This is a genomic window from Bacteroides sp. NSJ-39 (assembly GCF_014287315.1).
Taxonomy (GTDB): Bacteria; Bacteroidota; Bacteroidia; order Bacteroidales; family Bacteroidaceae; genus Bacteroides; species Bacteroides finegoldii.
On sequence record NZ_JACOOB010000005.1, the window covers coordinates 173,015 to 284,273 of the forward strand.

Consider the following 111,259-nt stretch of genomic DNA (forward strand, 5'->3'; position numbering starts at 1 on the left):
TCAGTGATACCAAAATGGGACGGGAGGGATTGAAGAGCTTTTACCAACAGTTATCCGGCAATTATTTCTGGGTTCATGGCGAACCCGGTCCTGTCAGGCAATACAACGTCAACTGCCTGTCCGACGATATCTGTCCTTTGGTGGATGCCTGCTACCGGAAGAATCCCCAAAGCGGAAAAGGGGAATATGATTTTGATAATGCTGTATTCTCAAAAGAGGCTTTCCGTGACAGGAAACAGTGGAAACTGGCGTTTGAAACGGACATGGAGCCGAGCGCTTCTGAATTTCTCCGCCTGAATGAATTTGCCGGATGTCCTGCGAGCCGTAACAATGCGGATATCAGCAAACTGTTGTATCTGATGGAGAACGGATTCAAGCGGGATATAATAAATGATCCCGATTTCGGATACCGGAATGTCTTTCAGGAGTATGTCACCCGGATAGACGACTGTATCAACGGACAGTCCTCGGGGCCAGATTTGTCAGATGTGCTGGATGACATGCGTTGGAAAGCGAAGAATATCCTTCTGACGGATTTCGATGTCCGTGGACACCGTACATTGGAAAGGACACTGAATGACAGGAGCGTCCCGTTTCTCATCAATGGAACCGATGCCGGCGAAGCCATGAGGCAAGCCTTGCTGGAAGGAAAGTGGATCTACTGTCCCCAAATATCCAAGTCAATGCCAGATTTACATTTCCTCCATGCCGAAAAGACATGCAACCGGGTAATGGCATATACCAAATCTCCCGTAAACAAGACCGTGTATCAGGAGAAAAACGGCAAAATCATTCCATATGTACCGGCTTTGAAAAAGGTATCGAAAACGAAAAGGAACAATTCCCTCAAAATGTAATGATATGAAGCAACCTGAACAATCCTATACAGCCATAGAGACAGCCCATGGCTTTGTGTTCTTTACTGATACGACGGAAGGACAGAAAAACAGGCAGGACTTTCTGCAATTTATGGCAGACCATTACTTCGATCCCCATTTCAATCTTGGTCCGGTAAATGTTTACCGGGCAGAAGGAGTCCTAAAGGATGGATCCTATGTCAATCCGGGTGAAGGCCTGTACCCGGAATATGCTTACCTGCAGATGGATAAGACACCGGAAATGGAGCTGGTCTACCGGAATGAGATGAAGCCGACCTGGGAGGATTTCGGTAGTTTCTGCCACAATATGCATTGTACCAGCAGCCATCGCAACCGTAATATCGCTGATATTTTGGAGGAAATAGAAAGCAAGGACCGTAAATTACTGGAGCTTTCCAAACAAGGTACAGCATCGGATATCCGGCAGCAGATAGAAGAAACCGGCCAGGATAAAGCCTTGCTGGACAAACTCCTCAAGCAGTATTACGATGTGCGTGGACACCGGACTGTTGGGAACATCCTCCGCGACCCGATGGAATGTGTCACCGTAGACGGTGTCCGGCTCTTTACCCCTCACCGGCAAGTATTGGCGGCAGGGCACGGACTCTTCCTGCCGGGAGAGGCAAAAAGCAACCCGTCCCATGCCTATGCATGGATAAACGGGGATTTCACCCGGATCGTATTTTCTAAGGATCCTCCTGCGAACAAACAGGTGTTCAAAGTGAAAACAGTCATCGAAAAGGCTTTGAATAAAAAGCAGGACGTGAAAAAGAAAAGAAATACCCACCCTAAATTGTAGAAATATGGACAAGAGAAACCAAATGGAAAATCCTTTTTTCGATCCCGACAAGCCGGGAAGTATTTTTGTCGGTATGGACCGTTACCATCAGTACTCTCCCCACCAGCCCCGAAATGCCCTCACATTCATTCAGAAAGGAGATGCGGACAGCCTGTTCCGCAAATTCCTGATTGACAATATCAAGGAAGCGGAGTGCTGCCCCTATATTCCGGATACGGAACTGCTCCGGTTTGACCTGGCGAACATGAGGCAGGTTCCACCGGTAGATACCCATACCCCTTTCGAGGAATATATCAGCAAGGAACTGCTGCCGTATTTTCAAGAACACTGCATTCCCCCTGCCAAACGCATTTCCCTGCGTGATGCGGTCTATACCTATAAATACAAGAATGAACCGGACGGCGGCATATTGAAGAAGTATCTCATGCAGGAACCCGCATACTTGGAGTTTCGATTACAGCAACAGGAAAAAAGGACATTGTACCGGTGCCAGCCGCGGTACACATTCCCCTTAAAAGTGGTGGAGAATGACTTCGGATACCTTATCTTTTCCGGTAACGAGATCGGCAGGAACGGATTCAGGGAGTGCATCCGGTACATCACGGACCATTACTTCGACCCGCACTACGATACCGGCCATCTGGCCGTCTACGACAGTACGTTCATGGACAAGAACCTGGTTCCTCTCATAGATGCCGCTTACAAGCCGTGCAAACCGATGGAACTGGATTATTCCTTCGATTTTTATCCGGCATCCTATATCGGTCTTGACGAACTGCCCAAAGAATTCATCGACAGTTTAAAACCGGTATGCTACCATTCGATGGAAGCGACAGCCGGGGATTTTATAAAATTCGCCACCGACTGGCATTTCAATAAGGATACGCAGGTTTCCATCAGCCGGGAGAACCATGACATTTACCGGCTGCTGACCGTCATGCGTAACGGTTATATGAATATTCATGAACAACCGTTTACCTATTTCAATGAACTGCTGCCGTATGCCAAGGAATTTGAAAAAGTCACGCAGGTTAAATCTGCCGGCGAATTCGATACGGGAAAGTTCAAGCGGTTGTCTACGGAAATCCGGAAGGCTGCCGATGGAATTTTGAAAAGGGATTTCGATGTGAGAGGGCACCGTTCCCTTGAGAATATGTTGAATGACTCCACCGTTACCTTCACCGTCGGAAGCCGAAAACTGAATGAAGTTCAAAAGACGGCACTGGCTTCGGGATACGCACTGTATCTCCCGGAAAACAACAAGGAGGCGACAAGGCATCTCCTTTTTTGCAAGGCCGACTTTGAGCAGGGCAGAATTGAGGGTTCCTCCAAGCCCTTCGGCGTCAGGACATACGTGATAAAGGACGGACTGCTCTGTCCGCTGCCGGAAGAGAAGAATACCGTTAAAAAGACTGAGAATAAGAACAGACATAACAATAACCGTTTAAAATAAAGCGATATGATACCTAAAAGTCAGATGTACCTCGGAGCGCGGATTGTAGAGAACGATCCGGAAGAGGAAACTCCCGTTGTTCCCTATAAAGGAACAGTAACAGCCATTGAAGAAACCGGAAAAGGGGAACTGGATTACTTTGTCTATATCCGGCTGGATGATGAGTCCATGAAACAAAAAAGAATCTCCCTTTGCTGCCCGGACAAGATCATGACCTGTTTTCCATGGACTATAGACCTGGAAGAAAAACAGAAAATGGAGCAGAAAATGAAGAATAAAAAAGTTCCCGACCCGTCGAAACGGCATAGACTATCTTAATCAACCATTCATCTAAACCATAAAATAATATGAGTACATACATTGGTTTCAATTTGAACAGCAACAGGCAGATTGAACATTTCCAGACCATAGAGAATCGTTATGGCATCAATTCAGATGGCGGCAAATTTCTTTTCGGGCAGGCAGAACTGGCCTTGAAAGGCTCCTACATTCCTAAGGAAGAAGTCTATTTAATACCATATCAGGGTGCTGTACAACCGGGGAACATTGAAAGGTTCATCAAGGACATGACCCATAACGGAGGACTGTCTTGTGCAACTCATTTCCCATTGCGGGATATCGCCTTCGTTTACGAGAATACATCTCCTTATGGCATCCATAATGTGGATAGCATCCAGAGAATGCTTCAAAAGGCCAAAGACAATCCCCTGCTGAAAAAACAACTGAACGCTTACCGCGCATTCCATCAAGAAAAGGAAAAAGATATCTACAACAGGGTGATTACTGCAATAAATACGAACCAGGGAGTCCTGATGTTCAATGATACCGGCAGGGGGATACAGTGTGCGCAGAAATACCTGCAGCATATTGGCGATAATTTCTTCTCGCCGGTTTACAGGGATGCGGATAAACTGCAAATATATTATTTCAGCACTTCCAATATCAATCTGATCAAAGAGGCGTCAAAGTGTTCGAACATGTTTGAACATGGCTTAAAAAAGATATACCTTCCCCAAAAGGCTCATTTCCTGGATTCAAATATGATAGCCAACTATACCCCGGCGGTAGAATGCAGCATGGCTCCCTCTTTGGAATGTTATAACCAACTGGCCGAAAAGTTGAATCTGGGCAAGAGCCAGAAGAATTATAACATAGGCGTACTCGACCGGATCTGCAAGACCGGGCAAATCGGGAATTTGGAAAAAGACAGCCGGTTCAACCATCAAAACAGCTTTGTCTCCCTGGATGAACGGATCAGGCTGTCTTATGTGGGGAAGCAGGATGGCACACTGCTGAAAAATGCACTTGAACGGACCATCAAGGATACGGCAAAGAGAATCCTACAGACGGACTATGCGGTACGGGGCTATGAACCGCCCAAACAGGAAAAGAAAAAGAGTAGAAGTATCACCATGTAACTATTTTAAATTTCAATCGTATGCAAAAGCAAGAGATTTCAAACATTATGATTTTCTTTGTTACCCAGGACTTGGAAGGGCAACCCCGACAACTGGAGATGCACCTGATGCCGGAGAAAGAAGTATCGATGATGAATCAACGATTCACCGAATACCTCCAGCGGCAAAGGGAAATGTACAAGCCGTCCCTTGTCCAAAGCCACTTGCCGGATCTTTATCTGTGCCGCTACCAGTTTCCGGCAGGAGTAAGCTACCCGGATATCCGGCTCTTTGACAAGGATAACAGCTTGGTACAAAAATTCATCACCCGGAACGGAGGAAGCATGCAGGGCAATGTCTCATTGCGCGGACTGGAATACCTGCATTCTCACGATGAAGAAAAAAGCCTGCCCATGCTGGTAGCCAGCGGACTTGCCGACCACCTGCTTGTACAGCCGGAAGCCAAACGGTTCGCGCTGGCACAGGATACTCTCCACGACGATCCGTCGGAAACCCTGACCGCCGTGGAAACCGCCAAAGGAGTGCTTCTGTTCGAATATTCCGGCTTTGGAAAGACATGCTGCCATGCCTATATGCAACATCTGGCCGACCGTTTCTTCATTACGGACGAAGAGAAACCGGAGTTTGTCAACCTGTACAAGCTGACCCGTCCGGACGCAGAAGTGGTAAAGGCATTCCAAGCATCTCCCAATGCCTTCTCCTTATATACAAACTCTTTTCTGCCGGAGAAAGCACAATATCTGGATGCGACTATCCTGCGGAATGCCCGGCTGGACAGGAGCCACCGCATAGAACCGACATTCGATGCCTATGACAAGTTTGCTTCCTCCTATAACGTGCTCCCCAGTATTGCCAATGCCCAGATACTCCGGTTACTATCCTTACAGGAAACCGCAGGAATCTATGGGATAGACTATACAACCAGAAGGATTCCGTTCATACACAAGAATTCTTTCAACTCCCAGTTCAATGCGCTGCAGAATATTCCGGCTGAAAATAAAGGCGGACAGGAGAAGGTCAAATCACAGATCCGGGATCAGGCGGCCTATATCCTGAAACGTGATTACGGGCTTATCCCGGACAGCCTGCAAAACAAAGAGATAGACCCCATCATTTCCCTCCAGACTCCCAAAGGAGCCGTCTACCTGCCCGCCACGGATGAAGGAGCCATCTATAAACAGTGTTACCTGCAATATCTGGCTGACCGTTTCTTCACTCCGGAAGTACAGGCTCTGGGACGAATCAGAGAATTCTATATTTCCTGCCCGAACCATAGCACGGAGCATTACATGCAGAAGCATCTGGACCTTTTCCGGTCCAATCCTTTCTACGGGCAGCTGGCGAAAATGCCATTGTATCCGATAGAGCAATCCGAGCTGTTGAAGAAAGGCGGCTATCCCATAGAGCCGACATACCATGCATTCAAACAGTTTACGGAAGATTACCGGCTTTCGGTAACGCCGGAGAATGCCGAGATATTCACCCTGCTCTTTATACGGGAATACGGATTACCGGCTGATTTCAATACTAATGAAAGCTATAAGGAGTTCACCCACAAAGGAAATTTTAAACCGCTGGATCAAGAAATGTCCGAACTGCAATCCAAAAAGGGATATAGTGAAAAGGCATTCTACAATATTCAAAACAGGCAGCAGCAACTCGCGGACAAGATACTTGGCCTGAGATACAGACTGACCTGTCCTCCGTTGCAACTGACCGGACCGGCGGCTTCGGAAAAGAGAAAGACGGCTTCCCGTCAGAACAAGTCACATAATCCCCGCATCTAAAACTGATTATCATGCCTGCATGGATGGAAAAAATAAAAGATACATTCACCGCTAAAGCGGATTTAAAGAGCCTGTTTATTGTGTTACAGCCGGATAATCAAGTCTCGACTGTCATGGTCGTGTCGTATGTTCCGACGGATAAGGACTCTTTTCAGGTATTTATGGATCTGACCGCCCGGATTGCTATGGATCAGAAAACCATACCGGATAACTTATTGCTGCATTTTGAGGGAATACCTGCTAAAGATATTCCTTTCACCAGCGAACTACCGGCGAAAGACAGTGAGAAAGCCCTCAGTTTCATCGCCTCTTACGGAGGCATCACTGAAAACAACTCCGTACCTTTACGGAAAGCGGCTTATTTGAGAGCATGCCAAAGGGAACTGACGGCAGAGAATATCCGGGATCTGGACTACTCACCAGCTTATAAGTGCTTTATTGCACACGAAGATGCGATGGAGAAGATTGCGGCAGGAAAGCAAGCCAAACAGTTCTACACCATAGCTGAAACGGAACAAGGTGTCCGCGTATTCAATGACGGACTTTCCGGGACTATAAAGTTTCGGGATTACCTGCAATCGACAGCGGACAATTTCTACTCAAGCTCTTTGCAGGATGTGGAGTCATTGAATATTTACCGGATAGAAACCGTCTCCCGCCGGATGCTGGAACTCTCCAACGGGAATCAGACCACCATGCCGCAGGCCGGGATGGAAATTCTGGCGAATTACAAGCCGTCCGTCACTTTCGACATGCATCCTACGGGAGAAAATCTCAACCGGTTTGTCACAGCCGGCGCATTGGAACTCTCTATCCGTAACCGGAACATTATGACACTTCAGGACATAGCAGCCAGAGGATACGCCCATTTACCGGCAGACGAATCGTTTGCCTATAAAAAGGATTTCTTGTTTGTGGAGAAAGGTATCCGTGAGATTACCCGGCAAAAGGAATTGTACCGGGATTATCCTTTCCGGCAGAAGATGGATGAATTACAAAATGCTGCCAGGTCATTGGCGCAAACACTGTTAAACAGGGATGGAGTCCGGAAGAACTATCATCGGGTAAGCCCGCCTGTTGTTGTTTCTAAGAAAGGAGAAGCTCAAACAGCCGAAAAACCGCAAGACAAGCCCGGACTGTCCTGTGGCAATGAAAAGAAAAAGGTCAAGACAAAAACCGCTTCCGTTAAAAAGCAGGCGAAGCCCAAATTATAATGCATATGGAACTGATAAATAATACATTCATTCCCGAAAAAGAGATACCACGTAGCCGCAGGGCTGCCGGAAGGAAAGCATTCCTGCAAACTTTCAGAAACCTGTTTACCAGCCGGAATCATTTCAGGAGATTCATGGATACTTACCGTTTCAACACGATCCGCTGGAGCGCGTCCAACCTCCACGAACCCTCATGGGGAAAACGGATCGGATTATTCTTTCGTACCAAAAATCCAATCGCTATCCTCCGGGATGATTACCGGAGCAATCGCAGTAATCTGTTGAATAAATGGGAAACGTCCAGCCTGAACCGTATCCAGATGGAACTGGTCCGAATGGGTAGTATGCCTATTCAGAATAAGGACAGACATACTTTCAAAGCTCTGAACAGCATTGAAAAGAAAATCAAACAACTGCAGGAATATGAAGGATGTCCCGATATGAGCCATGAAAAGCAGCTTCTGGCAACATACAAGTACATTCTTTCTTCTCCTTTTGACCGGAAGTTCGGAGGATTGCCACCCGATGAGATTTGTGGGATGCTTCAGCAGAACGGACTGTCTGAATCAAACCTTCCTTACCAAAATTACGAAGGAATCCTCCAGGGCCGTGAAACAGTCATGTACGAACTGGCAACCGGAAAGAACGGGGAGAAATACCTCCAACCGGCAGATCAGGTGAAACTGAATGCGGGAATGTCAGGAATCTCAATGGATTTAATCAGCCGTTTTCCGGCAAAGGAAATACCCCTGCCGAATCTGACGGAAAGCATACAAGTATCGGAAAAGAAAGAGAAGCTCTCCATTCCCAAAGAACCGAAGAAAAGGGTACGGAAAGAAAAATCAAAGGTCAAGAGTGTAAAAATTAAATAGTCATTCATATTAAAAAAGAAAGTAACATGAAAACAATTTGTATTTGTGAGAAGCCCTCGGTGGCACGCAGCATTGCCCGGGTCCTGGGCGTAACGGAGAAACAGGAAGGATACTTGAGTGGGAACGGATATGCCGTCACATGAACTTACGACCATCTGTTGGCATTGGCCCTGCCTCAAGACTACGGCATTGTCCATGTGGAAAAGGAGATGCTGCCTATTATTCCCGACCCGTTCAAACTGGTTGTCCGTCAGATTAAAACCGAAGATGGATACAAGGCTGATCCGACGGCTCTGAAACAATTGGAAGTAATCCGTAAACTGTTGGGTCAGGCTGATCAAGTGATATCCTGTACTGATGCAGGGCGGGAAGGAGAGTTAATTATGAGATATGTGCTTGAATATCTGGGATATCATAAGGAAACCAAACGCTTGTGGATATCTTCCATGACAGAAAAATCGATACGGGAAGGATTTGATAGCCTCAAATCAAGTAAGGAGTTTGACAACCTGTACCGTGCCGCTAAAGCCAGGAGAGAATCAGATTGGGTCGTCGGTATGAATGCCAGCCTGTCTTTGAGCATGGCTGCAGGCAAGAGTAACTATTCTCTGGGAAGAGTACAGACACCGGCACTTGGCATGATTTGCCGTCGATATCTGGACAACAGGGATTTTATAGCCAAACCCTATTATCTGCTACAGCTACGGACAACGAAAGCAGGGAAAGAACTCGTCTTAACCTGTACCGGGAAATATGATACACCGGAAAAACTCGATGTGGACCGTAAAAAAGTGTATGAAGAGACGACAGCCAAAGTGGTGCAAGTGGAGAAGAAAGAGGTTCCAGAAGAAGCTCCGCTACTTTATGACCTGACCGCCCTGCAACGAAGTGCCAATACCAAACTCGGACTGACCGCAGAACAGACGCTGAACATTGCTCAAAAATTATATGAAGGAGGCTACATTTCGTATCCCCGTACCGGATGTAGCTATATCACAGAAGACATCTTCGAACAAGTCCCTTCCCTCATCGGCCTGCTTAAGCAACATCCCCGTTTCACATGGCATGCGGAAAACCTCTGTAACCAGCCTTTAAACCGGCACTGTGTGGACGATAGCAAGATGACGGACCATCATGCGTTAATCATTACGGAGAACTATCCCCAGAGGCTTTCCCTTGACGAGCAGAATATCTATTCCATGATCGCGGGACGCATGTTGGAGGCTTTCTCCGGCAAATGCCTGAAAGAAACGGTATCCGTACAAGCGGACTGTAACGGCGTTCTTTTCGGGATAAAAGGAAGCCAAATCAAAGTTCCGGGGTGGAGAGGCATCTATAACGAACCCAGTGAGAAAGAAGAAGGAAGTCTTCTGCCCGAATTTCAGGAAGACGAAATATTGCCCGTGCTCGGTATTGATACATTGGTCAAGAAAACCAAACCGCAGCCCATATTCACTGAGGCAAGCCTGCTTGCTGCGATGGAAGGTTGTGGCAGAACATTGGACGATGAAAAGGAAAAAGAGGCAATGGAGGATTCCGGCTTGGGTACACCGGCTACACGTGCCGGAATCATCGAACTGCTCATTGCCAGACACTACGTGGAAAGAAACGGACGGTCACTGATTCCCACTCCCAAAGGACTGGAAGTATATGATATTGTAAAAGAGAAGATGATCGCCAACGTGAGCATGACCGGAGGGTGGGAATGCGCCTTGCATGAAATCGAAACCGGCAAAGTTTCCACGGAAACATTTACTCAGAGCATCAATTCCTATACCCAACAAATCACCTCGGAACTGCTTGCCCTGAAACTTAACCATCCGGACTTGCCACATTGTAACTGCCCCAAATGCGGAGCAGAAACGATTATCGTCTTTAACAAGGTCGCCAAATGCAGCGATCCCAATTGTGGGTTCCTGTTATTTAGAACGTTCAACGGCAGGGAACTGACGGATAATCAGATGCTCCTGCTGCTATCGGGGAAACGTACCGGATATCTGAAGTTTACCAGCAAGAAAGGAAAGAAGTATGAGGCATCACTCGAGCTGGATGACAATTACAGGATTGAGATGACTTTCAAGGATAATAAACCTAAAAAATAAAGAAGCGACTTATGAAAAAAGAAATGGAAGAGATACCGGATGAACTGAATCCGGACTTAATGCTGAATACGATTGCTTCCGAACTGCTGATCAAGATAGCCAAAGGGGAGATTGATATCCAGAAGCTGGTCAGGAAACAACTCTCGGACAGGGGAATCGATGACCAACGGAACTGGATAGGACCGGACAAGGCAAGAAAATATTGGGAGAAATATAAGATGCCTGTCTAAACCAAGTCAGTCAGGATAAGAAGATAATTGCAGGTTATTCAATCCGTTTGTAGGCCAGCCTGCAAATACCGGATCTGAAACATTTGTTCCCGGTCATTTCCCATGAGGAAGGACCGGGAATTTCTGTAAACAGACGTATGCCGTCCCCTTGGATATACGGTGCGACAAAAAGGATGATTTCATCCACCAACCAGTATCTGAACATGCTGCTTATAACGGAAATTGTATCCGGAGCCGCTTCTATGAAATAAATACCTTCATTTTTCTTTTTCCATTGTGTCAATGAGATGAAAGATACATCCGGCCCGAGAGTCTGTGTAGCACGTTCCCGTATTTTGGTGAGGCCATATTTGTTCGGATTATCCCACAAAGGGGAAGAAACAGTCCTGTCGAAGAGGTATCCGTCAAGAGTAGTGATTGCAAGTAATTGGAGTTTTGCCATAAGTATAATATTTAACCTATAAATATTATTCGGCAGAAGTATTTGAGAAAGCGTGGCCTTACCCAACTCCAAGACGGAGGTTCTGGTAAACCTATGAATAGTAGCTGTGTAAGCCACGCTATGACAAAGCATAGCATAAGCAATACACAAAAAGCCTCTATTCATTGAAATTTACCAGATTTCCGTCTTGAGACATTCTGCGAATGTTATGTCTATATCTAATTGGAAGGCTATTGCCTGCCATTTAAATCTATATTTCGTTCCAAAGATACTCATATTTCTGATTTCTCCGAAGAAATCCATATCATAAAGAAATGTGGCAGGGCAAAAAAGGAAAAAAGATGAAAGAGTTACCATTTGTATAAGGGATGTCGGATTTCACGACTCCCCCGTTAAATAAAAAGTATAAGAAAAGCTACGCTGACAAAAAATGACTATTAATGACTATTAACGACACTGGAAACTAAACGATTGATTTATAGTAATATTCCCTTTATCTTGCACCCAATTTCATTATTCACAATTTAATTTATAAATCATGGAACTGACAATTATCGAAACAAGTGCTTATCAGGACTTGAAGAAACAACTAAGTATGCTGTCCGTGCAAATGATGGACTTTCAAAAGAAAATAGCCCCCGTAACACCGGACAAGTGACTGGATGCGCAGGATGTGTGCCTGGCTCTCAATATTTCCAAAAGGGCACTGCAGACTTACCGGGATAACGGGCTGATTCCTTATTCTAATATCGGTGGAAAATTCTTTTATAAAGAAGTGGACATCCAGCAAATTCTGGAGGAAGGACTAATCAAAAAAAGAAAATAAAGAGTATGGCAGACATTATCACTAAAGATTCGGAAGAGTTCAAGGAACTTACCGGATGGATCAAACGGACAGGAAAAAATCTGGAGGCTGCTGCGGCACGGATACGTCCGACGATTGCAGACGAACATTATCTGAGTGGAGATGAGGTATGCCGGATGCTTCATGTTTCCAAGCGTACATTACAAACACTACGGGATGAAAAGGCAATACCTTATACCTCAATTACCTCTGTCGGGGGTAAACTGCTCTATCCGGAAAGCGGGCTATACGAGGTACTAAAAAAGAACTATAAAGATTTCAGGCGTTACTTGAAATAAGCAACCTGCCTGAATACGAAAAACACCCTTCAACATTTGCTGAAGGGTGTTTTTTCATACTTATTCTAATTGGCCAAGCGATACACGGAACCAATCTTGTCGCACATCCTATCCGTATCTTCCCCAACCTTCGGATTGATCAGTTCAGCATAGACTTGTGTGGAAAGAATCGATTTGTGTCCTAATACTTTTTGCAAAGTTTCTAACGGCATGCCTTTCAATATAGCCAAAACTGCAAAGGTATGTCTCCCGATATGAGGGGTGATATTTACATTACAATCACACTTTTTCCCTAAAACCTTAAAACTACTTTTCATGGTTTCATAATCACCGACGGGGAAAACGCAATCAGGAGAATCTTTCTTTTTGTTATCACCCTTATACTTTTCTACAAGTTCAATTGCTATAGGTAATAATTTCACGACGTATGCTACGCCTGTTTTTATACGGTTTCCCATGAGCCATGTGCCACCATCAGAATCTGTATGGATATTCTTATAAGTAATTGCTTTCAGATCTGCGAAGGCGAGGCCTGTGAAGCACATGAAAAGTAGCATGTCACGCATAGCCTGCTGACGTTTATACCTCAATTCTACATGTATAAGCCTCTGCAGTTCTTCTTCAGAGAGAAATGAACGTCTTTTATATCCCGGCTTACATCCAAAACCCGTGAAGGGATGAACTTTTATTAAACCTTTCTCTTGAGCGATATGCATTAGCCATTTCATGGTATTAACACGTCCGAATGCTGTAGAACTGGCCGAGCCGCATGTGCCCAACATCCAATTATAATAGTCTTCAATAAAATCTTTGTCAAGTTCATCAAGTGCAATGTCCTCAACATTCTTTTTGTCTTTCAAAAAAAGCAATGCGCTCTTATAATCGGCTACTAAACCAAGATAGGTGCTTTTTGCCTTTTCCTTGCCTACTTTCTCCTTGTATGACTCAAGCTGTTCCCTGAAAAGCTCCATAAGGGTGTGGGAATCTTCTTTAAAACCGACATAGCGGCTATAGACTTTCTTGGCTGTGACAAAACTGTCATGATCGCATATGTATTGGTAATGCTTGGCAATTTGGGCTTTGGCATTATCAAGTTCCTGGTTTAACATTCTAGCTTCTTCGGATTTCCCTTTAGCCCTATTAGCTTTGGCGTCCCATAAAGAAATAGACACCTCCTTCTTACAGCTAAAGCAAGCTGTGGTCTTGTTGATGGTAATACGTCCCATTACAGGTACTTTACCATTCTTAATCGATTGATTTTTAGTGTAAAACAACACTCTGAATGTACTTCTCATAACTCAACTTTTTTAGTTACAAATTTAATTACTGTTGAGGTATTTGAAGTTATGAAGAATAATGCAATATATTGAAAACTAATGCCTTATATCCGATTAGTAGGCAAATTGGAAGAGGTAACAGATAAGTAACATAACTCACTCCCAAATATGCTCTATTTAGCTTTATTCACCACATCCGATTAAAACATTAGTTTTATAACTATTTGAATTTTAATAGGTTTGCACTATATTTGCGCATCTTGAAAAAACACTTTGTTTCACACTGGGAAACGGGTGTTTCCTTTAAAAGGAAACACCCGTTTGACACCGAGAAACAATCTGTTTCTTTTAAAGGAACATTCCATTTCCTTAAAGCCGGATATTAAATTCTTTAATATGTGAATATTTTTTCTTATTGAAGCTTTTTAAGTTCTTCTTGTAAGATGACCGGTTCGTTAGTGGTGATGAAATCTACCTTTTGTTCGATCAGCGATTTCATGTCTTCTACTTCGTCTACTGTCCATACGTTGACTTTCAAGCCGAGGTCGTGAGCTTCTTTGATCCATTCGGGGTGTTTCTTAATTACTCCCATGTGATAGTCCAGACCGGCAGCACCCAGTTCTTTCAGCTCTTTGGGAGACAATTCTCCGTTAAGGTAATATACCGGAGTACCGGCAGGAGCCAGACGGATAAACTCTTTCATGGCATGTAGAGAGAACGTGATATATTCCATACGGTTTTCCAGTCCCATTTTCTTTACCATGGCAACAATTCCTTGTACCGCTTTAGTCTCGCGTTTCTTGTTGCTATGCGCTTTCAGTTCGAGAATCAATTGGGTTTTACAGTTTTTTCCGGTTTCCAGATACTGTTCCAGGCTGGGTAAGTTTTCTCCGTTGGATAATTTTAGTCCGGTCAGTGCATCACCTTTGGAATATTCCATCGGCCTCATCTTATATACAGGATCATGGTTAACCACTAACTTGTTATCCTTCGCGATCCATACGTCAAATTCTGAACCGTAACAACCGATGGAATCTGCTTTTAGAAGTGATGAAATACTGTTCTGCGATGATCCCGGAGTTTTCCAGAAACCGCGGTGAGCTATCACTTTTGTCTGTGCCTGCATACAACAAGCAGCCATTAGAAGGGCAGAAGCCATCATCATTTTTTTTAAATTCATTTGTTTGATCTTTTAAAAGTTTGATAGATTTAATTGGGTTTGGCCTCAAAATTATAAAAAAGATAACGCAAATCAGCCGATAATATGCTAATCTGCGTTAATCCTTGGGATTTTAGAATAGAAATGCTACAAAAGAGTGTCAAAAATAAAACTGTCTGTCATAAAAACATTCTCCGGACACGTCTGATAGTTTGCACAAAAGGAGTTTGTCACTCTTTTATTAATCAGGTATAGGCCTCTTCATGTATTCCTTTCACTGCACGTCCGCTAGGCTCATTCAGATTTCTGAAAGCAATATCCCAGGCTAGTGCTTCTGCTGTGGAGCAGGCTACACTTGGAACGCTGGGGACGGTGCGTGCTGCGCTTTCACTGGGGAAATGCTCTTCGAAAATGCTACGATAGTAGTACTCTTCTTTGTTTTGTGGCGTATTGATCGGGAAACGTTCGGCAGCATGTTCCATTTGCTCATCGCTCACGGCAGTTGCTGTGATCTCTCTCAATGTGTCAATCCATGAATATCCTACACCGTCACTGAACTGCTCTTTCTGTCTCCAAGCCACACTTTCCGGTAACATATCGGCAAAGGCTTCGCGAACAATTCGTTTCTCGATGTTTTTTCCGGGGCACATTTTAGCTTTCGGGTTCAGGTTCATTGCCACGTCGAGAAATTCTTTATCAAGGAAAGGGACGCGTCCTTCTACTCCCCATGCTGATAAACTTTTATTGGCACGGAGGCAATCGTACATGTGCAACTTTGAAAGTTTACGTACTGTTTCTTCGTGAAATGCCTGTGGAGTAGGGGCCTTGTGGAAATACAGATACCCCCCGAAAACTTCATCAGCACCTTCACCGCTCAACACCATTTTGATCCCCATTGATTTGATGACACGCGCCAATAAATACATGGGAGTGGAAGCGCGTACGGTAGTTACATCATACGTCTCGATGAAATAAATTACGTCGCGAACAGCATCCAGACCTTCCTGAACGGTGTAGTTGATCTCATGATGGACGGTACCGATATATTCGGCTACCTCACGCGCTTTAATCAAATCGGGGGCGTCCTTTAGACCGATGGCGAAAGAGTGGAGTTGAGGCCACCATGCATCGCTTGCACCGTCTGTTTCTATACGTTTTGCCGCATATTTTTTGGCAATGGCAGAGATAACAGAACTATCCAACCCGCCCGAAAGCAACACTCCATACGGTACGTCACTCATTAACTGGCGGTGCACAGCCTCTTCCAATGCCACTTTCACATCCTCGGTTTGTGCATCATTCTCTTTGACGGTTTCATATTCTGTCCAGTCGCGCGAATACCAACGTTTCATTTTTCCCTCTTTACTATAGAAATAATGTCCGGGAAGGAATACTTCATATTCGTCACAAAATCCTTCGAGAGCTTTCAACTCGCTGCCGAAGTAGATTTTTCCCTCTTTATCTTTTCCTATATATAAAGGAATAACCCCTATCGGATCGCGGGCAATCAAAAATTCATCCTTTTCCTCATCATAAAGCACGAAAGCGAAGATACCGCTGATATCTTCCAAAAAATGGATGCCTTTATCTTTGTAAAGGGCAAGAATTACCTCACAGTCACTTCCAGTCTGAAAGTTATATTTTCCCGCATATTTAGCGCGAATATCACGGTGATTGTAAATCTCACCGTTGACGGCGAGCACCTGTTTATGATCGGGAGAGTATAACGGTTGTCCGCCACTCTGCGGGTCGACAATAGAAAGACGTTCGTGTGCCAGGATGGCACTTCCGCCTACATAGATTCCGCTCCAGTCCGGTCCGCGATGACGGATCTTCTGGGCCATTTTCAGTGCTTTATCTCTTAGTTCTTTCGTTTGAACTTTGATGTTGAGTATACCTGCTATTCCACACATAACTTTAATTTTTAGAGGGGGTAATGTAATCTGTTGATTGTTTATTCGCTATTTCTAAGAAGCTGACTAGCTATTCTTAATTCGTTCCATAATTGTTATCGTTTAGTTCCACAACTGTTTTCCTTTAGTTCCATATCTGTTATCTTTTAGTTCCACAGATATGGAACGAACCGATAATAGTAATCGAGCTTCTTGTTGTACACTGTTGCAAAACTTATTGTATTAGATAAGCATCTATTTCCGCAGCAGCCTTTCGTCCTCCCGCCATGGCGCGTACCACCAGGCTGGCGCCAGTCTCGGCATCACCGGCTAGGAATACATTCTTTGCAAATTTCGGTTGCTCCGGTTTCAGGAATCCCATCGCCAATAATACCATATCAGCTTCGATGACTTCCTTCTTCCCTGTTGGTTTCATCGTGGGACGTCCGCCATCTGCTGCCGGAATCCATTCCACTTCTTCCACTTCTACACCTGTCACTTTTCCATTCTTTCCGAGGAACTGATTGGAAGCCAGGCACCAGCGGCGTGTACAACCTTCTTCATGGCTGGAAGTCGTTTTGAAGACTGCCGGCCATTGTGGCCAAGGAGTAGCCGGATTGTAGCCGACAGGAGGTTTCGGCATGATTTCGATTTGAGTGACACTGACGGATCCCTGTCTCACACTGGTTCCGATGCAGTCGGAACCGGTATCTCCGCCACCTATCACAAGTACTTTTTTGCCTTTGGCATTCACCAATTTATCTTTCGGGAAAGTCTGTCCTGCCAGAATCCTGTTCTGCTGTGCCAGCATTTCAAGTGCGAAATGGATGCCTTTCAGTTCACGTCCCGGAATACTCAAATCACGTGCAGTCGGCGTTCCGGTACAGATGCAGTAAGCGTCGAATCCTTCCGGCAAATGATTGATGTCTATTTCTACTCCCATTTCAAACTGTATTCCTTCTGCAGCCAATATCTTCATCCGTCGGTCAATTACATTCTTATCCAGTTTGAAATTAGGAATACCGAACCGTAATAACCCTCCGGGCGCTTCATCCTTATCGAATAAAGTAACGCTATATCCTTTTAAATTCAGCTGATTAGCCACCACCAATCCGGCAGGACCCGCACCAATCACCGCCACTTTCTTTCCGTTTCTTCTCGGCGTCTTTACCTGTATATATCCTTCACGAAAAGCCGCTTCCACGATAGCTGCTTCATTCTCGCGAATAGTCACCGGCTGATCGCAGGAAAGTTTCAACACACACGATTTCTCGCAAAGGGCAGGACAAATACGTCCCGTAAATTCCGGAAAATCGCAAGTAGACGACAATACTTCGTATGCCTCCTTCCATTTTCCCCTGTATAATGCATCCTGCCATTCCGGTTGTTTATTTCCTATCGGGCATGCCCAATGACAGAAAGGTACGCCGCAATCCATACAGCGTGACGCCTGCAATTTACGGCTGTTTGTATTCAAAGTCTGTTCTACCTGACTATAGTCAGCGATTCGCTCGTTTACAGGGCGGTATCCCGCCTCTTGTCGAGGTATATTTAGAAATGCTTTAGGATCTCCCATCTTGTTATTTACTATTTGACGATTTACTATTTACTATTTTTAGACTATCTTGTCATTTGCTATTTGACTATTTACAGACTATACATTCAAATAGTAAATTGTAAATAGTCAAATTGTAAGTCTAATAGTCTCTTTGCATGTCTGCAATTTTTTGTTGTAATTTTCTCATCTGTTCCTCCTGCAATACTTTTTTGTATTCGATGGGTACTACTTGGATGAACTGGTCTGCATAATGATTCCAGTTGTCAAGCATGGTACGGGCTAGTTTTGAGCCTGTGTACAGATAATGTTGGCGGATTAGTTCGTGTAGCTCCTTCCGGTAGCTGGCTTCTTCGATGAGTGACAGTTCCACCATTTCCATGTTGCAGAAATAATCGAAGTTACCATCCTTGTTCCATACGTAAGCCACACCGCCACTCATACCGGCTGCAAAGTTACGTCCGGTTTGTCCGAGGACTACCACACGACCTCCTGTCATGTATTCGCAACAATGGTCGCCCACACCTTCCACTACGGCAACTGCACCGGAGTTACGAACTGCGAAACGTTCTCCTACACGCCCGTTGATATATACTTCACCGCTTGTTGCTCCATAAAGCAAGGTATTACCGGCAATTGTATTCTTTTCGGCTTCGAAGTTGCTGCGGATAGGAGGCAATACGGAGATGCGTCCGCCGCTCAATCCTTTACCCAGATAATCGTTTGCTTCACCTTCCAGTTTAAAGTTAACTCCCGGTACGAGGAAAGCCCCGAAAGACTGACCTGCCGAGCCTTTGAACTTTACATTCAGCGTATGTTCCGGCAATCCTTTGGCACCGTATTTCTTGGCAATCACTCCGGAGAGCATCGCACCTATTGCACGGTCTGTATTGGCAATCGTATATTCTAAAGAAATCTCTTTCTCATGTTCAATAGCTTCCTGTGCTGCATCAATGAGGGTTACATCCTTTACAGTAGAAACACCGTGATCCTGATCGATGACATGGCGGATAGCCGCGTTGTTATCAATGCGTGCCAGCAATTTGGTGAAGTCGATTAACGCATGTTTCGGATTCGGGTCGTTGGCAACGGATTTGCGTTCGATCAAGTCTGTGCGCCCGATAATATCATCCATTCTGGTGAATCCCATTTCGGCCAAATGCTCGCGGACCTCCTGTGCCAGGAATGTGAAGAAATTTACCAAATATTCACTACGCCCATGAAAGCGTTTACGTAATTCCTCATTCTGTGTGGCAACTCCCACCGGACAAGTATTCTGATGGCATTTGCGCATCATTACACACCCTAATACAATCAATGCCGAGGTGGCGAAGCCATATTCTTCGGCACCCATTAGCGCCATTAAGATGATGTCACGTCCGGTTTTCAGTTGTCCGTCGGCTTGCAAAACTACTTGACCACGAAGTCCGTTCAAAACCAATGTTTGCTGTGTCTCGCTCAATCCCAATTCCGGTGAGATGCCCGCATAACGGATAGAAGAAGCCGGAGAAGCACCTGTTCCACCTTCAGCACCGGAGATGACAATCAGGTCCGCCTTTGCTTTTGCCACCCCGGCGGCAATTGTACCGACGCCGCTTTCTGCTACCAGTTTCACACTGATTTTGGCCTGTGGATTTACATTTTTCAGATCGAAGATTAATTGTGCCAAATCCTCAATCGAATAAATATCATGATGAGGTGGGGGAGAAATCAGTGAAATTCCCGGAATGGAATGGCGTGTTTTTGCAATCACATCATTCACTTTAAATCCCGGAAGTTGTCCGCCTTCACCCGGCTTTGCCCCCTGTGCTATCTTAATCTGAATCTCATCCGCATTAACCAGATATTCTGCCGTTACACCGAAACGTCCGGAAGCTACCTGCTTGATTGCACTTCGTAAGGAACTGCCATCGGGCAGTGGTTGGAAACGGGCAGCGTCCTCGCCACCTTCACCGGTATTACTGCGTCCGTGAATTTTATTCATGGCAATAGCCATTGCCTCATGAGCCTCTTTGCTGATAGAACCAAAAGACATGGCCCCCGTGACGAAACGATGCAGAATGTTTTCCACCGGTTCTACCTGATCGATCGAAATCGGGTTACGACGGAATCCCAGAAAGTCACGAAGGAAAATAGGCTTTTCTTTTTCGTCTACCAAATGAGTATATTCTTTAAATTTCTTATAACTCCCCATCCGTGTAGCCAATTGCAGCGTACTGATTGTTTCCGGATTCCATGCATGCTCTTCTCCGTCTTTACGGAAAGCATACAAACCGGTAAGAAGTTGAGAATGGAGAGTTGAGAGTTGAGAGTTGCCATGCGGAGCCTCACTCTCCACTCTCAACTCTCCACTCTCAACTTCTCCCACTCCTTCCTTGTGGAAAGCAATGGCATCTCTGGCTATTTCTTCCAAGCGAATACCTCCGATGGGCGAACCGAGTCCACCGAAATAAGCCTTACTCAATTCTTCGCTCAAACCGACAGCTTCGAAGATCTTTGCACCACGATAAGAGCGGATGGTAGAGATCCCCATTTTACTCATGATTTTAAACAAGCCTTTGCAGATGGATTTGATATAATTTTTTTCAGCAGTGGCATAATCCAACTGAATATCCCTGTCTTTAACCAAGCGGTCGAGAACAGCGAATGCCATGTAAGGATTCAGGGCACTTGCTCCGAAACCCAGTAATAACGCAGCGTGCATCACCTCACGTATTTCACCGCTTTCTACAATCAATGCTGTTTGTACACGTTTGCCAACTGAAATCAGGTGGTGATGAACGGCGCTTACCGCCAGCAATGAAGGAATAGCGGCATGGGTAATATCCACGTCACGGTCGGTCAGGACAATGTAGTTTACGCCTTCCGTCACAGATTCTTCCGCCATTTTACAGAGGCTGTTCAGTGCCTCCTGCAATCCGGCTTTCCCTTTCGCTGCTTCAAATAACATGGGCAGTTTGACTGTTTTGAAACCTTTATAGCGGATATTACAAAGAATATCCAGTTGTGTGTTGCTCAAAATCGGATGATTGAGGCGGACCATTTTGCAATGACTCTCACTGGGTGTCAGGATATTCATGCCGACTGCCCCGATGTATTCAGTTAATGACATTACCAGTTCTTCGCGGAGCGGGTCGATGGGAGGATTGGTCACTTGTGCAAATTGCTGCCGGAAATAGTTGTAAAGCAATTGCGGCTTATCCGAAAGTACAGCTAACGGAGTATCATTACCCATTGAATGGATCGGTTCTGCTCCGGTGCTTGCCATCGGCATAATCAGTTTTTCGATATCCTCTTTGGAGTAGCCGAAAGTGCGAAGCATACAGTCGTAGTTTTCGACATGATGAGGTACTTTGCGTCCGCTCTTCAGTTCATCCAGTTCGATTCGGTTCGTAGACAACCAGGTGCGGTAAGGTTTGGCTTCAGCCAACTGTTTTTTCAGTTCGCCATCATAATAAATTTCACCTTTTTCTGTATCTACCAGCAAAATCTTACCGGGCTGTAAGCGACCTTTTTCTTTGATGTCTCCCGGTTCGAAATCCATCACACCGACTTCCGAAGCCACTACCATCATATCGTTTTTAGTAATCAGATAACGGGCAGGGCGCAGACCGTTGCGGTCGAGCATACCTCCTGCAAATCGTCCGTCACTGAAGAGAAGTGCAGCCGGTCCGTCCCACGGTTCCAACAGGATAGAGTGGTATTCGTAGAATGATTTCAGATCTTCGCTGATGGGATTCTTTTCGTTGAAAGATTCCGGCACGAGCATAGCCATGGCGTGTGGCAGGCTCAATCCCGACATCACCAGGAACTCCAGTACATTGTCCAGGGAAGCACTGTCGCTCATGCCCGGTTGTATAATCGGGCGAAGTTCTTTTATGTCACCCAAGGTAGGAGTGGAGAGTACGCTTTCGCGGGCTTCCATCCATCCGCGGTTACCACGGATCGTGTTGATTTCACCGTTGTGTGCCAGAAGGCGGAATGGTTGTGCCAATCCCCATGTAGGGAATGTGTTGGTACTGAAACGGGAGTGCACCAGTGCCAGTCCGCTGGTAAAATAGCTATTCGTCAGGTCCGGATAGTAGTTGCGCAGTTGCAACGACGAAAGCATACCTTTATATATAATGTTTTTTGTAGAAAGCGAAACAACATAAAAATCGTCCTTTGTCGGAATGGATGACAATCTGACCTTATTCTCGATTCTTTTCCGGATCAGATATAACTTCCGGTCGGCCGTTTCCGTTTCTGTAAATCCGGTGATAAACACCTGTTTGATGTCAGGTTCGTTTGCCAAAGCAGATTCTCCTAGAATTTCAGGGCAGGTGGGTACATTGCGCAGATGCATCAATGTGAGTCCTTCTTTTTCAATTTCTTCAATAATGATACTTAAAATGGTTGCCTGGTCTTTCTCATTTTTCGGCAAAAATAACAATCCTGTGCCGTACCGTCCTTTTTCGGGTACAGGAATACCTTGCAATAAAATAAACTCATGCGGAATTTGCAGCATGATACCTGCACCGTCACCGGTTTTGTTATCCGCACCTTCAGCGCCACGGTGGCGCATGTTCTCTAATACCTTTAAAGCCGACTCAACAATGTCGTGTGACTTTTCTCCATGAATGTTTACCAGCATACCAACACCGCAGGCATCGTGTTCGTATGCCGCATTGTACAAGCCCATCTGTTTGGGCTGTCGTTGGTAAGGGGATCCTTCTGTTACGTTGTTAAAAAGTTCTTGTTTCTTCATTCTTACTAGCTTTATTGTATGATAATACCTAATTGAAGTGTCAATTTGTTTGGCAAAGTTAGTGGTTTAATTTCAAAATGATAGTAAAATATAAGTTTTCTGTAACGCGAAATTAAAAGGAGAGCCTGTCTTCTTCTAATTTGTAATTAAAAGAAGGAGGTTTACTTTTAATTTGTTAGCTCTTTTGGGTTAATGGTGACCTAATTGTAATTTGTTTCTTTTTGACCTAAAAATAATATATTATTTAACTTTTTGATGTGTTTACAACTTTTTTATGCGTTTCTGTCAAATAAATATGCTTTTTGTTGTCTTTATGTTATTTGTAATGTGTATATTTGCAGTCGAAATAAAAATATCATAATATGTGTGGAATAGTAGGCTATATTGGTAAACGAAAAGCCTACCCTATCCTTATAAAAGGGCTGAAGCGACTGGAGTATCGTGGATATGATAGCGCGGGGGTAGCAATCATCAGTGATGACCGACAGTTAAATGTGTATAAGACGAAAGGAAAAGTCTCCGATCTTGAAAATTTCGTCACACAAAAAGATATTTCCGGTACAATCGGAATTGCCCATACTCGTTGGGCTACTCACGGGGAACCTTGTTCCGCTAACGCCCACCCTCATTACTCTTCTTCCGAAAAGCTCGCTCTCATTCATAACGGTATTATTGAAAACTACGCCGTTCTCAAAGAAAAACTTCAAGCCAAAGGCTATATTTTTAAAAGTAGTACAGATACCGAAGTCCTTGTTCAATTAATAGAATACATGAAAGTCACTAATCAAGTCAGTTTGCTGACAGCCGTTCAATTGGCGTTGGGAGAAGTGATTGGTGCCTATGCGATTGCGATTCTTGATAAAGAGCATCCCGATGAGATTATTGCTGCCCGTAAGAGTAGCCCGCTGGTAGTGGGGATTGGAGCGGACGAGTTCTTCCTTGCTTCGGATGCCACTCCGATTGTAGAATATACAGATAAGGTGGTTTATCTGGAAGACGGAGAAATAGCTGTTCTCCATTTGGGAAAAGAATTGAAGGTGGTCAACTTGAGTAATGTTGAAATGACACCTGAAATTAAAAAGGTGGAGCTTAATCTCGGTCAGCTGGAAAAAGGGGGATATCCGCATTTTATGTTGAAAGAGATTTTCGAACAGCCCGATTGTATTCATGATTGTATGCGCGGACGTATTAATGTGGAAGCAGACAATGTGGTACTTTCCGCTGTGATCGATCATCGGGAAAAGCTACTGAATGCCAAGCGGTTTATTATCGTTGCCTGCGGAACTTCCTGGCATGCCGGACTGATTGGAAAGCATCTGATTGAAAGTTTCTGCCGCATACCGGTGGAAGTGGAGTATGCTTCTGAATTCCGTTACCGCGATCCGGTGATTGACGGACAGGATGTAGTGATAGCAATCTCCCAAAGCGGTGAGACTGCGGATACTTTGGCTGCTGTGGAATTGGCAAAAAGCCGCGGAGCATTTATATATGGTATTTGTAATGCTATCGGGGCTTCTATTCCCCGTGCCACTCACACCGGTTCGTATATCCACGTAGGTCCGGAAATCGGAGTCGCTTCCACCAAAGCGTTTACCGGACAGGTCACTGTGTTGGCAATGCTGGCATTGACGCTTGCCAAAGCGAAAGGAACAATTGACGAACGGCATTATCTTTCAATAGTACAGGAATTAAATCATATTCCGGAGAAGATGAAAGAAGTGCTGAAACTGAATGATACCCTGGCGGAGTTATCGAAAACGTTCACGTATGCGCATAACTTTATTTACCTGGGACGCGGATATAGTTATCCTGTTGCATTGGAAGGTGCATTGAAATTGAAAGAAATATCGTATATTCACGCCGAAGGTTATCCGGCTGCCGAGATGAAGCACGGACCGATTGCCTTGATTGACGCGGAAATGCCGGTAGTGGTGATTGCTACGCAGAATGGACTGTACGAAAAAGTGCTAAGTAATATTCAGGAGATCAAGGCAAGGAAGGGAAAAGTGATTGCGTTCGTTACGAAGGGAGATACGGTTATCAGCAAGATTGCCGATTGTAGTATCGAACTTCCTGAAACAATAGAGTGTCTCGATCCGTTAATTACTACGGTACCTCTCCAACTTCTTGCTTATCACATTGCGGTATGTAAGGGGATGGATGTAGACCAGCCGAGAAATCTGGCGAAGTCGGTAACGGTGGAGTAATGTGATTTACAATTAGACAATTTACTATTTACTATTTACGATTGAAGAATCAATGATAGATAGTAAGTTGTTTGATTGGCAGGTGGTAATTTAAATCGTAAATAGTAAATCGTCAAATCGTAAATAGTATAGATGGAACAATTGAAACATGAATGTGGCGTTGCCATGATACGCTTGCTTAAACCGTTGGAGTATTACGAGAAAAAGTACGGAACATGGATGTACGGTCTTAATAAGCTCTACCTGTTGATGGAGAAACAACATAACCGTGGACAGGAAGGTGCGGGACTCGCATGTGTGAAACTGGAAGCAAATCCGGGTGAAGAATATATGTTTCGTGAACGTGCTTTAGGCTCCGGAGCTATTACGGAGATTTTTGAAAATGTTCAAAACAATTTTAAGGAGCTCACTCCCGAACAGTTGCATGATGCTGCGTATGCCAAACGAGTCCTGCCTTTTGCCGGGGAAGTATATATGGGGCATCTTCGTTATTCCACTACGGGAAAATCCGGAATCTCATACGTGCATCCATTTTTAAGAAGAAATAACTGGCGTGCCAAGAATCTCGCTCTTTGCGGAAACTTCAATATGACGAATGTAGACGAAATATTTGCCCGTATCACTGCCATTGGTCAGCATCCGCGTAAATATGCCGATACATATATCATGTTGGAACAGGTGGGACACCGTCTTGACCGTGAAGTGGAGCGTGTATTCAATCTTGCCGAAGCCGAAGGGCTTACGGGCATGGGCATCACGCATTATATAGAAGAACATATTGATTTGGCAAACGTACTGCGTACTTCCAGTCGCGAATGGGATGGGGGGTATGTTATTTGCGGATTGACCGGAAGCGGTGAATCTTTCGCTATCCGTGACCCGTGGGGCATCCGGCCTGCATTTTGGTATCAGGATGACGAAATAGCTGTTCTTGCTTCCGAACGTCCGGTTATCCAGACAGCTTTGAATGTTCCGTTTGAGGAAATCAAGGAACTGCAACCGGGGCAGGCATTGCTGATTAGCAAAGAAGGTAAGATACGTACTTCGCAAATCAATAAGCCACGCGAAAATCAGGCTTGTTCTTTCGAACGTATCTATTTCTCCCGTGGCAGTGACGTCGATATTTATAAAGAAAGGAAACGGCTGGGCGAAAAGTTGGTTCCGAAAATACTGAAAGCTATCAATAATGATATCGATCATACGGTCTTCTCTTTTATTCCAAACACTGCGGAGGTTGCTTTCTACGGAATGTTGCAGGGACTGGATGATTACTTGAATGAGGAGAAAGTGCAGCAGATCGCTGCATTGGGGCATAACCCGAATATGGAGGAGTTAGAAGTTATTCTTTCCCGTCGTATTCGTAGCGAAAAGGTGGCAATCAAGGATATTAAGCTCCGTACGTTCATCGCCGAAGGAAACAGTCGTAATGATTTGGCTGCCCATGTGTATGATATTACATACGGAAGTCTTGTACCCGGTGTTGATAATCTGGTGATTATCGATGACAGCATTGTGCGTGGCACTACGCTGAAACAAAGTATTATCGGTATTCTCGACCGTCTCGGTCCGAAGAAGATTGTCATTGTATCTTCTTCTCCGCAGGTGCGTTATCCTGACTATTACGGTATTGATATGGCAAAGATGAGCGAGTTTATCGCCTTCAGGGCTGCTGTCGAACTTTTAAAGGAACGGGATATGAAAGATGTGATTGCGGCCGCCTACCGTAAATCGAAAGAGCAGGTAGGACTGCCGAAAGAGCAGATGGTAAACTATGTGAAAGACATTTATGCTCCGTTCACTGATGAGGAAATCTCTGCCAAAATGGTGGAACTGCTGACACCCAAGGGAACCAAGGCGAAAGTGGAAATCGTCTATCAACCGTTGGAGGGATTGCACGAGGCTTGTCCGCATCATAAAGGCGACTGGTATTTTAGCGGTAACTACCCTACACCGGGTGGTGTGAAAATGGTGAATCGGGCGTTCATCGACTATATAGAACAAATGTATCAATTCTAACAACCATACAACGATTCAATAATAAGAATGAGAAATGTGACATTAATCCTTGACGACGGGAGCCGGTTTTCCGGTAAGTCGTTTGGCTACGAGAAGCCGGTGGCGGGCGAAGTAGTGTTTAATACTGCCATGACCGGATACCCGGAGAGCCTCACTGACCCTTCATACGCCGGACAGTTGATGACGCTTACCTATCCTTTGGTAGGTAACTACGGTGTTCCTCCTTTTACTATCGAGCCGAATGGACTTGCCACTTTCATGGAAAGTGAGAAGATCCACGCGGAAGCGATTATCGTAAGTGACTATTCTTATGAATACAGCCATTGGAACGCTGTGGAAAGTCTTGGTGACTGGCTGAAACGGGAAAAAGTTCCTGGTATCACGGGCATTGATACACGCGAGCTGACTAAAGTGCTTCGTGAACATGGAGTAATGATGGGGAAAATAGTATTTGAAGAAGTTGAGAATGGAGAGTTGAGAGTTGAGAGTTATGAAGATATTAATTATGTGGACAGGGTAAGTTGTAAGGAAATAATTTCTTATCTTCCCGACGGAACCTCTCATTCTTTCCCATTAACGACTCCTATTGAGCAACTCAACTCTCAACTTTCAGGTTTTAACTCACAACTTAAAAAGGTCGTCCTGGTAGATTGCGGTGTGAAGACTAATATCATTCGTTGTCTGCTGAAACGTAATGTAGAGGTGATCCGTGTACCTTGGGATTATGATTATAACGGACTCGAATTTGACGGACTGTTTATTTCTAACGGACCGGGGGATCCGGATACCTGTGATGCTGCGGTGCAGAATATCCGCAAGGCGATGGCAAACGAGAAACTGCCTATTTTCGGAATCTGCATGGGTAACCAACTGCTTTCGAAAGCGGGAGGAGCCAAGATTTATAAATTGAAATACGGTCACCGTAGCCACAACCAACCGGTGCGTATGGTAGGTACGGAACGTTGCTTCATCACTTCGCAAAATCACGGTTATGCCGTAGACAATAATACGTTGAGTGCAGATTGGGAACCGTTATTTATTAATATGAATGATGGCTCTAACGAAGGAATCAAGCATAAAAGAAACCCTTGGTTTTCTGCACAATTCCATCCGGAAGCAGCGAGTGGACCTACGGATACGGAATTCCTGTTCGACGAATTTGTAAAACTATTATAACCCATATTCATCACGGATTATAAAAAATCAGTGTTTATCTGTGTAATCTGTGGTGAACCAGAAAGTAGAATCAATGAAAGAAAATATAAAGAAAGTATTGTTGTTGGGTTCCGGTGCCCTGAAGATCGGTGAGGCCGGTGAGTTTGACTATTCCGGTTCGCAGGCACTCAAAGCCTTGAAAGAAGAAGGCATTGAAACGATTCTTATCAATCCTAATATTGCTACGGTACAGACGTCCGAAGGAGTGGCGGATCAAATCTACTTCCTCCCGGTGACTCCGTATTTCGTAGAGAAAGTGATTCAGAAAGAAAAACCGGAAGGCATTATGCTGGCGTTCGGTGGTCAGACAGCCTTGAACTGTGGAGTGGCATTGTACAAAGAAGGTATTCTTGAAAAATATAATGTAAAAGTACTCGGTACTCCGGTACAAGCCATTATGGATACCGAGGATCGTGAACTTTTCGTTCAGAAATTGAATGAAATCAATGTAAAGACCATTAAGAGTGAAGCCGTAGAAAATGTGGAAGATGCTCGTCGCGCAGCAAAAGAACTGGGGTATCCCGTAATTGTTCGTGCTGCGTATGCATTGGGTGGCTTGGGCTCCGGTTTCTGTGATAACGAAGAGCAACTGGATATTCTTGTAGAAAAAGCGTTCTCTTTCTCTCCGCAGGTATTGGTGGAAAAATCACTTCGTGGTTGGAAAGAAGTGGAATATGAAGTGGTACGTGACCGTTTTGACAACTGTATCACCGTTTGTAATATGGAAAACTTCGACCCGCTGGGTATTCATACCGGTGAATCTATCGTTATTGCTCCGTCACAAACGCTTACTAACAAAGAATATCATAAACTCCGGGAACTGGCAATACGTATCATCCGCCACATCGGTATTGTGGGCGAATGTAATGTGCAATATGCTTTCGACCCCGAATCCGAAGATTATCGGGTGATTGAAGTAAATGCCCGTCTTTCCCGTTCATCGGCTTTGGCATCTAAGGCAACGGGTTATCCGCTGGCTTTCGTTGCGGCCAAATTGGGACTGGGTTACGGACTCTTCGACCTGAAGAATTCTGTAACAAAGACTACTTCTGCTTTCTTCGAACCGGCACTGGATTATGTTGTATGTAAGATTCCACGTTGGGATTTGGGTAAATTCCACGGTGTAGATAAAGAATTGGGATCTTCTATGAAATCTGTCGGTGAGGTGATGGCTATCGGTCGTACTTTTGAAGAAGCTATCCAGAAAGGGCTCCGCATGATCGGACAGGGAATGCACGGATTTGTAGAAAATAAGGAGCTAGTTATTTCCGACATCGACAAGGCTTTGCGCGAACCGACTGATAAACGTATTTTTGTTATCTCGAAGGCTTTTCGTGCCGGCTACACCATCGATCAGGTACACGAACTGACTAAGATTGATAAATGGTTCCTTCAGAAATTGATGAATATCATGCAGACTTCCGAAGAACTGCATAGCTGGGGAAATAATCACAAACAGATTGCTGATCTGCCAAACGAACTGCTTCGTAAAGCCAAGGTTCAAGGTTTCTCTGATTTCCAGGTTGCACGTGCCATCGGCTACGAAGGTGATATGGAGGATGGTATTCTTTATGTCCGCAAACATCGTAAAGAGGCGGGTATTCTTCCGGTAGTGAAGCAGATCGATACTTTGGCAGCCGAATATCCGGCACAAACCAATTATCTGTATCTTACTTATAGCGGTGTGGCAAATGATGTTCATTACTTGGGCGACCATAAATCCATTGTCGTATTAGGGTCTGGTGCTTATCGTATCGGTTCTTCCGTAGAATTTGACTGGTGCGGTGTGCAGGCTTTAAATACTATTCGTAAAGAAGGATGGCGCAGCGTGATGATTAACTATAATCCTGAAACCGTATCTACGGACTACGATATGTGCGATCGCTTGTACTTCGACGAATTGACTTTCGAACGTGTCATGGATATTCTGGAGCTTGAGAATCCGCATGGTGTAATTGTATCTACCGGTGGTCAGATTCCGAATAACTTGGCTTTGCGTTTGGATGCACAGCATATCAATATCCTTGGCACAAGTGCCAAGAGCATTGACAACGCTGAAGATCGTGAGAAATTCTCTGCCATGCTCGACCGTATCGGTGTGGATCAGCCCCGTTGGCGTGAATTAACATCTATGGATGACATTCAGGAGTTTGTTGAAGAAGTAGGTTTTCCTGTGCTTGTCCGTCCGTCATACGTGCTTTCGGGAGCTGCAATGAATGTTTGTTCCAATCAGGAAGAACTGGAACGTTTCCTGAAACTGGCAGCCAATGTCTCGAAAAAACATCCGGTAGTAGTAAGTCAGTTTATTGAACATGCCAAGGAAGTAGAAATGGATGCCGTGGCGCAGAATGGCGAAATTGTGGCATACGCTATTAGTGAGCATATCGAATTTGCAGGAGTACACTCCGGTGACGCGACTATTCAGTTCCCGCCACAGAAGCTATATGTAGAAACTGTTCGTCGTATTAAGCGTATCAGCCGTGAGATTGCCAAGGCTTTGAATATCTCCGGTCCGTTTAATATTCAGTATTTGGCAAAAGACAATGATATCAAGGTGATCGAATGTAACTTGCGTGCTAGTCGTTCTTTCCCATTTGTCAGCAAGGTACTGAAGATCAACTTTATTGAACTGGCAACCAAAGTTATGCTTGGCCTGCCTGTCGAAAAACCGGAAAAGAATCTTTTCGAACTGGACTATGTGGGAATCAAAGCTTCACAGTTCTCTTTCAACCGTTTGCAGAAAGCCGACCCGGTGTTGGGAGTAGATATGGCTTCCACCGGTGAAGTAGGTTGTATTGGTATGGATACTTCTTGTGCTGTATTGAAAGCAATGCTTTCTGTAGGCTATCGTATTCCGAAGAAGAATATCTTGCTTTCCACAGGTACCATGAAGCAAAAAGCGGATATGATGGATGCAGCCCGTATGTTGGTGAATAAGGGATATAAACTCTTTGCGACGGGCGGTACGCATAAAGCGCTTGCCGAGAGCGGTATTGAGAGTACTCATGTTTATTGGCCGAGTGAAGAGGGACATCCGCAGGCGTTGGAGATGCTTCATAGTAAGGAAATAGATATGGTAGTTAATATACCGAAGAACTTGACAGCCGGAGAATTAAGTAATGGGTATAAAATCCGTCGTGCTGCCATTGATTTAAATATTCCGTTGATTACGAACGCTCGTCTGGCTAGTGCGTTTATCAATGCCTTCTGTACGATGAGTGTGGATGATATAGCTATCAAGAGCTGGGCAGAATATAAATAAGATGATTATATTCTATTGAAATGAAAAGACAAAGGTCGTTCTTATTATTCGAGAGCGGCCTTTGTCTATTATTGTAGAAATACAATTATTCGATTATTCAGTTGGAAAATTAAATACTCTTGGTCTTTATTTGCTGTTTTGGACATTTTAATGTAACTTGCGCGCTTATTTAAATAATATTTTTTTTTACAGGAGGATGATAGGTATGGATAATCATGTTGTAATAATGGCTGGTGGCATAGGGAGCCGTTTCTGGCCGATGAGCACTCCGGAATGTCCTAAACAATTTATTGATGTAATGGGATGTGGCCGGTCACTGATTCAATTGACGGCAGACCGGTTTGATGGTGTTTGCCCCAGAGAAAATATGTGGGTGGTAACTTCTGAAAAATACATTGATATTGTTCGGGAGCAGTTGCCGGAAATTCCGGAAAGTAATATTTTAGCGGAACCTTGTGCACGAAATACTGCACCTTGTATCGCATTTGCTTGCTGGAAAATCAAAAAGAAGCATCCCCGTGCTAACATTGTAGTAACTCCTTCGGATGCATTAGTCATCAATACGAGTGAGTTCCGTAGAGTGATGGAGAAAGCACTTCGTTTTACGGATGATAGCAGTGCTATTGTCACAATAGGTATTCGGCCGACTCGTCCGGAGACAGGCTACGGATATATTGCTGCTGCCAACCAGCTTCAAACAGATAAAGAAATTTATACAGTAGACGCATTCAAGGAAAAACCCGATAAAGAGACAGCTGAAAAGTATTTGGCGGAAGGTAATTACTTCTGGAATGCGGGAATCTTTGTGTGGAACGTGCGTACTATCACTTCCGTGATGCGTGTATATGCTCCGGGTATCGCACAGATTTTTGACCGTATTTTCCCGGATTTCTATACGGAAAAAGAAAATGAAACAATCAAAAAGTTATTCCCGACTTGCGAAAGTATTTCTATCGACTATGCGGTGATGGAAAAAGCGGAGGCAATTTACGTGTTACCGGCTTCTTTCGGCTGGTCGGATTTAGGCACATGGGGAGCACTTCGCGGTCTTTTACCACAGGATAAATCGGGAAATGCTACGGTAGGAACCGATATACGTTTGTATGACAGTAAGAACTGTATTGTGCATGCCAGCGAAGAAAAACGAGTTGTTGTTCAAGGACTGGATGGATATATCATCGCAGAGAAAGATAATACATTACTGATTTGTAAACTGGAAGAGGAACAACGGATTAAAGAGTTCTCGAAATAAAGATTATTTCGTTTGTTGATATTCGTGTGGTGTCATTCCTGTCATTCAGCTGATATTCAATTGAAAGCCGGAGTTAAGCACTCCGGCATTATTTTTATAATTGCACTTCGATATTTAATTTTCCACCAAGTCCACGTTCTACAATATCAAATAATGTTTTGAGAGTAATATTTTCTCCATCGTTTTCAACTTTTGATATGAATGTACGTTTCTTGTCAATGCGACTTGCAAGCTCTGCTTGTGTCATATCTAATTTTTCTCTGGCACTTCGTATCTTAAAGCCAATGCGCAAAGCCTCAAGTTCTCGCTCAAGCCTGTCTCGTTCTGGTGCTCCAACTTCACCGTAATACTCATTTTTGATTTGGTCTAATGTCTTTGTATTCATTCTAAAATCTCCTTTTCTTTTTCTTTATAATAGTCGGTCATAAGCCGTTCTGCTCTTTTTATTTCTTCTGGTGGTGTTTTTTGTGTCTTTTTCTGAAAGCCACTTAACAAAACAACCAATTTATTACCGTCAAAGAAACAAAAAATGCGGAAGATATTATTGCCTAGTTGCACGCGAACCTCAAATAGTCCATTAGTACCTTCTATGTATTTTAGATATGTCGTTGGGATTCGGTCTATCTGCTCGATAATATCTAGCACTTTGATGATTTTATCGCGAACCTTCTGTGGTTGTTTCTTGAAAAAATCATCAAAATATTCTTTATATGTTATGACTTCTCTTACTTTCACTTTACAAAGGTAACTTATAAATTACATAAAAGCAATTTTAGGCTACTTTTTTCTTTAATTTTTCTCATCATTTTATCCATTATCTCTTCAGAACATTTTGCCAACTCATAGAAAGTGACTGACTGTATTCAGAGTTCTCGAAATAAAGATTATTTCGTTTGCTGATATTCGTGTGGTGTCATTCCTGTCATTCGTTTAAAGAATTTCGAGAAAAAAGAAGGATTAGGGAAATTTAATTCATCAGAAACTTGATAAACGAGCAGATTGCTATGTTTTAGCAATACTTTTGCTTCTAGTATAATGGACTGGTTTATCCAGTCCATTACTGTTTGTTGACTGGCCTGCCGGATAACTGTATTCAGATAACGCGGAGTGAGACATAGCTTATCCGCATAGAAGTTCACGTTACGCTCTTTCTTGCTGTGTGTGTTGACAAGAGAGATGAAGCGTTGGAAAATCTCTTCCTGTCTTGTCAACTGGGTTGGATTCAGTTCAATGCTGTTTTGAGCGATATATCTTAAATAATAGATGAGACTGGCCAAAAGATGTTGTATAGCTTCCTTATGAAATATCGGTTCCTGCAATACTCCCCAGATAAAAGTGAAATAGTTTTTCACTTGTTGCTGTTCTCGTGGAAGTAGTGGCAATAAAATGTTTTTCTGATGATGGAGAAGGTAAGAGAAGAAATCGTCTTTTCCGGATATGGGGAGGAAATCATGATTGGTTGCTATCATTTGCATATCAAGATCAGGAGATACTTCTATGATTTGGATGATGGAATTGGGGGTGATTACTGCGATGTGTCCCGGTTGGAGGGTATGTCCGATCAGATTAATGAGAATTCGGGCAGAACCTTGTTTGACGAATGCAACACGTCCTTCTTTAATACGATACGGTTGATCGAGTGAGAAAGGCGTTGTTTCCATTCCCGTAAAGCTGTTGACGAATGCGAAATCAGAAGATATATAATGATATTCGTTATGACGTGCAATGCTAAAATTGTCTAATGATTTGAGTGCGAATTCTATCGGTTCTTTTTTCTCCATATCTCTTCTTTTCCGGCAAAGGTAATAAAATACAGCATATTCAGTTGCTTTTTTCTGTTTTATCGGACTAATGGGACATATTTGCCAACTCTTGGAAATGACCAGTGTCTTTGAAATCCCTATCTTTGTCTTTCGAAGAAACCAAAGAAATAATGGATATGAAAAGAATGATTTTCAGTTTCTCCTTTTTACTGTATGTAGCAGGAGCGTATGCGCAGATTACATTGGAAGAATGTCAGCGGAAGACGCAGGACAATTATCCGTTGGTACATCAGTATGGCTTAGTGGAGAAGACAAAGGAATATAATCTGGAAAATGCAGCCAAGGGATATTTGCCTCAATTTGCTCTTTCGGCAAAGGCCTCTTATCAGAGTGATGTGACAGAAATTCCGGTAAAACTTCCCGGAGTAGATTTAAAAGGATTGTCTAAAGACCAATATCAGGTCATGTTGGAATTGCAACAGAAGATATGGGACGGGGGAGGAATCCGTATGCAGAAGAAGCAGACGATTGCAGAGGCTGAAGTGGAAAAAGAAAAACTGAATGTAGATATGTATGCGCTGAATGACCGCGTGAATGATCTTTATTTTGGAATTCTCCTGCTGGACGAGCAAATCAAACAGAATACATTGTTACAAGATGAGCTGGAGAGAAATTATCGTCAGATTACTGCTTATGTGGAAAATGGAATAGCCAATCAAGCTGATTTGGATGCAGTGAAAGTGGAGCAGCTGAATACAAAACAGAAAAGAATTGATTTAGTATCATCACGGGCAGCTTATTTGAAAATGCTTTCGCTGTTGGTAGGAGAAGCACTATCTCCGGAGACGGTGCTGGAGAAGCCTGTACCTCAAAGTATGGTTTCAGCTGTCAGTGAGATTCGTCGGCCGGAGTTGGCTTTGTTTGATGCACAGGGAGCCGGACTGCAAGTGCAGGAGAAGGCTTTGAATGTGCGTCATCTTCCGCAGTTCGGACTGTTTGTGCAGGGGGCATACGGAAATCCTGGATTGGATATGCTGAAGAATGAATTCTCTCCTTATTATATGGCAGGTGTCCGGCTTTCATGGAATTTCGGTAGTTTGTATACTTTGAAAAATGACCGTCGGGTGATCGAGAAGAAAAGGCAGCAACTGGATAATAACCGGGATGTATTCCTTTTCAATACAAGACTGGAAATGACGCAGCAGGATCAGGCTATCCATTCTTTGGAGAAGCAAATGCGGGATGATGATGAAATTATCCGGTTGCGTACGAATATCCGTAAAGCTGCCGAAGCAAAGGTGGCAAATGGAACATTGACTGTGACTGAAATGTTACGTGAACTGACCAATGAGAGCTTGGCGCGTCAGTCGAAAGCCATGCATGAGATTCAACGGTTGATGGGAATTTATCAATTGAAATATACAACGAATTATTAATATAACTTCTCCGGATATGAAAAGAATAACAAAAATAGGAATGTGGGGGATAACGCTGATGATGTTATCTGCCTGCGGAAATGGAACACCTGATTATGACGCAACCGGTACATTTGAAGCTACGGAAGTAATAGTGTCCGCCGAGGCTGCCGGAAAATTGCTACGACTGGAAGTAGAAGAGGGAACAAAGCTGGAAGCGGGTGAGGAGATCGGGTTGGTAGATACGGTACAATTGTATTTAAAGAAACTGCAATTGGAAGCCAGTATGAAATCGGTAGAAAACCAGCGTCCTGATCTTGCCAAACAGATTGCCGCTACCAAACAGCAAATTGTCACGGCAGAGCGTGAGAGGAAACGGGTGGAAAACTTGCTTGCTGCAGGTGCGGCCAATCAAAAACAACTGGATGATTGGGACGCGCAAGTCAAATTACTCGAACGACAGCTCGTTGCACAGGAATCATCGTTGCGTAATAGTACGAATAGCCTTACAGAACAAGGCAATTCGGTTGCTATACAGGTAGCGCAAGTGGAGGATCAGTTAGTTAAATGTCATGTTCAGTCACCTATCGCAGGTACAGTATTGGCTAAATATGCGGAAGCCGGTGAATTGGCGGCGATAGGCAAGCCTTTATTTAAGGTGGGCGAAGTGGATCGTATGTATTTGAGGGCTTACATAACTTCCGAACAGTTGTCAAAAGTGAAACTGGGAGATCAAGTGACTGTGTATGCTGACTATGGCAACTCGGAGCAGAAAGCTTATCCGGGGGAAGTGACCTGGATTTCCGATCGTTCGGAATTCACTCCAAAAACAATTTTGACGAAGAATGAACGTGCTAATCTGGTATATGCAGTGAAGATTGCGGTGAAGAATGACGGAGCGTTGAAGATTGGTATGTATGGCGGAGTAAAATTAAAGAATGAAGATTAAAAATTAAAGTCAGGGAGATGGAGAAGGATGTACCCATAGTGGTTGTGAAAGAAGTCGGCAAGAGCTATGGAACGGTGGAAGCGCTGAAAGAGGTTTCTTTTGTGGTAGAACGGGGAGAGATCTTTGGGCTGATAGGTCCTGACGGTGCCGGTAAGAGTACCTTATTCCGTATTCTGACTACTTTGCTGCTGGCAGATAAGGGAACGGCCACGATCGGCGGACTGGATGTGGCAACAGAATATAAACAGATTCGTACAAAGGTGGGATATATGCCCGGCCGTTTTTCACTTTACCAGGATCTTTCAGTAGAGGAGAATCTGGAGTTTTTCGCTACCGTATTCCATACGACTGTTCAGGAGAACTATGATTTAATTAAAGATATCTATCAGCAGATAGAACCGTTCAGGAAAAGAAGGGCAGGAGCTTTGTCGGGTGGAATGAAGCAGAAACTGGCATTGAGTTGCGCTTTGATCCATAAGCCTGATATTTTATTTCTGGATGAACCCACTACCGGAGTGGATCCTGTGTCGCGCAAGGAATTTTGGCAAATGCTTCGTAACTTGCGGGAACAGGGTATTACCATTGTTGTTTCTACTCCCATCATGGATGAAGCTCGGCAATGTGACCGGATTGCTTTTATCAATCATGGAAAGATTCATGGCATTGATACCCCCGGGCGTATTCTTCAGCAATTTGCATCCATCCTTTGTCCTCCTTCTTTGGAACGGGAGGAGGTGAGACATGAAACCGCTCCGGTCATTGAAGTGGAGCAGTTGACAAAGTGTTTTGGTAATTTTACAGCGGTAGATCATATCTCCTTTCAGGTGAACCGGGGAGAGATATTTGGCTTCCTGGGTGCTAACGGTGCCGGAAAAACTACAGCCATGCGCATGCTTTGTGGATTGAGCAAACCGACATCAGGCATAGGAAAGGTGGCAGGATATGATATTTTCCGGGAAGCTGAACAAGTAAAGAAGCATATCGGCTATATGAGCCAAAAGTTTTCGTTATATGAAGACCTGAAAGTGTGGGAGAATATTCGTCTGTTTGCCGGGATTTATGGGATGAAAGAGCAAGAAATAGAGCGGAAGACAGAAGAATTGTTGGATCGCCTGGGGCTTGCTGACGAGCGGGATACTCTGGTGAAGAGCCTTCCGGTGGGGTGGAAGCAGAAATTAGCTTTTTCAGTTTCAATCTTCCACGAGCCGAGAATTGTTTTTCTGGATGAGCCGACGGGTGGAGTAGATCCCGCTACGAGAAGGCAGTTCTGGGAATTGATTTATCAGGCAGCCGACCAGGGAATCACCATATTTGTCACTACCCATTATATGGATGAAGCGGAATATTGTAACCGGATATCTATCATGGTGGACGGTCAGATTAAAGCTCTTGATACACCTGCCCGTCTGAAGCAACAATTCGGTGCAGAAACGATGGATGATGTTTTTCAGCAATTAGCCCGCGGTGCGGTGCGCAAAGCAGATTGATTATGAGACAGTTTATAGCTTTTGTAAAGAAGGAATTTTATCATATTTTCCGTGACCGGCGAACCATGCTGATTTTGTTGGGGATGCCGGTTGTACAAATTATACTATTCGGTTTTGCCATCAGTACAGAGGTGAAAAATGTCCGGTTGGCGGTACTCGATCCTTCTAATGATGTGGTGACACGAAAGATTATTGATCGTTTGGACGCCAGTGAATATTTCACTGTTACCACGCGTTTTCATTCGCCCCAGGAAATGGAAGCTGCTTTTCTGAAGAATAAGGTTGATATGGCTATTGTTTTTAGCGAACGTTTTATAGATGATCTCTATACGGGTGATGCTCGTGTGCAGCTGGTAGTAGATGCGACAGATCCGAATATGTCGACTTCGCAGGTTAATTATGCGACGGGAATTGTTTCTATGGTAGGTCAGGAAATGATGCCGCCCAATATGTCGGCTGCCCGTTTAACGTCGGATATAAAACTGTTGTATAACCCGCAAATGAAGAGTGCTTATAACTTTGTTCCGGGGGTAATGGGGTTGATCCTGATGCTGATTTGCGCTATGATGACCTCGATTTCCATCGTTCGTGAAAAAGAGACGGGGACCATGGAGGTATTACTGGTTTCGCCTGTGAAGCCACTATTTATTATTTTGGCAAAGGCTGTGCCTTATTTTGTGTTGTCGTTTGTCAATCTGATAACAATTCTTTTACTTTCGGTCTTTGTGCTGGATGTTCCGGTAGTAGGAAGTTTGTTCTGGTTGATAACCGTCTCTTTGTTGTTTATCTTCGTATCCTTGGCGTTGGGCTTATTGATTTCATCAGTCACGCGTACACAGGTTGCGGCCATGCTGGTTTCCGGTTTGATGTTGATGATGCCCACGATGCTTTTATCGGGGATGATTTTCCCTATTGAGAGTATGCCGTTGATACTTCAATGGATCTCGGATATACTTCCGGCACGTTGGTATATTCAGGCTGTGCGAAAGTTGATGATTGAAGGAGTGCCTGTTGTATTGGTATATAAGGAGATTGGTATCTTATTATTGATGGCGACGGTACTTATTACGGTTAGTATCAAGAAATTCAAGTATAGATTGGAGTAGATAAGAATAATATGTAAATGTGCCAATTGGCTGTGTTATACTACATGGTATTGACATATAAACATATCAGCAAATTGAAGAATTATTTATGATAAAGTTCCTGATAGAAAAAGAGTTTAAACAATTGCTTCGCAATTCGTTTCTTCCGAAATTGATTCTTGTATTTCCATGTATGATTATGCTATTGATGCCTTGGGCGGTAAATCTGGAAATCAAGAATATACAGCTGAATATTGTGGATAATGACCATTCGGCTATTTCGCAACGTTTAGTGAATAAGATTGCTGCCTCCACTTACTTTCGTTTGGTAGAAGTACCGGCCTCGTATGAAGAAGGTCTTCGAAACATTGAAATTGGAACGGCTGATATTGTGATGGAAATTCCAAGGCATTTGGAACGGGATTGGATGAATGGAGAGGATGCTCATGTATTGATAGCAGCCAATGCCGTGAATGGAACGAAAGGTGGTCTGGGCAGTTCTTATTTGTCTTCTATCATTAATGATTATGCAGCCGAACTACGTTCGGAACATCCCGAAGCAGCTACCGTTTCCGGTGCTTTCCCTTCCATACAGGTTGATACGCAGGGATTGTTTAATCCGAATCTGAACTATAAGCTCTATATGATTCCGGCATTGATGGTCATGTTGTTGACTTTGATTTGTGGTTTCCTGCCTGCGTTGAATGTGGTTAGCGAGAAGGAAGTGGGGACAATAGAACAAATCAATGTGACTCCGGTTCCGAAGTTTGTTTTTATTTTGGCAAAGCTCCTGCCTTATTGGCTGATTGGTTTTCTGGTGCTGACGGTGTGTTTCATATTAGCCTGGTTAATTTATGGCATAGTACCTGTCGGGCATTTTCTGTTGATTTACTTTTTCGCGGTTCTTTTTGTTCTGGTGATGTCCGGCTTCGGACTGGTCATTTCCAACTATTCAGCAACGATGCAGCAATCAATGTTTGTTATGTGGTTCTGTTTGTTGGTGGTGATTTTGATGAGCGGTTTGTTTACCCCCATTAGCAGCATGCCGGAATGGGCACAAATAATAACGATATTCAATCCTTTGAAGTATTTTATGGAGGTGATGCGAATGATATATCTGAAGGGGAGTGGTTTCTTTGATTTGCTGCCGCAGTTCGGAATATTGTTGCTTTTTGCAGTCGTGTTTAATAGTTGGGCGGTAATTAGCTATCGGAAGAACAACTGAAGATAATAAGGGGTCAGTCCGAAAACCCTGTGGGTATGTTATGTTAATAAGGCGGCATTGCCTGCAAAGACAATAAAAAAACAGCTCGTTTCCCTTTAAGGGAGAGAGCTGTTTTTGATCCTTTTCATCACCGTCTCCGGTGAATAGTAAGTGGTTACTGTATTACTTTATTTCAATTTGTCTATTTGGCTTCTTTACTTCTTCTTCAGAGAGTTTCGGAAGTTCGATATTTAGAACGCCATGTTCTACAGATGCAGCAATTTTCTCTTTGTCTACATTATCCGGTAGAATCATTGTTTGCTGGAACTTAGAGTATGAGAATTCGCGACGCAGATAGCGACCGTCTTTCTTTTCCTCCTTGTTTTCTGTCTTCTTCTCCATGCTGATAACGAGGTTATTATCTTCATCAATGCGAACATTGAAATCATCCTTCGTCATACCCGGAGCAGCCAATTCCACTTTGTATTCTTTTTCTGTTTCCAAAACATTAATTGCAGGTGCAGTAGCATTTGCTTTTACCATCCAATCGTTATCAAAGAAATCATTAAAGATACTTGGTAACCAACTTTGAGTTCTTCTAACAGGCATCATAATTTTAGTCTCCTATCTTTAAGTTAAACATTCAGTTAATTATTCTTGAACTTCGGTATTTTCACTTCTGATGGTACCGGTTGTCCCAGTTTCCATCGTCTGCTCTCGAACCGTTGTTCGCTTCCATAAGTGCAAACCTTATGCCAAGTGATTTTTGAGACTAAAATTGTCTATTTGTCATTATAATAATGCCAATTTTGCAATAATGATGACAAAATGTATTCTATTTTTATTTATTTTATATAAGATAGATATTAATTTGATAATATGTCTATTTCTTCTCGATTAGTTTGAATCTCATTCTTAGTGTTTGCCTTTCTTCGTCATAATCATAACTAATGATTTTGAAGGTACCCACTTCAGAAGTATTGGACACATGCAATCCGATGCAGGCGCAGGCATCATAATCTCCAATGCGGACAATGCGAAGAGTTTCGCTAGCATCGGCAGGTAGTTTGCTTAAATCTACGATGTCTTTGGCCTGTTCATGTGTCATATACTCAACAGTCACAGGTAGGTTCTGACTGATTGCCTCGTTCACTTTATTTTCAATAGACTGGATTTGTTCCGCTGTCGGACATGACGAAAGTATATAGTCACATTTGCTCTTTTTCCTTTCGATGTGGGCATTGCGAGAACGTGGGCAGCCAAAGGTTTTCACCATGGTGGCATTGAGTAAATGCTCTGCTGTATGCATAGGAGGGTATTCCTGCTTGTTGTGATCGTTGAGTTGAATTTGTTGTTCCATTGGATTTAGTTATTTGAATTGATTGTTTCTATTTTACGAGATCCTATACGTATAGATATAAAAAAAGGAGCAACGCCTTGCTCCAACCTTTGTTAACCTTAAATCTAATACTATGAAAAACACATTGCAAAGGTACGGACTTCTGTGATATTTGCAAATAATCCAAGAAAAAATGTATGTTATATAACATAGATTAAGAAAATGCATTCCTGTCTTAACGGTTATTCGGAATTTTACTGTCTATGTACAGAGATTTTTTTATCTTTGCGTCCAATATCTATTACTAATACCTAATATAAATATGGATAAAAGAAGAATGTACCAATGGTTACTGTTGGCAATTATTTGTTTAAGCTTCTCAATGGGAGAGAGCTATGCACAGAAAAAGGATTTTGCAAATTTAGCTCGTTATTCAAAACAAAATGCTGCGCTTCCGCAAGCGACAAAAAAAGATAAACGGGTTGTTTTTATGGGAAATTCCATCACTGAAGGTTGGGTAAGGACTCATCCGGACTTCTTCAAGATAAATGGATATATTGGTCGCGGAATCAGTGGGCAGACTTCCTATCAATTCTTGTTGCGTTTTCGGGAAGATGTGATTAATCTTTCTCCTGCTTTAGTGGTGATTAATGCCGGAACAAATGATGTCGCCGAAAATACACAAACTTATAATGAAGATTATACATTTGGAAATATCATCTCCATGGTCGAATTGGCTAAAGCGAATAAAATTAAAGTTATTCTGACTTCCGTACTTCCTGCCGCTGCATTCAAGTGGAGAATGGAAATTAAAGATGCTCCTCAGAAGATTAAATCTTTAAATGATCGGATAGAGGCTTATGCAAAAGCAAATAAAATTCCGTATGTGGATTATTATCAAGCATTGGTGGTTAATGAAAACCAGGCCTTGAATCCTCAATATACAAAAGACGGAGTACATCCGAACAGTGAAGGATATGATATCATGGAACCGTTGATAAAGAAAGCGATTGATAAGGCACTTTGAATACGAAGATAACGTATAGACATAAAAAAAGGAGCAACGCCTTGCTCCAACCTTTGTTAACCTTAAATCTAATACTATGAAAAACACGATGCAAAGATACGGACTTCCGGCAACTTTGCAAATTATCAGCCATTGATAAGTGTTTTTATAACTCTAATTAACGGAATGGATGACGTGATATAGGTTTGTTAAGATTTTCTATGCTTGACAATCAAATTTGTAGTAGAAGAGAAGTAGGGAAATCTATCCCCATTTCTCTTTCATTAAGTCTTCCAATTTTAATAATTCGTCACGGTATTGGGCAGCTTCAATAAATTCAAGCTTTTTGGCTGCTTCCTGCATTAGTTTGCGCGTACGTTCGATACTCTTTTCCATTTGTGCTTTACTCATATACTGTACTACCGGATCTGCCGCAATGTTCGGAGTTGTCGGTTCAATATAGGCTTGTTTTTCTTTCAGCAATTCATTTGTTTCCGAATTAGCGTTGCCGAATACATCCAAGTTTCTCGCTTTCTTGATCTGCTGTGGAGTAATGCCGTTTGCCTCATTGTATGCCAACTGTTTCTCTCGTCGACGATTGGTCTCGTCGATGGTCAGTCTCATGCTGTCCGTAATTTTATCGGCATACATGATTACTTTTCCGTTCACATTACGCGCTGCACGTCCGGCTGTCTGCGTCAACGAACGATGGGAACGAAGGAAGCCTTCCTTGTCTGCATCAAGGATAGCTACAAGAGATACTTCCGGCAAATCGAGACCTTCACGTAGCAGATTGACCCCGATCAGCACATCGTAAATTCCCTGTCGGAGGTCATCCATGATTTTTACACGTTCGAGAGTATCAACGTCGCTATGAATATAATTACACCTTATATTATTGTTGAGGAGATATTCAGTTAGCTCCTCCGCCATACGCTTGGTAAGAGTAGTGACAAGAACACGCTCTTCTTTCTCAATACGCAGTTGAATTTCTTCCATCAGATCATCGATCTGGTTCAAGCTCGGGCGTACTTCAATAATCGGGTCCAACAGTCCGGTAGGACGGATTACCTGTTCTACTACAATCCCTTCGGATTGGATGAGTTCATAGTCTGCCGGTGTAGCGCTGACATAGATCACTTGCTTCGCCATTTCCTGAAATTCTTCAAATTTCAACGGTCGGTTATCCATGGCGGCAGGTAGGCGGAAACCATACTCCACAAGATTGATTTTACGTGCCCTGTCGCCTCCGTACATTGCACGGATCTGAGGAACACTGACATGGCTTTCGTCAATGACAATCAGAAAATCGTCCGGAAAGAAATCCAGCAGACAATAAGGGCGGGTACCTGCAGCACGACCGTCGAAATAGCGGGAATAATTCTCAATGCCGGAGCAATGTCCCAATTCCCGAATCATTTCCATATCGTATGTGACACGCTCGTATAGTCTTTTCGCTTCATATTCTTTGCCGATAGACTCAAAGAAAGCGACCTGTTTGGTCAAGTCATCTTCTATCTCATGAATAGCTCGGAGGGTTGCCTCCTTAGTAGTCATGAACAAATTGGCGGGATAAATCTTATAAGCCTCGAAGGGGGCGACAGTGACTCCGCTGACTGGGTCTACCTCCTCTATGCCATCAATCTCGTCTCCCCAAAATGTGACGCGCAACAGGTTGTCCGTATATGCCAGATAAATATCCACAGTATCTCCTTTGACGCGGAAATTACCACGATTAAGGTCGATATCGTTGCGGACATACAGACTGTCTACCAGGCGGTGGAGGAAAACATTGCGGTCAATCATGCGTCCCCGTTCTATTTCAATCACATTTTTATAAAAGTCCGAAGGGTTTCCCATCCCATAGATACAGGAAACGGAAGAGACCACTACTACGTCTTTTCGTCCGGAGAGTAGGGCGGAAGTTGCGGCGAGACGGAGCTTGTCTATCTCGTCATTGATGGCAAGATCCTTTTCTATATAAGTATCGCTGCTAGGCAAATAGGCTTCCGGCTGGTAATAATCGTAGTATGAAACGTAATATTCCACCGCATTATTCGGAAAGAATCCCTTAAACTCTCCATATAATTGGGCGGCCAGCGTCTTATTATGGCTCAAAATCAATGTCGGCTTATTGATATTAGCGATTACATTGGCAATGGTAAATGTTTTTCCCGATCCTGTGACCCCCAATAAAGTCTGTGCGGGAACTCCTTGAAGTACCCCTTCAGTCAGTTGTGCGATTGCTTCCGGCTGGTCTCCGGTAGGTTTATAAGCTGATGTTAGTTCAAAATTCATAGTTAATTCTAAAATTGGAACAATATTCGGCAAAATAATCGAGATTACAAATCATTTTTCCAAATAAATCCTTTACTTTGCAACAAAATAATTGAAAATTGAGAATTGAAAATTAAAAAGTATTGCAGAAGCAGATAATTCCCTTTCATTCTCGATTCTCTATTTTTTAATTTTAATAATGAAAAGCATGATTTGGAATGAGAGCATTGAGTGTATGGATCGTGAGAGTCTTCGTAAGATTCAAAGCATACGACTCAAGAAAATTGTAGATTACGTTTATCACAACACACCCTTCTATCGGAAGAAGATGCAGGAAATGGGAGTCACTCCCGATGATATCAATAGCATTGATGATATTGTGAAACTGCCGTTTACCACGAAACATGATTTAAGAGATAATTATCCGTTCGGGCTTTGTGCTGTACCGATGAGTCAGATTGTACGTATCCATGCTTCATCCGGTACGACGGGGAAACCGACGGTTGTCGGCTATACTCGTAAGGATTTGTCTTCATGGGCGGAATGTATTTCTCGTGCCTTTACCGCATACGGGGCAGGCCGATCGGACATTTTTCAAGTATCATACGGATATGGACTTTTCACAGGCGGACTGGGGGCACATGCCGGAGCCGAAAATATCGGAGCTTCTGTGATTCCAATGTCTAGCGGTAACACTGAAAAGCAGATAACGTTGATGCATGACTTCGGTTCGACAGTACTTTGTTGCACGCCTTCTTATGCACTGTATCTGGCTGATGCGATTAAGGATTCGGGGTATCCACGTGAGGAGTTTAAGCTGAAAGTCGGTGCTTTCGGTGCAGAACCTTGGACGGAAAATATGCGCCATGAGATTGAAGAAAAGTTGGGCATTAAGGCATACGATATTTATGGATTGAGTGAAATTGCCGGACCGGGTGTGGGTTACGAGTGTGAATGCCAGCATGGAACCCACTTGAATGAAGACCATTACTTCCCCGAAATTATTGATCCGAATACATTACAGTCGGTAGAACCCGGTCAAACAGGCGAACTGGTGTTTACTCACCTTACAAAGGAAGGTATGCCGCTGCTCCGTTATCGTACGCGCGACCTTACCGCTCTACATTATGACAAATGTTCCTGTGGACGTACATTGGTACGCATGGATCGTATCTTGGGACGCAGTGATGATATGTTGATTATTCGTGGTGTCAATGTATTCCCGACACAAATAGAATCCGTTATTCTTGAAATGGCGGAATTTGAACCGCATTATCTGCTGATAGTGGGACGCGAGAATAATACCGATACGATGGAACTTCAAGTAGAAGTACGGTCGGAATTCTATTCTGATGAAATCAATAAGATGTTGGCTCTGAAGAAGAAATTGGGTGCGCGTCTGCAGAGTGTACTCGGATTGGGAGTCAATGTGAAGCTGGTAGAACCGCGTAGCATTGAACGCAGTGTGGGTAAAGCGAAACGGGTGATTGATAACAGAAAACTTTAAAACTTAAAATTAATACTCTACGATTATGGTAGCAAAACAACTTTCTATCTTTTTGGAAAACAAGTCAGGTCGTTTGACGGAAGTGACTGAAGTGCTGGCGAAAGAAGATATCAATCTTTCTGCTTTGTGCATCGCTGAAAATGCTGATTTCGGTATTTTGCGCGGAATTGTGTCCGATCCGGATAGAGCATATAAAGCTTTGAAGGATAATCATTTTGCAGTAAATGTGACCGATGTGGTCGGAATCAGTTGTCCTAATGTGCCGGGAGCTTTGGCAACTGTATTGGGATATTTGTCCGCTGAAGGGGTGTTTATCGAATATATGTACTCGTTTGCCAATAATAATGTGGCCAATGTAGTGATTCGTCCTAGCAATCTGGATAAATGTATTGAGGTGTTGAAAGAAAAGAAAGTTGATCTGCTGGCGGCTAGCGATTTGTATAAACTTTAATTGTCTTTTTCTCCCCATTTGTCGATGTTTAACGCCTTTTATGTATTAAAAAACATAGATTAATTGCTAAATTCCCTGCGAATAAGTAACTTTGCGCAATATTTTAAAATAGGATGAAGAAAAATATCATTATAACTTTGCTTGCGGCAGCTACTCTCACTTCATGTGGGGAGTATAATAAATTGCTGAAAAGCACCGATTACGAATACAAGTACGAAGCCGCTAAAAACTATTTTGCAAAAGGACAGTATAACCGTTCGGCTACTTTGTTGAACGAATTGATTACTATTCTTAAAGGAACGGATAAAGCGGAAGAATCTTTGTATATGTTGGGCATGAGTTATTATAATCAAAAAGATTATCAGACTGCGGCTCAGACTTTTATCACCTATTTTAATACATATCCCCGTGGAACTTTTACTGAATTGGCACGTTTCCATGCAGGTAAAGCATTATTTTTGGATACTCCGGAGCCACGTTTGGATCAGTCAAGTACTTATCAGGCTATCCAACAATTGCAGATGTTCATGGAATATTTCCCGAACAGTAGTAAAAAGCAAGAGGCACAGGATATGATTTTTGCTTTGCAGGATAAGTTGGTGTTGAAAGAGCTTTATTCAGCCAAATTATATTATAACTTGGGTAATTATTTGGGTAACAACTATGAGTCTTGTGTAATCACGGCTCAAAATGCACTGAAGGATTATCCTTATACTGATTATCGCGAAGAACTTTCCATCTTGATTCTGCGTGCAAGGTATGAGATGGCTATTTATAGCGTGGAAGATAAGAAAATGGATCGGTATCGTGAGACAATCGATGAATATTATGCTTTTAAGAATGAGTTTCCGGAAAGCAAATATCTGAAAGAGGCTGAGAAAATTTTCAATGAATCACAGAAAGTAATTAAAGACTAAATTTAAATAGATTTATGGACTACAAAAAGACGAATGCTCCTACTACAACGGTAACCCGTGACATGATGGAACTCTGCTCCGATACAGGGAATGTTTATGAAACAGTTGCCATTATTGGTAAGCGTGCTAATCAGATTAGTGTGGAAATCAAGAACGATCTTTCTAAGAAATTGGCAGAGTTTGCTTCTTATACTGACAACATGGAAGAAGTGTTTGAAAATAGAGAGCAAATCGAGATTTCTCGTTATTATGAGAAGTTGCCGAAACCGGACCTGATTGCTACGCAAGAATACATCGAAGGGAAAATATATTATAGAAATCCGGCTAAAGAGAAGGAAAAACTTCAGTAATTTATTTTCTGACGAAAGAATTGATAGTCAAGTAGTAAGTGGGATGACAATCCCTGCTCCTTATTGCTTGGCTATTATTGTTTAACTCAACTACTATTTATACTATTTATGATTCAAAGAATTCAAACAGTTTATTTACTGATTGTTACAGGTTTGCTGATTACAGCAATGTGCTTGCCGATGGGGTATTTTACTGATACGATGGGAGAGCACTCTTTTAAAGCTCTAGGAATAGAACTAAACGGTGCTTACGAGTCTACATGGGGCTTATTCTGCATCTTATTGCTTAGTACTATTGTTGCCGTAGCTACAATTTTCTTATATAAGAATCGTATGTTGCAGATACGTATGACGATTTTCAACAGCTTATTGCTGGTAGGCTATTACATTGCTTTTCTTGCTTTCTATTTTGCATTGAAAAATGATGCGAATATGTTTCGGGTGGGGTGGGCTTTGTGTTTGCCGCTTGTTTCCATTATTTTGAATATATTGGCTGTTCGTGCTATCGGACGTGATGAAGTGATGGTAAAGGCTGCGGATAGATTAAGATAAAATTTTCCCTATACTCTCTGAGTAATTCGTTAATAATATGATAGATAAAAAGCATAGCTTTATAGGAGTTAAAGCTATGCTTTTTGCTATCTAAAGCTGCGCTTTAGCATCTTTAAAACGATGCTTTGCAGATGTGGAAATTCTTTTTGCGTAGGAGGGGGGTTATTTCTTCAAATCGAATAAATAAGTGAGTTTTATTGAAATTGTTCCATGCGCTGCACGGGCAAAATAATCCTTTTTGGTTGTCTTGTAGAAATCGGATAAGGCAAAATAATAACGTCCTTCCACTATAAAACTACCGGCTTTTTTCGTTCTAAGCTCTACACCACCGCCTCCGGTAATGCCATAATCAAATTTATTCTGAATCTTAGTACCATATACCGCTTTTTGGGTATCATTGAGTTTATTCATATCGACTCCTTCAATCTTCTCTGATTCTCCAATGAGAAATCCTATTTGCGGTCCGGCATGGATGAAAAATTGTAAGCCTCTCTCATTACCAAATGCTAGATGTGCAAGGAAAGGAATATCAATGTAGCTCATTTTACGAGTGTAAATTTGAGTGGGGTCTTCTACCATATCTCCATTTTCTCCTGGAATCTCAAATAATTGATCCCAACCTCGTTGTGAGAAGTTCAGTTCGACCTGTGCCCCACAAATCATGGCAAAATACTTTTCAGAAATATAACGGGCTGTCAATCCTCCGGTTATTCCCATCAGGCTGTTCTGTTTGATGGTAGGAGTGAAGGATACACTATTTAAGTTGACACCTCCGTTGATACCTACAGAAAAATTGCTTCGTGCCTCTCCGATCTGAGCAGTGGCGGAGAGAGTGAATCCTGTTAGCAGAAGGCCTGCGATCAAAAATGGTTTTATCTTTATCATTTTCCGTATTATTCGAAGTCAAGTTTTACTAATTCAAAGTTTTTAGTGAAACGAATGAAGAACACTTTCTTATTAATAAATCCTCCCCAATTGTTCACACGTTGGAATTTGAAGCCGGTTTGAATAGGAGTCAGATTCATTTTAGACAGATTATTTTCAAGTTCCGAGCCATAACGTGACAATCCTTTCAAGAAAAAGAATCCGGTGTCAAAACCGAGCATTGCATAATTGGGATACTTGCTGCTTAGGTCTTTACTGTACCATTTATGGTAAGCGTTGGTAAACTGCACGGCAGCTGGGAATAGTGTGTTCGTATAAAACGAAGAATAGAAATACACGTCCAGCTCAAAGAAGCTTTCCAAATGATCTCTCGTGTAAGTCTGCCATTCCGGATAGCCGAACAAATGGATGTTCTGTCCTGCATTATCTCTGACTAACAGCGTCAATTGCGGGAGTACTTTAATAAGCAATACATTTTTTCCTGAGGTAGGAATAAAGATGTTCTCCTTATCATTGCGGAGCGCTGCTTTCAACGTTTCTTTTGTTGCATTCTCGTTGACCGTTTGCATGGAGATGCCCTTATTCTTTAGCTCTTGTTTCAAGCCACTGATAAATTCAGCCTTTTCTTTGTCGGCACTGATAGGCTCGATAAAGATAACATGCGCATTGGGAAATTGACGTGTGAAATGCTCGTAAACTTCTGAATATAAATAAGATTGTGGCGTATTGATCTGATAAACAGCCGGATTATTGAATACCTCTTCACCCTTTTGAGAGAAAGGAATCACTAGACGTATATCATTCTTTTTTGCGAAATCAGACAGTGGCTTGATTTGCTTCTGATGCATCGGGCCAAAAATAACATCCATCTTCTTCATCTCATTCTTTGAAAGAATCGCATTCAAGGTAGAAACCTCTTTTCCACTGTCATATACATATAAATCCAAAGAAGTACCTGTACGTTTCAGACTATCCACTGCCATAAGAAAACCTTCGTAGTATTCCACCATACGTTTGTCTTCCTGGAAAGGCAGTATCAATGCGGCTTTAATGGTCGACATCTTCTTGGGAGTCTCCTTACTTTCGCGGAAAAGTTCGCTGTTACTTGGAGGGATAGCATATGGATCTTCTTTCTGGGTGGGTTGCGTGGTTGTTGCCACCGGGTAGGGGATACAAAGAAGTTGTCCTTTTTTCATCCCTTTTTTAAGTTCGGGATTAGCGGCAATCAGTTCCTCTTCACTGATTCCGTATTCGCGGCTTACGCTAAAGATTGTTTCTTTGCGTTTTACTTTATGCATTTCTTTGCATCTGGGAACCACAGGACCTTGAATATTACTTTGCTCAGTCGGTTTTTGGGCGGTAACGACCTGTTCCTTCTCCTTTTGCGGGATAAGAATTACCTGTCCGATACGGAAATTCTCAGCGCTCAATCCCGGATTCGCTTCACATATATCCTTAGCAGATATATTGTACATTGTTGTCAGTTTATACAGTGTCTCTCCGGCTTGAATTGTATGGAATGTTTCTCCTTTCTGGCTTTCTTTTCCTTTGGGAATTTTAATGGTTTGTCCGGCATAAATTTTCTCGTCACAACCGGGATTCAAATGGATAATATCCGATGTTGTGACATTGTACATCTTGGATATAGAATATAAACTTTGTCCTTTTTCGATGGTATGCAAGAAATAGGATTGATTCTCCTGTGCATAACTGACGGCGTATGAAACGCTTATAAAAAGCAGAAATAAGAATATTCGGTTTATCGGTTTCATCAAATTATAACTATTGGTTTTTGAAATCAAGGAACAAAGGTACGAATAATGCCCTATATCTTCATAAGATTTGAGTTAAGAAAATAATATTGTGCTTTTTTAGGAGCATATTTCGGGCGGAAACATTAATTTTGCAGCATTTATGAAGGATATGAATATGCAGGAAACAGAATATATTAATGTGTACGGTGCGCGCGTGCACAATTTGAAGGATATTGACGCTGAGATTCCCCGTAACAGTCTGACTGTCATCACCGGATTGAGCGGCAGTGGGAAATCTTCTTTAGCTTTCGATACGATTTTTGCAGAAGGGCAGCGCCGCTATATTGAGACCTTTTCAGCGTATGCCCGCAATTTTCTGGGTAATTTGGAGCGTCCGGATGTCGACAAAATCACAGGTCTGAGCCCGGTGATTTCCATTGAACAGAAAACGACGAACAAGAATCCCCGTTCTACGGTGGGTACGACGACTGAGATCTATGACTACCTCCGTCTGCTATATGCCCGTGCCGGAGTAGCTTATTCGTATTTGTCCGGTGAGGAAATGGTGAAATACACCGAAGAACAGATTCTGGAATTGATCCTGAAAGATTATAAAGGAAAGAAGATCTATTTGCTCGCCCCGTTGGTTCGTGCACGTAAAGGACATTATAGGGAACTGTTCGAGCAGGTGCGAAAAAAAGGATATTTATATGTCCGGGTAGATGGTGAAGTGCGTGAAGTAACGCATGGAATGAAGCTCGACCGTTATAAGAATCACGATGTGGAAGTGGTGATTGATAAACTGGTGGTGACCGAAAAAGACGACCGGCGGCTGAAACAAAGTGTGGCGACTGCTATGCGTCAGGGAGACGGCTTGATGATGATTTTAGATGCCCAGTCGGAAAGTATCCGTCATTATAGTAAACGTCTTATGTGTCCTGTGACAGGACTTTCTTATCGCGAACCTGCTCCGCATAACTTTTCATTCAACTCCCCGCAGGGAGCATGCCCGAAATGTAAAGGGCTGGGCGTTGTCAATCAGATTGATGTGGATAAGGTGATTCCCGACCGTGAACTATCCATTTATGAGGGGGCAATCGCACCTCTGGGAAAATATAAAAATGCCATGATTTTCTGGCAAATCAGTGCTTTGCTGGAAAAGTACGATGCGTCATTAAAAACTCCGGTCAAGGAATTGCCGGATGATGCCATCGAAGAAGTTCTCTATGGTTCTGATGAACGGATTAAGATCAAAAGCTCGTTGATTGGTACTTCCTCTGACTATTTTGTTACCTATGAAGGTGTTGTGAAGTACATCCAGATGTTGCAGGAGAAAGACGCTTCCGCAACAGCGCAGAAATGGGCGGAGCAATTTGCTAAAACCACTGTTTGCCCCGAATGTAAGGGAGCCCGTTTGAATAAGGAGGCATTGCATTTCCGTATCCATGATAAGAATATCAATGAGCTGGCGAATATGGATATCAACGAGTTGTACGACTGGTTGATGAAGGTGGATGAATTTCTTTCCGACAAGCAGAAAAAGATATCAGTGGAGATTTTGAAAGAAATCCGTACACGTTTGAAGTTCCTGTTAGATGTAGGGTTGGACTATCTTGCCTTAAACCGTAGTTCCGTTAGTCTGTCCGGAGGAGAAAGCCAGCGCATCCGTTTGGCCACTCAGATCGGTTCGCAGTTGGTGAATGTGTTGTATATTCTCGACGAGCCGAGTATCGGTCTGCATCAGCGTGATAATTTGCGCCTTATCAATTCTTTGAAAGAACTTCGGGACATCGGTAATTCCGTGATCGTGGTAGAGCATGATAAGGATATGATGCTTGCTGCCGATTATGTCATTGATATGGGGCCGAAGGCCGGTCGTCTTGGTGGGGAAGTGGTTTTTGCAGGCACTCCACAAGAGATGCTGAAAACCAGTACAATGACTTCGCAATACTTGAACGGACAGATGAAGATAGAAGTTCCAGCCAAACGCAGAAAAGGAAACGGAAAGTCTATCTTGTTGAAAGGAGCGAAAGGAAATAACCTGAAAAATGTAGATGTGGAGTTCCCGTTAGGCAAATTGATTTGCGTAACAGGAGTATCGGGAAGTGGAAAATCCACCTTGATTAATGAAACCTTGCAACCGATTCTTTCACAGAAATTCTACCGTTCTTTGCAAGATCCTTTGGAGTACGATTCTATTGAAGGGCTGGAATATATAGATAAGGTGGTGGATGTTGACCAGTCCCCGTTGGGACGTACTCCTCGTTCCAACCCGGCTACTTACACAGGTGTATTTTCGGACATTCGTAATTTGTTCGTTGGATTGCCGGAAGCTAAGATTCGTGGTTACAAGCCGGGACGTTTCTCCTTCAATGTAGCGGGCGGGCGTTGCGAAGCGTGTTCGGGAAACGGTTATAAGACGATTGAAATGAACTTCCTTCCGGATGTATATGTGCCCTGTGAAGTATGTCATGGCAAACGTTACAACCGCGAAACGTTGGAAGTCCGTTTTAAGGGGAAATCCATTGCCGATGTGCTGGATATGACAATCAATCGTGCTGTGGAATTCTTTGAAAATGTTCCGCAGATTCTCAATAAAATTAAAGTTCTGCAAGATGTCGGATTGGGCTATATTAAGTTAGGTCAATCTTCTACCACTCTTTCCGGTGGCGAGAGCCAGCGTGTGAAACTGGCTACGGAACTGTCGAAGAGAGATACGGGCAAAACACTTTATATTTTGGATGAGCCGACTACCGGACTTCATTTTGAGGATATACGGGTGCTGATGGGAGTATTGAACAAACTAGTCGATAAAGGTAATACAGTTATCGTTATCGAGCATAATCTGGACGTTATAAAAATGGCGGATTATATCATCGATATGGGTCCGGAAGGTGGTAAAGGCGGGGGAGAACTCCTTAGTTGCGGGACACCCGAAGAAGTTGCGAAGAGTTCTAAAGGATATACACCTAGGTTTCTTCGCGAAGAATTAGGACTTTGATTTTGCAAAGAATGGTGACCTTGATGATCTGAATAATAAATGCCAATTTATAGAAGATGAGAATCAATAAAACAAATGCTGCCCGCTTGTTGGATAAAGCAAAGATAATATATGAGTTAATCCCATACGAAGTAGACGAGAATGATTTAAGTGCCGTGCATGTGGCAGCCAGTTTGGGTGAGAATATTGAACAAGTATTCAAGACGCTTGTTTTGCACGGTGATAAGAACGGATATTTTGTATGTGTTATTCCGGGAGAGCACGAAGTCGATTTGAAATTGGCGGCTAAGGCTTCCGGCAATAAGAAATGCGACCTGATACCTATGAAAGAGCTATTGCCGCTTACCGGATATATTCGTGGCGGTTGTTCCCCTATTGGTATGAAGAAGCATTTTCCGACCTATATTCATGAGACTTGCCGGAAATTCCCGTATATTTATGTAAGTGCCGGCACAAGAGGGCTTCAAATAAAAATAGCTCCGGACGATTTGATTCGTGAATCCGGAGCGGAAACTTGTCGTTTGTTTGAAGACTAGTTTTACAAATTATTTGTGCAAAAACTCAGGAAAAAGTATATATTTGCAAGAAATATTTATTTAATTCAATCAATTATTAATTCTAAAAACTTATATCTATGTTCAGTAAACACCCTAAAGGTCTGATTGCTGCGGCTTTAGCTAATATGGGAGAGCGTTTTGGCTTCTATATTATGATGGCGATTTTGACGTTATTTATTTCAGCGAAATTCGGATTGTCCGAGACGACTACCGGATACATCTATTCCGCATTTTACGCATCCATTTATATTTTAGCTTTAGCGGGAGGTGTTATTGCTGATAAGACGAAAAATTTCAAAGGCACTATTTTGGTGGGATTAATACTGATGGCTGTCGGTTATTTGATTATTGCCATTCCTACTCCTACTCCGGTTCCTAATATGGCTCTTTATTTGGGGCTGACTTGTTTCGGACTTTTAGTGATTGCTTTTGGTAACGGCTTGTTTAAAGGAAACCTGCAAGCTCTGGTAGGTCAGATGTATGATGATCCTAAATATTCCAATCTTCGTGATGCCGGTTTCCAGATATTTTATATGTTTATTAATATCGGTGCTGTTTTTGCACCGTTTATTGCTATCGGTGTGCGTAACTGGTGGTTGAAAGTGAATAACTTTGATTATGATGCCACTTTGCCGGAGTTATGTCATCAATATTTGGAAAAAGGAAAAGATATGGCTCCACAGGCTATGGAAAATCTGACTACGTTAGCTAACAGTGTTGTCTTGGATAAAACTCATGTAACAGATATGGGCGTATTTGTAAATAATTACCTTGATGTATTTAATCGCGGTTTCCAATATGCCTTTATGGCTGCTATCGGTGCTATGATTATTTCGTTGATTATTTATATGGCAAATAAGAAGCGCTTCCCGGATCCGGCAACGAAAGCAAAAACAGATAAAGGAGCGACAATGGTGAATAAAGAAGAAATTCGGATGAGTGCTACTGAAATAAGACAGCGTATCTATGCCCTGTTTGCTGTATTCGGTGTTGTTATTTTCTTCTGGTTATCTTTCCATCAGAATGGTTATTCTTTGACCTATTTTGCCCGTGACTATGTGGATTTAAGTGTGATTAATATCGACTTAGGTTTTACGCAGATCAAGGGAGCTGAAATATTCCAGAGCGTTAATCCATTCTTCGTTGTATTCCTGACCCCATTTATTATGTGGATGTTCGGCTCAATGAAAAAGAATGGTAAGGAACCTTCTACCCCGATGAAGATTGCCATCGGTATGGGTATTGCCGCATTAGCGTATGTATTCTTGATGGTATTCTCCTTTACATTGCCTTCGAAAGAGGTGTTGGGTACTATGAGTGCTGCTGAAATCAATGCTATCCGTGTTACTCCATGGATTATGATCGGCCTGTATTTCATTCTTACGGTTGCCGAACTGTTCATCTCTCCTCTGGGATTATCATTTGTATCTAAAGTAGCCCCTCCTCATTTGCAAGGATTGATGCAAGGTTGCTGGTTGGCTGCGACAGCTGTGGGTAACTCGCTGTTGTTTATCGGTGGTATTCTTTATACAACTGTTCCTATTTGGGCTTGTTGGTTGGTATTTGTAGGAGCAACAGGTGCTTCCATGATTGTAATGCTTTCAATGGTAAAATGGCTGGAGCGTGTAGCGAAATAAAATCTTGCCATTAACTAAATAAACAAAATGCCCCGGAACAAGTATCATAAATGTTCCGGGGCATTTTTGTATATCAAATATCCAGTCCCATAATATAATCATTCATATAATACCCGTTACCAATCGGGAAATCACCTTCTCGCAACTTTCTCATTCCCATGTGCTCGTAAAACTGCAAAGCCTTATTATTACGATTTACATTGAGCTCCATCAAACAAGGCTCCGGGTGTATTTCTTTGATACACTTGATTGCCTCCTTGAATAAAAAACTGCCGCAATGCGTGCCCTGAAAACGTGGGAGGACATATATCTTCTGAAGATGGAATACATCTTTCTCCTGTTGTTGAATGGAAACGTATCCGCATGGTTCATTCTCCTTATAAGCAATGGAGTACACATGTCCTTCTTCCTCCATTTGTTTACGCACATTGGAAGGAGCATACATCCAGTCCATCATATAATCCAGTTGTTCGGGAGATAAAATTTCCTTGTAGGTGGCGGGGAATACCTCCTTTGCCATCTTATGAATAAGCTCGCAATCGGCTACTGTTGCTTTTCGAATTGTAAACATATCTATTATTTAATGGGCACAAATATAGCCATTATTTCTTTTTATAATAAGGTGGAGAGTCTCTAATGTTTTAATTATTATTAATTTATAGTACTTTGTAATGCAAGGTACTAAAGTAATGCATATATTTGTGTATCTAAAAGAAGTGAATAATGAAAGTAGACAATGTAAAATCACAGATGAGGAAAGGTATGCTTGAATATTGCATCATGCTTTTGCTACACAAGGAACCCTCTTATGCTTCTGATATCATTCAAAAATTGAAAGAAGCCCAACTGATCGTGGTGGAAGGCACTTTGTATCCATTGCTTACCCGTCTGAAAAATGACGACCTGTTAAGTTATGAATGGGTAGAATCTACCCAAGGACCTCCCCGCAAATACTATAAATTGACCGAACAGGGAGAAGTCTTTTTGGGAGAACTTGAAATTTCCTGGAAAGAACTCAATGAAACAGTGAATCATATTGCCAATAGATAATCCGAAAAAGAAGAAATAAAAATGAAAAAGACATTGACCATAAATTTAGGAGGAATTGTCTATCATATAGATGATGATGCCTACCGATTGTTAGACAATTATCTGTCTAACCTCAAACATTACTTTCGTAAACAGGAGGGTGCGGAAGAGATCGTAAACGATATTGAAATGCGTATTGCCGAACTGTTTGCCGAGAAAGTAACTGAAGGGAAACAGGTCATCACAGTTTCGGATGTAGAAGAAATTATCGCCCGTGTCGGCAAACCGGAAGACTTTGGAATTGCTGATGAGGATATGGACTCACAGAAAAGAACGGAACAAACATCGTCCGCTAATCAAGGCAGTACGCAAACCGCTGCTCAACGCCGCTGGTTTCGTGATCCGGATAATAAATTGTTGGGAGGCGTAGCGGCAGGATTGGCAGCTTACTTCGGTTGGGATATCACATTAGTGCGTATATTGATGATTATCCTGCTATTTGTACCTTATTGCCCGATGATTATACTTTATATTATCGGATGGATCGTTATTCCGGAAGCCCGTACTGCCGCGGAAAAATTGAGTATGCGTGGAGAAGCAGTGACCATTGAGAATATTGGCAAAACAGTGACAGACGGTTTCGAACGCGTAGCGGACGGAGTCAACAACTATATGAATTCCGGCAAACCTCGTACCTTTCTTCAAAAGATAGGCGATGTATTTGTTTCCATTGCTGCTGTTCTCTTTAAAATATTTCTGGTAGCTCTTGTTATTCTTTGCTGCCCTGTCTTGTTCGTACTGGCCGTTGTACTGGTAGTATTGGTGTTTGCAGCAATTGCCGTGGTAGTTAGCGGAGGAGCACTGCTTTACGAGATGCTGCCTGCCATCGACTGGATGCCGGTTGCTTCCGTATCTCCAATGATGACACTGCTAGGTACGATTGCCGGAGTTGCTCTCATCGGTATTCCGTTAGGAGCTTTCTTGTATACTATCTTGCGGCAATTATTCCATTGGTCACCGATGGGAACAGGCTTGAAATGGTCGCTATTGATTCTATGGATATTGGGTGCAGTCATAATGATTATTAATCTTTCAGCTCTTGGCTGGCAACTGCCTTTGTACGGCTTGCACTGCTCTTAACGAAGTCTCATTCTATTAAAAAAAAGGATAATATTTATTCTTTTATAAGTAAATGTACCCCGATAGTGTGTCCGGGGTACATTTTTTGTTTACTCTAATTCATCGTAAATCGAGAAATTTTTAGTAAGTTTGTAAATACGTATTCAGGAAATAAAAATGGGTGAACATATATGTTTTAGGAGAAACGAACGTTTAGCGACAGTCAACCCTTATTGGAGAGGAAATCCGATGGTGCGCGGGCGTTTTTTTAATCGGCAGCATCGCTTCCGTCCGGGGATGGGGAGTGTACTGAAATGGCGTCTTTCGCCCAATCCTCAACGCAAGGAGAAGAAGACGGTGAAATGGGATCCGAAAGTTTGTTACCTCCGTTCATTGGATGCGGTGGTAGGAGATTCCCTGATATGGCTCGGACATAATTCTTTCTTTCTGCAATTAGCAGGTAAACGAATCATGTTCGATCCTGTGTTCGGCAGTATTCCTTTTGTGAAGAGACAGAGCGAGTTTCCTGCTAATCCTGACATATTTACAGGGATTGATTATCTACTTGTCAGCCATGACCATTTCGATCATCTGGACAAGAAGAGTATAGCACGCCTATTGAAGAATAACCCGCAAATGAAACTCTTTTCTGGATTGGGAACCGGTGAACTGATTCAGGGATGGTTTCCTGAAATGAAGGTGATTGAAGCCGGATGGTATCAACAAATGGAAGATGAGGGATTGAAGATTACTTTTCTACCGGCACAACACTGGAGCAAACGTTCCGTACGCGATGGCGGCCAGCGATTGTGGGGAGCCTTCATGCTGCAAGGAGATGGAATCTCCCTTTATTACAGTGGTGACACAGGTTATTCCAGCCACTTTCGTGAAATCCCCGGTCTGTTCGGAGCACCTGATTACGCTTTGTTGGGTATCGGGGCATATAAACCTCGCTGGTTTATGCGTCCCAATCATATATCGCCTCACGAGTCTTTGACTGCTGCCGAAGAAATGCATGCAGGACTTACTATCCCCATGCATTATGGCACATTCGATTTGTCTGACGAGCCTTTGCATGATCCCCCGAAAGTCTTTGCAACAGAGGCAAAGAAACGGAAGATCTCTGTGGAAATTCCTTATTTGGGAGAGATCGTGAAATTGAAGAAACAGAAATAAGAATACTTAGATACGAATAAAGAGATGAAGAAATTAGAAGTAAAAGACCTGAAAGAAAACTTTTTCGAAGCAATCGGAAAAGAGTGGATGCTCGTAACGGCGGGAACAAAAGAGAAGTTTAACACCATGACAGCAAGTTGGGGTGGCATTGGCTGGTTGTGGAATAAACCGGTTGCTTTCGTTTTTATCCGTCCCGAACGGTATACATACGAGTTTGTGGAGGAGAACGATCACCTGACACTTTCTTTCTTAGGAGAAGAAAATAAGAAGATTCACGCTGTTTGTGGTTCCAAGTCGGGACGTAATATAGATAAAGTAAAAGAAACCGGATTGAAACCTGTATTTACAGAAAAAGGTAATGTCCTGTTCGAGCAGGCACGTTTGAGCCTGGAATGTAAGAAACTTTATGCTGACGCTATCAAACCGGAATGTTTTCTGGATAAGGAATCATTGGAAAAGTGGTACGGTGGTGCTCATGGCGGTTTCCATAAGATGTATATTGTAGAAATTGAAAATATTTATTCGGAGTAAATTTAGCGAACTTTTTTATAATTTTAGCCGATTTTGATGAATGCAATGGAGAAGCCCCTGAACTCAAAAGATTGAGAACAGGGGCTTCTTTTAGTTTACTATGTTTATTCTACTATGTAATTAACGTAAAATTTTATTTGGACGGCGCTTTCTTTACCCATTTATCCAGCCATTCAAAGAATGTGCGCTGCCATAACACTCCATTCTGTGGCTTCAATACCCAGTGGTTTTCATCCGGATAAATCAGCAACTCTGCAGGAACACCACGCATCACGGCAGCATCAAAAGCAGCCATTGCCTGATTAGCCAGAATACGGTAGTCTTTTTCTCCATGAATACAGAGAATAGGAGTATCCCATTTCTCTACGAATAGGTGAGGAGAGTTGGCAAACGTACGCTGTGCCACCGGATTCTGTTTTTCCCAGTATGCGCCTCCCATATCCCAGTTGGCAAACCATTTTTCTTCAGTTTCCAGATACTGCATTTCCATGTTGAAGATACCATCATGAGCAATGAACGCTTTGAACCGTTTGTCGTGATGTCCGGCCAACCAATATACAGAGAATCCTCCGAAGCTGGCACCTACGCATCCCAGACGATCTTTGTCCACATACGGCTCTTTTGCCATTTCATCGATAGCAGTGAAGTAATCCTTCATACACTGGCCACCGTAATTGCCACTAATCTGTTCGTTCCATTCCACACCGAATCCCGGCAAACCGCGACGGTTCGGAGCAACGATGATATAATCATTAGCTGCCATAATCTGGAAGTTCCAGCGATAAGACCAGAACTGGCTTACCGGGCTCTGCGGACCTCCTTCACAGAACAGCAAAGTCGGATATTTCTTGTTCGGATCAAACTGTGGAGGATAAATCACCCATGTCAACATCTGTTTACCATCTGTTGTTTTCATCCAGCGACCTTCCACTTTACCCATTTCTAGCTGGTCATAGATTTGTTTGTTCTCCTGTGTCAGTTGAGTGGTAGAACCATCCAGTGCCACAGTGTAAATCTCATCACCCATACTCATTGAATGACGTTTCGCAATCAGCTTATCTCCGAAAAGAGCTACCCCTTCGTAATCATACATCCCTGAAGTAATAGCCTTTACCGAATCATTTGCCAGGTCAAGCGCATAAATTTGTGATTCTCCATGCCATACACCTGTGAAATAGATCACTTTAGCATCTGCTCCCCAGACAAAAGCATCTACATTCGATTCGAACGCTTTGCTCACAAAACGCTTCTCGCCGGTTTCCAGGTTCATGATGAACAGACGGTTCAGATCAGCTTCGTATCCGTCACGTTCCATGCTCTGCCAGGCAATATACTTCCCATCTGGTGAATATTGCGGATTGGTGTCGTATCCTTTGTTCTCTTCCGTTATATTCTCCGTTTTCTTCGTGTTCAGGTCATAAATATAAATGTCCGAATTCGTAGAGATTGCATATTCCAGTCCGGTTTTTTTACGACAAGTATAGGCCACCTTATCCGAAGTCGTATTCCAGGCAAGTTGTTCGATACCCCCCCAAGGTCTCATCGGACTTTCATACGGTTCGCCGTCCAAAATGTCTATGACATTGGAAATACTGTTTCCATCAAAATCTGCAATGAACGGATGCGGTGCCATCGTGACCCATTCATCCCAATGCTTGTACATCAGGTCGGTAACGATGATACCCGTAGCTTTAGGTAAATCCGGATACTTATCTACTGTGCTGTCTTTAGTCTTTACTTGTGAGATAAACAAAAGCTTTTTGCCATCCGGTGAGATGGAAAATCCCTCGATATCTCCGTCGTAGTTAGTCAGTTGTCTGCGTTCGCTACCATCCGGATTCATCTCATAAAGCTGGCTACTACCGCTGTCATTGCTTAGGAATGCTAGTTTGCTGCCCCCTTTTATCCAAGTCACCTCATTCTCTTGATAAGGAGTGTGGGTAATTTGTAGGTTATCGCTTCCATCTGCATTCATTACAAATACTTCGCGGTTACTCTTGTTCTCCGGCACACTGTAATACGCTACCGTATACGCGATCTTCTTTCCGTCGGGCGATACAGCGAATCCGCCAATACGTCCCATAGCCCAAAGTGCTTCGGGAGTCATGCGCTTCCCTTCGATCTTGATATCCGATTTCTCGATAAGCACCTGATCCGTTTTGCCTGCGTCTTTGGTTCCTCCGCAGGCAGCTAACAACATTGCTGCCGACATCATAAATAAATTAGCTTGTCTCATATATTTTATAAAATGTTTATTTTCTTGCGAAGATAGTGAAAAAAGAATTTAGATTTTCTTTTTCTGCCAGTTTCCTTTCTTCATGTATTGATAACAGAAGAGCAGGATGAAAGTACCATACACGCTTTCCGTTGTCCAAGAAAAAGCGACATCCATTTTCAGATAGAGAATGAAGTACGTGGCATAGGCTACATAAATTGCCAATACGCAAAGCTCCATAGCCAATGCAGTCCGCGTATTTCCCGTACCGGATACCGATTGGAAATAGACATTGGCGGGTACTAACACCAGATAAGCGGAGCACAACACCCATAATGAAGGTACAGAGGCAGCCCTTAGATCCGGCATATCCGTGTAAATACTCAGAATCAGGTCGGGAAACAGACAGAAGAAAATCAATATCGGCAATACGAATACGTATCCGATACGGATATGTTGTCTGACGGTCCCTCGAACACAATCTTGTTCGCCCGCCCCGATGAGGTTGCTGACCAGCGAACCGCAGGTGGTGGCAAAAGCCATTGCAATCATAAACGGTATTCCTGATACGTTGCGGATAATATTGGCGATAGCCAGTGAGCGTTCTCCCAGATGTTCTACGAACAGGAAGAACATGAACCAGGTGGACAAAGAAACAAAATTCTGAATCATCGTCCACACCGAAACATTGAGAATCCGCTTCAATGTCTTTCTCTGGAATTTGGGTAATATATTCAATGCATATTTCTTGCAGTCAATCCGCTTCCAGGTATAAATGATAAAGAAAATCACCGATACCATTTCCGCCAATGAAGAACCGATAGCGGCACCGGCAATTCCCAGTTGCGGGAAACCGAACTTACCGAAAATCAGGATATAGTTGAATACCACATTCGAAAGCACCATAACAATGGAGTTCAGAGTCAGTGTCTTTGTTTGTGTCGTACCAACAAAGAATGCACGGAACATCACCATGACAAACGAGAAAAAGAAACCATATACACGCCAATGGATATAACTTTCGGCTGCATCATAAATATGTGGTGACGAAATGATATTCCTTAGAATATGTGGTGAAAATACGATGGACAGCGTGAATAGAATGACGGCAACAGCCAGCAGGAAATAGATTCCCTGATAGAAGATCGGTCCTATTTCCTTGTAGTTTCCTTCTCCGTTACGGCGGGCAATTAATATCTGCGCACCGATACTGAATCCGAATGCCATCATGAAAATAGCCAGATAATATACACCGGCAATGGCGGACGCGCCCAGTTCAATTTCCCCGACACGTCCCAGAAAAGCAGTGTCCGTCATACCGATCATTTGCTCCATGATCAGACTGATGAGGATAGGGTAGGCTATTGTCCAAATTTGTTTATAAGTATATTTTGTTTTCATCTTATTTCATTTTTAGAGAAAGAAAGCCGGGCAACCCAAGTAGGATGTCCGGCTCTTTCAGAATATAATAGGATTTTCTTCCTTATTTCTTATTCTGTCTTTGCTGCTGCAATAACTCTTGTTGTTTTTGCATTGCCTCCAGGCGGGCAGCAAATCCGGTCTTTTTCATTTGTTTCGGGTCTTTCTTTTTCGCTTCCAGGATAGCCAGCAATTTTGTTTCGTCAGTCGTTTTGCGAAGCAAAATCATGGTACCTACGCTAATCAAGGTCGACACGAAGTAGTAGTAGTTCAAACCTGACGGATAATCGTTCAAGACAAACAGGAACATAATCGGCATCAGATACATCATCCATTTCATAGCCGCCATTTGCGGTTGCGCTCCATTATCCTGCATAGACATTGTGTACTTCGTATTCAGAATATTAGTCACAGTCATCAGCAAGCAGAACAAACTGAGGTGGTTGCCCAAGAACGGGATATGGAACGGGAATGTAATGAATGCATCGTATGTAGAAAGGTCGTCAGCCCATAAGAAGCTCTGTTGGCGTAGTTCGATAGCACTCGGCACGAACATAAACAAAGCCATCAGGATAGGAAACTGCAACAACATCGGCAGACAGCCGCCCATCGGGCTTACCCCGTACTGGCTGTAAAGGCCCATCACCTCCTGTTGCTTCTTCATCGCATCCTCCTGCTTCGGATATTTCTTGTTGATTTCGTCGATTTTTGGTTTCAGTACACGCATCTTGGCAGATGACATATAGGTCTTCCACGTAGCCGGATAAACCACAACCTTCACCATGATGGTCAGAATCAACAACACGATACCCATGCTCAAGCCCCAGCCCGACAGCCAGTCGAATACGTTAATCGTGATAAACTGATTGATCCAGCGGATTAACGGCCAACCCAAGTATACCAGTCTGTTCAATTCCCATTTTTCGTCACGTCCCTTATCCAATGCTTTCAACGTTTTGAAGTGGTTCGGACCAAAATAGAAATACATCTCTGTCGGTTCTTTACCCGATGGATCGAAGAAAGTATTCATTTCAGCAGAATAATCTTTGATATATCCGCTTCCCTGTTGCTCCATTCTTGATTTCACGGAAACCTTGTCGAAGTCCTGCTCGGCAATGAATACCGATGAAAAGAACTGGTTCTTGAAAGCTACCCAGTCAATGCGGTTTTCCAATGTCTTGCTGTCGTCTTTGGCTGCCGACAGATTATCCACATCATCTCCTTTGATCTTATAAGTAAGCTCTGCCAAGCGGTTTTCGTAAGTGAATCCTTTTTCCAGTTGGCGGGCACGCTGTGACCAATCGATATCCACATAATTGGTATTTGCCAATTTGTCTGTCATACCTGTCGCCTTGATTTCAAAGTTCATCAGATAGCTGTCCGGTTTCAACGTGTAGATAAAGTCGATATAACTTGCGCTATCTGCCGCCAGACGCATGACCACACTGCTATCCGTCTTGTTTGCCACTTCAAAGAAATAATCCTTTGTCTGGATAGCTCCTTCCTTATTATAGAAGTTGAAATTCATCGATGCATCGTCACCGTCAAACAGTACAACCGGTGTCTTCTTGTCCTGTGCCATGTAATCCTTCAGCATGGCTGAATAGACACGTCCGCCTTTGGTTGTGAAAGTGATTTCCGCTACATTGTTTTGGATACTGACTTTAGAGTCTGTTCCCTGCAATGCATTGAAAAACAGGGAGGATGAATCGGCAGCAGATGCCGCCTCTTTCTTGCTGTTAGCCAGTGCTGCCTCCGTTTTTGCTTTCAGTGCCTCTTCCTGCTGTTGTACAAGAGCGATAGAATCGTAGTATCTTTTTTGCGCAGCTATCTGCTCCTCACTGGGACGGCTCAGAAAGCTGAATCCTACTAACAATATACCTATTAAAACGAGACCTGTGATGGTATTTTTATCCATTCTTATTTTAATTACAAATTACTAATTACTTTTCGTTTTCGATAGCCGCTTTCACAAACGCCACGAACAACGGGTGCGGGTTCAGTACCGTGCTTCCATATTCCGGATGGAACTGCGTACCTACGAACCATTTCAATGTCGGAATTTCTACGATTTCCACCAGATCCGATTCGGGATTGATACCTACACATTTCATACCGGCAGCTTCGTACTGTTCCTTGTAGTCATTATTGAACTCGTAACGGTGACGGTGGCGTTCCTGAATATGTTCCTCTCCGTATGCCTGATATGCTTTAGAGCCTTTCTGCAATACACACTCGTAAGCACCCAAACGCATGGTTCCGCCCATATTGGTGATCGCTTTCTGCTCTTCCATGATATCAATCACGTTGTGCGGAGTCTTCTCATCCATTTCGCGTGAGTTGGCGTCTGTATATCCCAATACGTTGCGGGCAAATTCGATGGCGATACATTGCATCCCCAGACAGATTCCGAAAGTCGGAATATCATGTGTACGTGTATATTTGATAGCTACAAACTTACCGTCAATACCCCGTTGGCCGAATCCCGGTCCGATCATGACACCCGCCATACCTTTCAAGGCTTCACCCACATTCTCGTCCGTCAGCTTTTCGCTGTTTACGAAATGTACTTCCACTTTGCGGTCGTTGTAAGTACCGGCCTGCGACAATGCTTCACGAATAGATTTGTAAGCATCCTGCAAATCATATTTTCCGACCAATGCGATGTTGATAGGCTCTTTGGTCTCAGCTGCGTGGCGGCGTTCCAAGAATTTACGCCATGGACCGAGCCCCGGAGTTTCTCCTACCGGCAGTCCCATTTTTTCGAGAATGGTGCTATCCAAGCCTTGTGCCTGCATCAGGATAGGAACCTCGTAGATTGTTTCTGCGTCGATAGATTGCACTACGGCTTTATCATCCACATTACAGAATTGTGCCACTTTCTTGCGCAGTCCGTCACTTAGCGGATGTTCGGCACGCAGTACCAGTACATCCGGCTGGATACCCACACTTTGGAGCTCCTTTACAGAATGTTGCGTCGGTTTTGTTTTCAACTCTCCGGCGGCAGCAAGGTAAGGAACATAAGTCAGGTGCACGCAAAGAGCATTCTTACCGAGTTCCCACTTCAACTGACGGATACTTTCGAGGTAGGGGAGTGACTCGATATCGCCTACCGTACCACCGATCTCGGTGATGACAAAATCGAATTTGTATTTGTTACCGAGCAGTTTCACATTCCGTTTGATTTCATCCGTGATATGCGGAATCACCTGAATCGTTTTACCCAGATAGTCTCCACGACGCTCTTTGTCGATGACGCTTTTGTAGATGCGTCCTGTAGTAATGTTGTTCGCCTTAGTCGTTTGTATGCCCAGAAATCTTTCATAATGTCCCAGGTCGAGATCGGCTTCGTGTCCGTCTACCGTTACATAGCATTCTCCGTGCTCGTATGGATTCAGTGTTCCCGGGTCGATGTTGATGTACGGGTCAAACTTTTGAATGGTTACATTATAACCTCTTGCTTGCAGCAACTTACCGATGGAAGATGAAATGATACCTTTTCCTAATGAAGAGGCAACACCACCGGTGACGAAAATATACTTTGTTTCTCCCACAGCTATAACTGTTTTTAAAATTGTTTACTTAGTAGTATTCTTATGAACTTAAAAAGCGCAAAATTATAAAAAAAAGAGGAAGAATGCAGACTTTCGTCTCTACAATTTTATTAAAAAATGCAATTTTGAAAGAATCCTATGATTTCTGAACAAAATAATGTAGCTTTGCAGCCTAAACCATAAACAAATATGATGAGAGTTACTACTTTATATTCAGTTTTTATCCTGTTGTTATTTTCGTTATCGCTTTCTGCACAGGAAAATGCCGGCAATTCTTCACTTCCCAAATCTTCAACGGTAGTGGCTAAGGCCAAAGTCGTAAAAGCAGATACACTTTCGGCAGAACTCCAGAAATATTTAATGTTAAAACTCAACATGTCCGGTCCGACACCCAAATTGGATACCGTTTCTTATTTATATAATAAGTATATAGCCCAATTGGATTATCTGAATGATCCGTCTGTACCGCCGCGCTATATTCCGTCGGATCCCGACTATTTTCGTCTGTTTACTCCTTTGGCATATTACTATGCCCCGATGGAGCAGTATTCAAGACTGGGATGGAAACCTGTGCAGCCGGACACTACCCCCAAACTGACATCGGAACTTTTACCATACGACACATTGGTGTTTACCAAAACCCGACGTGCCAATACATTAGTCAATAACGCTTTGATGGATCTTTATCTGCAACATCCGAATTTGGTTGTTACTACGGAAGACCGTATCATGAGTCGGGATGTTTTCCGGCATGATGTGAAACCGAAGATTTCCCCCAAAGCGAATGTGATTCATCTGTTTCAACGTGAAGATATGAATGATAATGTAGGAAAGGCCGATATCAAGATCAGCCGTCCCAACTGGTGGGTTGTAGGAGGTAACGGTTCATTACAGATCAGTCAGAACCATCTTTCGGACAACTGGTATAAGGGAGGGGAGAGTAACTTCTCCGGATTAGCTACTTTTCTGATCTTCGCAAACTATAATGACAATGAGAAAGTGCTGTTTGAAAACCAGCTTGAAGCGAAAGCGGGTATGACTTCCACTCCATCGGACGAATACCATAAATATCTTTTCACAACCGACCAACTTCGCGTCTATAACAAGCTGGGATTGAGAGCTTTTAAGAATTGGTATTATACGATCTCCTCTGAGTTCAAAACCCAGTTTTTCAATGGATACAAGGCTAACAGCGAAGATCTGGTTTCAGCTTTCATGTCTCCGGCCGATTTGGCGGTCAGTATTGGTATGGACTATAAGCTGAACAAAAAGAAATTCAATCTTTCTGTCTTCATGGCGCCATTGACTTATAACCTACGTTATATTGACAACTCGGAAGTGGATGAAACGAAATTTGGTCTGGATAAAGGCAAATGCTCCAAGAATGACTTCGGTTCACAGTTGCAGTCTACGTTTAACTGGAATATCATCTCTGCCGTATCATTGGAATCCCGTCTCAACTATCTGACCAACTATCATTGGGCACGTGTGGAATGGGAAAACACGTTCAACTTCGTTCTTAACCGTTATCTCTCTACCAAACTTTATATTCACACCCGTTTTGACGATAGCTCCAAACCCACTGAAGGTGACAGTTATTTCCAGTTAAAGGAACTGCTCAGCTTCGGTATTAACTACAAGTGGTAGCCTTCATTTGTGAAAAAAAACATCTTTTTATTATTTTGTCTGATATATAATATTTATATTTGCGCAAAATTTCGTTGCTTCATTTAAGAAGTAGCAAGAAATATGGGGTAAATATAAATGATCATTAGCAAAAATGACGATCAAAATCTTCTGCCAACAACTGTGATTGGCAGAAGCGTAGCGCGCTCAAAACGCTGGCTAGTGGCGGTTGTACGCATATATCACGAGAAAAAAACGAGTGAGCGGCTAACGAAAATGGGGATTGAAAATTTCCTTCCTATTCAACAAGAGGTTCATAAATGGAGTGATCGTCGTAAAGTGGTAGATCGCGTTTTACTTCCGATGATGATTTTTGTCCATGTCGACCCTCAAGAACAAAAAGAGGTGTTGACGCTGTCCGCTATCAGCCGCTATATGGTACTGCGTGGGGAAAGTACTCCGGCTGTTATTCCTGACCAACAAATGTTGCGATTCAAATTTATGCTCGATTATTCGGATGAAACGATCAGTATGAGCACATCGCCGTTGGCACCGGGAGAAAAGGTACGGGTGATAAAAGGACCTTTGGCAGGTTTGGAAGGAGAGTTGGTAAATGTGGACGGCAAGTCTAAAGTTGCTGTCCGGTTAACTATGTTGGGGTGTGCATGTGTGGATATACCGGTGGGATGTGTAGAGCCGGTATCAGAATAATCAAAAAAAATATTTTCATGAAAAAATTTCTAGCAAACTCTTTGCTACTCTTGTGTTTTGCAGGAGGGCTGACTTCCTGTGTCTCATCTAAAAAAATGCTTTATTTGCAGGGTGCAAATTCGTTAGACCCAAGTTCACAGAAAGTACTTGATGATTATGAATTGCATATCAAGCCGGACGACCAGCTTTATATTACGATTAATAGTAAGACACCGGAATTGTTGACACCTTTTGCCAATAGCCAGGTGTTGGGTTCATCCACCACTAGTGGAGCTTCACAGGAACTTCAAGGGCTTCTGGTAGATAAGAATGGTGATATTGAAGTACCTGTTTTGGGAAAAATACATGTAGCCGGTCTTACTCGTTTGGAATTGGCAGGGGTAATCAAGAATAAGTTGATAGAAGGTGAGTATATCAAAGACCCGACGGTAGAAGTCCGTTTTAAGGGAGCGAAGATTTTGCTTTTGGGAGAAGTCAACAGTCCCGGTGTAAAAGAACTTCCTAGCGATCGGGTGACCATCCTGGATGCGATAGGGCTAGGCGGTGATTTGCCGCCAACAGCGAAACGGAATAATATACAAGTGATCCGGGAAGAAAACGGAGAGCGTAAGAGCTATACGGTAGATTTGACTTCCAGTGAAGACATTTTTAATTCTCCGGTCTATTATATGCAACAAAATGACGTGGTTTATGTAGAACCCAATAAATCAATTAATGTGAAGGGAAGTTCTGCACTGACTTACTTGTCTGCCGGTGGTAGTGTTATAGCAGTATTGGCTTCCGTACTGTCATTAATCTTTGTTCTTGCGAAATAAAATGGAATATATTCAGGAAAATAACAATGAAAAAACGACCAGAGAAAGTGGTTTTAATATCACTTTACGGGATGTTGTAGAGTTGATAATAGCCAATTGGTATTGGTTTGCCATTTCTGTAATTGTCTGTGTGAGTGCTGCTTACTTGTATACCCGTACACTGGTCCCTGTCTATCAGCGTCAGGCCGTCATGTTAGTGAAGACCGGTGGAAAAACAGCTAATTCGGATATATCCGCCATGCTGGAACTTCAGGGAGGAGTAACAGGGAGCGGGGTTGAAAATGAAATGTATATCCTTCGCTCGCATCAATTGGTACGTGAGGTAGTCAATCGCCTGCATTTGGATGTATCGTATGAGGAAGACGGCTTTTTTCGTAATACTTCCTTGTTTGCAGAATCTCCGGTTGAAGTGACTTTTTTTGATCCTTATCACTCTTTTGTTTCAATGAATGTCACTCCGCTGGATGTAAAGAACTACGCGATTTCCAATTTTGTCGTAGGAGGAAAGAAGCTCTCAATAAATGGTAATCATGCCTATGGAGACACGTTGCAGACAGAAGCGGGACGAATGGTTGTCAATCTGAAACCTGAGAACCTCTCTACATACATAGGTAAGCCTGTCTTAGTAAAACGTATGAGTCCGGAAGCGGCTACGGCTATTTATAAAGGAGGTATTTCTACTTCTTTGGCAGGTAAAGGCACTACGATGGTACAAATCACCTGTGTTGGCAATAATGTTTCACGTGCCGATGCGATATTGAGTGCTTTGATAAATGTGTATAACGAAACGATTATTGAAGATAAAAATCGTATAGCTGTAAATACGGCTAAATTCATAGACGAACGCATTGCGGTTATCGGCAAGGAACTGGGAGATGTAGAAGAAGAATTGACAGACTTTAAACAGCGCAATCGTATTATAGGTACAGAAGGCAACGGCTCTCAATATCTGGCTGAAAGCAGTCGTGTGAAAGGTGAAACCTTGCAGATGGAAACAGAATTATCTATAGCACAATCCATTAAGAGTTATTTGATGGATGTAACCCGCAACAATCAACTGATTCCTAATGTTTCCGGAGTGGGAGATGCAAGTGTGCAAAGTCAGATTACCGCTTACAATGAACTTATGCTTCAACGTAATCATCTGTTGGCTGAATCTGGAGAAAAAAATCCGGTTGTCCAGGCAGCTGATAAGAATTTGGCGGAGATGCGTACGGTAATCTCCGGTTCAATGGATAATTATATCAAAAATCTTCGTCTACGATTGGACAGGACACGTGCTGTGGAACATCAGATTAATACTGAGATTCAAGCGGTTCCCAAGCAGGAAAAGATGGCGTTGAGTATTATCCGTCAGCAATCCATTAAAGAGGCATTGTATACTTTCCTGTTGAATAAGCGTGAAGAAAACGCACTTCAGTTAGCTGTAACAGAGGCTAATATTCGGGTTGTAGAGTCTCCATTTGGTTCTAATGCGCCTATTGCCCCTCATTCTACAACTTTTTTGCTGGCTGCTTTAGCAGTGGGATTAGCTATTCCTTTGGGGATACAAGTGTTGTTGATGCTATGGAATACTTCCGTTCGGGGACGTAAGGATATAGAAGATTATACCACCATTCCGGTGTTGGGTGAGATTCCTTCCCGCAAGGAAGAAGTGGCAGATAATTCCATAGTAGTAGATGAACATAAGAACGATCTTATCTCTGAAGCTTTCCGCCTATTGCGCTCAAACATCAATTTTGTAGCAAAGGATGCCCGTGTGATTATGTTTACGTCTACCATGCCCGGTGAAGGAAAGTCTTTTGTGTCTCGGAACCTGGCGGTAGCATTGGCAATAGCCGGAAAGAAAGTGGTATTGGTAGATACTGATTTACGCAAACGGACTCAAGGTAAATTAGTGGGTGTCAAACATAAAGAAGGATTGAGTACTTATCTTTCCGGTTTACATGATAATATAGATAATATATTGGATAAGGGGCTGATTCATCCCGCTGTGGATATGCTTTTAGTTGGTCCTGTACCACCCAATCCTTCCGAACTTCTGATGAGCGATCGTTTGGAGAAACTGGTAGATGAGCTGAAGAAAAAATATGATTATATAATTTTGGATAATGTCCCTGCACAGGTGGTAGCGGACGCTACGATTGTAAACCGTGTAGCTGAATTGACTTTATATGTGGTTCGTGATGGAAAACTCGATCGTCGTTATCTTCCGGAATTGGAACGTTTGCATCAGGAAGGTAAATTCAAACATCTGTGCATTGTATTAAACGACAGCCATATTGAAAAGAAAAAGTATGGTTACGGCTATGGTTATAGCTACGGTTACGGATATGGCTATGGGGATGGCTACTATTCGGAGATGAATAAAAAAAATAAGAAATAAGGGGAACTTTTTATTGTTTTGGGTATGAAAGAAAAATTGAATGCTTTTATCCAGTATATAAGTAGAACTTACTTTAGTTACTGGATAATATGGGGAATTGATTTGTTCATTTCAGTGTTGTCCACTTGTTTCACTTATTGGTGGATACATTATAACGCTGAAGTGTCTTTGGATAGCCGGGCTATGATTCGGGTTGGAATTTTAGCCGCTATTGCGACTACGATAGCTTCCTATCTTTTCCATACTTATCGTAATACCATTCGTTATTCCCAGTTGCGTTGCTTATGGCCGTTGATCTGTTGTTCATCATTCAAATCGGTATGTATAGCGATTGCTATTTTCTTGTGGATTGAACCGTTCGGATTGTCTGCCAATCAGAGATTGATGTTTGTCTTGTTTGATGGAATGTTAACTTTGATTGCTTTGTCTACTTTCCGTATGTTGATGGTGATAGTCTACGAGGCGTTAATTGAATTGATGAATAAGGAGAATATGCGTATTCTTATTTATGGTACAGACGATAAAAGTGTAGCACTGAAGACCCGTTTACTACATAGTTCTCATTATAAGGTTATCGGATTCTATTGTTATGGAACTATTTACAAGCATCGTCGTTTGGCGGGATTCCCTATTTATTATTTCACCAATGAACAAGATTTCCTGCAGCTTATTCGTAAACGTTGTATTCAAGGTGTTTTATTTGCTCATAATGAGTCTACCCGTTTAGAGGAAACCCGTTTGCTCCAATATTGCAAGGATAATCATATCAAAACTTTGATAGCTCCTTCTATCAGCGAAGCGGATGAAAACGGTAACTTTCATCAATGGGTGCGCCCTGTCAAGATTGAAGACTTGTTGGGACGTCCGGAGATTAATATCAATATGAGCGAAGTTGCCAATGAATTCAGCGATAAAGTAGTAATGGTTACGGGAGCGGCTGGTAGTATTGGTAGCGAACTTTGTCGTCAATTGGCACATCTTGGAATCCGCAAACTGATTATGTTTGATTCGGCCGAGACCCCATTACACAATATTCGCTTGGAATGTGAACGCCGATTTCCACATCTTGATTTTGTTCCTGTGATAGGTGATGTACGTGTCATAGAGCGTTTACGTATGGTGTTTGATACCTATCATCCCCAAATTATTTTTCATGCAGCTGCTTATAAACACGTCCCGTTGATGGAGGAAAATCCATGTGAAGCTGTATTGGTTAATGTGACCGGTACCCGTCAGGTTGCGGATATGGCAGTTAAATATGGAGCGGAGAAGATGATTATGGTTTCCACAGACAAAGCTGTAAATCCTACAAATGTGATGGGGTGCTCCAAACGTTTGGCAGAAATCTATGTACAGAGCTTGAGCTATGCCATTAAAGAGGGTAAAGTGAAAGGATGTACTAAATTTATAACTACCCGCTTTGGAAATGTATTGGGTAGCAATGGCTCAGTTATTCCCCGTTTTAAAGAACAAATAGAAAATGGCGGTCCCGTTACAGTGACTCACCCTGATATCATACGCTATTTCATGACCATTCCGGAAGCATGTCGTCTGGTAATGGAGGCCGCTACTATGGGGGAAGGGTATGAGATCTTTGTTTTCGAAATGGGAAAACCGGTAAAAATTGTAGATTTGGCCGTTCGTATGATTGAATTGGCGGGATATAAGCCGAATGAAGATATTGAAATACAATTTACAGGACTACGACCGGGTGAAAAACTGTATGAAGAGGTCTTGAGTGATGAAGAAAATACTATTCCTACTCATCATAAGAAGATAAAGATTGCGAAAGTACGTCGGTATGAATATGGGGATATTGTGGAAACGTACGATGAATTCGAGAGATTATCCCGTTCAGTACAGATTTGGGATACGGTGAAGTTGATGAAGCGAATAGTTCCGGAGTTTATATCAAAAAATTCACGGTTTCAAGAATTAGATAGTTAGCGTCCTAAAATGACGTATTGCTAGATCACACTTGGGCTAACAAAATTGGACGCTAACAAGTAAATAAAGAAGATGGAAGTAATAAAGACCGATATAGAGGGTGTGGTAATCCTTGAACCAAAGGTGTTCAGGGATACTAGAGGGTATTTTTTTGAATCTTTTTCGCAACGGGAGTTTGATGAAAAGGTAAGAACTGTAAGTTTCGTACAGGATAACGAATCCATGAGTAGTTATGGTGTGATACGTGGTCTCCATTTCCAACGTCCTCCTTATACTCAAAGCAAACTTGTGCGTTGCGTGAAAGGTGCGGTACTTGACGTTGCGGTAGACATTCGCAAAGGTTCACCTACATACGGTAAACACGTTGCAGTGGAACTTACCGAGAATAATCATCGTCAGCTTTTTGTGCCGAGGGGATTTGCTCATGGTTTTTCTGTACTCTCAGAAACAGCTGTTTTCCAATATAAATGTGATAATTTTTATGCTCCGCAAGCCGATGGAGGAATCAGTGTCCTTGATGATAATTTAGGTATTGATTGGAAAATTCCTGTAGGTAAAGCTCTACTTTCTGAAAAAGACACTTTGCATAGTTGGCTGAAAGACTTCGATTCGCCGTTTTACATAAATGAACCTCTTTATTAAGCTTCAATAAGACATTTGAAATGAGAAATATAATAATCACTGGTGGTGCTGGTTTTATAGGTAGCCATGTAGTTCGTCTCTTTGTAAATAAGTATCCGGAATACAATATTATAAATCTTGATAAATTGACATATGCAGGCAATCTTGCTAACCTTAAGGATGTTGAGGATAAACCTAACTACAAATTTGTCAAGATGGATATTTGCGATTTTGATACGTTTTACAAATTAATGCAGGATGAACAGATTGACGGAATTATCCATCTTGCCGCTGAAAGCCATGTAGATCGCAGTATCAAAGATCCGTTCACCTTCGCCCGTACTAATGTGATGGGAACCCTTTCTTTGTTACAGGCTGCAAAACTTTATTGGGAGAGTCTGCCCGAAAAATATGAAGGCAAACGTTTCTACCACATCTCAACAGATGAGGTATATGGCGCATTGGAAATGACCAATCCTGAAGGTATAAATCCTCCATTCACGACAAAGGCTTCTAGTGGTAAGCACCACGAAGCATATGGTGAGGAGTTCTTCTTGGAGACAACCAAGTATACGCCTCATTCACCATATTCTGCTTCAAAAGCCAGTAGTGACCATTTCGTACGTGCTTTTCATGATACATACGGTATGCCTACTATTGTAACCAATTGTTCAAATAATTACGGTCCTTATCAGTTCCCAGAAAAATTGATTCCACTTTTTATTAACAATATTCGTTATCGTATACCACTGCCCGTTTATGGAAAGGGGGAGAATGTTCGTGATTGGCTCTACGTAGAAGATCATGCTCGTGCTATTGATACTATTTTCCATAACGGAAGAGTTGCTGAGACATACAACATTGGTGGCTTTAATGAGTGGAAGAACATTGATATTATCAAAGTGATTATTCAAGTCGTTGATCGTATGCTGGGAAGGGAAGAAGGTGAAGATATGAATCTTATCACCTACGTTACCGATCGTCTTGGGCATGATGCTCGGTATGCCATTGATTCTCGGAAACTTCAAGCCGAACTTGGTTGGGAGCCTAGCTTGCAATTCGAGGAAGGTATCGAGAAGACTGTTAAATGGTATATTGATAATGAGGGATGGTTAAATGATGTAACTTCTGGTGATTATCAGAAGTATTATGATAATATGTATGGTGATAAAACAATGGAGTAAGCAAGTACTGATAATGTTTGAATGAGAGGACTTGAATGTTGCAAGATATATCATCAAATAATAAACGTATAGCGAAGAATACCTTTCTGCTCTACTGCCGGATGCTCATACTTCTGGTGGTCGGATTGTTTACGTCTAGGGTCATATTGCAGGCTTTAGGGGTGGAGAACTATGGCATACAGTCTGTCATAGTGGGTTTCCTTGGCATATTTAGTTTCATTACGAGTTCAATGACAACGGCTATTGGCCGCTTCATTACAGTTGAATTAGGTAAGAACAACCTCTTTAGACTAAAACAAGTGTTCTCAACTTCCATCACCGTGCAGTTTTTGATGGGAATTCTGATACTTTTCCTAGTAGAGACATTTGGTTATTGGTTTCTTCAGACAAAGATGAATATACCGGCAGGGCGCGAAACGGCTGCCTTATGGTGTCTTCATTGTGCAGCTATCTCGTCTGCACTCACTTTGTTTACGACCCCGTTCCAATCATGTATAATAGCCCATGAGAAGATGGGAGCCTTTGCATATCTTAGTTTGTTTGAGGCTTTTATGAAACTTCTCATCTGCTATCTTGTTTTTGTGTCACCTGCAGACAAACTGATTACGTATGCTATACTCCTTGTTATGGTCAATTTCCTTAATATCTCGTTTTATATTATATATTCGCTGAGGAAATTTGAAGAGTGTACTTTTGTTTTCACTTTTGATAAGCAACTCTTCAAGGAAATCTGGAATTTTGCAGGATGGAATATGTTTGGCAATGGAGCCTGGATTTTGAATACCCAAGGCGTAAATATGCTACTTAATATCTATTTCGGAGTTATAGTAAATGCTTCCATAGGTATTGCAGCTCAGGTTAATAACATAATTTTGATGTTCGTCAACAACTTTATGACGGCGCTGGCCCCTCAGATAACGAAGTCTTATGCTGCAGATGATAAGGAGTATGCATTTTCTCTTGCCTGTAGAGGTTCTCGTTTCTCTTTCTACATAATGTATCTTTTGGGACTCCCATTGATGATTGAGGCTAAGCAGATACTTCAACTATGGTTAGGTACTCCACCAGAGCAATCGGATGCGTTCCTTGTTTGGATTATACTGTCCTCATTCACGACCACTATTGGCAATACCATGGTTACTCTACAGATGGCGCAGGGAAACATTAAACGATACCAAGCCATAATGACATCGTTTATATCACTTATTTTTCCATTTACATGGATTGCATACTATCTAGGGGGCGCACCAATATATACCTATTATATATCTTTTTTTATTTACTGGTGCTCAATTTTTCTTAGATTTCGACTTGTACACGCAAGTACGGGCATCTCGTCTCGGCAGTATCTTGTAGATGTCGTGTTTCGTTGTCACATCGTTGGTATTGTGTCTGCCCTAATGCCATTATTGATAGCACATATTATGCACTCTTCTTTTTTAAGACTGTTGATTGTATGTATTGTAAGTAGTGTATCTATTGTTCTGACGATTTATGCTATTGGGTTGGAGAAAAACGAAAAGACTATGATAATCTCTAAAGTTAGATCGACTTTTTATACATTAACGAATAACGATTGAACCGTTGGCCTCTGTACCTGAATACAGGCTTATAGCCATTGAAAAGTTTACAAGTTATTTAGTGGATTATTGGTAGTTAAAATTTACGTAAATATTGATGGATTAACATAAAAATCATGATTAGTAATAAACCTAACTGTTGTGTATAACTAGTTTATAAAAATGAAATTCAATGGGGTACTGTAAACAACGGGCATCCCTTAAATTGACTACTTACCAAATAAATTATGATACACATTGGACTTTGTGCTGACGAAAAGTTCTCAATTGCTCTTGGTGTCTGTATGACTTCTATCTTTGAATCAAATAAAGGTAGCGATGTTATGGTACATATATTGACCAAAGCTTTTCTTGAGAAAACAATAGAAAAGATTAATCGAACAATGGAAATTTATCACCAAGAAGTCAAGATATACCAGATAGATGATAGCTTATTTGATGGTTATCCTCTATCATCTACTTTTCCAAAATCGATATATTTTCGTTATCTTTTTCCAAGGATACTGCCTGTGGAAATTGATAAAATACTATATTTTGATTGTGATACGATTATTGTATCGGATTTATTATCGTTGTGGAGTACTGATATTTCTGACAAAGCCTTAGCTGCCATAGAAGATCAAAATGCAGATGATATAACAAATCGTAATCGAATTGAAATATTTGATGGTAAATACTTCAATTCGGGAGTTTTACTTATGAATTTAAACTATTGGCGTGTACATGATTGTTTTACGCAATTAGCTCATTTTATTATGGAGAATCCTGAGAAATGTTTATATCCAGACCAAGATGCTTTGAATGTTCTTTTTCATGAAAATTTTTTATGTCTTCCTTTCAAATATAATTTTCAGTTAACTTTAATAAAACCTTTTGAATGCTATAAATTAAACAAATCAAAATGGAATGATGTTGTTGATTCATTTTGTAATATGTCTATAATTCATTATGTTTCGCCTGCTAAACCATGGTATAAAGATACCGTATTGCCATTAACTAATATATGGAGGTACTATAAACAACTTAGTTTATGGAAAGATATGCCATATAAAAATAGAAACTCGTTAGGCCTGCATGTGAAAAATAACATTCGTATGTTGTTTGGTGGAAAAGACGCATTAAGATTAAGAGGACAGATTAATCCAGTGTTGGTGAAAAAATTGGCAGAGTACGAGAATTTGTATGATGGTCTTATTTCTAAAAAGAAGAATAACTTATTGTATATCAATTAATTTAATAGATGGTGGGAATTGTTGATAAATCGAAATGTTGTGGATGTTCTGCTTGTGTGCAGGTTTGTCCAAAGCAATGCATTTCCTTTAATGAAGATACAAAAGGATTCCTCTATCCTGTAGTTAACAAAGACCTCTGTATTGACTGTGGACTCTGTGAAAAGGTGTGTCCATTTCTTAACCTAAGCGATCCAAGAAAACCTGTCAAAGTTCTTGCTGCCATCAACCCCAATGAGGAAATTCGCATGAAATCCTCCTCTGGTGGTATTTTTACAATGTTGGCAGAAGCCGTCATCGATGAGGGAGGAGTGGTCTTTGGTGCCCGTTTTGACAAAAACTGGGAGGTGATGCACGACTATACTGAGACGAAAGAGGGACTCGATACTTTTCGTGGGGCTAAATATACTCAAAGTAAAATAGGCATAACATACAAAGAGGCTAAAGATTTCTTAATACAAGGGCGTAAGGTACTATTCTCTGGCACTGGATGCCAAATAGCAGGTCTGAGGTTATTCCTTCATAAGGAATATGATAATTTGCTAATGGTAGAGATTGTATGTCATGGTGTCCCAAGTCCAGCTGTATGGAGGGCATATCTTGATGATTTAACGAAAGGTAATAAGAATAAAATAAATTCCATTAATTTCAGGGATAAGCGAAATGGTTGGAATGAATATGGATTGACGATCGAGAAAGACGATGATATCATATATGAGCTCTCTGCGAACAATCGATATATGCAAAGTTTTCTAAAAAATTTGTGTTTACGTCCATCGTGTGTTAACTGTCCGGTAAAGCAAGGAGCAAGTGGCGCAGATTTAATCATTGGCGACTTTTGGGGGGTTGAGAGTATTCATCCGGAAATATATGACAACAAGGGCTGTTCGTTCGTTGTCGTAAACTCAGATAAAGGGAAAGAGCAGATAGTACAAATAAATACGAAAAATTTAGAAATAACGTACGAGGAAGGATGGCGTTATAATCCTTGCCTTGTTCAATCATCTGCAGAGAGCCGTTATGCTCCTATATTTTGGAGACAATTTCATAAAAAAGGAGTAATGGCAATTAATGGTACACTTAAGATTCTTTGCAGTAATAGAATACAAAGAATGGCTTACCTGATATGGTATAAAGTTATTAGTAAAATACAAAAATAATCATGTCACGACCTACTATTCAGACGACGCTCCTCGGGCGCTTGGGTAATCAGTTGTTTACATATTCTGCTACTCGTGTGATGGCATTGGAGAGTGGATGTCAATTGGTGCTCACGGGTGATGCGTTTGAGCGGTTTCATGCTAAGAACCGACTTGGGTGTTTCCATCTGCCTGATGATGTGTTATTCAAGGAAGATAAGAGTTTTAACTGTCGCCAGAAGATAGGGTATTTTATGTATCTCTGCCTGTGTCGTCATAAGAATATCTGTCAGATAGCAGATATAGAGTCAAAATACCAGAAGTTGTTCCATAGGTTCGGCTTGATACTTAATCAGGAAGGCTATCTCAAGCCTATGCCATTATCCAAAGGCAGCTGGTATGCATTGGGATATTTCCAAAGTGATAAATACTTTGCAAAGCATGAAGAGCTTATCCGCAAAGAACTGACGTTTCGTACAGAACTCTTTTCACTTGATGTAGTATCGTTAGGCTTAGAAATACATAGTAGCCCTAAATCTGTCTGTCTGCATATTCGCAGGGGTGATTACTTAAACGACCCTACTTTCTTTGTTTGCGATAATATTTATTACTTCCGTGCATTGGAACAGATGCAAGAACTCGTTCCTGATGCTATTTATTATGTTTTCTCAGACAATATAGATGGCGTGAGAAATCTCTTCTCAAAATATGAAAACCTCACCTTTCATTATATAGATTCGAAATACACAGATCAGGAGTCGCTTTACCTTGGAAGTTGCTGTAGAAACTTCATCATGACCAACAGCACCTTCTCTTGGTGGATGCAGTATTTGTCTGACAACAAAAACAAAGTGGTACTCGCGCCAAGTAGATGGTATAATACTAATAACCCTTGTGATATATACCAAGATAACTGGATGCTTGTAGATACTAGAATACAGAGGGATGTATAATTACGAACACGGAAATCGCAAAATTCACAGAAGAATTGGTGCAAAGATATGCTCTTACAGTTCCGTGTGTTTTGTGTGCGAATAAAAATGAGACTAGTGTTATGAAGATAGCAATATTAACTCAACCGTTACGAACGAATTTCGGTGGTATTTTGCAGGACTATGCTCTTCAGATGGTCCTAAAGCGTATGGGACATGAGCCTATTACTGTAGATTATGACTGTGCGTATCCTTGGTGGCGATGGGTGTTAGGGCGTTTTAAGTCTTTGGTCATGCGTACCTCTCACCACATACAGTATCCTCATTATGGGAGGTCTGGTCAGGAAAATCTTAATCGGTTCATTCATGAAAAGATGACTATTACAAAACCGGAGGTAACTATTACCAAGGAATTGTTGGAGAGTCTTCATCCAGATGTGATTCTTGTGGGTAGCGATCAGGTGTGGAGTCCATGGTGTAATGTGCCAATCAAATATCTTGGCAATATGTTTCTTGACTTTTGGTCTGATTTTCCTGGTAAACGTGTGGCTTATGCTGCCTCCTTCGGTGGTAGTGAGTGGATATACACTCCAGAGCAGGAACGGTTATGTGGAGCACTTGCTAAGAAGTTCGATGCCATTTCTGTACGTGAGGCAAGTGGAGTGCAACTCTGCAAAGAACATTTTGGTGTTGAGGCAACACATGTGCTCGATCCGACCCTTCTGCTAACGGTAAAAGACTACGAGTCATTGCTCTCTCGGCAACAGAATGCGACAAACACCTTGTTGGCATATGTACTTGATACATCTCTTGAGAAGGTCACGTTCCTTGAGAGGATGGCGAAAAAATATAATCTCGAACTGAAGATTAAGGGTGCTAATGATGATATCTCATGGGATGACAGTATCGAGGCTTGGCTTTCTGAGATACGTGATGCTGCCATGGTCATTACTGACTCTTTTCATGGGAGCGTGTTCTCTATCCTGTTTCATCGCCCGTTTCTGTCTATCGTGAACAAACGGAGGGGTGCAGAGAGGTTTATCTCACTCCTCAGTAAACTCGAATTGGGGGATAGACTCGTGGATGATGTGACAACATACGAGCTTACTAACTTCATTATAGACTGGAACGAAGTTGATATTTGTCTTGTTAGAGAACGGGAAATGAGCATGGAGTTTTTAAAGGATGCATTGATGTAATAATGAACACACCTTAATCGGAATTTAAAGAAAGTAAATCGACAATATAGATGATATGTCAAAAGAACGTCAATCAAATATCGAATTATTGAGGGTGATAGCGATGTTTTTCATTCTTTGGGTACATGCAGATTTCTACTCTATAGGAGAACCATCATATAGTGATGTGCTCTCAAAACCTTTAGACTCGTCATTAAAGATAATCTTTGAGGCTATTTGTATATCAGCTGTAGATATCTTTGTGATGATATCTGGATGGTTTGGGATACATGCCAAGGTGAAAGGACTATGTGCATTCCTGTTTCAATGTTTGTTTTTTACTATAGGACTTTTTATTGTGAACATAGCATGTGACTACACAACTTTGAGTGTTCAGGGACTACTAGGTTGTGTAATGATGACTTCATCCAACTGGTTCATAAAATCGTATCTGTTCCTATATATATTATCACCTATTCTGAATGCTTTTGTAGAAACAGTACCAAGGGTGGTTTTCAAAAAAGTGTTGATAGCATATTTTACAATGTTGATTGTATATGGATGGTTATTTCCCGAATCTGTGACATACATATCATTGGGTTATTCACCTCTGTCATTTATAGGATTGTATCTTCTTGCAAGATATGTAAATTTATATAGACCTAAATTTACTAATTATTCTGCAAGTACAGATGTATATGTGGTTCTTGGGGTAATTTCCTGTGTATCAATTATTTGTATTGCCCCCCCCTGTTGGGACAGAAATGGGTATATCCTTATACCATAAATAGATGCTTTAGCTATGTTTCACCATTAAATATATTCATAGCACTATACTCTATAATAATGTTTTCAAAGCTTCATCTCAAGTCCAAGTTAATAAATTGGTGTGCAGTAAGTTGCTTTGCTGTATTCTTATTTCATTCCAATGCCAAGTTCTTTGGATATTCATATCAGGAGATGTGCCAACAATTTTATGCTATTTATTCTACGTGGGAATATTGGGGAATGATGTTCTGTGTGATGATAGGAATATATGTTATAGCCATACTTATAGATAAGATAAGGATAATGATGTGGAATATATTTACGAATACAGAACGCACAAAAAGCAAGTAGGACACACACGAAATACATGGAATCTACGAAGTATTTTTCTATAATTCCTAAGATTCTGTGTGAGAAAAACGAAATACAATGAATATATTGCAACACATATTAAAGTCAATAGAATATCGTTATTCGAGGGTGGTTTATCACCTGTGGACGGTACCAGTCGTGAGCTGTCAATACAAGAAGTGGCAGAAGCCGGAGGTGATGTCTTTAGAGGATACACTACAGCATATCGTTGACCATAGGAGTTCTATATGTCGTTATGGAGATGGAGAGTTTAATATTGCTCTTGGTAATGATATCGGCTTTCAGCATATAATAAGCGATATGTCTGAACGTATGCGACAGGTGTTAGATTCTGATGATGATAATATTCTAATCGCTATACCTTCCATCTTTGGAGATCTATCTATGTATAGCGATTTTAGTCAATCGTGGTGGAAAGAGTATCGTTTGTGTAATCTCGATAATCTTAAGGCGCTGTTAAAGTCGGGAAGGCGCTACCCTAATTCACTCATCACTCGCTTCACTTCCGACTACAAAGAGGATCAAGCTAACAACCTGATTCCGCTTTATCGCAAGATATGGGATGGTCGTGACATATATATTGTTGAAGGTGAAAAGACACGTATTGGTGTAGGTAATGATCTACTGTCGAATGCTAAGAACCTTTATCGTATCCTTGCACCAGCAAAAAATGCGTACGATAAGTACGATGAAATAGTGGCTGCCATTAAGGAACATGTTCCCTGGGGCGCTCTCGTCATCCTCGCATTAGGACCTACAGCCACCATCATGGCATACGATCTTGCGAAGATGGGGTATCAGGCTCTTGACCTCGGTCACTTCGATATACAGTACGAATACCACATCCGTGACATCCATTCAAAACAACCTATTCCTGGTAAGTACGTCAATGAAGCATCCACAGCAGGACAGACGGTTGACGATAGCGTCATTCAGGATGAGAGCTATGGTAAATCAATAATTGAAAGAGTAATATAGATGATTGATAGTCAATGTGCAATTGGAGGTGAGTCGCAGACAACTCGTTCTTTGCAAGTCAGAAATAGTAAACTACATCTCGGTCTCTGTGTTAGCAGTCTATCTGCTTGACAATCTCAAACCGGCGATAGACAACTATTTTCAGGTATATACCCACACTCTGAGTAGTGCCTTCGTCCTATTTGTAATAATGGAGGCCCAATCTTCCTTATAGCCATATTGATTGATAAGATACGTACGCATGTCTTTGGGAAAGTAGAGAATTATATCATAAATGAAATGACTGCTTTGTTAACTTGTATTATGCGTAAAGTTGTGAAATTATAAAGTAAATGAGAATATTGTTTTTAGCACCAGCGTATGCAGGCCTTCATATTCCTATCATCGAAGAGATGAAGAGGCAAGGACATGATGTCGTATGGATTGACGATACAGCTATTCAATACGATATGCGTATTCCACGTCACGGAATCCTGAATAAGATGCGATGCAAAGTAAGTACTGTTTTGAGGCATCCATCGAAAAAAATATGGGATAAAATATTCAAAGAACGATCAGAAGAACTGAAGACTACTTTTGATATGTTTTTCTGCATCAATGGTCGCACACTTTGCAAGGAACTGTTTGTGTTTCTGGATAAGATGCCCAACATCAAAAAGGTACTTTACGTATGGGATTCTGTCTCTGTATTTGATTTCTATCGCTATCAAGATAGGTTCAATAAATGCTATACGTTTGATCTGGATGATTCAGTAAATGTTTCAGGGCTGGTCTACAAACCATTGTACTGGATTGATAATCATCAAATTATTACCTTCGACTATGGTTCGGCAGAAAAAAGACGTTATGACATATCTATAGTTGGCTCGGATCACGATAAACGCTTCGAAATAGTCAACAAGATACTCCCACAGGTGAAAGATGCAGGACTGTCATATTTTTTTAGGGTTCAGATTTGGAAGCCAAGTTTTTCTCATGTATTTCTGTATAAGTTCAGGATGAGATACATAGCGAGTTTCAGACGGATTGTAGAGTATGCCGAGGCGAAATACGAGCGAGATCGTAAGAATGAAATAGCTATGGAAGGGGTTATTCCTCCGGCTGAATATACGGAGATTATGCGTCATACGGTATGTGTGTTGGATACGGACAGAGGTACCCAGAGTGGTATCACCCCAAGAGTCATCTGGGCTCTCGCCATGGGAAAGAAAATAATATCCACAAATAGGAATCTTCTGCGAGCTCCATTCTACAGTTCAGAACAGATATCCATCATAGATAGGGAAACTCCCATAATAGATATAGACTTTATTAAAGACAATAGAACATTCTCCATTCACCCAGAGATTGAGAAGTTGAGATTAGATAAGTGGGTGAGGAACTTTATGGAAGGTTAATGTGCAAAAAGATTAGTATAATAATACCAGTATATAATGCTGAGAGGTTTCTACGCAGATGTTTGAATTCTGTGTTAAACCAATCATATAGTAACTGGGAATGTATAATTGTTGATGATGGTAGTAAGGACTCTTCACCTGCCATCTGTGATGAATATGTTAAGACGGATAGTCGCTTCAAGGTAATTCACAAAGAAAATGGTGGAGTGTCAAGAGCACGTAACACAGGGTTGAGTTTAGTAGTCGGTGAATGGGTTACTTTTGTTGATTCAGATGACGAACTGGCACTTGATGCCTTAAAGCATTTCATAGAGAGTATGGAAAGATATCCTAAGGCGAGTGTGTTGAGAGGTGGACACAGAACTGTTACTCCAACAGCAATAGGCAAAGACCGTTCGGCGGAAAAATGGATATGTACAGAGAGTCATGCGGATGCTTTGAAGATATCAGAGGAGACATGGTGCTCAGGGTTTATATGGTCAACATGTTTTCGTAAGGACATACTTGAAGGAATGAGATTTGATAATTCCATCACATGGTGTGAGGATCATATCTTCACCTATCAATGTATATTGAAAGCGGAAGAGATAGCATTTGTTCCTCATGTGGTGTATATCTATTACCTTGATGATACATATCCTGTAGGCTTTGGCAAGAATCTTAGTTTCAAGCCTATCAGCTATGATATGGCAATCCGTTCTGCAGAAGGACAGAGAACTGTGCAATTTCTTCTCGCTGGCGATAATAAGAAAATGCAACAGATGGTACAACAGCAATATGAAGCCGCTATTCGTTTCGCCATTTACCAATCTTTCTTCAGCCATAGTCTTCTCTCTGTTATTAATCTTGCGGAGGTATATCCTTTCATCACCACAAAGAATGTCATTCGCTTGTGGTTAGGATACCAGAAGACGCGAATAATACATACCTACAAAGTGGTATTTAATAAATATTAATTCAATACAGAACACTTGGAACTCACAGAAATTTTAGTGCGATAACACTTTCTGCAGTAGATGTATTTATTACTTTGTGTGGTGATTAGTAATATTAAAATAGACAAATGAGTGAAACGATTGTTAACAATAGACTGATAGTGGAATCAATGAAGGACTCTTCCGTTACTATAGCCAAAGGTATTGGTATCGTACTGATGGTGTTAGGACATAGTATCGGGGAATATGGTGATTATTTAACTCCTGTTAGGTCATTCATCTATATGTTTCACATGCCCCTCTTTTTTGCTCTTTCTGACTATTGCTTCAAGGAAAAATATATTACGGATTTTAAGACATTTACATGGCATAAGGTGAAAGGATTATATTTCCCTTTTGTTAAATATGGCCTTCTTTTTCTCTTATTACATAATGTGTTTTATCACTTGAATATTTACAACGGGCAATATGGATGGAGAACATATGTGTCACATTTATACACTTGGCATGAAACGCTAGACAAAGCATATTTTAACATCATACTCTTCACTAGAAGTGAACAACTTTTGGGTGGCTATTGGTTCATAGTCCAATTGTTCTGGGCTTCTATAATTGCTTGGATAGTAATTCGGATAATCAGAAATCCTTTGATTGGAGGTTGTATTGTGTTGATTATGAGTATTCTGTATAATAAGTTTATTCCGACTATACCTTACAGTGCTATAGGAGGACTGAGTTTTTTCTCTGCGTTCTTCTTTCTTACTGGCTATGCAATAAAGAAGTTTGATGTAAAAATTGTAGGATGTCAAGGATTACTCTGTGTCTTGGTCGTTTTGGTGGGTTCTGTGTTTTGGAAAGCAGATATGCAATCATGCAATAAATATACGTTGCTTCCTTATTGCATAACAGCCATTCTTGGAACATTAATGACGCTGCAAATTAGTAGGACTATTGCAATAATCACAAAAGGATATTTTAAGTCATTTTTTATTTTTGTCGGTGACCATACATTTGAAATACTCACTTGGCATTTTCTTTGTTTCAAGGTAGTCACTCTTCTTGCTATTTGGGTAGAAGACAAACCGATAGAAATGCTCTCACAATTTCCCATTCTTGATGGTCAGAATTATCCTGTATGGTGGTTATTCTATTTAATTGTTGGTGTTGGTTTGCCTTTGTTAGGAGTTGGGATAATAAAGAAGGTAATGGTAAGGTGTACAAAAGTTAACACTTTGCATTTTAGTAGAATAAGTTAAATATATGTTACAACCTAAAGTTTCAGTCATAGTACCAATATTTAAGGTTTCTCAATATATTGAGAAATGTGCTATTAGCCTTTTTGAACAGACATTGGATGATATAGAGTATTTGTTTATAGATGATTGTTCTCCTGATAATTCTGTTGATGTGTTGCAGGCTGTATTGAATAAATATCCTCAAAGGCGTGACTATACACGAATTATAAGGATGAATGTGAATAGCGGGACATCTGTTGTGCGTGCATTAGGAATAAAGGAAGCCAAAGGGGAATATATAATTCACTGCGATAGTGATGATTGGGTAGATATAGACTATTTTGAGAAGTTGTATAATAAGGCTGTGAAAGAGAATGGAGATATAGTAGTTGGAGGCTTTATTCGTGAATCGGAAAATTCTACTTATATCATTGAGACAGAAATTTGTAATCCTCCTAAAACAATGTTGAATGAGATGCCCAATAAATCGTTTTATTGTATGTTGTGGAACAAATTAATGCGTCGTTCACTATTGGTTGATAATGCAATAATACTGAAATCCGGAATAAATATGTGGGAGGATGTATTGGTTTGTTTACAAGCTTTCTATTTTGCAAAAAGAATTGATAAGATAGAAGGTACGTATTACCATTATTGGATAAATCCTACATCTTATACTGTAAATAGTGCTAATGAATGTTCGTACCAACAACGAAAGTGTTGTGTGATGGAACTTGAGAGGTTCTTTGCAGATAAAGACGGTGATTGGTCGCTACTACTTAATTATTGGAAAATGTTAGCAAAGTCATTTATGCTCACCCGTGCAGGATTCAATCCTGATCGATGGAAGCATGAATATCCAGAGGCAAACAAGTATATTATGCAGATGAAGGCAATACCCATCCAGACACGCTTGATGTATAAGATGACGTCGATAACGACACTACCTATAAAGCTAGTGATGAAATTAAAATAATGAAAGTTTCAGTAATAATCCCAGTATATAAGGCAGAAAAAGATATAGCGAGATGCTGTCACGCTCTTTTTGGACAGACACTCGATTGTATCGAGTATATCTTTGTTGATGATTGTACGTCTGATGGTTCCGTGGCCGTCATCGAGAAGACCCTTGAAGAATACCCACAGCGAAAGCCATTCGTAAGGATCTTTCATCAGCAGAAGAATAGTGGTGTCTCTGCCTGTCGTCAGTTAGGGTTGGATAACGCTACAGGCGATTATATCATTCATTGCGACTCTGATGATTGGGCAGACACAGATATGTACGAACAGCTTTATAAAACAGCTCTAACAGAAGGTGCAGAGGTGGTCTATTGTGACTATCGGGTGGAGTATGGCGACCATGTAGCAGATGTCGTGTTTCCAGATGCTTACATAAAGCGGCCTTCATTCAATATAAATCCTATTGAGGGTGCTGTATGGAATAAACTTATCAGTAAAGCTCTCATCAGTCGTTGTGGAGCAAGATTCTATGAGGGTATCAATCTTGGTGAGGATTTCGGTTTCGTTACCCTTTGTAGAGCAATCTCGAAAAAAAATACTGTAGTACATAAACCTATGTACCATTATAATCAGCAGAATTTCAATAGCATTACTCACAATTACAGCAAAGAACATTTCCTACAGGTTGTGCGACTAGCTGAACGTGTGGACGCGGACTTCAAAGTAAATGGGTTAGCACAAGATTATGTCAATGAATTGAACTATCTGAAGTTTCAGGCAAAGTCATTCTTTCTTATTTACAACTCTGTGCTGGACATCAAACTATGGAGGAACACCTTTCCCGAATGTAGCAAGCACTCCATGGAGTATACTTATCCCATATACGCAAAGATGGCTGGGTGGCTCATAGCCCATGACCTTGCTCCTTTAGCCTGGTGTTTGCTTAAAATAAAGACGTTAATAACGAAACACTAGACAATGATATATTTTATATACCCCAATGTAGATATTTGGGAATATATGGTAGAGGGTATTGATAATACAGATGTTGTCTGTCGACCATTGAATCCCTCATGTCGTAAATGGCAGGTGGTGATGAGAAAAGCATTAAAAAATACAGATCTTCCGCCATGGATGCTCTTTGGTAAACAGATGCGTAAGGAATTGAAATGTCTTAAGAAAGGGGATACAGTTCTCATTTCCGACTACACGGAGCCTTGTCTCTTCAAGGCTTTGAATGCGAGTGTTGCACCTGGTGTCAGGAAGTGTCTTTGGATATGGAATCCCGTTTGTCCATCAGCTTACGAACGAACCCTCTTCCGTTATAGACAAATAGAATCTGCTGGTTTTAACATCAGTACTTTCGACAAGGGTGATGCAGAACGATTCCACCAGGAACTCTATTCACAGTTCTTCCGTATGAAGCAAGACGCAACTAAAGACAAAGAAGAGTATGATTTTTACTTTATTGGCTTTGAGAAGAACAGAGGTTCTATCATTTACGAGTTACGAGAGAAACTGAAACACTATCGTACCTGCTTTAAGGTTGTTCATAGTGTTGGGGAGTGTATCCCATACGCTGAGAATATGAAAAATATCCAGAAAGCACGATGTATAATAGAAATAGTGCAGAATGGTCAGAAAGGTTCCACCCTTCGACCTCTCGAAGCGCTCGCATGTGGTAAGAAGCTCATGACCAATAACAAGTTTATCAAGGAATACGACTTCTACTTAAAGGAGAACATCTTTATAATTGGTGAAGATGATTTCTTTACGATTGACACTTTTATACAAACACCATTCATTCCACTCCCAAGTGCCATTGTCGACAAATATGACATCAGTAGTTGGTTGTCAAATTATAAGAAATAGTATGGATTTTTTGGCTCCGTTTTATGAATATATATACACGATTGTCTGTTTCATTGCAATGAAGAATGCGTTGAAGTCTCCTAGTTCGTTGTTACCGCCATTTACCTCAATAAATACACATCGACAAAGTGCAATGATTACGGGTATTTGCATATGCTTATTTTTGGGATTAAGGCCAGTAGCAAGAAATTTTGGAGATACATTGGGGTACTCTGAATTGTATAATGTTATATATGGGCAAATTTTCACATTTGATCCATCGGCCGAGAATCTCCTTTTTGATAATCTATTATTTTTCTGTGCCAGTATACGATTGTCTGAACATAGTTTTTATTTATTGATGTCTATTATTTATTTTTCTTGTATAGGAATTGCATGTAGAAAAATTTTTGCCGATAATTCTCACATAGGTTTTATGGTATATCTTCTAGGCTTTTCTACATATTCATATGCGATTAATGGCTTTAAGGCTGGAGCAGCAGCAGCAATATTTTTGGTTGCTTTGGCTTATAAAGATAAACTCTGGTTGACAATACCTTTAGCATTAATATCCAATGGCTTTCATCATAGTATGACTGTGGTTGTATATGCATACATTATATCATATTTCGTAAAAAAAACCAAATGGTATTTCTATGGTTGGTTGTTCTGTCTTTTTATTGCTGCTACACACATTGGTTTTTTCCAATCATTATTTGCTTCGTATGCTGATGAGAGTGGTGCAAGTTATCTTTTAGCAGAAGGAGACGTACTTCATATAACAGGTTTCCGCTTAGATTTTATCTTATATAGTGCTGCACCAGTGGTGATAGGTTACTATATCCTTTTTAAATATAGACTGAGAGATTCAATGTATGAATTATGGCTAAGAATGTATCTACTCACAAATGGTGTTTGGTTGTTGTGTATGTACGCAAGTTTTACTAATCGAATTGCTTATCTCTCTTGGTTCATGCTTCCAATCGTAACCATTTATCCTTTCTATGCTATGAAAGGAGTTCCTAACAGGCTGCAAGTGGGTAACAAAGTAGCTATGTATCATGCATATTTTACTTTGTTTATGGTTTTCGTATACTATGGATTTATGAGTATAATTTAAAAATCGTATAGACTATATCTTAATCGTTTCAGAGAACTGCTTATCCTCTTTTACGATGGGGACAGTCGTGAAAGTAATTACAAAATAAAGTGATATGAGTAAACTTCTTACAGTCTTCACCCCCACGTACAATCGTGTAGATTTACTGCCGAGAGGGTATGAGGCACTTTGCCGACAAGGGTCGCATGACTTTTGCTGGCTGATAATTGATGATGGGTCGAAAGATAATACTCGCGAACTAGTAAAATCATGGTTGAGAGCTGAGAGCTTGGAGTTTAGAGAGGATGGGTTTGTCGGCTACAGTAAAGATGCTGACTGGCTCCATATAGAGTACGTCTATAAGGAGAATGGTGGTCTGCATACAGGTTACAACAAGGCTATTGAGAAAATGAACACGGAGATATGCGTTTGCATCGACTCGGATGATTATATGCCTGATGATGGAGTGGAGATATGCGTGACGGAATGGGCAAAGTATCGCGATAAGAATGTTTCTGGTCTTGTTGGTTATGACTATACTATTCAGGGAAAGCGTCTTGGAAATCAGATGGAAGATGGCAAAATAATACACTATGTAAGGCTCAAACAAGATAAGGGATTCTCTGCAGATAACAAATTGGTTATGCGAGTTGATTTGTTGAAACAAGTAGCTCCACAACCATCATTTGAAGGTGAAAGGAACTTTAATCCTATATGGATGATTTTGAAGGTGGATCAGATAGCTCCCTTTGTACTTATTGATAAGACTCTTTGCATCGTTGACTATCAAGAGAATGGTATGGCAGCAAATATTGTTAACCAGTTCTTTAACAGTCCAAATAGTTTTATGGAGCTACGTATACTATATGTAAATTTAAAATATACTTCTCTCTGTTGGAAGATTAGGCATTATATTCATCTTGTTGCGAATGCTAAGATGGCAAAAAAATCTCTTTTTATTAAAGATAGGGGGGTGAACTGGGCTGTTATTGCTGTTATGTATCCAATAGGAACATTGTTGTACTATTATTTAAAATCAAAACGTACGAACTGATGAAAATAAGTTTAGTGTTTTTAGGGTCAACAAGTGCTTGCGCTATTTATTCATACCAGATGGCTACTGCACTATTGCAGATAAAAAGTTGTTTATTGCAATTGTTTATTGCAAAAGGGGTATATAATATAGATGAATGGAAAGAACTCTCCGCTAAGTATAGTTGTAAACTTGTAGAAATAGAAACATATAAGCATGATGCCATCCACGTGGCTTTAAGCTATTTAAATATACCTAGAATATATACTTTGTCCAAAACGATATCTAAATTTAAGCCAGATGTCATCTATTTCCCCTTTGGTTGTGTATGGGGTCCGATATTATACCCTATGCTTAAAGGAACTGCTCCGATTATAAATACAGTACATGATCCTCATCTACATGATAAGTATAAAAGTTTAGGAGAAGCTGTCTTCTTTGGATTAGGTGCTTGGTCTCAGCGATTTGTCTCTGGATTTGTTATTCTGAATGGTAAGGATAAGGTATATATGGAGAACCTTCATAAGAAGCCAGTGGCGATTATCCCCCATGCTGCTTTTAATTACTACGCAACAATAAGATCAAATATGCCTATAGATGAGAAAATAAGAAAAGTAATACTCTTTATTGGTAGAATTGAACCATATAAGGGGGTGGATGTCCTTGTTGAAGCATTTAAGAAGTCAAGAATAGATAACCTCAAACTTATAATAGCAGGCGGAGGTCCTATTGATGAAAGTACTTTAGTAGAAATTAACAATAATGAGCATATCGAACTAAGGAATCGATTTATACCAGATGTGGAAATGGTGGGGCTTATAAATTCTTCAGATTTTATTGTTCTACCATATAAACGTGCATCCCAGTCGGGCGTTATTCCGATGGCTTTTGCTCTAGGTAAGACAATTATTGCCACAAATGTGGGTTCTCTGAGCGAACAGATACCTGAGGGGACGGGGGTGCTGACCAATGTAGATGCTCAGGAGATAGCAGATGCAATTGATGAGTTCTATGCAGAGCCTTCTAAAATAATAGAATATGGTAAGAATGCAAAGCATTATGCTGAAACAGAACTTACATGGGAACATTCAGTTGAACTGTTATTGGAATTCTGTAAGACTTTGACGAAATGATATTGGAACTATTTTACATATCCAAGTATCGTACGGAGATTATGGGGTATGCCATCCTTGGTGTGATGTTAGCCCATATCAAGGGTATTTGTGGATTCCCTGATACAATAATTAACAAACTGCTGGGAGTATTCTGCTTCTCTGTTTTTACAGGAGGTTTTGTTTTCTTAACAGGGGTCGGGTTATGTTTCTCTCTTCATAAGGATGGAAATCTAAAGAGGTTTTATATGAAACGCATCAAAAGACTATTGATATCCTATTGGATTATTTCGACTCCTTATTTCTTGTATACTGACTTGTATCTGAATAGTGATGTGGTTGCTTTTATTGAACATGTGATCACTATCTCGTTTTGGCTCCAAGGTAACTATAGCGGCATGTGGTATATTGCTATGACTGTAGTGATATATCTGATATACCCCTTTATGCATAAATTCATGTATGGAGGTAAGATGCAGACAATATATGCAGTTGTAATTCTCTTAGGCTCATATATGATAGTGAATAAAGCTCTACTTACTTATGCTCCAATATTTTATCACAATACAGAGATTGCAATAACAAAATTTCCTTTTTTAATTTTGGGTAGTTTAACGATGAATTATGCTACAGAATGGTGTAAGATATTGAATATTAGATGGATATCATGGCTGAGTGTCGGTTGCATAATATTATTAGTAGAGCCTATCAATACAATATGGTTAACTTTTAATGCGATTTCTATAATTGTTTTGGGCTATCTGTATGAGGTATGTAATAGGAGTGGGTACATATCATGGATAAATGGTCTATTCAGGTGGTTAGGCAAATATACTTTGGAATTGTACATTCTTCACCTGCTTGTGTATTATCTGCTTAATCTGATTATAGTATCTCCTGATGAAGGCTTGAATATTATTATGGGTGTGATGATAGCATTAATATTTTGCAAGCCAATGCACTTGGTAACAGAAAAGATAACGAGATGAACATTTTAATAATAGGTAAAAACAGCTATATCGGCAATCATATTGACGAGTGGCTGTCGAAATATGGGCATCAGGTACAACAGCTTGATGTGTTGACGGATGAGTGGAAGAAGTTCGATTATTCTTCTTTCGATGCTATTGTGCATGTGGCAGGCATCGTGCATCGTCCGGATTGTAAAGATTGGGGGTTATATAAACGTGTGAATACGGATATGCCTGTAAGTATTGCCTCAATGTATAAGAGCGTAAGATCAGAAAAGGGGCTCGTGGGCCAGTATGTGTATTTTAGCACGATGGGGGTGTATGATGCAGGTAAAAAGTTAGAGCCTTCCATCGTAGATAATAATACTCCGATGTTGAAAGATAGTAATTCTATGTATGGCAAAAGTAAACTGATGGCGGAAGAGGAGTTGATAAAACTGCAGGACAGGACGTTCTCTGTGGCTTATGTACGTCCTCCAAGTGTGTATGGCAAGGGTTGTAGAGGTGGTTATATTACAGGTTTCACCAAGATGGCCCGTTTGTTACCGATGATACCGAAGGCCTATGAAAATACATGCCAGAGCTTTATCTATATTGATAATCTTTCGGAGTGTGTACGTATAATCGTTGAGAATGACCTTACTGGTAGCTTCTGTCCACAGGATGATGAGATTCCATGTGCTTCTCGGTTACTGGAGGTTATTTGTAAGGGCATAGGCAAGAAACCTCGGAGATCGAGATTCTTGGGTCTATGCTTGCGTATAGGTAGCTTTATGCCTTGGGTGAGAAAAGCGTACGGTGGTATAGCTTATGCACGTGAGCTTTCTGATATTCCAGGATATGATTATGTGGTTGTACCCTTTGAGGAAGGTATGAAAAAAACGGTTTGCTAGCTTATGACTGACAGAGGTGGTATTTCGCTTCGCACAACTACGAAATTTTAGACAAAGGATATATGAAGAAAAAAATAGCATTTGTAGTGGCTGTTCCTGGAACGGCACGTTCTTTTTTGAAAGACCACATGACACAGTTAGTACAACACTATGATGTACATCTACTGGCAAATTTTCAAAATGATAAGGAGAAAGATGAGTTCATACAAGTAGGAGTTAAATGCCTGTGTATTCCTATCAGACGGAAAATTTCTTTATGGAACGATCTGAAGGCTTTGCTGGCTATATATGAAATCTTCAAGCGTGAACGTTTTGATTGTGTTCACTCTGTCACACCCAAAGCGGCTCTACTGAATGCCATGGCTGGATGGTTAGCAAAAATACCTCACCGAATTCATATCTATACAGGACAGGTGTGGGCAACCCGTGAGGGCATCATGCGTACCTTGCTGAAAGGTATGGATAAAATACCGGCATGGCTCAATACAGATTTGTTAGTTGACGGTGTATCGCAGCGTAGGTTCCTTATTAAGGAAGGAGTATTAAAGGAAAGTAACAGCAAAGTATTGGCTAACGGTTCTATAGCCGGAGTACGTTTGGAGCGTTTTGTCATTTCTGAAGATGTACGCAAGCGCGAGCGTGTGAAGTTCAGATTTACAGATGAAGATGTGGTCTATATTTTCTTGGGTAGGTTGAATCATGATAAGGGTATAGGAGAATTATATGAAGCTTTTAGCAAGTTGGTAGAAGAATGCCCTCATGCCAAACTGTTGTTGTATGGTTCTGATGAGGAAAATTATGCGGCAAAGTCCACAAGATTCCCTGCGTTGCAACGTGATGAAAATTTCTTTTATCCGGGTATAACCCGTCAACCTTATGAAGCTTTGCAGGGTGGAGATGTGTTTGTCCTTCCCACATGGAGAGAGGGGTTTGGTACAAGTGTATTGGAAGCTCAAGCTTTGGCTATGCCGGTAATTACCAGTGATGCATATGGAGTGGTTGATGCTTCTGTGCCCAATGAGACCGGTCTTCGCTGTGGGGTCAATGACCCGGAGGGATTATATCACTGTATGAAGCAGTATTATGATACCCCGAAAATGCGTAAACAACATGGTTTGAATGGACGGAAGCGAGTGGAGGAGTTGTTCAATAACAATGTGGTGACAGCAGCTTGGCTGGAATATTATTGTGAGATATTGAAATAACAATTGATTAACCAATTATAAGGTGAAGAAAATATTTTCGTTCAGTATGTAAGTACTCAGTTTAGGACTATAAAGTGAAAGGGTTGCCTTCGCTGCGAATCAAATTTCATCTGCATACTTTCTTAGTCCCTAGCGAGATTGTTAAAGGACGTAGAGATTATGAACAATTATTGCCCTTGACTATCGACTGAACTAATAACAAATTAAAAAATCAGTATCCTTTTTAACGTTATTGATTAAGAGACCGCCTTGTAGAGACTTTTCTGAGAGACTACACGTTAAGATTGGACGCTAACATATATTAGTAAGTTATGTATAAACATTTTTTTAAACGTATTATAGACTTCTGTATAGCTTTCGTTGCTCTAAGTGTATTGGCATTACCTTTGATAATTGTAACCCTGTGGCTTCATTTCTCCAACAAAGGTGCCGGAGCATTCTTTTTTCAAGAACGTCCCGGAAAAGATAGCAAAATCTTCAAAATAGTCAAGTTCAAAACCATGACCGATGAGCGGGACACTGATGGTAACTTGTTACCTGATGAAATGCGTTTGACAAAAGTCGGAAAATTTGTACGTTCAACTTCCATTGATGAACTTCCACAGTTTTGGAACGTATTGATTGGGGATATGGCTTTAATAGGGCCTCGTCCACTATTACCAAGATATCTTCCGTGGTATACAGAAGAGGAGAAGCATAGACATGATGTCAGGCCTGGAATAACAGGTTATGCACAATGTCATGGTCGTAATGCTGTGACATGGGATGAAAAATTGGCGATGGATGTATGGTATGCAAATCATGTCTCACTGAATACAGATTTGAAGATTATATTTAAAACTATCAAATCGGTACTAAAAAGGGAATCTGTAGAGGTTGCCGGAGTAGAAGCATTAGATACATATAGAAAACGAAAGGGTAAATAACTTTTATATAATATGAAAAAGGCAATAGTTTTAGGTGCTACCGGTCAACTCGGATGTTATAGCGCACTTTCTCTTAGTGAAAATGGCTATGAAGTTATAGCTGTAGGGCGAAGAAATTCGGATGGAGGCTTTTATGCCACAAAAGGAATTGAGTTCATTGGTGGCTTTGATATAGCTAATGAAAAATCATTTGGACTTCTGCCAAACAATTATTTTGATGTTGTAGTGAATATGGCAGGAACTATGCCTGCTCATGCTGATATGAATATGATGCCATATGTTCAGAGTATTGTTGTTGGTACAGTTAATCTTTGCAATTGGATGAAGCAAAATGGCAGTAAGCGAATTGTGTTTAATACGACGCCAAGCGATGTTGCTGAACATTGGGGAACAACAGAACCAATAGATGATGATGCTATCCGTTCATTTCCTAAAAACGGAAATGATCATGCTGTATATGCTATTTGTAAAAGAGCTGCTACTGATATTCTGGAGCACATGAAGATTGCCAATGGTTTTGAGCCTTGTGTATTTAGACATTTTATGGTGTATGGTTGGCATCCGGATGCGTACTACTATCTCGATGGCGAAAAGAAAATGTTGCCATGGAGATATATGATCAGGCGCTGTATAAACGGGCAAGGTATAGATGTTTATGGTGATCCTTCACGTTTGAAAGAGTTGTTATATATAAAGGACTTTGCCGCAGCTGTTGTTAGGGCGGCGGGAACACATATATGTGGTATTTTTAATCTGCCGGGATATAAACCATATTCTTTAGATGAGATGGTTGATGGAATTATGAAGACTTTTGCAACAGAGAGTGCAAAGAAGACACATAAGCCTGAAATGCCAGATACACCACAGATATTATTGTCTGGTAAAAAAAGTTTAGAGGTATTGGGATGGAAACCGCAGTGGACTTGGGAGGCTGCTTGTGATGATATGAAACAGGAACTTCTATCAAATCCTATAGAACTAATGTGGGGACCAATTGAGGAGGCGGATAAAATAAAGAATTGATGTACTTTATATGAACTTTGTACAATTAGACAAAATTGCAAGAAAATATGGTACACCTTACTATTTGATGGATGGTGGCATATTTTTAGCTAATATTGAAGCTTTTCAGGCGGCTTTCAAACCAAGATATAGCAGATTGGTTGTTGGTTATTCATTTAAGACTAATTATGTGCCTGCATTATGTAAGATAGCTAAGGAAGCAGGATGTTATGCCGAGGTTGTTTCTGAAATGGAGTATGTACTGGCAAAACGTATAGGTTTTGAGCATATCATATTTAATGGACCGATAAAAAAAGATTCAGTTCTAATTACAGCTTTAAAAGATAAGGCCATAATAAACCTTGACTCTGCTTATGAATTGGATACAGTGTTGAAATATAAGTCGGAACATCCTGAGGAAGAAGTTTCGGTAGGACTTCGACTTAATATAGATCTGACTGATAAGGATGGAGTATCAAAGCTTCAATGTGGTTTACGTATAGGAAGATTTGGCTTTTCACAGACAATGCTGAAAGGAGTTGTCTCATTATTGCGTGATAATGGCATCAAAATAGTATCGTTACATGGTCACACTTCGTCTTCTGATAGAGCTGTTGTAAACTATAACCTGATAGTGTTACAAATGCTTCAAGTTTGTGAGTGTCTGGAATTAAATGATTTACAATATTTTGATGTTGGTGGTGGCTTCTTTGGTGCGGCAGCTAAAGGGATTGATGTAAGTAACAAGCCAAAGTATGAGAACTATGCCAACTGTATTTTGGGTGCTTGTCTATCAAATGAGTGGTTTAAGCAAGTGCAGCCGACTATTGTGATAGAACCTGGAGTATCTGTGGTAGCGAATGTGTTCAGTTATGTCTCAAAAATCTTTCAGGTGAAAGATATTGCGGGACAAAAGTTCTTGACGACGGATGGAACAGTTTTTGATGTTAAGCCTACACTTCATAGTAACAATTTACCTCATATATTCTATACAAAAGAATGTTGTAATGAAACCTATATTGCTAACCTAGTAGGTTCTACATGTATGGAGAAAGATGTGATTCTTAAGGAGGTGGAGGTTCCGGAAAGAATTGAATATGGTGATTATGTGAAGATTGATGGTGTGGGAGCATACACAATTGTACTTACACCGACTTTCATAAATTTCATATCTCCTATAATAGGTGTCACGGATAATGATGATAAAACCTTTATAGTGCGACGTCGGCAGACAATTGACGATGTTGTAACTTTATATACACTATAGTTTATGAACATACTGTTTACTTGTGCAGGTCGTCGTCGTTACCTGCTAAAATACTTCAAGGAGGTGATTGGAGAGGATGGCAACATTGTTGCTACTGATATGCAGTTAAGTGCTCCCGCACTTACGGTTGCTGATGTTAAGATTCAAGTACCTCGTGTATATGCAGAAGATTATATTCCCAAGACATTGGAGATATGTAAGGAACAAAAAATAGATATTCTTATATCGCTCAATGATTTGGAGTTACCCATTCTGTCAAAATGTAAGGCAGATTTCGAGGCATTGGGAGTGAAGGTTATTGTATCTGCCCCCAATGTGATAGATGTTTGTTTTGATAAATATAAAACTGCACGTTTTATTGAAAGTCTTGGGCTGAGGACTCCGAAGACATATGTAACTTATAACGAAGCGGTAGCTGCTATAAAGGCTGGTGAGTTGAAGTTTCCTCTTATTCTTAAGCCTCGTTGGGGCTCTGGCTCTATTGGTCTGGAGTTCGTTGATGACTTGGAGGAACTTGAGATGGTATATCAACTTGATCGTAAGAAGGTGATGAAATCTATTTTGGCTACTGCATCGGTAGATGATAACTTTTTGCTAATCCAGGAAGTCATCAAAGGCCCAGAATATGGCTTGGATATTGCAAATGACCTGAAAGGTGAATATCGTGGTGTATCTGTAAAGCAAAAGCTGGCTATGCGTAGTGGTGAAACCGATAAGGCTATCACAGTTGATAATGTCAAGATTCGTGAGATTGGCGCTACAATAGGTAAGGCTTTGAAACATATCGGTAATCTTGATTGTGACGTGCTGGAACGTGATGGTGAGTACTATGTACTAGAACTCAATCCCCGCTTTGGCGGTGGCTATCCTTTTTCACAGGAGGCTGGTGTGAATATGCCTAAGGCTATTGTTGCATGGGTGAAAGGTGAAGATGTTAACAATGAGATCTTTTTCCCAAAATATGGTAAGATGTTTTCAAAGTGTGATATTCTATTGAATGTAGGAGAGTGATTAAAGCTGTAAGGTATTAAACATTGTATAACATTATGAGCTACGTTCCTGAAAAAACAATTTACCTCTGCCTTGCTCACATGAGTGAGGAGGGGATTGAACAGAAATATGTAAAAGAAGCATTTGATACTAATTGGGTAGTACCTTTAGGACCAAATGTGAATGCGTTTGAGAATGATCTCAAGAACTTTGTTGGAGGAGAAAATGAGGTTGTGGCTTTGAGTGCCGGTACAGCCGCTGTACACCTTGCTCTTATCGGCTGCGGTGTGCAGTCAGGTGATGAGGTATTGGTGCAGTCCTTCACTTTCTGCGCTTCTTCGCATCCCATCACTTATCTTGGTGCAAAGCCGGTGTTTGTGGGCTCGGAAAAAGAAACCTGGAATATGGATCCTGTACTGCTTGAAGAGGCTATCAAAGATCGCATTGCAAAAACCGGTAAAAAGCCTAAGGCTATTGTGCCTGTGGCTCTTTATGGTATGCCTTATGATTGCGAGCGCATCATGGAGATTGCCAATCGTTATGATATTCCTGTGGTAGAGGATGCAGCTGAAGGGTTCGGCTCCAAATTCGGTGGTAAGGTGTTGGGCACTTTCGGCCGTTTTGGTGTACTTTCTTTCAACGGTAACAAGATGATTACTACATCGGGTGGTGGCGCCCTAATCTGCCGGAATGCTGAGGATAAAAATACTATTATGTGGTATGCAACCCAAGCTCGGGATGCTTATCCTTACTATCAGCATACTGCGATCGGTTATAATTACCGCATGAGTAATGTTTGTGCCGGTATAGGTCGCGGGCAGATGACCGTTGCCGATGCTCATATTGCTCATCATAAGCATGTGCAGGCACTTTATGAAGAATTGTTGGCGGATGTGGAGGGCGTGCATATTCACAAGCAACCTGCTGATTCCCGCTATGATTCTAATTTCTGGCTTTGTACTGCTACCATCGCTCCGGAAGTGAAGGTGGTAGGGCAGGAGAATGCCTATAAGGAAGTTATCAAGACTGCTGTGGGGGGTGCTGCCGGTGTGATTAAAGCCGTAGATAGTGCTGTAACTGACTGTCAGCCGAATGAGAATGTGGAAGCATTACGTATATTCATGCTATCTAAGAGGATAGAATGTAGGCCTGTCTGGAAGCCGATGCATAAGCAGCCGGTTTATGCGGATGCTCCTTTCTATACTAATGGGGCGGAAGAGGATATTTTCAAGGTAGGATTTTGTCTACCTGCGGGTCCTTATGTGACGGATGATGATGTACGTTATATTGTGGAATCAATCAAAGGAGCGATTGGCTTTTAAAATAAATATTCGCAAAAAACATTTGGTATGTAGATAGAAAAGTAGCACTTCATTGCTGATGTAAATAACTTCTATACCACAAAAGGTAATTTTCGTCTAGCTTGCTCATAAGTCATCACAGTGACATGAGCATTATCCCAAACCTTAGTATATCCTCTTAGAGCTTCCAGACAATTATCCTTGAATGCGCCTATATATCCTTTCGAACTATCCGCTACATTGATTATTGTAATGAAATAGGCTTCCAGGCAAAAACTGTGCAAATCCACATTTTTTTCATTCTCCAGAGTTTGCCCAAAAGTATTTTGATATTTTGCTGCTAGAAACATTTGCATCGTATCAACCACCTTCTTGGTTATATTCCATTTACGGTCTGCTGTATTTGCCGATTCCAAACTCCCCGTTGCTGTATAGTCTTTTAACTCTATAGCGTAGAATTTCTTATCTTCATAATCTATCCAACAAGCGTCCATCTCTTTGAAATTGAAACAGCTTATGCTTTTATGAGGCTCTGTCTTCTCAAAACGAAACCAATCATCTGTTGGAAAAAATCAAGCGTAATTCCACTTTCTGTAAAACCTGCCATAATTACATCTTCATATCAAGGTCAATGTCTTCATCATACATGGCCATACTTTCATTAATAATGGAATTGTCCGGCAAACTCTCTCTCAAATTTCCAAAAAAAGTATTGATAGTTCCTCTGTCGTTTCTGTTTAATGAACAGCACATAATATCCATCGCATTGGAGCGTGCTTCTATATGCAGTTGCTTTAGTACAAAATAACTGTGAGTTGTAATAAATATTTGTACACCTTTCTTCGCGAGCTCTGAAATGATCTTCATCAATGAGCGGATAGCTCCCGGATGCAGATTATCTTCAGGCTCATCGAGAATAAGTACGGAGTTCTTATTAAGTTGTCCGTTTTGAATTAGTGTGGACAATATACCTATATGTTTGACTCCTTCTGCTGTTAAAGGGAGGGCAAATTCGGTATTGCCTTTCTTGAAGACAAATCGTTCCGTATTTTCCACTTGTTTCAACTCGCCGGAAAACATTTCGGACATTTTGTTTAATATATCCTGAAATTCGACATTGGCGTCCCCTTGTACCACAGGTATGTCCAACAAATCAATAAGATCCAATGTTGTATCATCATAACCGGGAAAGAAGTACTGACGGGCAATCGCTTTTATCGTATTAAAAGCGGCGATGACTTCCTTTGCGGGAATAAATATGTAATTGGTAATCTCACTGCTATTTCCGTTCGCAATAGTAACATCCGTAATAGTAGTACGGGTATCTACTCCAAAAGAAAAGTTGACTTTCGAATCTTCTTTAAAGTTTAATTCTACAGATAGTTTTTGGGGAGTGCCATTCTTGCGCACAATATCACTCAAACCTGCCCTTTTAGGGGTGTATACGTCGAAAAGCTTCTTGGATATGATATTCTTGAATGAAATATCCGGATAGTGCACGGTTTGCTTGATATATAATTCCTTGGCTTTTCCAACAGAATAAATCATCTTCAAGAGTGCAGTCTTACAGGTATCATTCTTTCCAAGAATAACAGTCACTTGTGGAAATGGAAACGGATTTTCAAAAGTCTCGAATCCCATTACATTGGACATCTTAAGCTTACTTATCATAATTTTTTCATTATAAGTATGACAAAGATACAGTTTATATCTCAAAAACAAGTAGTCCTCATAAAAGTTTTTTTGATGGTGCCAAAGGAGAAATACCCGTATCAGCTTATACTTGTCTATATTCTTTCACTGCATCGAAGCACGGACACCCTTTCATCGGGTTCAAATCATGATGTCCCACAATCAATGCTTTCGGAAACTGTCTTTTCAACTCTCTCAACAAAGCAAGCAAAGCCCCTTTCTGCTCCAATGTGCGCGTATCCTTCGGCTTTCCGTCCGCATCCAGTCCGCCTTCATAACAAACACCTATCGAATGGGCATTATGATTCCGGCAATGTGCCCCGGCCTCTTCAAGCGATCGTCCTCTGTGGATTTCTCCGTCCCGTGTGATATAGAAATGATACCCGATGTCGCGAAATCCGCGATGGCGGATATGATCCAGACGACAGGCTTCCGCCGAAAGGGATTTCCCCTCCGGCGTAGCACTGCAATGAATGATAATCAGTGTGATCGTTCTCATCGGCCTACATACAGCTTTGTATTCCGAACACTCCTCCGATAGCGGTGGCTACAGTGATAATGATTTTGAGAACTAGGCCCCATACGGAGCGGCGTGATGATGAATTGCTCATAAAACTACATTTTTAGTGATAAAATAATAAGAATTTAAAGGTAAGTCCTTCATTATAAAGAAGGACTTACACATAGATCGCGACAAGAGATTACTCTCCCGGATCAGGAGCTTCTCCTCCGTTCCCGTCCGGGTTCGGTTCAGGCGTATTGCCCGAATCGGAACCGCCACCGGAAGCGGTAGGTTTCTGATACTCCGCCTGCTGCTTCAGCTGGCTGTCGAGCTTCAGATTGGTAGTAGACAGATTACCGGTGGCACGGGCTCTGAGGCGCATCCCGGTGATATTCTTCTCCAATGAGAACTCTTCCAGCGTTTCGGCTGCTTTGCTGCGGATACCTACACCGAAGATGGCGAGGTCGTCAATTTTCACACTCTTGCCGTCGAGCAGCAACTCCTTGATGCAATCCACCATGTCGGTGAGCACACCTTTGATGACACCACCGGAATACGGAGAATTGTGCTTCGACATGTGCTCGGCAAGTTTGCCGAGATCATACGTCTCATCGCTTACCGCACGGGCGAACCACTTACCCGCATTCACACCTTTCTTCTGCTGGTTCTGATAAATTTTGTAACGAATCATAAAACAATAAATTAAAGGGTTAAACATTGTGCCGCAGGGATTATTTTCCCTTTTGACGATACAAAGATAACACCTCGAAACTCCGGATAATCAGTAAAGTACGGTTACGGTCGTGCTTTGTCTGTTATGTGCAATTATGGTCGGTTATTCAACGGAAAAGCGTTGGTTATGTAGAAAAAAATTGTTACTTTTGTGACAGTAAATCAGAAACTTATCCATCATGAAAGAATTCAAGATACGTGCGTATGGCCGTATGGAACTGGCGCAACTCTATTCCCCCGAACTAACCGGCATTGCCGCTTACCGGAAGATGAAGAAATGGATCCTGCGGTGTCCCGGACTTCTGCAACGCCTGTACGATTTAGGTTATCAACCGGAACATCGCTCTTATACACCGCTGGAAGTGCGGGTGATTGTGGATGCTTTGGGAGAGCCTTGATAGAGCAGTGCTTTACATAGACTAAAGCATAGCTTTACGACCTCTAAAGCTATGCTTTAGGACTTATAAAGCACTGCGTCTGCCTGACGGTGGGTGTAATGCGCCTATCGGGCGCGGCGGATACGGCGGGTACAGTGGGTACACTTTTCCGGGCCTCCCTTACACACGCACACGTGCGCGCGTATAAGTTCCTTTACCGTCCACATTGACAAGCACTCCTCTTTTCGTCAATCGTTTCAACCAGGCGAGGGCGGTATTTTCTTTGACTCCCATGTTGACAGCCTGTTCCACCAACTGTGCGCGAGTAAACTCTTCACCCAACTGCTCGAAGAGGAAATCACGGTCGGCATTAGACCGGTGGCTGGTTTCTACGGCAGGAAGGAAAGACAGGATGTGCGTGGCATGACAGTAGAGAGGTTCCGCAAGTGCAAGCACAGCCTTGAAGTCCTCCGGAGTGATGGTGACGTTCCAACGGGGGATGATACCGTCACTGATGTTGTCGGTAGGAATTTCCTTGTCCGGAGTAAAGGTGGGAACAGGGGATGCCTTGAGCTGATAGGGTTTCGGATTTTCGAGGACGCGCAATACGGCTACTTCTGCCATGATGCGACATAGATTGACAGCCAGGCGGGCTACGAAACTGTACATTTCTTTGCCGTTAGCTATGCTCGAACGGGTGAACAGGTGGGAGAAGAGCGCGTCGAATTCCTCTTTTTGCTCCATCGTGAGCCGGAGTGTGTGAATCCCATGTGCTTTTATGATGTCCAGTTTCTCTTTCCATTCCAATCCCATGACGGTAAATATCTCTTCCAAATCTGTCTTGTCCTCTGTAAACTGGCTTACCCATTTCCAGATGCCATGCAGGTAGTAGTACATTTGACGGGAGAAAGAACCGTCTTCCGTCGTCGGAATAAAAGTCTTGACCTGTGACGGAGTTCCGGAAATCAGGACGGAAAGAAAGCTCTTTTTCACTTCCCGGTATTCCTGTTCCGTACGTCGGTTGTAGGACAGGCGGTCGTGGTCGAACGCTTTGCGGAGCGTGTCACTCCAATGGCCGTAATCAGAGCCTATGGCGGTGGAGAGGGTATCCGCTTCGGCTTCACAGATAAGTCCTGTCCCTTCGGAATCCATGATGTTCTGCAGGATACCCGTACCGGTGTTATTGCCGGAAATGAGAAACATCCTGTTGGCGGGCATTTGCGGAGCTTCCACCTTTGCACGCTCTTTACCCATCGCTTCGTAAGCCGCTTTCTCTTTTTTATACACTTTCATCTGTGCGGCAACTTCCGCACGAATCTGGTCGTGGAGGGGTTCTACGAGTAGCCGGATATAGGAGAGGATGCTTTTGCCGGAGGCGGAAGGAGCGATGACGAAACATTGCATACAGGGATACTGATATTTGCCGCCGTAAGAACAACGCACGTGCCGTTCCATACAGGAACCTAAAGCTGTCAATGCTCCCAACAGCATGATATCATGTTGTGCCGTAGTGTTGCCGTAATTTATGATGCGTTGCAGAAACTCCGGCCAGTCGGCTTCGGGGAAGGTGGGGAGCGGGTGCTGCGGTTCACTGCCGGGCAATAGTTCTTCTTCTTCTTCTCCTTCTCCGGAAGTTCCGTTGTTTCTTACCTTATTACGCGCGCACGTGTGTGTGGAAAAAAGGCGGGGTGCATTTACTGTACCTTTTGTACCTGCGGAGCTGTTCATAACTTCGTCTTTGCGGATGGTTACTCCTGCTGTTTCAGCGAGATGGAATACTGTGCCCAGATGCACGTCCCCGTGTTTCGTGGTGAGCGCGTTGGAGAATACCCGTTCGGCGTGTTCGCGTTGATACTTGGCGGACAACCGGCAGATGCGGTGAAAATAGTCCCGTCCGGCTTCACCACAATCTGTCGCGATGGCAAAGGCCAGTTGTACATATTCGATGTAAGTGGGGGCAATGTCTGCCCCTGCCGTCTCGACAGCTTCGACAAGACGGTGTAAAGATTCGATTTCATCCATTTTTTTTGAGGATTGATTATAAATTATGTTAGATAGTTCTGAACAGTGCTTCCGGGTCGTGGCTCAGGAAACAGGCCCTTACCAGGTCTTTCCCCGAACCGTCTACGCCTTTGGCGGTTGCCGTGGCGGAGTTGTCCGTTTCCGGACCGTATGCCATTTCGACATATTGCATTGCTTTGTCTGTGCTTTCTGTGATATTCCGTACCTCGTCTGTCGGATGTGGCATTCCGGCGGGTATGAAGGCTTTCACACCCCGTCCGCTCGGACTGATATAGACAAGCACGGGGCGGAGGAAGGGATCGTCGAACAGGGTACGGCGCATTCCGACGGCTTCTTCATAGGAGTCGAGGTGGTCTACGTCTATCACTATCAGTCGTGAGGGGGATACGAAACACTTGCCGGAGCGACGGGTGAATGTGCCGCAGGGAGTCACGTAGGGCAGGAGTGTGGCTTTTGCCGTCCGTATGTCCGGGGTGTTGCGTACTTGCTCGGTCAGGAGCCTGAGGTTTTCGTTGCAGGTAATCATCTGGAAAACCTGTTCGACGGAGACTTCACAGAAGGGGAGAAGTGTGGCGGGAGTGACTATTCGTCCCTGTTCGTCTCTGAGAGGGGCGATGGGAGGCATGAAATAGGACATTCTGTAATTGTTTGACATATTATATTGTTGTAATGAGTTTTAATATCTACCTTTGTGGAGAAATATAAATGTGCTTTATAATATGACGTAAAATTAGTAAATACAAAATAAACCTCATCCCGACATGTCGGGATGAAAGTGAAAATAATTAACCGTATCGTTTAATATTTAACATTAAATAAGAATGAAAAAGAAAAAAGTCAGTTGTGCGGCTTTAGGAACTTGCATTGTAGAGTTGCAGGACCGTGTGAATTTGAGAAATGTGGATGTATATAAGGCGCTAAAAATCGGGCACTCCGTCTATAATGATTTAAAAAAGGGGTAGACCGCAAATCGAGTAATTACATGAAAGTGATCCTATTCTTGCTTGATCACCTCAGTAAGGAGGAAGCCGAAGCGGAGTGGGATAGAGAGAAGTTGCGGTATCTGAAGTACAGGGAGAAAAAAGAGAGGGAGAGAGGAGAACGGTGAAACGATAATGGAGGAAGTAAAGGCAGGCGGGAAAAAGTTTCCTGCCTGCCTGCTTTTTGAACGGATATTTTTTGTAGCTTTGTGAAAAATATGATTGATATGGAAGCTTTGCAAAGATTATATCCCATAGGGATACAGACTTTTTCTGAAATTCGTGAGAAGAATTACCTTTATATCGATAAGACGGAATACGTTTATCGTATGACTCATTTTGCGAAATATGTGTTTCTGAGTCGTCCTCGCCGTTTTGGTAAGTCTTTGCTTACTTCTACTTTGCATAGTTATTTCTCTGGTCGTAAGGATCTGTTTCAAGGGTTGGCTATGGAGAGGTTGGAGAAGGATTGGATAGAGTATCCGGTTCTTCATTTTGATATGAGTATGGCGAAGCATGTGGATAAGGAGCGTTTGGAGCGTTTGCTTGACTTTATGCTTTCAGACTATGAGCGGACCTTCGGCCTCGACACAACTGCCGGTGATGCTAATCTGCGATTAACCCGTCTTATCAAGTGTGCTTATGAAAAGACAGGGAAAAAGGTTGTAGTTCTTATAGACGAATACGATGCCCCTTTGCTCGATGTGGTACATGAAAAGGAAAATCTAGGCGTATTGCGTAATATCATGCGTAATTTCTATAGTCCCTTGAAGGCTTGTGATCCTTATCTGAAGTATGTGTTTTTGACTGGTATCACCAAGTTCTCTCAGTTGAGTATCTTTAGCGAATTGAATAATATTGAGAATATCAGCATGGATGAATCATACGCTGCGATCTGCGGAATAAGCGAGGCTGAGATACGTTCGCAGATGAAAGAGGATGTGGAGAGATTAGCTGTGAAACTGGAAATAACACCTGAAGATGTTTTGCTGAAGTTGAAGGAGAATTATGACGGTTACCATTTCACTTATCCGTCTCCTGACATCTATAATCCGTTCAGTTTGCTTATGTCTATGGCTAAGGGTAAGATCGATTCTTACTGGTTCGGTAGCGGTACTCCTACATACTTGATAAAGATGTTGGGTAAATTTGGTGTAAATCCTTCTGATATCGGTCCCAAACAAACGAAAGCTTCCATTTTTGATGCTCCTA

The 111,259-nt window shown here is 41.8% G+C and carries 96 protein-coding genes (1 of these 96 only partly in view); 69 read left to right on the forward strand and 27 right to left on the reverse strand.

Annotated features, from left to right (window positions below; genetic code table 11):
• The 10 genes from H8S63_RS08000 to H8S63_RS08045 all read left to right on the forward strand — a co-directional run.
• Positions 1-857, forward strand: partial view of a DUF6047 family protein gene (locus H8S63_RS08000; RefSeq protein WP_004311892.1) — the 3' portion only. It extends 568 nt beyond the left edge of the window; 857 of the gene's 1,425 nt are visible here — the last part of the coding sequence; the start codon falls outside the window, past its left edge; the stop codon is at positions 855-857.
• 4 nt (positions 858-861) lie between these two features.
• On the forward strand, positions 862-1,677 hold the full coding sequence (locus tag H8S63_RS08005; RefSeq protein ID WP_004311891.1) for a DUF6047 family protein: 816 nt from the start codon (positions 862-864) through the stop codon (positions 1,675-1,677).
• Positions 1,678-1,681: 4 nt separating this feature from the next.
• Positions 1,682-3,130 (forward strand): DUF6047 family protein, encoded by a 1,449-nt coding sequence (locus H8S63_RS08010; RefSeq protein WP_004318628.1) that lies wholly within the window; start codon positions 1,682-1,684, stop codon positions 3,128-3,130.
• Between the two features lie 6 nt (positions 3,131-3,136).
• The gene (locus tag H8S63_RS08015; RefSeq protein ID WP_004311889.1) at positions 3,137-3,448 is read left to right on the forward strand and encodes a hypothetical protein; all 312 of its coding nucleotides are present in this window, start codon (positions 3,137-3,139) and stop codon (positions 3,446-3,448) included.
• Positions 3,449-3,477: 29 nt separating this feature from the next.
• Entirely contained in the window at positions 3,478-4,548 is a 1,071-nt protein-coding gene (locus tag H8S63_RS08020; protein WP_004311888.1) for a DUF6047 family protein, read from the forward strand.
• A 20-nt stretch (positions 4,549-4,568) separates the two neighbouring features.
• Positions 4,569-6,335, forward strand: coding sequence for a DUF6047 family protein (locus tag H8S63_RS08025; RefSeq protein ID WP_004311887.1), 1,767 nt, complete (start codon positions 4,569-4,571; stop codon positions 6,333-6,335).
• A gap of 11 nt (positions 6,336-6,346) precedes the next feature.
• A complete protein-coding gene (locus tag H8S63_RS08030; protein ID WP_004315703.1) occupies positions 6,347-7,549 on the forward strand; it encodes a DUF6047 family protein in 1,203 nt (400 codons plus the stop codon).
• Positions 7,549-8,421 (forward strand): hypothetical protein, encoded by an 873-nt coding sequence (locus H8S63_RS08035; RefSeq protein ID WP_004318625.1) that lies wholly within the window; start codon positions 7,549-7,551, stop codon positions 8,419-8,421. Before H8S63_RS08030 ends, H8S63_RS08035 begins: the two co-directional genes overlap by 1 nt.
• 209 nt (positions 8,422-8,630) lie before the next feature.
• On the forward strand, positions 8,631-10,523 hold the full coding sequence (locus H8S63_RS08040; protein WP_005680137.1) for a type IA DNA topoisomerase: 1,893 nt from the start codon (positions 8,631-8,633) through the stop codon (positions 10,521-10,523).
• Positions 10,524-10,534: 11 nt separating this feature from the next.
• Entirely contained in the window at positions 10,535-10,753 is a 219-nt protein-coding gene (locus tag H8S63_RS08045) for a hypothetical protein (RefSeq protein ID WP_004318621.1), read from the forward strand.
• A 34-nt stretch (positions 10,754-10,787) separates the two neighbouring features.
• Here H8S63_RS08045 and H8S63_RS08050 read toward each other — a convergent pair whose 3' ends face one another.
• Positions 10,788-11,195 carry a deaminase gene (locus H8S63_RS08050; protein WP_004311882.1) on the reverse strand — a complete coding sequence of 136 codons (408 nt, stop codon included), beginning with the start codon at positions 11,193-11,195 and terminating at the stop codon, positions 10,788-10,790.
• A 658-nt stretch (positions 11,196-11,853) separates the two neighbouring features.
• On the opposite strand from H8S63_RS08050, the gene H8S63_RS08055 reads away from it, so the two are divergent.
• Together H8S63_RS08055 and H8S63_RS08060 are read left to right on the forward strand one after the other, a co-directional pair.
• Positions 11,854-12,021: a helix-turn-helix domain-containing protein gene (locus tag H8S63_RS08055; RefSeq protein ID WP_008771129.1), complete on the forward strand. Its 168-nt coding sequence runs from the start codon at positions 11,854-11,856 to the stop codon at positions 12,019-12,021.
• A gap of 5 nt (positions 12,022-12,026) precedes the next feature.
• Positions 12,027-12,338: a helix-turn-helix domain-containing protein gene (locus tag H8S63_RS08060; RefSeq protein ID WP_004311879.1), complete on the forward strand. Its 312-nt coding sequence runs from the start codon at positions 12,027-12,029 to the stop codon at positions 12,336-12,338.
• 65 nt (positions 12,339-12,403) lie between these two features.
• On the opposite strand, the gene H8S63_RS08065 is transcribed toward H8S63_RS08060, so the two are convergent.
• The 5 genes from H8S63_RS08065 to gltB form a co-directional block, all read right to left on the reverse strand.
• A complete protein-coding gene (locus tag H8S63_RS08065) occupies positions 12,404-13,633 on the reverse strand; it encodes a site-specific integrase (protein WP_004311878.1) in 1,230 nt (409 codons plus the stop codon).
• Positions 13,634-14,027: 394 nt separating this feature from the next.
• Positions 14,028-14,795: a glycerophosphodiester phosphodiesterase family protein gene (locus tag H8S63_RS08070; RefSeq protein ID WP_186926367.1), complete on the reverse strand. Its 768-nt coding sequence runs from the start codon at positions 14,793-14,795 to the stop codon at positions 14,028-14,030.
• A gap of 224 nt (positions 14,796-15,019) precedes the next feature.
• On the reverse strand, positions 15,020-16,687 hold the full coding sequence (gene asnB / locus H8S63_RS08075; RefSeq protein ID WP_186926369.1) for an asparagine synthase B: 1,668 nt from the start codon (positions 16,685-16,687) through the stop codon (positions 15,020-15,022).
• Between the two features lie 214 nt (positions 16,688-16,901).
• A complete protein-coding gene (locus H8S63_RS08080; RefSeq protein ID WP_186926371.1) occupies positions 16,902-18,242 on the reverse strand; it encodes a glutamate synthase subunit beta in 1,341 nt (446 codons plus the stop codon).
• A gap of 121 nt (positions 18,243-18,363) precedes the next feature.
• A complete protein-coding gene (gltB, locus tag H8S63_RS08085; RefSeq protein ID WP_186926373.1) occupies positions 18,364-22,968 on the reverse strand; it encodes a glutamate synthase large subunit in 4,605 nt (1,534 codons plus the stop codon).
• A 362-nt stretch (positions 22,969-23,330) separates the two neighbouring features.
• Between gltB and glmS the strand changes: the two genes are divergently transcribed.
• From glmS to H8S63_RS08110, 5 genes are all read left to right on the forward strand, one after another.
• Complete coding sequence (glmS, locus tag H8S63_RS08090) at positions 23,331-25,175, forward strand: glutamine--fructose-6-phosphate transaminase (isomerizing) (RefSeq protein ID WP_186926375.1); 1,845 nt, start codon at positions 23,331-23,333, stop codon at positions 25,173-25,175.
• A gap of 132 nt (positions 25,176-25,307) precedes the next feature.
• Positions 25,308-27,191, forward strand: coding sequence for an amidophosphoribosyltransferase (locus H8S63_RS08095; RefSeq protein WP_008022839.1), 1,884 nt, complete (start codon positions 25,308-25,310; stop codon positions 27,189-27,191).
• A gap of 27 nt (positions 27,192-27,218) precedes the next feature.
• Positions 27,219-28,367 carry a glutamine-hydrolyzing carbamoyl-phosphate synthase small subunit gene (carA, locus tag H8S63_RS08100; protein ID WP_186926377.1) on the forward strand — a complete coding sequence of 383 codons (1,149 nt, stop codon included), beginning with the start codon at positions 27,219-27,221 and terminating at the stop codon, positions 28,365-28,367.
• A 73-nt stretch (positions 28,368-28,440) separates the two neighbouring features.
• Positions 28,441-31,668 carry a carbamoyl-phosphate synthase (glutamine-hydrolyzing) large subunit gene (carB, locus tag H8S63_RS08105; RefSeq protein ID WP_186926379.1) on the forward strand — a complete coding sequence of 1,076 codons (3,228 nt, stop codon included), beginning with the start codon at positions 28,441-28,443 and terminating at the stop codon, positions 31,666-31,668.
• 205 nt (positions 31,669-31,873) lie between these two features.
• Positions 31,874-32,920 carry a mannose-1-phosphate guanylyltransferase gene (locus H8S63_RS08110; protein WP_117683544.1) on the forward strand — a complete coding sequence of 349 codons (1,047 nt, stop codon included), beginning with the start codon at positions 31,874-31,876 and terminating at the stop codon, positions 32,918-32,920.
• A 94-nt stretch (positions 32,921-33,014) separates the two neighbouring features.
• Here the strand turns inward: H8S63_RS08110 and H8S63_RS08115 are convergent, their stop codons facing one another.
• The 3 genes from H8S63_RS08115 to H8S63_RS08125 all read right to left on the reverse strand — a co-directional run bounded on the left by H8S63_RS08115 (position 33,015) and on the right by H8S63_RS08125 (position 34,701).
• Positions 33,015-33,305: a helix-turn-helix transcriptional regulator gene (locus H8S63_RS08115; RefSeq protein ID WP_007752287.1), complete on the reverse strand. Its 291-nt coding sequence runs from the start codon at positions 33,303-33,305 to the stop codon at positions 33,015-33,017.
• The gene (locus H8S63_RS08120) at positions 33,302-33,655 is read right to left on the reverse strand and encodes a type II toxin-antitoxin system RelE/ParE family toxin (RefSeq protein ID WP_007752298.1); all 354 of its coding nucleotides are present in this window, start codon (positions 33,653-33,655) and stop codon (positions 33,302-33,304) included. The genes H8S63_RS08115 and H8S63_RS08120 overlap by 4 nt, the downstream gene beginning before the upstream one ends.
• 149 nt (positions 33,656-33,804) lie before the next feature.
• A complete protein-coding gene (locus H8S63_RS08125) occupies positions 33,805-34,701 on the reverse strand; it encodes a helix-turn-helix domain-containing protein (protein ID WP_186926381.1) in 897 nt (298 codons plus the stop codon).
• A gap of 158 nt (positions 34,702-34,859) precedes the next feature.
• On the opposite strand from H8S63_RS08125, the gene H8S63_RS08130 reads away from it, so the two are divergent.
• From H8S63_RS08130 to H8S63_RS08150, 5 genes are all read left to right on the forward strand, one after another.
• Positions 34,860-36,119, forward strand: coding sequence for a TolC family protein (locus tag H8S63_RS08130; protein WP_032851512.1), 1,260 nt, complete (start codon positions 34,860-34,862; stop codon positions 36,117-36,119).
• Positions 36,120-36,135: 16 nt separating this feature from the next.
• On the forward strand, positions 36,136-37,047 hold the full coding sequence (locus H8S63_RS08135; protein WP_009040507.1) for an HlyD family secretion protein: 912 nt from the start codon (positions 36,136-36,138) through the stop codon (positions 37,045-37,047).
• A gap of 17 nt (positions 37,048-37,064) precedes the next feature.
• Complete coding sequence (locus H8S63_RS08140) at positions 37,065-38,534, forward strand: ATP-binding cassette domain-containing protein (RefSeq protein WP_074705231.1); 1,470 nt, start codon at positions 37,065-37,067, stop codon at positions 38,532-38,534.
• A 2-nt stretch (positions 38,535-38,536) separates the two neighbouring features.
• Positions 38,537-39,640, forward strand: a complete 1,104-nt coding sequence (locus H8S63_RS08145) for an ABC transporter permease (protein ID WP_141409352.1) — start codon at positions 38,537-38,539, stop codon at positions 39,638-39,640.
• A gap of 88 nt (positions 39,641-39,728) precedes the next feature.
• The gene (locus H8S63_RS08150; protein WP_007752332.1) at positions 39,729-40,844 is read left to right on the forward strand and encodes an ABC transporter permease; all 1,116 of its coding nucleotides are present in this window, start codon (positions 39,729-39,731) and stop codon (positions 40,842-40,844) included.
• 162 nt (positions 40,845-41,006) lie between these two features.
• Here the strand turns inward: H8S63_RS08150 and H8S63_RS08155 are convergent, their stop codons facing one another.
• Together H8S63_RS08155 and H8S63_RS08160 are read right to left on the reverse strand one after the other, a co-directional pair.
• Entirely contained in the window at positions 41,007-41,435 is a 429-nt protein-coding gene (locus H8S63_RS08155) for an Hsp20/alpha crystallin family protein (RefSeq protein WP_004300008.1), read from the reverse strand.
• Positions 41,436-41,706: 271 nt separating this feature from the next.
• A complete protein-coding gene (locus H8S63_RS08160) occupies positions 41,707-42,183 on the reverse strand; it encodes a hypothetical protein (RefSeq protein ID WP_186926383.1) in 477 nt (158 codons plus the stop codon).
• A gap of 301 nt (positions 42,184-42,484) precedes the next feature.
• Here H8S63_RS08160 and H8S63_RS08165 point away from each other — a divergent pair, with 301 nt between their 5' ends.
• On the forward strand, positions 42,485-43,189 hold the full coding sequence (locus tag H8S63_RS08165) for an SGNH/GDSL hydrolase family protein (RefSeq protein WP_186926385.1): 705 nt from the start codon (positions 42,485-42,487) through the stop codon (positions 43,187-43,189).
• A 243-nt stretch (positions 43,190-43,432) separates the two neighbouring features.
• On the opposite strand, the gene uvrB is transcribed toward H8S63_RS08165, so the two are convergent.
• Positions 43,433-45,466 (reverse strand): excinuclease ABC subunit UvrB, encoded by a 2,034-nt coding sequence (gene uvrB, locus H8S63_RS08170; RefSeq protein WP_186926387.1) that lies wholly within the window; start codon positions 45,464-45,466, stop codon positions 43,433-43,435.
• A gap of 187 nt (positions 45,467-45,653) precedes the next feature.
• Here uvrB and H8S63_RS08175 point away from each other — a divergent pair, with 187 nt between their 5' ends.
• From H8S63_RS08175 to H8S63_RS08195, 5 genes are all read left to right on the forward strand, one after another.
• A complete protein-coding gene (locus H8S63_RS08175) occupies positions 45,654-46,952 on the forward strand; it encodes a phenylacetate--CoA ligase family protein (RefSeq protein WP_186926389.1) in 1,299 nt (432 codons plus the stop codon).
• A gap of 25 nt (positions 46,953-46,977) precedes the next feature.
• On the forward strand, positions 46,978-47,403 hold the full coding sequence (locus tag H8S63_RS08180; RefSeq protein WP_007761230.1) for an amino acid-binding protein: 426 nt from the start codon (positions 46,978-46,980) through the stop codon (positions 47,401-47,403).
• A 113-nt stretch (positions 47,404-47,516) separates the two neighbouring features.
• On the forward strand, positions 47,517-48,320 hold the full coding sequence (locus H8S63_RS08185) for an outer membrane protein assembly factor BamD (protein ID WP_007752362.1): 804 nt from the start codon (positions 47,517-47,519) through the stop codon (positions 48,318-48,320).
• A 14-nt stretch (positions 48,321-48,334) separates the two neighbouring features.
• Positions 48,335-48,670, forward strand: a complete 336-nt coding sequence (locus tag H8S63_RS08190; RefSeq protein ID WP_007752374.1) for a DNA-directed RNA polymerase subunit omega — start codon at positions 48,335-48,337, stop codon at positions 48,668-48,670.
• A gap of 108 nt (positions 48,671-48,778) precedes the next feature.
• Positions 48,779-49,222, forward strand: coding sequence for a DUF4293 domain-containing protein (locus H8S63_RS08195; RefSeq protein ID WP_007752375.1), 444 nt, complete (start codon positions 48,779-48,781; stop codon positions 49,220-49,222).
• Between the two features lie 162 nt (positions 49,223-49,384).
• Here H8S63_RS08195 and H8S63_RS08200 read toward each other — a convergent pair whose 3' ends face one another.
• Positions 49,385-50,107: a porin family protein gene (locus tag H8S63_RS08200; RefSeq protein WP_186926391.1), complete on the reverse strand. Its 723-nt coding sequence runs from the start codon at positions 50,105-50,107 to the stop codon at positions 49,385-49,387.
• 8 nt (positions 50,108-50,115) lie between these two features.
• A complete protein-coding gene (locus tag H8S63_RS08205) occupies positions 50,116-51,879 on the reverse strand; it encodes a LysM peptidoglycan-binding domain-containing protein (protein ID WP_007752380.1) in 1,764 nt (587 codons plus the stop codon).
• A gap of 157 nt (positions 51,880-52,036) precedes the next feature.
• Between H8S63_RS08205 and uvrA the strand changes: the two genes are divergently transcribed.
• From uvrA to H8S63_RS08220, 3 genes are all read left to right on the forward strand, one after another.
• Positions 52,037-54,862 (forward strand): excinuclease ABC subunit UvrA, encoded by a 2,826-nt coding sequence (uvrA, locus tag H8S63_RS08210; protein WP_032839532.1) that lies wholly within the window; start codon positions 52,037-52,039, stop codon positions 54,860-54,862.
• Positions 54,863-54,918: 56 nt separating this feature from the next.
• Entirely contained in the window at positions 54,919-55,398 is a 480-nt protein-coding gene (gene ybaK / locus H8S63_RS08215; RefSeq protein ID WP_186926393.1) for a Cys-tRNA(Pro) deacylase, read from the forward strand.
• Between the two features lie 98 nt (positions 55,399-55,496).
• Positions 55,497-57,056 carry a peptide MFS transporter gene (locus H8S63_RS08220; RefSeq protein ID WP_055278814.1) on the forward strand — a complete coding sequence of 520 codons (1,560 nt, stop codon included), beginning with the start codon at positions 55,497-55,499 and terminating at the stop codon, positions 57,054-57,056.
• A 73-nt stretch (positions 57,057-57,129) separates the two neighbouring features.
• On the opposite strand, the gene H8S63_RS08225 is transcribed toward H8S63_RS08220, so the two are convergent.
• The gene (locus H8S63_RS08225; RefSeq protein WP_004299981.1) at positions 57,130-57,627 is read right to left on the reverse strand and encodes a GNAT family N-acetyltransferase; all 498 of its coding nucleotides are present in this window, start codon (positions 57,625-57,627) and stop codon (positions 57,130-57,132) included.
• 152 nt (positions 57,628-57,779) lie between these two features.
• Between H8S63_RS08225 and H8S63_RS08230 the strand changes: the two genes are divergently transcribed.
• The 4 genes from H8S63_RS08230 to H8S63_RS08245 all read left to right on the forward strand — a co-directional run bounded on the left by H8S63_RS08230 (position 57,780) and on the right by H8S63_RS08245 (position 60,911).
• Positions 57,780-58,106 (forward strand): PadR family transcriptional regulator, encoded by a 327-nt coding sequence (locus H8S63_RS08230; RefSeq protein WP_007752390.1) that lies wholly within the window; start codon positions 57,780-57,782, stop codon positions 58,104-58,106.
• A gap of 21 nt (positions 58,107-58,127) precedes the next feature.
• On the forward strand, positions 58,128-59,225 hold the full coding sequence (locus H8S63_RS08235) for a PspC domain-containing protein (RefSeq protein WP_186926395.1): 1,098 nt from the start codon (positions 58,128-58,130) through the stop codon (positions 59,223-59,225).
• Positions 59,226-59,381: 156 nt separating this feature from the next.
• Positions 59,382-60,380, forward strand: a complete 999-nt coding sequence (locus tag H8S63_RS08240; protein WP_186926397.1) for an MBL fold metallo-hydrolase — start codon at positions 59,382-59,384, stop codon at positions 60,378-60,380.
• Positions 60,381-60,404: 24 nt separating this feature from the next.
• Entirely contained in the window at positions 60,405-60,911 is a 507-nt protein-coding gene (locus H8S63_RS08245; RefSeq protein WP_186926399.1) for a flavin reductase family protein, read from the forward strand.
• Between the two features lie 133 nt (positions 60,912-61,044).
• Here H8S63_RS08245 and H8S63_RS08250 read toward each other — a convergent pair whose 3' ends face one another.
• The 4 genes from H8S63_RS08250 to H8S63_RS08265 form a co-directional block, all read right to left on the reverse strand.
• On the reverse strand, positions 61,045-63,147 hold the full coding sequence (locus H8S63_RS08250) for a S9 family peptidase (RefSeq protein WP_186926401.1): 2,103 nt from the start codon (positions 63,145-63,147) through the stop codon (positions 61,045-61,047).
• A 48-nt stretch (positions 63,148-63,195) separates the two neighbouring features.
• Complete coding sequence (gene bexA, locus H8S63_RS08255) at positions 63,196-64,527, reverse strand: multidrug efflux MATE transporter BexA (RefSeq protein ID WP_186926403.1); 1,332 nt, start codon at positions 64,525-64,527, stop codon at positions 63,196-63,198.
• An 82-nt stretch (positions 64,528-64,609) separates the two neighbouring features.
• Positions 64,610-66,463, reverse strand: coding sequence for a membrane protein insertase YidC (yidC, locus tag H8S63_RS08260; protein WP_143865627.1), 1,854 nt, complete (start codon positions 66,461-66,463; stop codon positions 64,610-64,612).
• Between the two features lie 25 nt (positions 66,464-66,488).
• A complete protein-coding gene (locus H8S63_RS08265) occupies positions 66,489-68,099 on the reverse strand; it encodes a CTP synthase (RefSeq protein ID WP_007761204.1) in 1,611 nt (536 codons plus the stop codon).
• A gap of 189 nt (positions 68,100-68,288) precedes the next feature.
• Here H8S63_RS08265 and H8S63_RS08270 point away from each other — a divergent pair, with 189 nt between their 5' ends.
• The 7 genes from H8S63_RS08270 to H8S63_RS08300 all read left to right on the forward strand — a co-directional run bounded on the left by H8S63_RS08270 (position 68,289) and on the right by H8S63_RS08300 (position 77,389).
• The gene (locus tag H8S63_RS08270; protein WP_186926405.1) at positions 68,289-69,746 is read left to right on the forward strand and encodes a DUF3078 domain-containing protein; all 1,458 of its coding nucleotides are present in this window, start codon (positions 68,289-68,291) and stop codon (positions 69,744-69,746) included.
• Between the two features lie 117 nt (positions 69,747-69,863).
• Positions 69,864-70,436, forward strand: coding sequence for a UpxY family transcription antiterminator (locus H8S63_RS08275; protein ID WP_143865642.1), 573 nt, complete (start codon positions 69,864-69,866; stop codon positions 70,434-70,436).
• A 17-nt stretch (positions 70,437-70,453) separates the two neighbouring features.
• The gene (locus H8S63_RS08280; protein ID WP_186926407.1) at positions 70,454-71,251 is read left to right on the forward strand and encodes a polysaccharide biosynthesis/export family protein; all 798 of its coding nucleotides are present in this window, start codon (positions 70,454-70,456) and stop codon (positions 71,249-71,251) included.
• A 1-nt stretch (position 71,252) separates the two neighbouring features.
• A complete protein-coding gene (locus H8S63_RS08285) occupies positions 71,253-73,637 on the forward strand; it encodes a tyrosine-protein kinase family protein (RefSeq protein ID WP_186926409.1) in 2,385 nt (794 codons plus the stop codon).
• 24 nt (positions 73,638-73,661) lie between these two features.
• Complete coding sequence (locus H8S63_RS08290) at positions 73,662-75,584, forward strand: nucleoside-diphosphate sugar epimerase/dehydratase (protein WP_186926410.1); 1,923 nt, start codon at positions 73,662-73,664, stop codon at positions 75,582-75,584.
• Between the two features lie 72 nt (positions 75,585-75,656).
• Positions 75,657-76,226 carry a dTDP-4-dehydrorhamnose 3,5-epimerase gene (gene rfbC, locus H8S63_RS08295; RefSeq protein WP_186926412.1) on the forward strand — a complete coding sequence of 190 codons (570 nt, stop codon included), beginning with the start codon at positions 75,657-75,659 and terminating at the stop codon, positions 76,224-76,226.
• Between the two features lie 20 nt (positions 76,227-76,246).
• Positions 76,247-77,389 (forward strand): dTDP-glucose 4,6-dehydratase, encoded by a 1,143-nt coding sequence (locus H8S63_RS08300; protein ID WP_186926414.1) that lies wholly within the window; start codon positions 76,247-76,249, stop codon positions 77,387-77,389.
• Between the two features lie 436 nt (positions 77,390-77,825).
• Here H8S63_RS08300 and H8S63_RS20050 read toward each other — a convergent pair whose 3' ends face one another.
• Positions 77,826-77,954, reverse strand: coding sequence for a hypothetical protein (locus H8S63_RS20050; RefSeq protein ID WP_255467637.1), 129 nt, complete (start codon positions 77,952-77,954; stop codon positions 77,826-77,828).
• Between the two features lie 1,242 nt (positions 77,955-79,196).
• Between H8S63_RS20050 and H8S63_RS08305 the strand changes: the two genes are divergently transcribed.
• The 23 genes from H8S63_RS08305 (at position 79,197) to H8S63_RS08415 (ending at position 103,763) form a co-directional block, all read left to right on the forward strand.
• A complete protein-coding gene (locus tag H8S63_RS08305; RefSeq protein ID WP_186926416.1) occupies positions 79,197-80,201 on the forward strand; it encodes a glycosyltransferase family 8 protein in 1,005 nt (334 codons plus the stop codon).
• Between the two features lie 8 nt (positions 80,202-80,209).
• Positions 80,210-81,358: a Coenzyme F420 hydrogenase/dehydrogenase, beta subunit C-terminal domain gene (locus H8S63_RS08310; protein WP_186926418.1), complete on the forward strand. Its 1,149-nt coding sequence runs from the start codon at positions 80,210-80,212 to the stop codon at positions 81,356-81,358.
• Between the two features lie 2 nt (positions 81,359-81,360).
• Positions 81,361-82,290 (forward strand): alpha-1,2-fucosyltransferase, encoded by a 930-nt coding sequence (locus tag H8S63_RS08315; protein ID WP_186926419.1) that lies wholly within the window; start codon positions 81,361-81,363, stop codon positions 82,288-82,290.
• 101 nt (positions 82,291-82,391) lie between these two features.
• The gene (locus H8S63_RS08320; protein WP_255467638.1) at positions 82,392-83,468 is read left to right on the forward strand and encodes a polysaccharide pyruvyl transferase family protein; all 1,077 of its coding nucleotides are present in this window, start codon (positions 82,392-82,394) and stop codon (positions 83,466-83,468) included.
• Positions 83,469-83,523: 55 nt separating this feature from the next.
• Positions 83,524-84,234 carry an acyltransferase family protein gene (locus H8S63_RS20320; protein ID WP_186926423.1) on the forward strand — a complete coding sequence of 237 codons (711 nt, stop codon included), beginning with the start codon at positions 83,524-83,526 and terminating at the stop codon, positions 84,232-84,234.
• Between the two features lie 410 nt (positions 84,235-84,644).
• The gene (locus H8S63_RS08330) at positions 84,645-85,565 is read left to right on the forward strand and encodes a GT-D fold domain-containing glycosyltransferase (RefSeq protein WP_186926425.1); all 921 of its coding nucleotides are present in this window, start codon (positions 84,645-84,647) and stop codon (positions 85,563-85,565) included.
• A 332-nt stretch (positions 85,566-85,897) separates the two neighbouring features.
• A complete protein-coding gene (locus H8S63_RS08335) occupies positions 85,898-86,962 on the forward strand; it encodes a hypothetical protein (protein ID WP_186926426.1) in 1,065 nt (354 codons plus the stop codon).
• A gap of 71 nt (positions 86,963-87,033) precedes the next feature.
• Positions 87,034-87,918, forward strand: a complete 885-nt coding sequence (locus H8S63_RS08340) for a glycosyltransferase family 2 protein (RefSeq protein WP_370527607.1) — start codon at positions 87,034-87,036, stop codon at positions 87,916-87,918.
• Between the two features lie 107 nt (positions 87,919-88,025).
• Entirely contained in the window at positions 88,026-89,153 is a 1,128-nt protein-coding gene (locus H8S63_RS08345) for an acyltransferase family protein (protein WP_186926430.1), read from the forward strand.
• A 4-nt stretch (positions 89,154-89,157) separates the two neighbouring features.
• Positions 89,158-90,108: a glycosyltransferase family 2 protein gene (locus H8S63_RS08350; RefSeq protein ID WP_186926432.1), complete on the forward strand. Its 951-nt coding sequence runs from the start codon at positions 89,158-89,160 to the stop codon at positions 90,106-90,108.
• Positions 90,108-91,067: a glycosyltransferase gene (locus H8S63_RS08355; RefSeq protein WP_186926434.1), complete on the forward strand. Its 960-nt coding sequence runs from the start codon at positions 90,108-90,110 to the stop codon at positions 91,065-91,067. Before H8S63_RS08350 ends, H8S63_RS08355 begins: the two co-directional genes overlap by 1 nt.
• Before the next feature lie 3 nt (positions 91,068-91,070).
• The gene (locus H8S63_RS08360) at positions 91,071-91,964 is read left to right on the forward strand and encodes a hypothetical protein (RefSeq protein WP_186926436.1); all 894 of its coding nucleotides are present in this window, start codon (positions 91,071-91,073) and stop codon (positions 91,962-91,964) included.
• Positions 91,927-93,063 carry an EpsG family protein gene (locus H8S63_RS08365; protein ID WP_222619548.1) on the forward strand — a complete coding sequence of 379 codons (1,137 nt, stop codon included), beginning with the start codon at positions 91,927-91,929 and terminating at the stop codon, positions 93,061-93,063. The genes H8S63_RS08360 and H8S63_RS08365 overlap by 38 nt, the downstream gene beginning before the upstream one ends.
• Positions 93,064-93,157: 94 nt before the next feature.
• Entirely contained in the window at positions 93,158-94,096 is a 939-nt protein-coding gene (locus tag H8S63_RS08370; RefSeq protein ID WP_186926440.1) for a glycosyltransferase family A protein, read from the forward strand.
• Positions 94,096-95,208, forward strand: a complete 1,113-nt coding sequence (locus H8S63_RS08375; protein ID WP_186926442.1) for a glycosyltransferase family 4 protein — start codon at positions 94,096-94,098, stop codon at positions 95,206-95,208. The genes H8S63_RS08370 and H8S63_RS08375 overlap by 1 nt, the downstream gene beginning before the upstream one ends.
• Positions 95,205-96,176 (forward strand): acyltransferase, encoded by a 972-nt coding sequence (locus H8S63_RS08380; RefSeq protein ID WP_186926444.1) that lies wholly within the window; start codon positions 95,205-95,207, stop codon positions 96,174-96,176. The genes H8S63_RS08375 and H8S63_RS08380 overlap by 4 nt, the downstream gene beginning before the upstream one ends.
• A complete protein-coding gene (locus H8S63_RS08385) occupies positions 96,173-97,051 on the forward strand; it encodes an NAD-dependent epimerase/dehydratase family protein (protein ID WP_186926446.1) in 879 nt (292 codons plus the stop codon). The genes H8S63_RS08380 and H8S63_RS08385 overlap by 4 nt, the downstream gene beginning before the upstream one ends.
• Before the next feature lie 62 nt (positions 97,052-97,113).
• Positions 97,114-98,256 carry a glycosyltransferase gene (locus tag H8S63_RS08390; protein ID WP_186926448.1) on the forward strand — a complete coding sequence of 381 codons (1,143 nt, stop codon included), beginning with the start codon at positions 97,114-97,116 and terminating at the stop codon, positions 98,254-98,256.
• Positions 98,257-98,567: 311 nt separating this feature from the next.
• The gene (locus tag H8S63_RS08395) at positions 98,568-99,182 is read left to right on the forward strand and encodes a sugar transferase (RefSeq protein ID WP_186926451.1); all 615 of its coding nucleotides are present in this window, start codon (positions 98,568-98,570) and stop codon (positions 99,180-99,182) included.
• 12 nt (positions 99,183-99,194) lie between these two features.
• Positions 99,195-100,205 carry an NAD(P)-dependent oxidoreductase gene (locus tag H8S63_RS08400; RefSeq protein WP_186926452.1) on the forward strand — a complete coding sequence of 337 codons (1,011 nt, stop codon included), beginning with the start codon at positions 99,195-99,197 and terminating at the stop codon, positions 100,203-100,205.
• A gap of 10 nt (positions 100,206-100,215) precedes the next feature.
• Positions 100,216-101,451 carry a hypothetical protein gene (locus H8S63_RS08405; protein ID WP_186926454.1) on the forward strand — a complete coding sequence of 412 codons (1,236 nt, stop codon included), beginning with the start codon at positions 100,216-100,218 and terminating at the stop codon, positions 101,449-101,451.
• A gap of 3 nt (positions 101,452-101,454) precedes the next feature.
• Positions 101,455-102,462: an ATP-grasp domain-containing protein gene (locus tag H8S63_RS08410; RefSeq protein WP_186926456.1), complete on the forward strand. Its 1,008-nt coding sequence runs from the start codon at positions 101,455-101,457 to the stop codon at positions 102,460-102,462.
• Between the two features lie 35 nt (positions 102,463-102,497).
• Positions 102,498-103,763: a DegT/DnrJ/EryC1/StrS aminotransferase family protein gene (locus tag H8S63_RS08415; protein ID WP_186926458.1), complete on the forward strand. Its 1,266-nt coding sequence runs from the start codon at positions 102,498-102,500 to the stop codon at positions 103,761-103,763.
• A gap of 71 nt (positions 103,764-103,834) precedes the next feature.
• Here H8S63_RS08415 and H8S63_RS08420 read toward each other — a convergent pair whose 3' ends face one another.
• The 5 genes from H8S63_RS08420 to H8S63_RS08440 all read right to left on the reverse strand — a co-directional run bounded on the left by H8S63_RS08420 (position 103,835) and on the right by H8S63_RS08440 (position 106,627).
• On the reverse strand, positions 103,835-104,236 hold the full coding sequence (locus H8S63_RS08420) for a hypothetical protein (protein ID WP_186926460.1): 402 nt from the start codon (positions 104,234-104,236) through the stop codon (positions 103,835-103,837).
• Between the two features lie 115 nt (positions 104,237-104,351).
• A complete protein-coding gene (locus H8S63_RS08425; protein ID WP_186926462.1) occupies positions 104,352-105,413 on the reverse strand; it encodes an ATP-binding protein in 1,062 nt (353 codons plus the stop codon).
• A gap of 106 nt (positions 105,414-105,519) precedes the next feature.
• Positions 105,520-105,933, reverse strand: coding sequence for an N-acetylmuramoyl-L-alanine amidase (locus tag H8S63_RS08430; RefSeq protein WP_186926464.1), 414 nt, complete (start codon positions 105,931-105,933; stop codon positions 105,520-105,522).
• 4 nt (positions 105,934-105,937) lie between these two features.
• Complete coding sequence (locus tag H8S63_RS08435) at positions 105,938-106,045, reverse strand: smalltalk protein (RefSeq protein WP_152276068.1); 108 nt, start codon at positions 106,043-106,045, stop codon at positions 105,938-105,940.
• A gap of 90 nt (positions 106,046-106,135) precedes the next feature.
• On the reverse strand, positions 106,136-106,627 hold the full coding sequence (locus H8S63_RS08440) for a DNA-binding protein (RefSeq protein ID WP_186926466.1): 492 nt from the start codon (positions 106,625-106,627) through the stop codon (positions 106,136-106,138).
• Positions 106,628-106,847: 220 nt separating this feature from the next.
• Here H8S63_RS08440 and H8S63_RS08445 point away from each other — a divergent pair, with 220 nt between their 5' ends.
• On the forward strand, positions 106,848-107,066 hold the full coding sequence (locus H8S63_RS08445; protein ID WP_143865713.1) for a DUF4248 domain-containing protein: 219 nt from the start codon (positions 106,848-106,850) through the stop codon (positions 107,064-107,066).
• 159 nt (positions 107,067-107,225) lie between these two features.
• Here H8S63_RS08445 and H8S63_RS08450 read toward each other — a convergent pair whose 3' ends face one another.
• Together H8S63_RS08450 and H8S63_RS08455 are read right to left on the reverse strand one after the other, a co-directional pair.
• Positions 107,226-109,067: a DUF3987 domain-containing protein gene (locus H8S63_RS08450; protein ID WP_186926468.1), complete on the reverse strand. Its 1,842-nt coding sequence runs from the start codon at positions 109,065-109,067 to the stop codon at positions 107,226-107,228.
• Between the two features lie 28 nt (positions 109,068-109,095).
• Positions 109,096-109,722 (reverse strand): BT4734/BF3469 family protein, encoded by a 627-nt coding sequence (locus H8S63_RS08455; protein WP_029425931.1) that lies wholly within the window; start codon positions 109,720-109,722, stop codon positions 109,096-109,098.
• Positions 109,723-109,888: 166 nt separating this feature from the next.
• Between H8S63_RS08455 and H8S63_RS08460 the strand changes: the two genes are divergently transcribed.
• From H8S63_RS08460 to H8S63_RS08465, 3 genes are all read left to right on the forward strand, one after another.
• Positions 109,889-110,029: a hypothetical protein gene (locus H8S63_RS08460; protein WP_186926469.1), complete on the forward strand. Its 141-nt coding sequence runs from the start codon at positions 109,889-109,891 to the stop codon at positions 110,027-110,029.
• A gap of 20 nt (positions 110,030-110,049) precedes the next feature.
• A complete protein-coding gene (locus tag H8S63_RS20055) occupies positions 110,050-110,175 on the forward strand; it encodes a hypothetical protein (protein ID WP_255467639.1) in 126 nt (41 codons plus the stop codon).
• Between the two features lie 99 nt (positions 110,176-110,274).
• On the forward strand, positions 110,275-111,259 hold a 985-nt coding region (locus tag H8S63_RS08465; protein WP_186926473.1), incomplete at its 3' end, for an AAA family ATPase.

What these genes read in the sequence shown, in the direction of transcription:
- H8S63_RS08315 (WP_186926419.1), top strand. Translation starts at nt 81,361, where the DNA reads ATGTCACGACCTACTATTCAGACGACGCTCCTCGGGCGCTTGGGTAAT.
- H8S63_RS08425 (WP_186926462.1), bottom strand. Translation starts at nt 105,413, where the DNA reads ATGATAAGTAAGCTTAAGATGTCCAATGTAATGGGATTCGAGACTTTT.
- H8S63_RS08130 (WP_032851512.1), top strand. Translation starts at nt 34,860, where the DNA reads ATGAAAAGAATGATTTTCAGTTTCTCCTTTTTACTGTATGTAGCAGGA.
- H8S63_RS08285 (WP_186926409.1), top strand. Translation starts at nt 71,253, where the DNA reads ATGGAATATATTCAGGAAAATAACAATGAAAAAACGACCAGAGAAAGT.
- H8S63_RS08080 (WP_186926371.1), bottom strand. Translation starts at nt 18,242, where the DNA reads ATGGGAGATCCTAAAGCATTTCTAAATATACCTCGACAAGAGGCGGGA.
- H8S63_RS08380 (WP_186926444.1), top strand. Translation starts at nt 95,205, where the DNA reads ATGATATTGGAACTATTTTACATATCCAAGTATCGTACGGAGATTATG.
- H8S63_RS08355 (WP_186926434.1), top strand. Translation starts at nt 90,108, where the DNA reads ATGAAAGTTTCAGTAATAATCCCAGTATATAAGGCAGAAAAAGATATA.
- H8S63_RS08335 (WP_186926426.1), top strand. Translation starts at nt 85,898, where the DNA reads ATGAGAATATTGTTTTTAGCACCAGCGTATGCAGGCCTTCATATTCCT.
- H8S63_RS08430 (WP_186926464.1), bottom strand. Translation starts at nt 105,933, where the DNA reads ATGAGAACGATCACACTGATTATCATTCATTGCAGTGCTACGCCGGAG.
- H8S63_RS08400 (WP_186926452.1), top strand. Translation starts at nt 99,195, where the DNA reads ATGAAAAAGGCAATAGTTTTAGGTGCTACCGGTCAACTCGGATGTTAT.
- H8S63_RS08375 (WP_186926442.1), top strand. Translation starts at nt 94,096, where the DNA reads ATGAAAATAAGTTTAGTGTTTTTAGGGTCAACAAGTGCTTGCGCTATT.
- H8S63_RS08405 (WP_186926454.1), top strand. Translation starts at nt 100,216, where the DNA reads ATGAACTTTGTACAATTAGACAAAATTGCAAGAAAATATGGTACACCT.
- H8S63_RS20055 (WP_255467639.1), top strand. Translation starts at nt 110,050, where the DNA reads ATGAAAGTGATCCTATTCTTGCTTGATCACCTCAGTAAGGAGGAAGCC.
- H8S63_RS08070 (WP_186926367.1), bottom strand. Translation starts at nt 14,795, where the DNA reads ATGAATTTAAAAAAAATGATGATGGCTTCTGCCCTTCTAATGGCTGCT.
- H8S63_RS08035 (WP_004318625.1), top strand. Translation starts at nt 7,549, where the DNA reads ATGCATATGGAACTGATAAATAATACATTCATTCCCGAAAAAGAGATA.
- H8S63_RS08365 (WP_222619548.1), top strand. Translation starts at nt 91,927, where the DNA reads ATGACATCAGTAGTTGGTTGTCAAATTATAAGAAATAGTATGGATTTT.
- H8S63_RS08290 (WP_186926410.1), top strand. Translation starts at nt 73,662, where the DNA reads ATGAAAGAAAAATTGAATGCTTTTATCCAGTATATAAGTAGAACTTAC.
- H8S63_RS08245 (WP_186926399.1), top strand. Translation starts at nt 60,405, where the DNA reads ATGAAGAAATTAGAAGTAAAAGACCTGAAAGAAAACTTTTTCGAAGCA.
- H8S63_RS08420 (WP_186926460.1), bottom strand. Translation starts at nt 104,236, where the DNA reads ATGGACGCTTGTTGGATAGATTATGAAGATAAGAAATTCTACGCTATA.
- H8S63_RS08045 (WP_004318621.1), top strand. Translation starts at nt 10,535, where the DNA reads ATGAAAAAAGAAATGGAAGAGATACCGGATGAACTGAATCCGGACTTA.
- H8S63_RS20050 (WP_255467637.1), bottom strand. Translation starts at nt 77,954, where the DNA reads ATGAGAAGTTTCATAAAAGCCTCAAACAAACTAAGATATGCAAAGGCT.
- H8S63_RS08395 (WP_186926451.1), top strand. Translation starts at nt 98,568, where the DNA reads ATGTATAAACATTTTTTTAAACGTATTATAGACTTCTGTATAGCTTTC.
- uvrA (WP_032839532.1), top strand. Translation starts at nt 52,037, where the DNA reads ATGCAGGAAACAGAATATATTAATGTGTACGGTGCGCGCGTGCACAAT.
- bexA (WP_186926403.1), bottom strand. Translation starts at nt 64,527, where the DNA reads ATGAAAACAAAATATACTTATAAACAAATTTGGACAATAGCCTACCCT.
- H8S63_RS08135 (WP_009040507.1), top strand. Translation starts at nt 36,136, where the DNA reads ATGAAAAGAATAACAAAAATAGGAATGTGGGGGATAACGCTGATGATG.
- H8S63_RS08040 (WP_005680137.1), top strand. Translation starts at nt 8,631, where the DNA reads ATGCTGCCTATTATTCCCGACCCGTTCAAACTGGTTGTCCGTCAGATT.
- H8S63_RS08320 (WP_255467638.1), top strand. Translation starts at nt 82,392, where the DNA reads ATGAAGATAGCAATATTAACTCAACCGTTACGAACGAATTTCGGTGGT.
- H8S63_RS08010 (WP_004318628.1), top strand. Translation starts at nt 1,682, where the DNA reads ATGGACAAGAGAAACCAAATGGAAAATCCTTTTTTCGATCCCGACAAG.
- uvrB (WP_186926387.1), bottom strand. Translation starts at nt 45,466, where the DNA reads ATGAATTTTGAACTAACATCAGCTTATAAACCTACCGGAGACCAGCCG.
- H8S63_RS08190 (WP_007752374.1), top strand. Translation starts at nt 48,335, where the DNA reads ATGGACTACAAAAAGACGAATGCTCCTACTACAACGGTAACCCGTGAC.
- H8S63_RS08390 (WP_186926448.1), top strand. Translation starts at nt 97,114, where the DNA reads ATGAAGAAAAAAATAGCATTTGTAGTGGCTGTTCCTGGAACGGCACGT.
- H8S63_RS08230 (WP_007752390.1), top strand. Translation starts at nt 57,780, where the DNA reads ATGAAAGTAGACAATGTAAAATCACAGATGAGGAAAGGTATGCTTGAA.
- H8S63_RS08020 (WP_004311888.1), top strand. Translation starts at nt 3,478, where the DNA reads ATGAGTACATACATTGGTTTCAATTTGAACAGCAACAGGCAGATTGAA.
- H8S63_RS08280 (WP_186926407.1), top strand. Translation starts at nt 70,454, where the DNA reads ATGAAAAAATTTCTAGCAAACTCTTTGCTACTCTTGTGTTTTGCAGGA.
- H8S63_RS08025 (WP_004311887.1), top strand. Translation starts at nt 4,569, where the DNA reads ATGCAAAAGCAAGAGATTTCAAACATTATGATTTTCTTTGTTACCCAG.
- H8S63_RS08455 (WP_029425931.1), bottom strand. Translation starts at nt 109,722, where the DNA reads ATGTCAAACAATTACAGAATGTCCTATTTCATGCCTCCCATCGCCCCT.
- H8S63_RS08145 (WP_141409352.1), top strand. Translation starts at nt 38,537, where the DNA reads ATGAGACAGTTTATAGCTTTTGTAAAGAAGGAATTTTATCATATTTTC.
- H8S63_RS08350 (WP_186926432.1), top strand. Translation starts at nt 89,158, where the DNA reads ATGTTACAACCTAAAGTTTCAGTCATAGTACCAATATTTAAGGTTTCT.
- H8S63_RS08160 (WP_186926383.1), bottom strand. Translation starts at nt 42,183, where the DNA reads ATGGAACAACAAATTCAACTCAACGATCACAACAAGCAGGAATACCCT.
- gltB (WP_186926373.1), bottom strand. Translation starts at nt 22,968, where the DNA reads ATGAAGAAACAAGAACTTTTTAACAACGTAACAGAAGGATCCCCTTAC.
- H8S63_RS08385 (WP_186926446.1), top strand. Translation starts at nt 96,173, where the DNA reads ATGAACATTTTAATAATAGGTAAAAACAGCTATATCGGCAATCATATT.
- H8S63_RS08050 (WP_004311882.1), bottom strand. Translation starts at nt 11,195, where the DNA reads ATGGCAAAACTCCAATTACTTGCAATCACTACTCTTGACGGATACCTC.
- H8S63_RS08200 (WP_186926391.1), bottom strand. Translation starts at nt 50,107, where the DNA reads ATGATAAAGATAAAACCATTTTTGATCGCAGGCCTTCTGCTAACAGGA.
- H8S63_RS08300 (WP_186926414.1), top strand. Translation starts at nt 76,247, where the DNA reads ATGAGAAATATAATAATCACTGGTGGTGCTGGTTTTATAGGTAGCCAT.
- H8S63_RS08205 (WP_007752380.1), bottom strand. Translation starts at nt 51,879, where the DNA reads ATGAAACCGATAAACCGAATATTCTTATTTCTGCTTTTTATAAGCGTT.
- carB (WP_186926379.1), top strand. Translation starts at nt 28,441, where the DNA reads ATGAAAGAAAATATAAAGAAAGTATTGTTGTTGGGTTCCGGTGCCCTG.
- H8S63_RS08270 (WP_186926405.1), top strand. Translation starts at nt 68,289, where the DNA reads ATGATGAGAGTTACTACTTTATATTCAGTTTTTATCCTGTTGTTATTT.
- H8S63_RS08015 (WP_004311889.1), top strand. Translation starts at nt 3,137, where the DNA reads ATGATACCTAAAAGTCAGATGTACCTCGGAGCGCGGATTGTAGAGAAC.
- H8S63_RS08330 (WP_186926425.1), top strand. Translation starts at nt 84,645, where the DNA reads ATGAATATATTGCAACACATATTAAAGTCAATAGAATATCGTTATTCG.
- H8S63_RS08305 (WP_186926416.1), top strand. Translation starts at nt 79,197, where the DNA reads ATGATACACATTGGACTTTGTGCTGACGAAAAGTTCTCAATTGCTCTT.
- H8S63_RS08125 (WP_186926381.1), bottom strand. Translation starts at nt 34,701, where the DNA reads ATGGAGAAAAAAGAACCGATAGAATTCGCACTCAAATCATTAGACAAT.
- H8S63_RS08450 (WP_186926468.1), bottom strand. Translation starts at nt 109,067, where the DNA reads ATGGATGAAATCGAATCTTTACACCGTCTTGTCGAAGCTGTCGAGACG.
- asnB (WP_186926369.1), bottom strand. Translation starts at nt 16,687, where the DNA reads ATGTGTGGAATAGCAGGTATACTCAACATCAAAGTTCAAACGAAAGAA.
- H8S63_RS08140 (WP_074705231.1), top strand. Translation starts at nt 37,065, where the DNA reads ATGGAGAAGGATGTACCCATAGTGGTTGTGAAAGAAGTCGGCAAGAGC.
- H8S63_RS08185 (WP_007752362.1), top strand. Translation starts at nt 47,517, where the DNA reads ATGAAGAAAAATATCATTATAACTTTGCTTGCGGCAGCTACTCTCACT.
- ybaK (WP_186926393.1), top strand. Translation starts at nt 54,919, where the DNA reads ATGAGAATCAATAAAACAAATGCTGCCCGCTTGTTGGATAAAGCAAAG.
- H8S63_RS08440 (WP_186926466.1), bottom strand. Translation starts at nt 106,627, where the DNA reads ATGATTCGTTACAAAATTTATCAGAACCAGCAGAAGAAAGGTGTGAAT.
- H8S63_RS08030 (WP_004315703.1), top strand. Translation starts at nt 6,347, where the DNA reads ATGCCTGCATGGATGGAAAAAATAAAAGATACATTCACCGCTAAAGCG.
- H8S63_RS08225 (WP_004299981.1), bottom strand. Translation starts at nt 57,627, where the DNA reads ATGTTTACAATTCGAAAAGCAACAGTAGCCGATTGCGAGCTTATTCAT.
- H8S63_RS20320 (WP_186926423.1), top strand. Translation starts at nt 83,524, where the DNA reads ATGTCAAAAGAACGTCAATCAAATATCGAATTATTGAGGGTGATAGCG.
- H8S63_RS08155 (WP_004300008.1), bottom strand. Translation starts at nt 41,435, where the DNA reads ATGATGCCTGTTAGAAGAACTCAAAGTTGGTTACCAAGTATCTTTAAT.
- H8S63_RS08195 (WP_007752375.1), top strand. Translation starts at nt 48,779, where the DNA reads ATGATTCAAAGAATTCAAACAGTTTATTTACTGATTGTTACAGGTTTG.
- rfbC (WP_186926412.1), top strand. Translation starts at nt 75,657, where the DNA reads ATGGAAGTAATAAAGACCGATATAGAGGGTGTGGTAATCCTTGAACCA.
- H8S63_RS08165 (WP_186926385.1), top strand. Translation starts at nt 42,485, where the DNA reads ATGGATAAAAGAAGAATGTACCAATGGTTACTGTTGGCAATTATTTGT.
- H8S63_RS08460 (WP_186926469.1), top strand. Translation starts at nt 109,889, where the DNA reads ATGAAAAAGAAAAAAGTCAGTTGTGCGGCTTTAGGAACTTGCATTGTA.
- H8S63_RS08410 (WP_186926456.1), top strand. Translation starts at nt 101,455, where the DNA reads ATGAACATACTGTTTACTTGTGCAGGTCGTCGTCGTTACCTGCTAAAA.
- H8S63_RS08065 (WP_004311878.1), bottom strand. Translation starts at nt 13,633, where the DNA reads ATGAGAAGTACATTCAGAGTGTTGTTTTACACTAAAAATCAATCGATT.
- H8S63_RS08180 (WP_007761230.1), top strand. Translation starts at nt 46,978, where the DNA reads ATGGTAGCAAAACAACTTTCTATCTTTTTGGAAAACAAGTCAGGTCGT.
- H8S63_RS08240 (WP_186926397.1), top strand. Translation starts at nt 59,382, where the DNA reads ATGGGTGAACATATATGTTTTAGGAGAAACGAACGTTTAGCGACAGTC.
- H8S63_RS08175 (WP_186926389.1), top strand. Translation starts at nt 45,654, where the DNA reads ATGATTTGGAATGAGAGCATTGAGTGTATGGATCGTGAGAGTCTTCGT.
- H8S63_RS08235 (WP_186926395.1), top strand. Translation starts at nt 58,128, where the DNA reads ATGAAAAAGACATTGACCATAAATTTAGGAGGAATTGTCTATCATATA.
- carA (WP_186926377.1), top strand. Translation starts at nt 27,219, where the DNA reads ATGAGAAATGTGACATTAATCCTTGACGACGGGAGCCGGTTTTCCGGT.
- H8S63_RS08150 (WP_007752332.1), top strand. Translation starts at nt 39,729, where the DNA reads ATGATAAAGTTCCTGATAGAAAAAGAGTTTAAACAATTGCTTCGCAAT.
- H8S63_RS08445 (WP_143865713.1), top strand. Translation starts at nt 106,848, where the DNA reads ATGAAAGAATTCAAGATACGTGCGTATGGCCGTATGGAACTGGCGCAA.
- H8S63_RS08360 (WP_186926436.1), top strand. Translation starts at nt 91,071, where the DNA reads ATGATATATTTTATATACCCCAATGTAGATATTTGGGAATATATGGTA.
- glmS (WP_186926375.1), top strand. Translation starts at nt 23,331, where the DNA reads ATGTGTGGAATAGTAGGCTATATTGGTAAACGAAAAGCCTACCCTATC.
- H8S63_RS08110 (WP_117683544.1), top strand. Translation starts at nt 31,874, where the DNA reads ATGGATAATCATGTTGTAATAATGGCTGGTGGCATAGGGAGCCGTTTC.
- yidC (WP_143865627.1), bottom strand. Translation starts at nt 66,463, where the DNA reads ATGGATAAAAATACCATCACAGGTCTCGTTTTAATAGGTATATTGTTA.
- H8S63_RS08115 (WP_007752287.1), bottom strand. Translation starts at nt 33,305, where the DNA reads ATGAATACAAAGACATTAGACCAAATCAAAAATGAGTATTACGGTGAA.
- H8S63_RS08220 (WP_055278814.1), top strand. Translation starts at nt 55,497, where the DNA reads ATGTTCAGTAAACACCCTAAAGGTCTGATTGCTGCGGCTTTAGCTAAT.
- H8S63_RS08275 (WP_143865642.1), top strand. Translation starts at nt 69,864, where the DNA reads ATGATCATTAGCAAAAATGACGATCAAAATCTTCTGCCAACAACTGTG.
- H8S63_RS08005 (WP_004311891.1), top strand. Translation starts at nt 862, where the DNA reads ATGAAGCAACCTGAACAATCCTATACAGCCATAGAGACAGCCCATGGC.
- H8S63_RS08310 (WP_186926418.1), top strand. Translation starts at nt 80,210, where the DNA reads ATGGTGGGAATTGTTGATAAATCGAAATGTTGTGGATGTTCTGCTTGT.
- H8S63_RS08435 (WP_152276068.1), bottom strand. Translation starts at nt 106,045, where the DNA reads ATGAGCAATTCATCATCACGCCGCTCCGTATGGGGCCTAGTTCTCAAA.
- H8S63_RS08370 (WP_186926440.1), top strand. Translation starts at nt 93,158, where the DNA reads ATGAGTAAACTTCTTACAGTCTTCACCCCCACGTACAATCGTGTAGAT.
- H8S63_RS08095 (WP_008022839.1), top strand. Translation starts at nt 25,308, where the DNA reads ATGGAACAATTGAAACATGAATGTGGCGTTGCCATGATACGCTTGCTT.
- H8S63_RS08250 (WP_186926401.1), bottom strand. Translation starts at nt 63,147, where the DNA reads ATGAGACAAGCTAATTTATTTATGATGTCGGCAGCAATGTTGTTAGCT.
- H8S63_RS08060 (WP_004311879.1), top strand. Translation starts at nt 12,027, where the DNA reads ATGGCAGACATTATCACTAAAGATTCGGAAGAGTTCAAGGAACTTACC.
- H8S63_RS08415 (WP_186926458.1), top strand. Translation starts at nt 102,498, where the DNA reads ATGAGCTACGTTCCTGAAAAAACAATTTACCTCTGCCTTGCTCACATG.
- H8S63_RS08345 (WP_186926430.1), top strand. Translation starts at nt 88,026, where the DNA reads ATGAGTGAAACGATTGTTAACAATAGACTGATAGTGGAATCAATGAAG.